General features: G+C 71.2%; 70 protein-coding genes. 36 read left to right on the plus strand and 34 right to left on the minus strand.

Annotated elements, in window-relative coordinates; translation table 11 throughout:
- The 4 genes from ACFY5C_RS38390 to ACFY5C_RS38405 all read left to right on the plus strand — a co-directional run.
- Nucleotides 1–750: hypothetical protein (locus ACFY5C_RS38390; protein ID WP_389454082.1), on the plus strand; the 750-nt coding region annotated here is incomplete at its 5' end.
- Between the two features lie 20 nt (nt 751–770).
- Nucleotides 771–2714 carry a fumarate reductase/succinate dehydrogenase flavoprotein subunit gene (locus tag ACFY5C_RS38395; RefSeq protein WP_389454085.1) on the plus strand — a complete coding sequence of 648 codons (1944 nt, stop codon included), beginning with the start codon at nt 771–773 and terminating at the stop codon, nt 2712–2714.
- On the plus strand, nt 2711–3481 hold the full coding sequence (locus ACFY5C_RS38400; protein WP_389454088.1) for a succinate dehydrogenase/fumarate reductase iron-sulfur subunit: 771 nt from the start codon (nt 2711–2713) through the stop codon (nt 3479–3481). The genes ACFY5C_RS38395 and ACFY5C_RS38400 overlap by 4 nt, the downstream gene beginning before the upstream one ends.
- A gap of 102 nt (nt 3482–3583) precedes the next feature.
- A complete protein-coding gene (locus ACFY5C_RS38405; protein WP_389454091.1) occupies nt 3584–5269 on the plus strand; it encodes a hypothetical protein in 1686 nt (561 codons plus the stop codon).
- Between the two features lie 251 nt (nt 5270–5520).
- Here ACFY5C_RS38405 and ACFY5C_RS38410 read toward each other — a convergent pair whose 3' ends face one another.
- From ACFY5C_RS38410 to ACFY5C_RS38435, 6 genes are all read right to left on the minus strand, one after another.
- Complete coding sequence (locus tag ACFY5C_RS38410) at nt 5521–8229, minus strand: SpoIIE family protein phosphatase (protein WP_389454094.1); 2709 nt, start codon at nt 8227–8229, stop codon at nt 5521–5523.
- Between the two features lie 261 nt (nt 8230–8490).
- The gene (locus ACFY5C_RS38415; RefSeq protein WP_389454279.1) at nt 8491–8901 is read right to left on the minus strand and encodes an ATP-binding protein; all 411 of its coding nucleotides are present in this window, start codon (nt 8899–8901) and stop codon (nt 8491–8493) included.
- A 142-nt stretch (nt 8902–9043) separates the two neighbouring features.
- The gene (locus ACFY5C_RS38420) at nt 9044–9448 is read right to left on the minus strand and encodes a (deoxy)nucleoside triphosphate pyrophosphohydrolase (protein ID WP_389454097.1); all 405 of its coding nucleotides are present in this window, start codon (nt 9446–9448) and stop codon (nt 9044–9046) included.
- A 31-nt stretch (nt 9449–9479) separates the two neighbouring features.
- Nucleotides 9480–9671 (minus strand): SPOR domain-containing protein, encoded by a 192-nt coding sequence (locus ACFY5C_RS38425; RefSeq protein WP_389454100.1) that lies wholly within the window; start codon nt 9669–9671, stop codon nt 9480–9482.
- A 390-nt stretch (nt 9672–10061) separates the two neighbouring features.
- Complete coding sequence (locus tag ACFY5C_RS38430) at nt 10062–10814, minus strand: GntR family transcriptional regulator (protein WP_389454103.1); 753 nt, start codon at nt 10812–10814, stop codon at nt 10062–10064.
- Nucleotides 10815–10961: 147 nt separating this feature from the next.
- Nucleotides 10962–12170 (minus strand): DUF4190 domain-containing protein, encoded by a 1209-nt coding sequence (locus ACFY5C_RS38435; protein WP_389454106.1) that lies wholly within the window; start codon nt 12168–12170, stop codon nt 10962–10964.
- Nucleotides 12171–12268: 98 nt separating this feature from the next.
- Between ACFY5C_RS38435 and ACFY5C_RS38440 the strand changes: the two genes are divergently transcribed.
- Entirely contained in the window at nt 12269–13468 is a 1200-nt protein-coding gene (locus ACFY5C_RS38440) for a serpin family protein (protein WP_389454109.1), read from the plus strand.
- A 7-nt stretch (nt 13469–13475) separates the two neighbouring features.
- On the opposite strand, the gene ACFY5C_RS38445 is transcribed toward ACFY5C_RS38440, so the two are convergent.
- Both ACFY5C_RS38445 and ACFY5C_RS38450 read right to left on the minus strand, forming a co-directional pair.
- Nucleotides 13476–15053 carry a S8 family serine peptidase gene (locus tag ACFY5C_RS38445; RefSeq protein ID WP_389454112.1) on the minus strand — a complete coding sequence of 526 codons (1578 nt, stop codon included), beginning with the start codon at nt 15051–15053 and terminating at the stop codon, nt 13476–13478.
- A gap of 248 nt (nt 15054–15301) precedes the next feature.
- A complete protein-coding gene (locus ACFY5C_RS38450; RefSeq protein WP_389454114.1) occupies nt 15302–16132 on the minus strand; it encodes an oxidoreductase in 831 nt (276 codons plus the stop codon).
- A gap of 118 nt (nt 16133–16250) precedes the next feature.
- Between ACFY5C_RS38450 and ACFY5C_RS38455 the strand changes: the two genes are divergently transcribed.
- On the plus strand, nt 16251–17156 hold the full coding sequence (locus ACFY5C_RS38455; protein ID WP_389454117.1) for a LysR family transcriptional regulator: 906 nt from the start codon (nt 16251–16253) through the stop codon (nt 17154–17156).
- Nucleotides 17157–17361: 205 nt separating this feature from the next.
- Here the strand turns inward: ACFY5C_RS38455 and ACFY5C_RS38460 are convergent, their stop codons facing one another.
- Together ACFY5C_RS38460 and ACFY5C_RS38465 are read right to left on the minus strand one after the other, a co-directional pair.
- Nucleotides 17362–19638: a DEAD/DEAH box helicase gene (locus tag ACFY5C_RS38460; protein ID WP_389454120.1), complete on the minus strand. Its 2277-nt coding sequence runs from the start codon at nt 19636–19638 to the stop codon at nt 17362–17364.
- A gap of 115 nt (nt 19639–19753) precedes the next feature.
- On the minus strand, nt 19754–22042 hold the full coding sequence (locus ACFY5C_RS38465; protein ID WP_389454123.1) for a DUF4132 domain-containing protein: 2289 nt from the start codon (nt 22040–22042) through the stop codon (nt 19754–19756).
- A gap of 150 nt (nt 22043–22192) precedes the next feature.
- On the opposite strand from ACFY5C_RS38465, the gene ACFY5C_RS38470 reads away from it, so the two are divergent.
- The 14 genes from ACFY5C_RS38470 to ACFY5C_RS38535 all read left to right on the plus strand — a co-directional run bounded on the left by ACFY5C_RS38470 (nt 22193) and on the right by ACFY5C_RS38535 (nt 43083).
- Nucleotides 22193–25804 carry a DUF4132 domain-containing protein gene (locus ACFY5C_RS38470; protein WP_389454126.1) on the plus strand — a complete coding sequence of 1204 codons (3612 nt, stop codon included), beginning with the start codon at nt 22193–22195 and terminating at the stop codon, nt 25802–25804.
- Nucleotides 25801–26901 carry an AAA family ATPase gene (locus tag ACFY5C_RS38475; protein WP_389454129.1) on the plus strand — a complete coding sequence of 367 codons (1101 nt, stop codon included), beginning with the start codon at nt 25801–25803 and terminating at the stop codon, nt 26899–26901. The genes ACFY5C_RS38470 and ACFY5C_RS38475 overlap by 4 nt, the downstream gene beginning before the upstream one ends.
- A complete protein-coding gene (locus tag ACFY5C_RS38480; protein WP_389454131.1) occupies nt 26901–29330 on the plus strand; it encodes a DUF5682 family protein in 2430 nt (809 codons plus the stop codon). Before ACFY5C_RS38475 ends, ACFY5C_RS38480 begins: the two co-directional genes overlap by 1 nt.
- On the plus strand, nt 29327–30631 hold the full coding sequence (locus ACFY5C_RS38485) for a VWA domain-containing protein (RefSeq protein WP_389454134.1): 1305 nt from the start codon (nt 29327–29329) through the stop codon (nt 30629–30631). Before ACFY5C_RS38480 ends, ACFY5C_RS38485 begins: the two co-directional genes overlap by 4 nt.
- Nucleotides 30628–32946, plus strand: coding sequence for a hypothetical protein (locus ACFY5C_RS38490; RefSeq protein WP_389454137.1), 2319 nt, complete (start codon nt 30628–30630; stop codon nt 32944–32946). The genes ACFY5C_RS38485 and ACFY5C_RS38490 overlap by 4 nt, the downstream gene beginning before the upstream one ends.
- Nucleotides 32947–33011: 65 nt before the next feature.
- Nucleotides 33012–34718 carry a serine protease gene (locus ACFY5C_RS38495; RefSeq protein WP_389454140.1) on the plus strand — a complete coding sequence of 569 codons (1707 nt, stop codon included), beginning with the start codon at nt 33012–33014 and terminating at the stop codon, nt 34716–34718.
- Nucleotides 34719–34728: 10 nt separating this feature from the next.
- The gene (locus tag ACFY5C_RS38500; RefSeq protein ID WP_389454143.1) at nt 34729–36846 is read left to right on the plus strand and encodes a tetratricopeptide repeat protein; all 2118 of its coding nucleotides are present in this window, start codon (nt 34729–34731) and stop codon (nt 36844–36846) included.
- A 66-nt stretch (nt 36847–36912) separates the two neighbouring features.
- A complete protein-coding gene (locus ACFY5C_RS38505; protein ID WP_389454146.1) occupies nt 36913–38382 on the plus strand; it encodes a VWA domain-containing protein in 1470 nt (489 codons plus the stop codon).
- 83 nt (nt 38383–38465) lie between these two features.
- Complete coding sequence (locus ACFY5C_RS38510; protein WP_389454149.1) at nt 38466–39281, plus strand: hypothetical protein; 816 nt, start codon at nt 38466–38468, stop codon at nt 39279–39281.
- Nucleotides 39278–40501, plus strand: a complete 1224-nt coding sequence (locus ACFY5C_RS38515) for an ABC transporter substrate-binding protein (RefSeq protein WP_389454152.1) — start codon at nt 39278–39280, stop codon at nt 40499–40501. Before ACFY5C_RS38510 ends, ACFY5C_RS38515 begins: the two co-directional genes overlap by 4 nt.
- Nucleotides 40502–40532: 31 nt before the next feature.
- On the plus strand, nt 40533–40904 hold the full coding sequence (locus ACFY5C_RS38520) for a CU044_2847 family protein (RefSeq protein WP_389454154.1): 372 nt from the start codon (nt 40533–40535) through the stop codon (nt 40902–40904).
- 63 nt (nt 40905–40967) lie between these two features.
- Nucleotides 40968–41669 carry a flavodoxin family protein gene (locus ACFY5C_RS38525; RefSeq protein WP_389454156.1) on the plus strand — a complete coding sequence of 234 codons (702 nt, stop codon included), beginning with the start codon at nt 40968–40970 and terminating at the stop codon, nt 41667–41669.
- A gap of 86 nt (nt 41670–41755) precedes the next feature.
- Nucleotides 41756–42550 carry a hypothetical protein gene (locus tag ACFY5C_RS38530; RefSeq protein ID WP_389454159.1) on the plus strand — a complete coding sequence of 265 codons (795 nt, stop codon included), beginning with the start codon at nt 41756–41758 and terminating at the stop codon, nt 42548–42550.
- A gap of 26 nt (nt 42551–42576) precedes the next feature.
- Nucleotides 42577–43083, plus strand: coding sequence for a DM13 domain-containing protein (locus tag ACFY5C_RS38535; protein ID WP_389454161.1), 507 nt, complete (start codon nt 42577–42579; stop codon nt 43081–43083).
- A 72-nt stretch (nt 43084–43155) separates the two neighbouring features.
- On the opposite strand, the gene ACFY5C_RS38540 is transcribed toward ACFY5C_RS38535, so the two are convergent.
- From ACFY5C_RS38540 to ACFY5C_RS38560, 5 genes are all read right to left on the minus strand, one after another.
- On the minus strand, nt 43156–44529 hold the full coding sequence (locus ACFY5C_RS38540) for a DUF6789 family protein (RefSeq protein ID WP_389454164.1): 1374 nt from the start codon (nt 44527–44529) through the stop codon (nt 43156–43158).
- On the minus strand, nt 44513–46156 hold the full coding sequence (locus ACFY5C_RS38545) for an NAD(P)/FAD-dependent oxidoreductase (RefSeq protein ID WP_389454167.1): 1644 nt from the start codon (nt 46154–46156) through the stop codon (nt 44513–44515). Before ACFY5C_RS38545 ends, ACFY5C_RS38540 begins: the two co-directional genes overlap by 17 nt.
- An 88-nt stretch (nt 46157–46244) precedes the next feature.
- Nucleotides 46245–46475 (minus strand): anti-sigma factor family protein, encoded by a 231-nt coding sequence (locus ACFY5C_RS38550; protein WP_389454170.1) that lies wholly within the window; start codon nt 46473–46475, stop codon nt 46245–46247.
- On the minus strand, nt 46462–47145 hold the full coding sequence (locus tag ACFY5C_RS38555) for an RNA polymerase sigma factor (protein WP_389454173.1): 684 nt from the start codon (nt 47143–47145) through the stop codon (nt 46462–46464). The genes ACFY5C_RS38550 and ACFY5C_RS38555 overlap by 14 nt, the downstream gene beginning before the upstream one ends.
- A 145-nt stretch (nt 47146–47290) precedes the next feature.
- Nucleotides 47291–47533, minus strand: a complete 243-nt coding sequence (locus tag ACFY5C_RS38560) for an anti-sigma factor family protein (RefSeq protein WP_389454175.1) — start codon at nt 47531–47533, stop codon at nt 47291–47293.
- Nucleotides 47534–47908: 375 nt separating this feature from the next.
- Here ACFY5C_RS38560 and ACFY5C_RS38565 point away from each other — a divergent pair, with 375 nt between their 5' ends.
- Entirely contained in the window at nt 47909–48553 is a 645-nt protein-coding gene (locus tag ACFY5C_RS38565) for an FMN-binding negative transcriptional regulator (protein WP_389454178.1), read from the plus strand.
- A gap of 59 nt (nt 48554–48612) precedes the next feature.
- Here ACFY5C_RS38565 and ACFY5C_RS38570 read toward each other — a convergent pair whose 3' ends face one another.
- A complete protein-coding gene (locus tag ACFY5C_RS38570; RefSeq protein WP_389454181.1) occupies nt 48613–49224 on the minus strand; it encodes an LmbU family transcriptional regulator in 612 nt (203 codons plus the stop codon).
- 504 nt (nt 49225–49728) lie between these two features.
- Here ACFY5C_RS38570 and ACFY5C_RS38575 point away from each other — a divergent pair.
- Nucleotides 49729–50973 (plus strand): IS701 family transposase, encoded by a 1245-nt coding sequence (locus tag ACFY5C_RS38575; protein ID WP_389454184.1) that lies wholly within the window; start codon nt 49729–49731, stop codon nt 50971–50973.
- On the opposite strand, the gene ACFY5C_RS38580 is transcribed toward ACFY5C_RS38575, so the two are convergent.
- The 3 genes from ACFY5C_RS38580 to ACFY5C_RS38590 are packed head-to-tail and all read right to left on the minus strand — an operon-like array spanning nt 50865 to nt 53163.
- Nucleotides 50865–51608: a thioesterase II family protein gene (locus ACFY5C_RS38580; protein WP_389454187.1), complete on the minus strand. Its 744-nt coding sequence runs from the start codon at nt 51606–51608 to the stop codon at nt 50865–50867. The two genes, ACFY5C_RS38575 and ACFY5C_RS38580, sit on opposite strands and share 109 nt — an antisense overlap.
- The gene (locus ACFY5C_RS38585; RefSeq protein ID WP_389454190.1) at nt 51605–52855 is read right to left on the minus strand and encodes a cytochrome P450; all 1251 of its coding nucleotides are present in this window, start codon (nt 52853–52855) and stop codon (nt 51605–51607) included. The genes ACFY5C_RS38580 and ACFY5C_RS38585 overlap by 4 nt, the downstream gene beginning before the upstream one ends.
- Nucleotides 52852–53163 carry a phosphopantetheine-binding protein gene (locus ACFY5C_RS38590; protein WP_389454193.1) on the minus strand — a complete coding sequence of 104 codons (312 nt, stop codon included), beginning with the start codon at nt 53161–53163 and terminating at the stop codon, nt 52852–52854. Before ACFY5C_RS38590 ends, ACFY5C_RS38585 begins: the two co-directional genes overlap by 4 nt.
- Before the next feature lie 399 nt (nt 53164–53562).
- On the opposite strand from ACFY5C_RS38590, the gene ACFY5C_RS38595 reads away from it, so the two are divergent.
- The 3 genes from ACFY5C_RS38595 to ACFY5C_RS38605 all read left to right on the plus strand — a co-directional run bounded on the left by ACFY5C_RS38595 (nt 53563) and on the right by ACFY5C_RS38605 (nt 56117).
- Complete coding sequence (locus ACFY5C_RS38595) at nt 53563–54816, plus strand: cytochrome P450 (RefSeq protein WP_389454195.1); 1254 nt, start codon at nt 53563–53565, stop codon at nt 54814–54816.
- A 4-nt stretch (nt 54817–54820) separates the two neighbouring features.
- Complete coding sequence (locus tag ACFY5C_RS38600) at nt 54821–55084, plus strand: ferredoxin (protein ID WP_389454198.1); 264 nt, start codon at nt 54821–54823, stop codon at nt 55082–55084.
- A 190-nt stretch (nt 55085–55274) separates the two neighbouring features.
- The gene (locus ACFY5C_RS38605; RefSeq protein ID WP_389454201.1) at nt 55275–56117 is read left to right on the plus strand and encodes a DUF4097 domain-containing protein; all 843 of its coding nucleotides are present in this window, start codon (nt 55275–55277) and stop codon (nt 56115–56117) included.
- 116 nt (nt 56118–56233) lie between these two features.
- Here the strand turns inward: ACFY5C_RS38605 and ACFY5C_RS38610 are convergent, their stop codons facing one another.
- The 11 genes from ACFY5C_RS38610 to ACFY5C_RS38660 all read right to left on the minus strand — a co-directional run bounded on the left by ACFY5C_RS38610 (nt 56234) and on the right by ACFY5C_RS38660 (nt 88188).
- Entirely contained in the window at nt 56234–57082 is an 849-nt protein-coding gene (locus ACFY5C_RS38610) for an ABC transporter permease (RefSeq protein ID WP_389454204.1), read from the minus strand.
- A complete protein-coding gene (locus ACFY5C_RS38615; RefSeq protein ID WP_389454206.1) occupies nt 57079–58023 on the minus strand; it encodes an ABC transporter ATP-binding protein in 945 nt (314 codons plus the stop codon). Before ACFY5C_RS38615 ends, ACFY5C_RS38610 begins: the two co-directional genes overlap by 4 nt.
- A gap of 156 nt (nt 58024–58179) precedes the next feature.
- Nucleotides 58180–59031 (minus strand): DUF4097 domain-containing protein, encoded by an 852-nt coding sequence (locus ACFY5C_RS38620; protein WP_389454209.1) that lies wholly within the window; start codon nt 59029–59031, stop codon nt 58180–58182.
- Nucleotides 59032–59068: 37 nt separating this feature from the next.
- Nucleotides 59069–59563, minus strand: a complete 495-nt coding sequence (locus ACFY5C_RS38625) for a toxin-antitoxin system HicB family antitoxin (RefSeq protein WP_389454211.1) — start codon at nt 59561–59563, stop codon at nt 59069–59071.
- A 132-nt stretch (nt 59564–59695) separates the two neighbouring features.
- Entirely contained in the window at nt 59696–60898 is a 1203-nt protein-coding gene (locus ACFY5C_RS38630) for a cytochrome P450 (RefSeq protein ID WP_389454214.1), read from the minus strand.
- 14 nt (nt 60899–60912) lie between these two features.
- Nucleotides 60913–61137 carry an MbtH family protein gene (locus ACFY5C_RS38635; protein WP_389454217.1) on the minus strand — a complete coding sequence of 75 codons (225 nt, stop codon included), beginning with the start codon at nt 61135–61137 and terminating at the stop codon, nt 60913–60915.
- Nucleotides 61134–62459 carry a lysine N(6)-hydroxylase/L-ornithine N(5)-oxygenase family protein gene (locus tag ACFY5C_RS38640; protein ID WP_389454220.1) on the minus strand — a complete coding sequence of 442 codons (1326 nt, stop codon included), beginning with the start codon at nt 62457–62459 and terminating at the stop codon, nt 61134–61136. Before ACFY5C_RS38640 ends, ACFY5C_RS38635 begins: the two co-directional genes overlap by 4 nt.
- Before the next feature lie 12 nt (nt 62460–62471).
- The gene (locus tag ACFY5C_RS38645) at nt 62472–77372 is read right to left on the minus strand and encodes an amino acid adenylation domain-containing protein (protein ID WP_389454223.1); all 14901 of its coding nucleotides are present in this window, start codon (nt 77370–77372) and stop codon (nt 62472–62474) included.
- A gap of 84 nt (nt 77373–77456) precedes the next feature.
- Nucleotides 77457–81266, minus strand: a complete 3810-nt coding sequence (locus ACFY5C_RS38650) for an SDR family NAD(P)-dependent oxidoreductase (RefSeq protein ID WP_389454226.1) — start codon at nt 81264–81266, stop codon at nt 77457–77459.
- Nucleotides 81263–82042, minus strand: a complete 780-nt coding sequence (locus tag ACFY5C_RS38655; protein ID WP_389454229.1) for a thioesterase II family protein — start codon at nt 82040–82042, stop codon at nt 81263–81265. Before ACFY5C_RS38655 ends, ACFY5C_RS38650 begins: the two co-directional genes overlap by 4 nt.
- Nucleotides 82043–82116: 74 nt before the next feature.
- The gene (locus ACFY5C_RS38660; RefSeq protein WP_389454232.1) at nt 82117–88188 is read right to left on the minus strand and encodes an amino acid adenylation domain-containing protein; all 6072 of its coding nucleotides are present in this window, start codon (nt 88186–88188) and stop codon (nt 82117–82119) included.
- 570 nt (nt 88189–88758) lie between these two features.
- On the opposite strand from ACFY5C_RS38660, the gene ACFY5C_RS38665 reads away from it, so the two are divergent.
- From ACFY5C_RS38665 to ACFY5C_RS38690, 6 genes are all read left to right on the plus strand, one after another.
- Nucleotides 88759–90345, plus strand: coding sequence for an amino acid adenylation domain-containing protein (locus tag ACFY5C_RS38665; protein WP_389454235.1), 1587 nt, complete (start codon nt 88759–88761; stop codon nt 90343–90345).
- A gap of 34 nt (nt 90346–90379) precedes the next feature.
- Nucleotides 90380–90610, plus strand: a complete 231-nt coding sequence (locus ACFY5C_RS38670; RefSeq protein WP_389454238.1) for a phosphopantetheine-binding protein — start codon at nt 90380–90382, stop codon at nt 90608–90610.
- 69 nt (nt 90611–90679) lie between these two features.
- Complete coding sequence (locus tag ACFY5C_RS38675) at nt 90680–91399, plus strand: thioesterase II family protein (RefSeq protein WP_389454241.1); 720 nt, start codon at nt 90680–90682, stop codon at nt 91397–91399.
- Between the two features lie 69 nt (nt 91400–91468).
- Nucleotides 91469–92662 (plus strand): cytochrome P450, encoded by a 1194-nt coding sequence (locus tag ACFY5C_RS38680; RefSeq protein ID WP_389454244.1) that lies wholly within the window; start codon nt 91469–91471, stop codon nt 92660–92662.
- 34 nt (nt 92663–92696) lie between these two features.
- Nucleotides 92697–93890 carry a cytochrome P450 gene (locus tag ACFY5C_RS38685; RefSeq protein WP_389454247.1) on the plus strand — a complete coding sequence of 398 codons (1194 nt, stop codon included), beginning with the start codon at nt 92697–92699 and terminating at the stop codon, nt 93888–93890.
- On the plus strand, nt 93887–94975 hold the full coding sequence (locus tag ACFY5C_RS38690; RefSeq protein WP_389454250.1) for a methyltransferase: 1089 nt from the start codon (nt 93887–93889) through the stop codon (nt 94973–94975). Before ACFY5C_RS38685 ends, ACFY5C_RS38690 begins: the two co-directional genes overlap by 4 nt.
- Nucleotides 94976–95055: 80 nt before the next feature.
- Here ACFY5C_RS38690 and ACFY5C_RS38695 read toward each other — a convergent pair whose 3' ends face one another.
- From ACFY5C_RS38695 to ACFY5C_RS38710, 4 genes are all read right to left on the minus strand, one after another.
- Nucleotides 95056–95904, minus strand: a complete 849-nt coding sequence (locus tag ACFY5C_RS38695) for an ABC transporter permease (RefSeq protein WP_389454253.1) — start codon at nt 95902–95904, stop codon at nt 95056–95058.
- Nucleotides 95901–96833 (minus strand): ABC transporter ATP-binding protein, encoded by a 933-nt coding sequence (locus tag ACFY5C_RS38700; RefSeq protein WP_389454256.1) that lies wholly within the window; start codon nt 96831–96833, stop codon nt 95901–95903. The genes ACFY5C_RS38695 and ACFY5C_RS38700 overlap by 4 nt, the downstream gene beginning before the upstream one ends.
- Before the next feature lie 191 nt (nt 96834–97024).
- Nucleotides 97025–97876, minus strand: a complete 852-nt coding sequence (locus ACFY5C_RS38705; RefSeq protein WP_389454259.1) for a DUF4097 domain-containing protein — start codon at nt 97874–97876, stop codon at nt 97025–97027.
- 39 nt (nt 97877–97915) lie between these two features.
- Nucleotides 97916–98416 carry a hypothetical protein gene (locus tag ACFY5C_RS38710; protein ID WP_389454262.1) on the minus strand — a complete coding sequence of 167 codons (501 nt, stop codon included), beginning with the start codon at nt 98414–98416 and terminating at the stop codon, nt 97916–97918.
- A 275-nt stretch (nt 98417–98691) separates the two neighbouring features.
- On the opposite strand from ACFY5C_RS38710, the gene ACFY5C_RS38715 reads away from it, so the two are divergent.
- The 5 genes from ACFY5C_RS38715 to ACFY5C_RS38735 all read left to right on the plus strand — a co-directional run bounded on the left by ACFY5C_RS38715 (nt 98692) and on the right by ACFY5C_RS38735 (nt 105069).
- A complete protein-coding gene (locus ACFY5C_RS38715; protein WP_389454264.1) occupies nt 98692–99234 on the plus strand; it encodes a hypothetical protein in 543 nt (180 codons plus the stop codon).
- Nucleotides 99235–99909: 675 nt separating this feature from the next.
- The gene (locus ACFY5C_RS38720) at nt 99910–100593 is read left to right on the plus strand and encodes an LmbU family transcriptional regulator (protein ID WP_389454267.1); all 684 of its coding nucleotides are present in this window, start codon (nt 99910–99912) and stop codon (nt 100591–100593) included.
- 352 nt (nt 100594–100945) lie between these two features.
- On the plus strand, nt 100946–101851 hold the full coding sequence (gene argB, locus ACFY5C_RS38725; protein WP_389454270.1) for an acetylglutamate kinase: 906 nt from the start codon (nt 100946–100948) through the stop codon (nt 101849–101851).
- Nucleotides 101852–102141: 290 nt separating this feature from the next.
- Nucleotides 102142–102726: a hypothetical protein gene (locus tag ACFY5C_RS38730; protein WP_389454273.1), complete on the plus strand. Its 585-nt coding sequence runs from the start codon at nt 102142–102144 to the stop codon at nt 102724–102726.
- A gap of 96 nt (nt 102727–102822) precedes the next feature.
- On the plus strand, nt 102823–105069 hold the full coding sequence (locus ACFY5C_RS38735) for an MMPL family transporter (protein ID WP_389454276.1): 2247 nt from the start codon (nt 102823–102825) through the stop codon (nt 105067–105069).
- The last annotated feature ends 202 nt before the right edge of the window (nt 105070–105271 follow it).

The following is a 105271-nucleotide window of genomic DNA, read 5'->3' on the forward strand; positions in this document are numbered from 1 at the left end:
CCGCACCTGCGGACCGACCGCTGGTGGCTGGCCCCGGCCGCCACCGCGGCCGGTCTGCTGGCGTTCATCGTGTACTCGACCTGGCGGGCCTTCGCCAACGCGGACTATTACGCGGCCCCGTACGTCTCCCCGTTCTACTCGCCCTGTCTGGCGGAGAACTGCGAGACCATGCGCGCCGGGCCGAACTGGGACCTCTTCGGGAGCTGGTGGGGCATCTCCCCCGCGATCATCATCCTGATCTTCCCGCTCGGCTTCCGCCTGACCTGCTACTACTACCGCAAGGCCTACTACCGCGGCTTCTGGATGTCGCCCCCGGCCTGCGCGGTGGCGGAGCCGCACAAGAAGTACTCCGGTGAGACCCGCTTCCCGCTCGTCCTGCAGAACATCCACCGGTACTTCTTCTACGCCGCGCTCCTGGTCGCCGGGATCCTGACCTACGACACGGTGCTCGCCTTCCGCGACGAGAACTACGAGTGGGGCCACATGGGCCTCGGCACCCTCGTCTTCCTCGCCAACATCGCGCTGATCTGGGCCTACACCCTGTCCTGTCACTCCTGCCGGCACATCGTCGGCGGCAAGCTCAAGCACTTCTCCAAACACCCCGTGCGCTACCGCATGTGGCAGTGGATCGGGAAGCTCAACGCCCGCCACATGCAGCTGGCTTGGGCGTCGCTGCTGAGCGTGGCGCTCGCCGACTTCTACGTCTATCTCGTCGCGTCCGGGGTCTTCGACGATCCGCGCTTCTTCTAGATTGGGTGGGGACTGAACAGATGTCCGTGGTCGAACGGCAGGAGTGGGACGTCGTCGTGGTCGGCGCCGGAGGCGCGGGCCTCCGGGCGGCGATCGAGGCGCGCGAGCGCGGCGCCCGTACGGCGGTGATCTGCAAGTCGCTGTTCGGCAAGGCGCACACCGTGATGGCCGAGGGCGGCATCGCGGCGGCCATGGCCAACGCCAACGAGCACGACAACTGGCAGGTCCACTTCCGCGACACCATGCGCGGCGGCAAGTTCCTCAACCAGTGGCGGATGGCCGAGCTGCACGCCCAGGAGGCACCGGACCGGGTGTGGGAGCTGGAGACCTGGGGGGCGCTCTTCGACCGTACGAAGGACGGCCGTATCTCCCAGCGCAACTTCGGCGGTCATGAGTACCCGCGCCTCGCGCACGTCGGCGACCGCACCGGACTGGAACTGATCCGCACGCTCCAGCAGAAGATCGTCTCGCTTCAGCAGCAGGACGAGAAGGAGACCGGCGACTACGAGTCCCGGCTCAAGGTCTACCAGGAGTGCACGGTCACCCGGATCCTGAAGGACGGCACCCGGGTCTCCGGGGTCTTCGCCTACGACCGCGAGACGGGCCGCTTCTTCGTCCTGGACGCCCCGGCCGTCGTCGTCGCGACGGGCGGGATCGGCAAGTCCTTCAAGGTGACGTCGAACTCGTGGGAGTACACGGGTGACGGCCACGCGCTGGCGCTGCTGGCGGGCGCGCCGCTGCTGAACATGGAGTTCGTGCAGTTCCACCCGACGGGCATGGTCTGGCCGCCGTCGGTGAAGGGCATCCTGGTCACCGAGTCGGTGCGCGGCGACGGAGGGGTGCTGCGCAACTCCGAGGGCAAGCGGTTCATGTTCGACTACATCCCCGACGTCTTCAAGGAGAAGTACGCCCAGTCGGAGGAGGAGGGCGACCGCTGGTACGAGGACCCGGACAACAACCGGCGGCCTCCTGAGCTGCTGCCTCGCGACGAGGTCGCGCGGGCGATCAACTCCGAGGTGAAGGCGGGGCGGGGCTCCCCGCACGGCGGTGTCTTCCTGGACGTGTCCACCCGGATGCCGGCGGAGGTCATCCGGCGTCGCCTTCCCTCCATGTACCACCAGTTCAAGGAGCTGGCGGACGTGGACATCACGGCGGAGGCGATGGAGGTCGGGCCGACCTGCCACTACGTCATGGGCGGCATCGCGGTCGAGTCCGACACGGCGGCGGCGCGCGGCGTGCCGGGGCTGTTCGCGGCCGGTGAGGTGGCCGGCGGCATGCACGGCTCGAACCGCCTCGGCGGCAACTCGCTGTCCGACCTGCTGGTGTTCGGCCGCCGGGCCGGCTGGCACGCCGCCGAGTACGCGGCGGCGCAGGCCTTCGAACGCCCCGAGGTCAGCGACCTCCAGGTCGACACGGCAGCCGCGGAGGCCCTGCGGCCGTTCTCGGCGGAGGGACCGGCCGGGGCCGAGGACGAGGGGCGCCCACCGGAGAACCCGTACACCCTCCACCAGGAACTCCAGGCGACCATGAACGACCTCGTCGGCATCATCCGCCGCGAGGCCGAGATGGAGCAGGCGCTGGAGAAGCTGGCGGATCTGCGCGTACGGGCCCGCCGGGCCGGTGTCGAGGGCCACCGCCAGTTCAACCCCGGCTGGCACCTCGCGCTGGACCTGCGCAACATGCTGCTGGTCAGCGAGTGCGTGGCGCGGGCGGCGCTGGAGCGCACGGAGTCGCGCGGCGGGCACACCCGCGAGGACCACCCGACGATGGACCGCAAGTGGCGCAACATCAATCTGCTGTGCCAACTGGCCGACCCGACCGGGGGCTTGGCGGCCACGGACCCGGAGCGCGGTCAGATCAACCTGCTGCGTGAGACCACCGACCCCGTCCGCCCGGACCTGCTGGCTCTCTTCGACAAGGAGGAGCTGGTCAAGTACCTCGCCGAGGAGGAGCTCTACCAGTGAGCAGCTACGAGGCCCGCTTCAAGGTGTGGCGCGGCGATGTGCAGGGCGGCGGCCTGGAGGACTTCGAGGTCGAGGTGAACGACGGCGAGGTGGTCCTGGACATCATCCACCGCCTCCAGGCCACTCAGGCCCCCGATCTCGCCGTCCGCTGGAACTGCAAGGCCGGCAAGTGCGGTTCGTGCTCCGCGGAGATCAACGGCCGGCCGCGGCTGCTGTGCATGACGCGGATGTCGGTGTTCACCCGGGAGGAGACGATCACGGTGACGCCGCTGCGGGCGTTCCCGGTGGTGCGGGACCTCGTCACGGACGTCGGTTTCAACTACACCAAAGCGCGCGAGGTTCCGGCCTTCGTGCCGCCGGAGGGTGTGGGCCCGGGTGAGTACCGGATGATGCAGGAGGACGTGGACCGCTCGCAGGAGTTCCGCAAGTGCATCGAGTGCTTCCTGTGCCAGGACACCTGCCATGTCGTCCGCGACCACGAGGAGAACAAGCCGGCGTTCGCGGGCCCGCGGTTCCTGATGCGGGTCGCGGAACTCGACATGCACCCACTCGACGCGGCCGCGGAGAGGGGCCTCGACCGCAAGGCCGCGGCCCAGGACGAGCACGGCCTCGGCTACTGCAACATCACCAAGTGCTGCACTGAGGTCTGCCCCGAGGGCATCAAGATCACGGACAACGCGCTGATCCCGCTGAAGGAACGGGCCGTCGACCGCAAGTACGACCCGTTGGTGTGGCTGGGGTCGAAGATCGGGAGGCGGTCTTCGTAGCGCGCCCGCCCTCGGCTTCGCCCAGAAACTCGCACGTCACTCCACCCCACCCCTGACGCACCCCGGTCGCGCCCCCGCATTCGTGCTCATACGCTCCGAAATGTGACGTCATCTTCGATCCGGGGCCGGTCGCGGCGCGGTGGTTCGCATATATCGGTGCGGGTCGCGCACGCGCTGGTGGGCGGGCTGGTCGGGGTGGTGTGGCTGGTGCTGCCCGGGATGACGGCCGGTGCCGGGGGGCCGGTTGCGGGCGGGGCGGACCGGCCGGTCGCCGGTGCGGCGGCTCAAGAGGAGGACGAGGGGACGTCGGGCACGGATCTGGTGGTGCCGATGCTGGCCGTCGTCGCCGCGACGGCGCTCGCGGGGTACGGGTTCTTGCGGCGCAGGCGGCGGGCGCGGGAGCGTACGACACCCGGTGGGGCAGCGCGTCAGGGCGACGCCGAGCAGCCGGTCGGAGAGCTCGACGAGCGGGCTCGGACGCTGCTCGTGGCGGCCGACGACTGGGTGCGGGTCGGCTGGGAGGAGCTGCGGTTCGTCGAGGGGCGGTTCGAGCTGGAGGACCCCGCGCACGCCGGGCGCGTCGAGGACGTCGACGCGGTCGGACGACGCGAGCCCTTCGCCCGGGCCCTTCGGGAAGCCGAGGCCGAGCTTGCGGCCGCCTTTCGCATGCGGTGGCAGTACGAGGGCGGGGTTCCGCAGGAGGCCGCGGCTCGGCGGCATGCGCTCGCGGGGATCGTCGGGCGGTGTGAGGAGGCGGGGCGGTTGCTGGATACGCAGGCCGCCGCCTTCGATCAGGTACGGGGGCTGGAGGAGGGCCTGGGCGGGGGGCTGGGGTACGCCCTGGTCGTCGCCGAGGGCCGGTTCCGGGAGCTGGCCGGACGCACCGGGGCTGCGGCCGCGACCCTGCGCGGGCTGGGCGAGCGGTACGCCCCGTCCGCCACGGACGCCGTCGCGGGGCATGTCGAGCAGGCCAAGGACCGGTTGGTGTTCGCGACCACGCGCCTCAACCACGCCCGCCAGGCCGCCGACTCGGGCGACAACGAGCGGGCCGCGAGCCGGCTGCGGGCCGCCGAGGGCGCCATCGCCCAGGCCGCCGTCTTCATCGACGGCGTGGAACGGCTCGCCGCGAACCTCGCCGCGGCCTCGGCGACGGTGCCGGCCGCGCTGACCGGCGGTGAGGTGGAGATCGCGGGGGCGCGGGAGTCGCTGACGGGGGGGCGAGACCCGTACCTGGACGTCCCTCCCGGTGAGCTGCGCGCCCGCGTCACCCACGCCGACGTGGTCCTGGCCCTCGTACGAGAACAGCTGACCTCCGGGCCGTACGACCCCCTCGACGTGCTGCGCCGGATCGTGCAGGCCGTGGTGCCCGTCGCCGCCGGGCGGGCCGGGGTGATCGCGGCCGCCGCGCTGCTCTGCGCGCGCAGCGCCGTCGCCGACGCGGACGACGTCGTCGCGACGCATCGTGCAGCGGTCGGCAGCGAGGCACGCACCCGCCTCGCGGAGGCCCGGCGACTGCTCGCTCCCCCGCTGTCCGCCCCGGCCGGCCGCACGCCGCGGCCGGACCCGGCCGACCTCCTGACAGCCGACACCCTGGCCCAGCAGGCCCAAGGCCTCGCCGAACAGGACATCCGCCTGCACGGCAACCCCGTCGCGGACCCCGGCGACGACATCACCGGCCTCGCCGGCGCACTCCTCGGCGGCGTCCTCCTCACCGGGAACGCCGGAACCGCCCCACCCGCCACCTTCGGCGGACCACGCACCCGGGGGCGCCGGGGCGACGCGGGCTGAGCCCGAGCGGGCGCCGACCGGGCTCACCGCAAGCCACGCCCGGCCCCGGCGAGCACGTCGGCGGACTCGACCGGGCCTCCCACACGGCCCCGCGCCGGGCAACGAGCCGGACACCGGCCCCTGCCGGCCACTGCGGACTGCGCACCTCTGCCGCCGCTGCGGCACAACCCGCCCGCTCCCCTGCGCAGGCTCAGCCCGGTCCCCCGAGCCCGCATAGAGGCCGGGTGGCCGCCCGCGGGAACCCCGCGCCCTCAGAACAGGCTCAGCAACGCCTCCGCCGGATCCGTGAGGCCGTTCTCGCCGTCCGGCAGGGGCAGTTCGAACCACACCGTCTTGCCGCGCGGTGTGCGGCGGGAGCCCCAGGCGGCGCTGAGGAGGCCGACCAGTTGGAGGCCGCGGCCACCCTCGTCGGTGTCGCGGGCGCGGCGGCGGCGGGGTTGCACCAGGCCGGAGTCCCAGACCTCGCAGACCAGGGTGCGGTCCAGGAGGAGGCGGAGGCGGATCTCGCCCTCGCCGTAGCGCAGGGCGTTGGTGACCAGTTCGCTGACCAGGAGTTCCGTCGTGTCGACCAGGGGTTCCAGGTCCCACGACTGAAGCCGGCCGCGGGCGTACTCGCGGGCGCGGCCCACGCTGCGCGGTTCGCGCGGCAGGGTCCAGTCGCCGACCGAGTCGGCCGGCAGGCCCTGGACACGTGCCATCAGCAACGCGATGTCGTCCTCGCCGTGGTGGGTGTCGAGGGTGTTGAGGACGTGGTCGCAGACGTCCTCCAGCGGGCGGGTGGGGTCGGTGAGCGCACCCACGAAGGCCTGGAGGCCCTCGTCCAGTGGGTGGTCGCGGGACTCGACCAGTCCATCCGTGTAGAGCGCCAGCAGCGCGCCCTCCGGCAGCTCGACCTCCACCTCCTCGAACGGCTCCCCGCCCACGCCGAGCGGCATCCCCGGCGGCACGTCCAGCATCAGCGCGTCCTCGCCCGGTTCGACGAGCACCGGCGGCAGGTGGCCGGCGTTGGCGAAGGTGCAGCGGCGCGTGACGGAGTCGTAGACCGCGTAGACGCAGGTCGCCAGGTACACCTCGGACAGGTCCGCCTCACGGGGGCGGCGGGCCGCGCGGGTGGCCTGCTGGACGCCGCCGGGGGCGCCGAGACCGCGCGCGATCTCGTCCAGCGCCGAGAGCACCTCGGCCGGTTCGAGGTCCAGCAGCGCCAGCGTCCGTACGGCGGAGCGCAGTTCGCCCATCGCGACGGCGGCACGCAGCCCGCGCCCCATCACGTCGCCCACGACCAACGCCGTGCGGTGCCCGGGGAGTTCGATGACGTCGAACCAGTCGCCGCCCACCTCGCTGGGCCGGTCGGCGGACGAGTTGCCCGGCAGGTAACGGCACGCGATGTCCAGGCCGGAGGCGACCGGGTCGCCCGGCGGGAGCAGGGACCGTTGCAGTATCAGCGCCCGCTCGTGCTCGCGCCGGTACAGACGGGCGTTGTCGATGCACACCGCGGCTCGCGCGGCCAGTTCGACCGCCAGATCGCGGTCCCGGTCACCGAACGGCTCGCTGCCCTTCGTACGGGCGAACTGCGCCAGTCCTACGACCGTGTCGTGGGCGACCATCGGCACCGCGAGCGTGGACTGCACGAGGCCGCCCTCCTCACCGGGCACGTACTGCGGCCGGGCGGTGCGCAGGGCGTCCGCGCAGGGCGAGTTGAAGGGGTAGTGGTGGACGGCGCCGACCGCGACGGGGGTGCCGCCACCGACGAAGGGCGCGTCGGAGACCGCGCTGGCGAAGGCGACCCGGCGCAGCTCCGCGCTGCCGTCGGCGAGGCCGGGCGGGGTCTCGTCGCCGGCCAGCAGGCCTTGGTAGAGGTCGACCGTGGCCAGGTCGCAGAAGCCGGGGACCACGACGTCGAGGAGTTCGCGGGCCGTGGTCTCCAGGTCGAGGGAGTTGCCTATGCGGGCACCGGCCTCGTTCAGAAGGGCCAGATTCCGCCGGGCGGCCGCGGCCTCGCGGGCGGCGGCGCGACGGGCGGTGATGTCGGTGCCGAGCCAGGCGATGCCGATGGGGCGCCCGCTGCCGCTGCGCACGCGGTAGAGGTTGACGGACCAGTGGCGGCGCTCGTCGGATCCGGGCAGGAAGCCGGTGACGTGCATGTCCGTGATGGCGTCGCCGCTCTCCAGGACACGACGCAGGGTCGCCGAGACGCGTTCGGCCTCGGGGCGCGGCAGATAGTCGTGGACGCCGTTGCCGCGATGGTCGTCGGGCGTGCCGCCGAACAGGGAGGCGAACCGCTGGTTGGCGCGGCGCACCCGCAGGTCGGGGTCGATCAGCAGGAAGCCGAACGGAGATTGACCGAATATCGCCTGCGAGGCGGCGAGATCGGTCTCCATCCGACGGAGGGTGCGCACGTCGACGACGATGCAGACGGCGGCCTTCTCACCGTCCTCGGTCCGCGTCGGCATGACGTACACCTCGGCGAGGCCGTCCTGGCCGGCCCGCTCCTCGGCGTCCTGCGGCATCCGGAAGGGGACCACGCCGGTCCACTCCCGTCCGTCCAGGATCTCGGCCATCTTGCGCTGGCCCTGCTCGCGCAGGTCGGGGTCGATGAACGCCTCGATGGGATCCATGCCGACGGCCCGCTCGGCCGGTATGCCGAAGAGCTGCTCGGCGCGCAGGCTCCACTGGTCGACCAGGCCGTCCGGGCCGATGGAGAAGGACGCGACCTTGATGTAGTCGTAGATCGAGCCGGGCGGGCTGCTCTGCCAGACGGGGTCACCGGGTCGGGCCTCGTCGGAGGCGAACGTGTCGCGGGATGCCTGTGTGTCCTGCGAGGCTTGCGAGCCCTGTGTGTCGCGGGAGACGCCCGTCCCGTGGAAGGCCTCGGTGTCGTGGGCCCCCTCTCCCGCGGCCTTCGCCCTCGCGCCGTCCGACGGGTCGTCGGAACCCGAGGCCCTCGCTGGTATCTCGCTCACGCGAACCGTCCCCTCCAGCTCACCGCGTCCGGCACCGGTCACCGGGTGGCGGCTGCCCGCAGTATCCAGCACTACGGCCCCGCACAACACGGTGTTCACGATCACAGCACGTTCCCGATGGTTTTCGGTCCCGGCCGCGGAAACACTTCCAGTCTTCTAACCAGCGGACACGCAGTCGAATCACGCATCGCGACAACTGCCACTGGCCTGAACCATTCGTTCGACGGGGGCAGGGGTGCACGTACCCGAGGGAGCCGCGGCTCACTCCGGCACCGCGAGCTCGAACCACACCGTCTTGCCCGCGTTCCGTCCGGGTCGGGTTCCCCATCGGCGCGAGGAGTGCGCCACGAGCTGAAGTCCGCGGCCGCTCTCGTCCTCGAGGTCGGCGACCCGTTCGCGGGGCGGGTCCGGAAGGGGGTCGGAGACCTCGACCCTGAGGACGCCGTCGAGGCCGGCGGGGCGCACCAGGCGTACCCCGATGGGGCCGGTGGCGTGCCGCAGGGAGTTGGTGACCAGCTCACTGACCAGCAGCGACGTGACGTCGGCGAGGCTGTCCAGGCCCCACTCGCGCAGCCGGCCACGTACGGCGGCGCGGGCCGCGCGGACGGCACCCGCCTCCGCGGGGAAGGTCCACTCGGCGCAGTCGCCATCGGAGTCGATCACGCCGATCACTTCCCGGGCCAGCGAGCTCACCCATGTCCGGTTTCATAGGTTTGATTGGCACATACCCGATATTCACAGGGCAGTACCGTGCGAGCGGGTAGACCATCGGGGAGTTCTCAACACGGCCCAACGCCGGTCGCCATCCGGCCTGTCAACCTGTCAGGTCCAGCAATCCCGCGACCTCCCGGACCGCCGGCACGTCCTGGTCCAGCCAGTCCACGTCCCAGAGTTCCCCGGCACCCAGCCAGCGCAGCGCGTCGTGGTCCTCGAGGGGCTCGGGGCCCCCGGAGCCGGGGAGCAGGCGGGCGGTCCACACCTGCAGGACGTAGGGGGGCTTCAGGGGCCACACCCCCGGCACCCGCTCGAGCACCTCGGCGGTCACGCCGAGTTCCTCCCGCAGCTCGCGCACGAGCGCCGCCTCGGGCGCCTCGCCGGGCTCGACCTTGCCGCCGGGCAACTCCCAGCGCCCGGCCAGTTCCTCGGGCGCACTGCGGCGCGCGGCGAGCAGACGGCCCGCCTCCAGCAACGCCGCGCCGACCACGATCCGTTCCGTCATGCGCCGGAGCCTACGGGAGCGCAGCAGTCGTTCAGTGGTCCCCGCTGTCGCCGTTCCGATCGATGCGTTCGACCCAATACAGCTGTTTGTGGCCCCGGCTGTCGAGGCTGTCCGCGATCTTCTGGGCTTCCGCCCGGGTCGCGTACCGGCCCACGCGGTAGCGATTGCCGTTGTCGTCCTGCCGGACCACGAGCCAAGGAAGAGTGATCGTGCTGTCGTTCATCGCGCTCCACTGCTCCTTCCCGCCCACGACCGCCCGAGTCCCTCCCCCAGCCTTCGGCCGGGGGGACCCCCATCTCGCTTCGCTCGCGGCCTGTGCCGTGCCCCGCCCGCCAAGGAAACCGCAATCCGCATATGCCCGAGCCTACGCCTAACCTTTACGCAGCGAATACGCCTTTTCACAAAGAGGTACGCAACCAGCCAAGTCGCAGGGGGCGCACGGCATCGAATGCGCCGTGCGGAGACGTCGATGCATCCGGTCGCGGGCATAGTGCGCACGCCTGCGACTACCTGCGAAAACGGCTAGATTGCAACGGCGGACGAGGGGACGGGAGTTGCGGCTTTGCCGGGGGCAACTGCCGTGGGGGTGTGCGCTACTTCACGAACATGTGCGCTACTTCACCGGAAGGTGATAGGCGACGCGGTAGCGGTCCGCCGGAATGACCACGTCCGCCGTCTCCACCGGACGGCCGGACGCATAGTAGGTGCGCTGGATGACCACGACGACATGACCGGGGACGCCGCCCAGCGTCATCAACTCCTCCGCGAGGCCGGGGCGGGCGCCCACCTCCTCCGTCACGTTGTCCACGACGACGTCGATGGCCGCCATGCGCTCGACGACACCCATACCGCCGAGCGGGCCCTCCTCCGGCAGCATCACGGGCGTACGCCCGGTGACGGCGAGCGGCTCCCAGGAGGTGGAGAGCATCATCGCCTCGCCGGCGTCCCGGAAGAGATACCTCGTGCACATCACGCGGTCGCCGGGTCGGATGCCGAGCCGCTCGGCGACGGCGACGCTGGCCTCGGCCTGCGCGCTGTTGGACTCCCAGGTGCCGCGCGTCTCACCGTCGGCCTGCTCCTGGCGGAAGGGCGTGGCGCCGGCCGGCGGGCGGAAGCCGGAGCGGGAGATCCGGCGGGGCACGGGACGCTCACGGACGTACGTCCCGGAACCGGATCGGCCCTCGACCAGCCCCTCGGCCATCAGCACCTTGCGCGCCTCGAGGGCGACGGTGTCCGAGACGCCGTACTCCTCGCGGATCCTGGCCTGGGACGGGAGCCGGGTGTGCGGTGGCAGCGAACCGTCGACGATCTTCTTGCGGAGATCACCCGCGACGCGCAGGTACGCCGGCTGCTCACCGAAAGTCACTGGCCGCTCCCATCAGGTTGTACAGACAGCAACAGCGTGGCAACCGTGGGTTGTCCGGTGCAAGCAAAGGCCAGAGAATCACTCGATGTGATGACTTGTGCCGGGCGGGGGCTTTACCCAGGCACTTTCTTTCCGTATAGGGCGCTCTCACACATCGAGACCGCCCCCACTCCCGCCTTCGCCGCCGCTGTCGGAGTCGTCCTCGTACGTCGGCACGGTCGTGTCCAGGCCCAGAGCCTTGCGCGCGGTGACGGTCGCGGCGCCGTCGACATAGCCGTACGCCTTGTCGTAGTGCGCGTAGAACGTGTCCGCGTCGTCGGCCGCCGCCGCCTTGGCCCACTCCTTGCGGGAGTCCTCCATCTCCGCGAGGAACTCGGCGAGGGGCGCCTTGGCGTCCTCCGGCCAGGGTTGCGGGCGCAGACGCTCGATCTGCTCGCCGAGGACACGGTGGACGTCCTTCGCCCAGGCCCGGTTCGCCGCCAGGTCCTCCTCGGGGTAGGCCTCGGGCTCCTCGTACAGGACGTTGTCGATGTGGTTGGACGCCGACAGGAACCGCACCTGGTACCCGTCGAGCGTCATGTAGTCGCGGCGCAGGGGCTCCGCCAGGGGCTTGCCGTCCTTGCTGCCGAACATGCAGGTGATCGCGCGGTCGCCGAAGCGCCAGCTCTGCCGGGTCGGCACGAGGTAGTACACGTCCACGCCGTCCGGGACGGCCCAGGCGTCCAGGGCGTAGCGGCCCGCCTGCTCGTGGCACTTGTCGTCCGCGACCTCCGCGAGCTCGCCGTCGCCGGGAAAGGAACCGTCCGGCACCTTCACGACTCCGACGACCTCGGCGTCGTGCTCACCGGTGCAGGGCACCTCGTCGACGTCGTAGGTCTCGCCCTCCAAGGTGCCGGTCGAGGAGTTGAAGCAGTCGCCCTGGGCGAGCGCGAAGGCGGTGCCCTCGCCGCTCGCGGCGCCCTTGAAACCGCCCCAGAAGTCGGAGGCGGCGCCCGTCGACAGCATCAGCGCCCACAGCGCGATCCCGACGGTGGACAGCACGGACCCGGCGACCGCCATGCCCGTGCCGCGCTCGCCCTTCTTCCTGATCTGCACCAGCGCGACCAGCCCCAGCACCAGTCCCACGCCCGGCAGGAAGCAGAGGATGCCGAGGACGAGGGCACCGATGGCCACACCGTTGACGGGTGCGGAGCGGCCGTAGGGGCCGTAGGGGTGATACGGATACGGCCCCTCGGCAGCGGGTGCGCCGTAGGGGTACGGCGACGGCGACGGGTACTGGCCCTGCGCGTACGGCCCTTGGGGCTGCCCCGGGGACCCCGGTGACTGAGGGGGTCCGGGAGGCGGAGGTATGGACACGAGTACCGTGCTCCTGCGTTCGGGCGGCGGTGCCGGGTGGTGGGAACTGGCGTACGACTGGGCGAATCGTAAGCGCGGGGTGGGCGATGGGGGACGTAATGCGGGTCACGAATGCGACCGTCCGTGCGGTCAACGGGCTGACGGCGAGGTGGGCGTCGGCTTCCGAGGGCGGCACGGTGTTCTCGGCTGCGGGTGTGTGGCCGCTGCTCGCCTTCCTGGCGGACGGGGCGGGCGGCCCGGCGCGGCAGGAGCTGGCCGACGCGGTGGGGTTGCCGGCGGACGCAGCGGCGGGCGCTGCACGGGAGTTGCTGGGCGCGATGGGGGCGATGCGGGGGCTGGACTCGGCGCTCGGGCTGTGGACCAAGCGGACGCTGCAGCTGCGGGAGCGGTGGGAGGCGGGGCTTCCCGCGCAGGCGCACGGGGTGCTGTCGGGGAATGCGGAGGCCGACAAGGCGGCACTGGACGCGTGGGCGGTGAAGCGGACGGGTGGGCTGATCGACGGGATGCCCGTGCGGCTGGGCCCGGGCACCGAGATGGTGTTGGCGAGTGCGCTGGCGTTGCGTACGGAGTGGCTGCGGCGCTTCAGGGACTGGCCGATGTTGCCGGAGGTCGGTCCCTGGAGTGACCGTGCGCTGGTGGGCCTGTACCGCAGGAGCGCGTTGCTGGACCGGGTCGGGGTGGCGGACACGCCGGCGGGTCACGTCACCGAACTGAAGGTCCTGGGCGACAACGCGATCGACGTCCATCTGCTGCTCGGCGAGGAGGGGATGACGGCAGGGGCGGTGCTGGCGGCAGGAGTCGGCATCCTGGAGCGCAGGTACGCGGTGGTGCCGGGGTCCCGACTGCCCTACGGGGAAGTGGGGCCGGGACTGTCGGTGGTGAAGCAGCGGAACACCCGCCCCGTACCGCCGACGCTGGAGGTGGAGACGGTGGCGTTCGACATGGACGCGCACCACGATCTGCTGGAGCTGCACCGGGTGTTCGGCCTGACGTCTGCCATGGACGACAGCCGTGGTCACTTTCCCGGCATCAGCGGCTTTCCCCTGGCCGTCGGGTCGGCCCGGCAGTCCACGATGGCGCGGTTCGGCGAGCTGGGCTTCCGTGCGGCCGCGGTGACGGCCGTCGCCATGGCGGCAGGCGGCGCCCCGCTCCCGGACCGCTGGGTGACCACCACCGTCCAGGCCAGCTACGACCGCCCCTTCGGCTTCCTCGCCCTGCACCGCCACTCACGGCTCGTCCTCGCGGCCGGCTGGGTCACGGACCCGGAGCCGTACCGCGAGGACGAGGAGGACTACTGATCCGCGATCAGAACTGCATCGCCCAGGCGTCGATCCGCCCGGTGTCGTAGTTCGCGTTGTCGCTCACGCGCAGCTTCCACGTGCCGTTCGCGGCCTCCGAGGAGGCGTTCACCGAGTACGTGGTGTTGATGTTGTCCGAACTGCCGCCCGTGCCGTACGACTTCAGCGTGTACGCCGTGCCGTCGGGGGCGATCAGCTGGACCTGGAGGTCGCCGATGTACGTGTGGACGATGTGGACCTCGACGGCGAGGGCCGCGGGCGCGTTGCCGGACACGCCGGAGACCGTCAGCGGGGACTCGGTCGTGGCGTTGTCGCTGATCGCGAAGTCACCGGTGTTCTCGAAGCGCGGGCCGGGCGGGGTGGTCGTACCGCCGCCGACGTACAGGAGCCGGTTGGGCGAGCCCGTGCCGGGGCTGGTGACGACGCCGGTGGTGGCGGCGGACGTCAGCGCAGAGGCGACCTGGGCCGGGGTGGCCGAGGGGTTGTCGGCGAGGTGGAGCGCGACCGCGCCCGCGACGTGCGGGGTGGCCATCGACGTACCGGAGATGGTGTTGGTCGCCGAGTCGCTGGAGTTCCAGGCCGAGGTGATGGACGAGCCGGGCGCGAACAGGTCCAGGACCGAACCGTAGTTGGAGTAGCTCGCCTTGGCGTCGGTCGAGGTCGTCGCGCCGACCGTGATGGCCTCGGTGACGCGTGCGGGCGACCTGGTGGAGGCGTTGGTCGACTCGTTGCCGGCCGCGACGGCGAAGGTGACGCCGGAGGCGATGGCGTTGCGTACGGCCGTGTCGAGTGCGGTGTCGGCGCCGCCGCCGAGGGACATGTTGGCGACGGCCGGCTTGACGGCGTTCTGGGCGACCCAGTCGATGCCGGCGACGACCTGGGCGGTGGTGCCCTGACCGGAGTTGTTCAGCACGCGGACGCCGACGACCTTGGCCTTCTTGGCGACGCCGTACGCGCTGCCGGCCACCGTGCCTGCGACGTGCGTGCCGTGGCCGTGGCCGTCCTGGGCGGTGTTGTCGTTGTCGATGGCGTCGTAGCCGTAGGAGGCACGGCCGCCGAAGTCGCTGTGGGTGATGCGGACGCCGGTGTCGATGACGTACGCGGTCACGCCCTGCCCGGCCGAGTCCGGGTAGGTGTACGAGCTGTTGAGCGGCAGGTTCTTCTGGTCGATGCGGTCCAGGCCCCAGGAGGGCGGGTTGGTCTGGGTGGCGTCGATGCTGAACGTGCGGTTCTGGACGACCGAGGCGACCGCCGGGTCGGCGGCGAGCGCCTTGGCCTCCCCTTCCGAGGCCTCGATGGCGTAGCCGTTGAGGGCCTTCTTGTACGTCCGCTCGATACCGGCGCCGTACCCCTCGACGAGGGTCCGCCCCGCCTTGGAGCTCGAACGGGCGTGGTCCGCCTTGAGGGTCACGATGTAGCTGTCGGCGACGGCGCCTGCCGCGCCTGCGTACTGGATGCGGCCCTCGGGAGCGGCCGCGGCGGGGAGTGCGGAGACGAGGCCCGCGGCGAGGGCCGCGGTGGCCGCCATGCTGAGCGCGGACAGTCTTCGCCGGGTGTCTCTGCGGGAATTACGCATCACTGCCATCTGAGGGGTCCTCCTCGATCGGTGGTGCGCTGGTGGGGGGTGCACAGGTGCATGGAAGTGACGAGTGAGACAGGGACATGTCAATTCCGGACGTCTGCCGCACCTGTGCGTCAGCCGAAAGATTGAGGGCTCCACAGGAATTACACAAGGGCCGTGCACGGCCAACTCGGCCGGCGGCGGCGCGGCAGGCGAGGACGGCCGGTCGACGGACCGGCCGTCCTCGCATCCTGCCGCCCCGGAGGTCGCGGTCAGTCGTCGAACGCCGTGGCGCGTGTGCGCTTCTCCCAGGTCAGAACGTCGTGACGAACCTGGTCGAGGTGGCCGAGCACGGCACTGACCCCGTCGTCGCCCAACGGCAGCCGCAACGGGGTGTCCTCGGCCTCCAGCGCCGCCAGAATCAGCGCCGCCGCCTTTGCCGGGTCGCCCTGCTGGGTGCCGTCGCCGCCGGAGACCATGCCGCGGGTCTCGCTCACCTTGGCGTACAGGCCGCTGTCCGCGCTCGCCCCGGCCCGGCCCGCCTGGAACAGCGCGGTGCGGAAGGAGCCCGGCTCGACGATCAGAACCTTGATGCCGAACTCGGCGACCTCGTCCGCGAGACCTTCGGACAGCCCCTCCAGTGCGAACTTCGTTCCGCTGTACGCCGAGAAGCCCGCGAACGACATCTGCCCGCCCATGCTGCTCATCTGCACGATCGCCCCGGAGCGCCGCTCGCGCATGTGCGGGAGCACGGCCCGGGTGAGGGCGACCGGCCCGAAGACATGCACGTCGAAGAGCTCGCGCAGTTCCTGCTCGGTCGTCTCCTCGAAGGCGCCGACATGGGTGCGGCCCGCGTTGTTGACCAGGACGTCGATCCGGCCGTGCCGTGCGATCACGTCCTGGACGGCGGCCTGCGCGGCCCCAGTCTGCATGACGTCCAGACGCAGCGCCTCCACCTGGTCGGGGTGCGCGGACACCAGGTCGTCCAGGCCCTCGGGCCGCCGTGCCGCGCCGACCACCACGTCGCCCGCGGCGAGCGCCGCCTGGGCGATGGCCCGTCCGAAGCCACTGGTCGCACCGGTGATCAGCCACACCTTGTTCATGACAGCTCCTCGTATCGCCGTGATCTCGTATCGCCGTGATCTCGTATCCCCGTGATGTGGACCAGCCTGCTGCGCAATGGAGTTGCCCGTCCAAGACCCACGCTGATAACCGATGGTTATGCCGATGGATGTTCATGTACGGGATCTGCGCTACTTCGTGACGGTGGCCGAGGAGCTGCACTTCACCCGCGCGGCCGAGCGGCTGTACGTCTCCCAGCCCGCGCTCAGCAAGCAGGTCCGGGCGCTGGAGCGGCAGCTGGGCGTGGAGCTGTTCCGCCGGGAGCCGCAGGGTGTGACGCTCACCGAAGCCGGCACGGCACTGCTTCCGCACGCCCGGCGGGTGCTGGACGCCTGGTCGCAGGGGGCGGTGGCGGTGGAGTCCGCGCGGGCGGTGGCACGCGGCACGCTGGTGGTGGGCATGAGCACCAGTCCGGGGCGCGGTGGGCTGCTGCCCGCGATCCGCTCCCGTTTCACCGCCGCGCACCCGGAGACCGTCCTGCGGCTTCGACAGGTGAGCTGGGAGGACCCGACGGCGGGCCTCGCCGACGGTGCTGCCGACGTGGCCTTCGTGTGGCTGCCGCTGCCGGACGCCGGACGTTACGGCTGGACCGTGGTCGCGGAGGAGCCCCGACTGGTGGCCCTGCCCGAGACCCATCCGCTGGCGGCCCGCGCGGAGGTCGACTTCACGGACCTGCTCGAGGAGCCGTTCCTCGCCCTGCCGGCGAGCGCGGGGCCGTTGCGTGACCACTGGCTGGCGCTGGATGAGCGAGGCGGGCGCCTGCCGCGCATCGGGGCGGAGATCGCGAGCACGGAGGAGACGTACGAGGCGCTGGTCGCGGGGCTCGGGGTCTGCCTGGTGGCCGCGGGCAACGCCCCGCTGGTCTCGCTGGGCTCAGTGGTGACGCGTCCGGTGCGGGGGCTGTCGGCGAGCCGGTATGCGCTGGCCTGGCGGCGCGAGGATGCCGGGCGGCCACTCGTACGGGCGTATGCGCAGGCTTGTCGCCGGGCGGCGGGCCGGACATGACAGACGACCATCCGCACGGACGAACGCGCAGGCTTGCCGTCGAGCGGCGGGGCCGGACATGACAGACGACCACTCCCACGGACGAACACCCAGCCTTACCGCCGAGCAGCGGACCGGACATGACAGACGACCACTCCCACGGACGAATGCGCAGGCTTGCCGCCGAGCGGCGGGGCGGGCATGACGGGCGGTCAGCGCGGGGCGGTCAGGACGGGGCGGTCACAACCCCCTCGTCGCCCGGGGCGCACGCCCCTTCCGTCGCGGGCTGTGCCGGGGTCGTGCCCAGCCGGGCCTGCTCCTCCTCGACGATGCGGCGGGCGATGGCGATGTCCGAGATGTCGACGGCGTCCGGGGTCGACTCGGCGACCGCACTGCGGCGGGCGTACGCGTCGAACAGACGGGTCTTGTTCTCCAGCATCCGCACCAGCCGTTCGTCGACCCCGCCCGTGCACAGCAGTCGGTGCACGCGCACCGAGCGGACCTGGCCCATGCGGTGGGCGCGGGCGACCGCCTGGTGCTCGACCGTCGGCTTGAGCTGCGGCTCGCAGAGGATGACGACGGACGCGGCCTGCATGTTGAGGCCCACTCCGCCCGCCTCGATCTGCGACAGCAGTACGGCATGGCCGGGCGCGGCGGCGAAGTCGTCGACGAGCTGCTGCCTGCGGGCGGGCGGCACGCTCCCCGAAATCGGCCCGAACACCCGCCCGTTGCCCCGTCCGCTGCCCGGTCCGTCCTCATCCGGATCCGACGGCTCCGTCGCTCCCGGCGCGTCCGCGAGAGCCAACGCCTCCCGTACGACCGCCAGCACGTCCCGGAACGCGGAGAACACGACGACCTTCAGGCCGTTCTCGGCGGCCTCCTCGGCGATCTCGCGCAACCGGTCCAGCTTCGCCGACCGCTTCGGGCGCGCGTACGCCGCCCTGCGCATCGCCATGAAATTGCCGGCCCGCACGGCCTCGCGGTAGGCCTCCGCGTCCGCCGCGCTGGGTTCCTCCCACTCGTCCGTGTGCTGGAGCGCGGGGAGTTCGGTGAGGACGTCCTGCTGGTTACGGCGCAGATAGACCGGCGCGACGGCCTTCCGGAACGCCTTCGAACCGGCGACCGAGTCGTGGTCGTCGACGGTCTCGGCCAGCCCCGGCTGCAGGATCCGCACCAGGCTGCGGAACTCCTCGACCCGGTTCTCCATGGGCGTACCGGTCATGAACAGCACCCGCTCGCAGTGCTCGGCCCACTCGGAGACGGTCCTGGAGCGGCGGGTCGCGGGGTTCTTGACGTAGTGCGCCTCGTCGACCACGAGCATGCCCAGCTCGCCGCCGCCCGGCACCGGAAAGCCGCGCAGGGCGTCGAAGGTGGTGACCGCTACGCCACCCCGGCCCTTCCAGTCCGCGAACGCCTCCTGCCGTTCGGGGCCGTGCAGCGGTGTCACACGCAGCGCGCTGCGCTTGTCGATCTCGCGGGTCCAGTTGATGAGCACGCTGGCCGGGCAGACCACCATGAAGTGACTCTGCCCCTCGGCGGCGAGGTGGGCCAGCGCGGCGATCGCCTGGATCGTCTTGCCCAGCCCCATCTCGTCGCCGAGGATCGTCCGGCGCTGGGCGAGGGCGAAGCGGGTGCCGAAGGCCTGGTAGCCGCGCAGCGAGACGCGTCGGTGCGTGTCGTCGAGTGTCTGGTTCCTGACCCGCTCGGCCACCTCGTCCGGCAGAAATCCCTCGGCCGCCGCGGGATCGGGAGCGCGGCCTGAGAGCTCGGCGAGCAGGCCGTAGTACTCGGTGGAACGCAGCTCGAAGTCGACCAGGGCGGCCACCTCGGACTCCGGGCGGCGCAGCAGGTCGACCGAGGCCTGGGCGAGCAGCTCGGGCGTCCCGTCCCGCTCGGCCTGCTCGGTCAGGGTGCGGATCCCGGCGACGGCCGTCAGTGCCCGCTCCCGTTTGGCCTGTCCGGCGAACAGCATGCGCAGTCGCCCGGTCGCCGGCCCGGCCTCGGCCAGCAGCGGGCCGAGCCGCTCGGTCAGCGCCTTGGCCGCGTCGACGGCCCGGCGCGCCTCGTCGCCCGCCTCCACCAGCACGCCGAGCGCCATCACCAGCGCGGTGGTCCGGGGCTCGGGCCGGTCCACGTCGATGTGTACGGCGATGGTGTCCCGTACGGCGTCGGCGATCCGCCGGGCTGCGGCCACGGTCTGGTCGGCGGTCTGCTGTCCGACCCCGGGGAGCTGGCGCAACCGGTACGGCCCGGCGTCCAGGACCTGCCCGACCGTCCGGAACCCGCCCTTCTCCACCTCGCCCAGCCGCAACCTGCCCTCGGTGACGTCCTTGAGCCGGGCGACGGGGATGACGTCCAGCTCGCGCCGCGCCAGCTCGTCATGGATCGGCTCCAGGGCCTGCCGTACGGCCGCGACGGCCCGCGCGTGGTCATCGGCCACCGCCTGCGCCGCCTCGTGCAGCCGCCCGCCCCGGGCCACCGCCTCCCGCTCACTCCGCCCCATCGCGCCCCGGCCCCTTCCCGCCCCTCTCGTCGCGTCCTTGGCATCCTGCCATCCACGGCTGCGCCAGGTCGTGTCCGCGAAGTCCCGTCCGCCCGCAGGGCTTTGCGGACACGGCCTAGCTTCTCGTGATCTGCGCGACGATCGATCCGTCCGTGATCTGCGTGTCCGCGGCCAGCAGGAACGCCTTGCTCAGGATCAGCGAGAGGCGGTCGTCCTCGAACGGCAGAAACACTCTTCCGCCGTCCTTGTCCCGCTTGTCCCGTGCCGGGACGACGCACAGGTAGCTGCCGTCCGGTTCCATCAGGATGTTGGCCGAGCCGAGATGGATCCGGTACGTGCGCAGGTCGCCGCGGACGATCAGGAAGCGGCCGTCGAGCGAGCACCGGTCGGCGATCTTCAGCCGGGGCAGGATCCGCTCCAGGGCGTCGCGCCGGGATGCGGCGCTCTCGGTCAGTTCGGCGAAGCCGGCCCGTTCCCAGTAGGTCCGCCCGGGGCCGGCGTCGGTCCAGTCGGGATCGGCGGCGATCGAGGTCACACCGACGAAGAGGTCGATGTCCCGCATCGCCTCGCTGAACACCAGCGGGGGCACGTCCGCGAGCGGAGCCTCACGCCACGCACCGTCGGCCCGGCGGGCGAAGCGGACCTGGTCGGTCGAGGCCAGTTCGTCGCCGTCGGCCCAGTCGTACCAGGTCTGGAAGAAGCGCACCTGCCACTGCCCCGCCGCCAGGGTGCGCTCGGCCGCGTCGCCGTCCCCGTCGTCCCACGGGCCGAGCCGGCCGCTCGTCCAGCCCCGAGCCCGGAAAAGGGCGAACATCCTGCGGTAGTGGACGAGGTGCGCGGCGAAGCGGTTGGAGTACACGCGGGTCTCCTCCTCGGCCGGGGTGAGGCGGTAGATCTCCCGGAAGGCCTGCTTGAACGGCTGCCGGATCCGCCGGTCGGTGAGCAGGTCCCGCCAGGCCCGCACGGTGTCGGGGGCGGAGCGGAGCGGGTGCCAGAGGCGGACGGCGGCGTCGTCGGGTGCGTCGGGCAGGTCACCCGCCTCGGGCAGTACTGCCTGCCACTCCCCCGGCGCGACCTCGATCTCCCAGATCAGGCGGCGTACCAGGAACCGGGCCTGCGGATGTCCGGCCAGCTCGGTGCGCCACCAGCCGTACGGGTGCACGGCGTCGACCGTGAAGCCGCCCTCCAGCGCGCGGGCGAGGGTCACGAGTTGGGCGTTCACCCGCTTCACCAGCTCGCGCAGCTCCTTGACGAGCGCGGCGTGGTCGCGGCGGACCGGCGCCGGGAGGCTGCGCAGCGGGCGGCCTTCCTTCTCCCAGGTCAGCGTGGCGTTCTCGGCGACGGTGACGACGCCCTCGTAGTCGCCGGCCTTCCTGCGCAGCACGCCGTCGTCACCGAACCCCAGCCTCGGCAGCCGCAGCGCCACGTCGGTGCGCTCGGCAAGGGCCGCCTCGACCTTCTTCAGCATCTTGTCGAGTTGCTTGGGGACTCCGGCGTGCCGGACGTTCCCGCGCACGGTGCGTATCGCGGTCACCAGCTCGGGTGTGGGGAAGTCCTGTGCGGCACGGACGAGTTCGTACAGGAGCGCCTGTGACGGCACCGTCCTGGCCGGCGCCGGGGCGATGGCGACGCCGGGCAGCAGCCGGTCGAACAGCTCGGGCAGCCAAGGCTCGTCGCGCAGCAGCGCCACCCGCGCGGCCCTCCCGAGCACGAGAACCTCCTGGTCCGTGAACGCCTTGTCCGCCCGGTAGGGGATCTCTCCCGCCCGGATCGCGTCGGTGCGGTCTGCCGCCGCTTCCAGGGCACGGCGGGCGAACGCGACGTACGCCGGGGTGTCGGCCGCACTGCGCCAAACGCCGGTGAGTGACGGTGACGGCGAGCTGAACCTGTCGCTCCTGTCGATCTCGGACAGCCGCACCCGCTCGGCCGGGCCGAGGGCGGCGATGACGGCGATCTCGTCGGCGACGACAGGGCCGACGTCCCGGGAGAGCCGCTCCCTCGCCACCCGCAGTGTCGCCTCGTCCGCCAGCCCCGCGACCGCGAGCAGGGCGTACGGCTGTCGCACGGTGTCCTTGGCCAGCAGCAACTCGACCAGTCGGCGGGCCGGTTCGGAGACGTCGGGCAGCGGACCGGTGCAGCGCTCCAGCGTGGCCAGGCCGAAGGTGAGGTCCGCCCAGCCGCGCTGCTCGGCCGTCTCGACGAGCATCTCGAACAGCCGCCCGCACACGTCCGGCGTGTAGCGCGGCTGCCGTTCCCTGGCCGCCTCCTCGATCGCGACGCGAAATCTCGTCGTCGCATGCTGTTCCGAGACGTCCACCTGGTACGTCTCCACCAGCATGCCGCCGAGCTCCTCGGCGGAGACCTGCGACAAGTCGGGGTGCGTCGCGTCCCTCTCGTAGTCCATGCGGGGATCATGGCAGCCGGCACTGACATCGCCGCCGGGCGATGCTGCCCGGTGCTCACACCGCCGTCCCGTTGTCAGTGGCCCCCGTTACTGTGGCGGCCACTTGATCGAACGATCACCGACCGGGGGGTCGGCGAAGGGGGGGGGGCCGTGCGGCGCTGGGAGTTTGTCGGGGACGGTTCGGCGAAGTTCTGGGAGGCGGAGGCCGAGGGCGCCGCCGTCACCGTGCGCTACGGGCGAGTTGGCGCGGAGGGCCGTACGCAGGTGAAGGAGCTGGACTCGGACGAGGCGGCTCGGCTTCATCTGGCGAAGGTGATCGCGGAGAAGGAGCGCAAGGGGTATCGGGAGGTCTCCGTCGAGGTCTCTGTCGATGTCTCGGCCGAGGCCGCTGTCGGGGATTCGGCGCAGGCTGTGGAGTCGGCCCCGACGTCGCCGGACGAGGCCGTCCTGCCTGACGAGGAGACCTTCGAAGTACCCGCCGCCTGGCGGCGGTTGGTCCACCCGCGGCGGGGCGGGATCAAGCGTGCCGCCGTCGAGCCGCGCAAGGACGCCGAGGAGCGGGTGGCCGGCCGGCTGAAGGAGGAGGCGGAGTGGGTCGAGCAGATGCTCTCCTCCCCGCTGAGCGAGGCCCGGATCGTCGAGGCGGCCCGCGCGCATCTGAACGGCAGTCCCAGTCCGCTCGGCGCCGCCGCGCTGGCCGCGATGACCATGCACTATCAGCTCCCCAGCGGGATCTTCGTGGACACCTGGGTCCAGAACCACGGCCTGGCCTTCGCCGCGCGGGCGGTCGTGGAGTACTTCGACATCGAGGCCCACTGGCTGCAGTACGGCATGAACCGGCAGGATCCCCGGCTGCGCTTCCGGCCCGCCGGCGGCCATGTCGAGGCCCAGTGGGCGCGCCCCCACTTCGCCGACCGGATGCGGGCCCTGCTGGCCGCCGCCGACGAGGACTCGTACGGGGCAGCCGTCACCGCGCTCGCGCAGTGCCGGGACGCGGAGCGTCGTCGCATCGTCGTGTCCTATCTGGTGCCCGGCGAGCAGGAGTGGGTCGCCGAGTGCTGCACGGGCGAGGTCGTGGACGACCCGCTGCTCCGGGAGATGCTGCTGTGCTCGGTCGGCTCCCCTGAGCAGCTCGGCCACTTCGGCAGCAGGCTGCATCTGCACTGGGGCAGTTGGTCGATGGCGTTCGTCGCCACGCTCGCCGAGGGCACCGGCATCGCGTTCGCGCCGATGCTGGAGGAGGGGCTGGACGTCGCGTACGGCTCCGACCGGACCAAGATCCTCGCCGGTGCCCTGGTCGAGCTGCCCTCGGACGACGCCTTCGGCATCCTTCTCGCCCGCGTCGAGGACAAGCACGTCCGCCCGCATCTGCTGGAGGCGATGCGTCGTTACCCGGCCCGCGCCCTGCGCCTGCTGGGCAGGGCGGCGCTTGGCTCCGCCAAGTACGCCTCGATGGCCCGGCAGTTGCTGACCGCGCACGTCCATACGCACCAGAAGCTGACGGCCATCGTGCTGCCCGACCTGCCCGCCGCCGTCGCCGACCTCGTCGAACCGACGCTCACCAGCAGTGACCGAGTGGCCGACGCCCCGCCGCAGGCGCTGCCCGCGCTGCTGGTCAGCCCGCCGTGGGCGAAGAAGCGTACGGCCCGCAAGGCGCGCGTCGCGGACGAGACACCGGTCGTGCCGGAGCCCCGGGTCGCCTGGCTGCCCGGTGAGCGGGAGGAGTGGGCCGGCACCAAGTCCTGGTACGGCGAGTGGCGCATGAAGTACGCCTGGAGCAAGGAGATCGAAATCCTCCAGCGGGGCGAGCAGTTGAAGGACGTCCGGGACGTCCGGCTGTTCGTCGACGGGCCCGCGGACGTCGTCCGACCGTTGCTGGCCGTCTGCGCCCCCAAGGACTACTGGGACGGCGAGGCCTGTCTCAAGCCGGTCGCGGCCAAGCACGAGGTGCACGCCCTGCCGTTGCTGCTGCACGCCGCCGCGCGGCACCCCTCCACCCTGGGTGCGCCAATCCTGCCGTTTCTGAGTGTCGAGGTCGCCGCGCTGGTGTGCGACTGGCTGGCCCGCCTGAAGTCGGCCGACGCGACGGCCCGCGCGTGGCTGGTGCGGCACGCCCTGGCCGCCGTCCCGTTCCTCGTCCCCCACGCGGTGGGCAAACCCGGCATCGTGCGCCGGGGCGCGGAGCAGGCGTTGAGGCTGGTGGCGGACGCACAGGGCGGGGAGGCCGTGCTGAAGGCCGTCGCCGAGAGCGGGCAGGAGGCCGCGCACATCGTCGAGGAGCTGCTGGCCGCCGATCCGCTGGAAAGCGCACTTCCGGCACGCATGCCGGTCGTGGGCGCCTGGGCCGACCCCGCGCTGTTGCCGCAGATCCTGCTGAAGGAGGGCGGCGCGCTGCCCGCCGACGCGGTACGGCACACCCTGACCGTCCTGGCGGTGTCCAAGCCCGGCGAGGTCTACCCCGGCCTCGACGCGCTGACCGAGCACTGCACCGCCGACTCCCTCGCCGTCTTCGCCTGGGGCCTGTTCGAGCAGTGGCGGCTCGCCGGGATGCCTCCCAAGGAGAGCTGGGCGCTGCACGCCCTGGGCTGGCTCGGGGACGACGAGACCGTCCGGCGTCTGACTCCCGTGCTGCGCGCGTGGCCCGGCGAGGGGGCGCACCACCGTGCCGTGGAGGGGCTGAACGTCCTCGCGACGATCGGCACCGACGTGGCGCTGCTGCATCTGCACGGCATCGCCCAGCGGGTCCCGTTCAAGGCCCTGAAGGTCCGCGCCCAGGAGAAGATCGCCGAGGTCGCGGAGGGGCTGGGACTGACCGCCGAGCAGCTGGGCGACCGGCTCGTCCCCGACTTCGGTCTCGACGCCGACGGCAGCACCGTCATCGACTACGGCTCCCGGCAGTTCACCGTCGGCTTCGACGAGCAGTTGCGGCCGTACGTCCGCGACGCCGACGGCAAGCCCCGCAAGGCCCTGCCCGCGCCCGCCGCCAAGGACGACCCGGAGCTCGCGCCGGCCGAACGCAAGCGGTTCGCCACGCTGAAGAAGGACGTCCGCACGGTCGCCGGTGACCAGGTGCGGCGGCTGGAGGCGGCGATGGTGGGCGGGCGTTCCTGGACGGCCTCCGAGTTCCAGGAGCTGTTCGTGGCGCATCCGCTGCTGTGGCACCTGGTGCGGCGCCTGGTCTGGCTCAGCGAGGTGGACGGCGAGGTGACGGCGTTCCGGGTGGCGGAGGACCGTACGTTCGCCGACGTCGAGGACGACGAACTGACGCTGCCCGAGGAGGCGAGCGTCCGGCTGGCGCATCCGCTGCACCTGGGTGAGGATCTCGGCGCCTGGGCGGAGCTGTTCGCCGACTACGAGATCCTGCAGCCCTTCCCGCAGCTCGGCCGGGCCGTGCACGCCCTGACCGAGGAGGAGTCCGCCGGCCACCGGCTGACCCGGTTCGAGGGCGCGACGGTACCGGTGGGCAAGCTGCTCGGCCTCACCAAGCGGGGCTGGGAGCGGGGCAGTCCGGAGGACAACGGCGTGGAGCGCTGGTTCCACCGCCGTATCGACGACGACCACTACGTGGTCATCGGCCTGGACGAGGGGATCGCCGTCGGCATGGTCGACACGTTCCCCGACCAGACCTTCGAGAACGTGTGGCTCGACAGCGGCCCAGGCGACTACTGGAGCAGCCGCCAGTACCCGCTGCGCTTCGGCGGTCTCGACCCCGTCATCGCCTCCGAAATCCTCGCCGACCTCACGGAGGTGACCGCGAAGTGACTGCGACCGTGACTGTCGAAGACGCCGACGAGCAGTTGCAGCGCCCGCCCGCCGAGGTCCGCCACGCCGGTGAACTCGCCGCCCTGCGCGCGGCCGACGGCGATCCGCGTCCGCCGGGCTGGCAGCTCAGCCTGCGGGCCGCCCGGCGTTTCATCGTGGGCGACGAACGGGCCGGCATCAGCCGCAAGTTCGTCGGCAACGTCTCCCTGGTGGAGCGCGCCCTGGTCACCCTGGCGACCAACCGTGGCCTGATGCTGGTGGGAGAGCCTGGCACGGCGAAGTCGCTGCTCTCCGAGCTGATCGCGGCGGCCGTCAGCGGCAGTTCCGCGCTCACCGTGCAGGGCGGCGCGGCCACCACCGAGGACCAGATCAAGTACTCGTGGAACTACGCCCTGTTGGTCTCCGAGGGCCCCTCCCCCCGCTCCCTCGTCCCCGCGCCCATGCTGAGCGGCATGGCCGAGGGCCGGATCGTGCGCTTCGAGGAGATCACCCGCTGCCCGCTGGAGGTGCAGGACTGCCTGCTGTCGCTGCTGTCCGACCGGGTCATCGCCATCCCCGAGCTGGACGGGCCGCAGGGCATGGTCTTCGCCCGGCAGGGATTCAACGTCATCGCCACCGCCAACACCCGCGACCGGGGCGTCAATGAGATGAGTGCCGCGCTCAAGCGCCGCTTCAACTTCGAGACCGTGTTCCCCATCCCCGACTTCGACACCGAGCTGGCCCTGGTCGAGGCCGAGGCCACGGCGTTGCTGCGGCAGTCGGGCGTGGCGGCGGCGCCGCGCCGGGACGTGCTGGAGGTCCTGGTGGGCACGTTCCGGGAACTGCGCGGCCCGGCGGAGCGCGGCGAGCGGATGTCGACGGTGATGAGCACCGCCGAGGCCGTGTCCGTCGCCCACGCGGTGGGAGTGCGGGCCTGGTTCCTGCGCGGCGAGCCCGGCAGCGCGGCCGACGTGGTGACGAGCCTCGCGGGCACCGCGGCGAAGGACAGCCCCGAGGACCTCGCCCGGCTCCGGCGGTTCCTGGAGCAGGACGTGCCCAGGCGCAAGGGCGCGCAGTGGCAGGCGCTGCACGACGCACGGCACCTCCTGGCGGACTGATGACGAACACCGTCGACTCCGGCCCCGCCGTCTTCCTCGGCGTACGGCACCACTCGCCGGCGTGCGCCCGCCTGGTCAGCCGCGCGATCGAGACCCTGCGGCCGGCGTACGTGCTGGTGGAGGGCCCGGCGGACATGAACGACCGGCTGGACGAGTTGCTGCTCGGCCACCGGCTGCCCGTCGCCGTCTTCAGCCACTACCGCGACGAGACACGCGTCGCGACCTCGTGGGCCCCGCTGTGCGACTACTCCCCGGAGTGGATCGCACTGCGGGACGGTCGCGCCGCCGGTGCGGACGTGCGGTTCATCGACCTGCCGGCCTGGCATCCGGCGTTCGCGGAACGCACCGACCGCCAGACCAACCGCTACGCCGACGCCGAGGCGAGGTACACGGAGGCGACGCGACGGCTGTGCGCGCGCTTCGCCGTGGACTCGGTCGACGCGCTGTGGGACGGGTTGTTCGAGGTCGCCGAACCCGGCGCCGGAGCCGAGCCGGACGACCCGGACGGTCTCCGCGCCCGCCTCGACGCCTACTTCGAGCTGGTGCGCGGCGACGCCGAAGCCGACCCCGGCGACCGGGCGCGTGAGGAGTACATGGCGTCCTGGGTGCGGGCCGCGGTGGCCCACGCCGGCGGGCGGCCGGTGCTGGTGGTGACCGGTGGCTTCCACCAGCCGGCCCTGCGTGCGCTGTCGTACCCGGACGGCGGCCACGACGACGGCGCCGACGGGGCCGCCGACTGGCCGGAGGTCCCCGCGCCACCCGACGGGGCGCTCGGCGGCAGCTTCCTGGTGCCGTACTCCTTCCGGCAGTTGGACGCATTCTCCGGCTACCAGTCCGGCATGCCCTCGCCCGGCTACTACCAGCAGCTGTGGGAAGGCGGCCCGGACGCCGCGGCGCAGGGCCTGTTGCGCTCCGTCGCCGAGCGGCTGCGTGCCCGCAGGATCCCGGTGTCCACGGCCGACCTGATCGCGGCGCGCGGTCTGGCCCAGGGGCTGGCCCTGATGCGGGGGCATCCGCACGAGACCCGCGTTGATGTCCTCGACGGACTCGCGGGTGCGCTGATCAGCGACGATCTGGAAGAGCCGCTGCCGTGGACCGGCAGGGGCACGCTCGGTGCCGGCGCCCATCCGGTCGTGGTGGAGATGGTCGCCGCCTGCGCCGGTGAGACCGAGGGACGTCTGCACCCCGACACACCTGTGCCCCCGCTCGTGCACGACGTCGCCGAACAGCTCGCCCGCCTGGGTCTGGCCGACGCGGACACCCCGGTCACCTTCGACCTCACCGACCCGGTCGGCCTGACGCGCAGCCGGGTCCTGCACCGCCTGCGCGTATTGGGCGTGCCCGGCTTCACCCGGGTCTCGGGCCCGTCCGACGGCGCCGATCCGGTCTTCACCGAGCGCTGGGAGCCCGGTCCGGCGAGCGGACGGGAGGCTGCGCTCATCGAGGCGGGTGCATACGGAGCACGGCTGGACGAGGCGGCCTCGGTGATGCTCGGGGAGCGGGCGCGCGCCGCGGGCACGGCGGCAGGGCCGCTCGCGGGGCTGCTGTTCGACGCGGTGCTGTGCGGCGTCGGCCCGCTCTGCGACGACCTGCTGGACGCGCTCGCGAAGCAGGTCGGCCAGGTACCGGAACTCGGGCCGCTCGGCGAGGTGTTGGGCGCTGCGCTGGGGCTGTGGCGTCACGACCGGGTGTTCGGCGTGGCCCGCGGCCGACTGCTCGGCAGCGTCGTCGCGGGCGCCGCCGACCGCGTGTTCTGGCTGGCTGAGGGGCTGCACGGCGGCCCCGGCGTAGACTTCGCGCGGCTTCGCGCCATGGCCGCCGCCCGGGACGCGCTGCTGCACGCGCCGGAGTTGCTGTCGGTCACCCGCGAAGCCGCCGCCGAGGCCGCATCCCGCATCGCCCGCGACCGGCGTGCCCCGGCCGACCTGCGGGGCGCCGCCTTCGGAATGCGCTGGGCGTTGGGTGTCCCCGACGACCCGGCGACGGCCGTGCAGTCGCTTGCGGCGGGCGCCGTCGACACCCTCGGCGACTGGCTGGCCGGCCTGTTCGCGTTGGCTCGCGAGGAGGTCGCCGCGGGTGCGACGGCGGGCGTCCCGGCGGGCGCGACGGCCGCCGGGGAGGTCGCCGGGGCTGCCGACGCGGATGTCGGCGGCGCGCCCCTGATCGATGTCCTCGACGGCATCGTCGCCGCGATGGCCGAGGACGACTTCCTCACCGGCCTGCCCGCCCTCCGCCAGGCCTTCGCCTTCTTCCCGCCCCGCGAACGCGAACGCATCGCGGAACGCCTGCTGCAGCGGCGCGGCAAGCACGGCTCGGCCCGCTCCCTGCTGCGGACGACCGCCGACCCGCTGCAACTCGCCCGCGCCCGAGCCCTGGAGGAAAACGTGGCCCGACTGCTGGACCGGCACGGGCTGGGGGCGGTGCGATGAATTCCCCGGCTCCTGGCGAGGCACCGAGCTATCCGGGCCCCACAGTCCCGGACCTCACATCCCCGGACCCCACGGTCCCGAACCCCACATCCCCGGACCCCACAGTCCCGGACCCCACCCTCGAACGCTGGCGCCTGATCCTCGGCTCCCCCGCCGAGCGCTGCACCGGCCCGCTGAGCGGTTCCGCCGTCGCCCGGGACGCCGCCCTCGACTGGCTCTACGGCCGTGACGAGGACCTGCGTCGCCGTGGGGTGCGCCGAGGCGGGTCGAGGTCCGACTCCAGAGAGGGCGGGGGCGGGCCGTCCCAACTCACCGCCGTCGACTGGCTCGACGACATCCACCGGCTGTTCCCGAAGGAGACCGTGGAGCGGCTGGAGCGGGACGCCGTGGAGCAGTACGGGATCCACGAGATCGTCACCGACCCGGACGTCCTCGCCCGCGTCGAGCCCAGCCAGACCCTGCTGCGCGCCGTCCTGCGCACCAAGCACCTGATGAACCCCCAAGTGCTCGCCGCGGCACGCCGGATCGTCGAGACCGTCGTACGCCAGCTGATGGAGCGCCTGCGCCCGGAGGTCCGCCGCGCGTTCACCGGCTCCCGCTCCCGCCGCCCCAGCCGGCTGCCCCTGGCCCGCGACTTCGACTTCCGGACCACCATCCGCGCCAACCTCGCCCACTACCAGCCCGAGCAACGCCGCATCCTCATCCAGCGCCCGCACTTCCACTCTCGCACCCGCCGCCACCTGGAACAGTGGCAACTCGTGCTGCTGGTGGACCAGTCGGGCTCCATGGCCGGCTCCGTGATCCACTCCGCCGTCACCGCCGCCTGCCTGTGGAGCCTGCCGGGCCTGAAGACCCACCTGGTCGCCTTCGACACCGAGGTGGTCGACCTGACGTCCGACGTGACCGACCCCGTGGAGCTGCTGATGGGGGTGCAGCTGGGCGGCGGCACGGACATCGCCCGGGCCGTCGACTACGGCGCCTCGCTGGTCGAGAACCCCCGGCGCACCATCGTCGCCCTGGTCTCCGACTTCTACGAGGGTGGCGACCCGTACCGCCTGGTCCGCACCGTGCGCCGACTGGTCGAGCAGGGCACCACCGTGCTGTGCCTGGCCGCCCTCGACGAGGCCGCCGACCCCGTCTACGACCGCGACCTGGCCGGGCGACTGGCGCAGGTCGGCGCCCCGGTGGGCGCCATGACACCGGGCCGGCTCGCCGAGTTCGTGGCGGAGAAGGTCGGCCGGGGAGGACAGGGCGGGCCCGGCGGACAGGGCGGCCTGGGCGGACAGGGAGGTCTCGGATGACTCGGACGACACAGCCGACGACCATCCGCACCGATCTGCTGGCCCTGACGCCCCAGACGCTCGCCTCCCTCGCCAATCGCGGCCTCGTCAAGCGTGCGGAGAAGGACCTGGCGGCGGGCTCCGGCCCGGAGGTGACCGTCACCGACGACGGCACGGTACGCGGACGCTTCCCGGACGGGACAGATACGGCTCTCCCGCCGGGCCTCGGCCTCGACGCAGCGCACTGCGGCTGTGCGGCTACGGGCGTGTGTCGCCACCGCATCGGACTGGTGCTCGCGTATCAGCGCGCGGCCGGGTCCGCCCCGGAAGACGACTCGCCCGCCGCCAGGACCGAGTTCGTCGACTGGACGCCGGCCGAGTTCGACGACGACGCCCTGACCGCCGCACTGGGCCGGGCGGCACTCTTGGCCGCTCAGCGCGTCAAGGACCGCGGCTACGTCGCCCGACTGCACCGCCCCACCACCACCGACCCGGAACCCCGCGTAGAACTGCCTACCTGCACCGTCCGGTTCCCGGTCCCCCACGAGCTGGGCTACGCCCTCACCGACGCGTCCGCCGCACTGCGCGGCGAGGTGGTGGCCCTGGCGGTCTGGGCGTTCCGGGCCGCGGATGGCACGGCCGGCGCGAAGACGGCGGACGCCACGGCCACCGCGAAGACCGCGAACGCCACGGCCACCGCGAAGACCGCGAACGCCACGGCCACCGCGAAGACCGCGAACGCCACGGCCACCGCGAAGACCGCGAAGACCGCGGACGCCGCGGACGCCGCGGACGCCCCAGGACGCCCAGACGGCCGGGACGCCCCAAAGCCCGCAGATGGCACGGTCGCCCCCGCCGCCACAGCCTCCGCAACCACGACCACGACCACGACCACAATCACAGCCACTGCCACATCCACAGCCGCCGCCAACACCCCCCAGCCCACCGAGGTAAGCGTCGGCGGCCACACCCCCACCGCCGGCGCACACCGCACCGAAGGCCCTCTCCGCGCCGCCCTGGCCCTCGCCGACGACCTCCTCCTGGACGGCGTCCAGCAGGCGGGCCCGGTCTTCGCCGGCTCCCTCGCCCGCGCCCAGGAGTCGCTGACCGCCGCCTCCATGCACTGGCCCGCCGGGGCCGTGGCCGAACTGCGGGAGCAGATCGACGCGTACGCCACGCGCGGCACGCACTACGAGGCGGAGCGCTTCGCCTTGCTGCTGGCCGAGCTGCACGCCAGGCACCGCGCCGCCGGCCACGACCCGGTAGGGGTGCTGGGCACCAAGGAGGCACCGGAGACACCGCTGCGCCGGGTGCGGCTGGTGGCGCTCGGCTGCCGGATCGGCGGCACGGCGCGCGACCGTACCGCCGAGACGTACTTCGCCCACGCCGAAGCCGGAATCGTGCTGGTGCTGCGCAAGCGCTGGGAGCTGACGCAGGACCAGGTCCTCTCCGGGCACGAGTTGGCCGGCCGCCGCCTGCTCGGCTCGCCCCTGCGCACCCTCGCCGCGGCGAACGTGGTCAGCGAGCACACCTCACGCGCCGCCGACCGGACCGTCTCCATCTCCCGGGGCCGCATCGCCGCCACCAGCGTCACCCCGCTCGGCTCGGCCTGGCGGGAACTGCCCGGCAGCCTGTTGCTCCGGGACACCGCAGCGCACCTGCGGGAGGCCGGCGCACGGCCGCCCCGGCTGATCCGCCCGCGGGTCGAGGCGGAGTCGGTGCGGGTGGTGGAGGTGGCCGCCGTGGAGTCCGTCGGCTACGACCCCGCCGCGCAGCGGCTGGAAGCGGTCGTACGCGACCCGGCGGGCAACGAGATCCTGGTCCGCGCCGCATACAACCCCCTCTGCCCGGGCGGCCTGGACGCGCTCGCCGCCGCGCTCGGCGACGAGGAGGTCCACAGCGTCAGCGGCATGCTGAACCGCACCCACGGCAGGATCGTGCTGGACCCGCTGGCCGTACTGACCGCCAAAGGACTGATCATCCCCGACCTCGCCCCGGGGGAAGGCGACACCACACTCGCGATGGTCCGGGCCCGCTCCACCGACCCGATCACCACCGCACTCGAATCGGCCCTCACCGCCCTGGCCCAGGCCGCCCACCACGGCCTGCGCCGACTGACGACGCCCGCCCGGACCCGCCTGACCGACAGCGCGGCGGCACTCAGACGCGCCGGCCTGCACACGGCCGCCCGCCTGATGGGCGACCTGGACACGGCCCTCCGCCGGGACGGCGCCACGGCGGCCGTCCCGGCATGGGTCGATGCCCAGATCCAGCTGACGGTGAGCCTGGAACTGCACGCGGAAGGAGGCGGCACCGCCGGGAACCCGGAAGGCTGAGGGACGGGACGTGCCTGGCCTGACAACTCGGGTCGATGTGGCGCCCGTTGCCATACCGTGGGCGTATGGCGCTGCATCACCACAGTGACGGTCCATGGCGCGTGAGGGTGGACGACGAGGACGGCACGCCGTGCGGCGCCGGAGTACTGCTCGACGACCGGCATGTGCTGACCTGCGCGCATGTGGTCAGGGACGCCGGAGCGGGCCCCGGCGGCAGCACGGCTCACGTGCGGATCAGCAGCGTCGCGTGCCGCCCGGAGTGGAGCCGTGTCGCGCACGTCGTCCCGGGCACCTGGGTGCACAGGGGCGACACGCAGCGCGGCGACGTGGCCCTGCTCGAACTCGACGAACCGGCCGGGTGCGGCACCCGCACCACCCTGTGGAAGGCACCCATTTCCGGCGGCTCCGTGCGTGTGTACGGCTTTCCCCATGCCGACCCGATCGGCATGGGGACGGACGCGCGGCTCGCGGGGTCCGGTGGCCGGCAGGGCGAGTGGGGGCTGCTGAAGCGGGTGCGCGAGGGCGATCCGTGGATCGAGCCCGGGTATTCGGGCGCGGGGGTGATGGCGCTGGGCGGCGAGTTCGACGGGCGCGTGATCGGCATCGTGGTGGCCGACTACGTCGACGCCGACGCGAAGGCGGCCTGGATGCTGCCCACCGAGACGGTGCTGTCGTATCTGCCCCGCATCGGTGAGCTGGGCTTCTTCGACGGCGATCCCACCGACGAACTCGGCCGCACCCGCGGCGAGCTGACGGACGACGTGCTGGGCGACCCGCTGCGGCTCGCCCTGACGCAGGAGCTCACCCGGCTGCTCGACAGCGGCTGGTCGGGCACGGTCGTCGTCGGCACCGGCGGCACGACCGCGGTCGGCGACTCCTGGCTGGTACGCCTCGTGCGCACGGCCGACCCGGCGACCCGGGCCACCGTCTCCGACGACGAACTCACCGGCGCGCCCGGCGACACGGTTCTCGGGCTGGGCGTCATCGACGCGGCCTACGACGCCCGCGGCAGGTCGGTCGCCGACGTGTGCGGCTATCTCGCGCGCCGGTTCGGGCTTCCCGGCGGGGACGCCCCCGCGGTGGCGCGGCAGTTGCTGCGGCGCCGACCGCCCGCCTGCCTGGTGGTGGGCGGCGTGGACCGGGCTCAGGACCCGGAGGCGCTCGTACGGGATCTGCTGGGGCAGTTGGCCGGGCGGGCCCGGTCGCGGGGCATCCGTCTCGTCCTCGGCTTCGAGGGCACGCCGCCGGACGGCCTCGCCCACGATGTGTCCCTGGACCCGGAACCGATCCGCGGACCCGCCGTCGGGGCCGTGACCGCCGCGAACGTCCAGGGGGTCGTCGGACTGCTCGCCGCCGAGGAGGACGCCGCGGCCGCGCTGGAACAGGAGTGGGGTGTGCGGTTCTTCGCCCCGCCCCGGCTGCCGCCCCGCGCCGCGCCCCGGCTGCGGGTCCGGCTGGCCGTCGCCCGGGTGACGGAGCCCAGCCCCGAACTCACCGCGGTCCACGACCGGGCCGTCGCCGCCCGCGCCGCCGTGGCCCGCTACGACCGCGAGGTGCGCCGACTGGCCGAGACCCACCAGGACCTCTCCTCGACCCTGGAACTGCACCGGCTGCGAGCGGCCCGGTACTTCGGCGACGAGGACCGCCGCCTCGCGGACCTGCACGCCCCCGCCGCCCGCGCGCTGCAGAGCGTGCCGATCGACCTCGCGGCCGCCCGCCGGTCGGTCGGCCGGTACGCGGACGAAGTCAACCGCCGTATCGAGGAAGGGTGACGCCGTGCCGATGTGCAATCGCCCCGACTGCGGGCGTGGCGAGATCGACGAGCAGGGCTTCTGCCAGGCGTGCGACCGGCGGCCGCTGCCCCGGAACCACGCCGCCCCGCCGGTCCGTGTTCCCGAGCCGGTGCGGGGGGCGGGCGTCGGCGTGGCACAGGTACGGCCGGACCCCTGGTACGGGCTCGGCCTGGTGGACTCCGACCGGGGTCCCGAGGTCCCGGACGTACCGCTGCGGTCGGCGGACCCCGTCGCCGAGGAGCATCGTTTCTGCCCCAACCCCTCCTGCCCGGAGCCGGTCGGCCGGGGCCGTGCCGGCGAACCGGGCCGGACGAAGGGCTTCTGCCCCCGCTGCGGAACCCGCTTCGACTTCGCCCAGCCCAGCGGCCTCACCATCGCCGACCGCTACGACGTCGAACGCGTCCTCGGCTCGGGGGCGTACGGCGCGGCCTACCTCGTCCACGACCGCAACCTCGCCACGCACGTCGTCCTCAAGGCCCTGAACAAGTCGGTCGCCAGGACCGCACTGCACGAACGGGACGTCCTGGTCGGCCTCCGGCACGACAGCATCGTCCGCATCCTGGGCTACGAGCACGAGGGGCCGCATCTCGTCCTGGAGTACGTCCCGGGCCTACCGCTCTCGGCAGGCGACGGCGACCGGCTGGAGACCCTCCTCGCGCACGGCATCCGCATCCTCCAGGCGCTCGACTATCTGCACGCCCGGGGCCTGCTGCACTGCGACGTCAAACCCCTGAACATCATCCGGTTCCGGGAGCAGAGCCCGGCGGGCGCGCTGGACCGGGTGCGGCTCATCGACTTCGGCGCGGTGCGCAGCCAGAAGGACGCCGGGCCGGTCGTGGCGTACACCCCGCCGTACGCACCCCCTCAGGGCGATCCGGAGCACCGGCGTCCGACGCCGGGCTTCGACCTGTACTCCCTGGGCATGACCCTGCACGAGATGTGCCACTCCCGCTGGACCGACCGCTCGGTGCCGGGCGTCGACTCGCTCCGGCTGCTGCTGGACCGCGCCACGGACACCGAGCAGCCCTGGCGGCGGTTCGTGTCGGCGCGGCAGTTCGCGGAACAGCTCAGCGGCGTCATCCGGCAGGTCGTCGCGGCGGCGCCGGCACATCGTCAAGTCGCGCGCCCGTCCGCCCTGTTCGGCTCGATGCCCGAGTCCCTGCACGGCGGCCTCGGGACGGCCCGGCCGCTCGCCCACTGGGTCGAGGCGCGGCCCGGCGAGGACGCGACGCTGACGATGCGGGCGCCGTTCGCCTCCCCTGAGCCCGGCGACATCGCGGCCGCGCTCCCGGCCCCGCTGTCCGATCCGGACGCCCCGGACATGGCGGGCTCGGCCGGACGGGCCCTGGCGGAGAGCCGGCTCGCCCTGCGCAGAAGGGACCCCGAGCTGGCGGAGCGGGCGCTCGCGGCGGCGGGCCTGCCCGACTGGCACTGGCTGCACGCCTGGTACGCCGGCCTGATCGCGCTGGCCCGCGAGGACGCGCAGTCGGCCGCCCGGGCGTTCACCACCGTACGGGAGGCGGTTCCCGGCGAGTTGATACCGCAGCTCGCCCTCGGCCTGTGCGCCGAACTCCGGGGCGACCTCGCCGCCGCCCGGTCGCACTACGGCGCGGTCTTCGACACGACCCCCGCACTCGGTGCGGCCGGCTTCGGACTGGCCCGCGTCCATCTGCTGGCCGGTGAACGAACCGAGGCGGTGGGCACGGCCGTACGGCTGGCGCAGGAGTTCCGCTACGAACGCGAGGCGCGCGTGGCGGCCGTACGCCTCAGCGTCATGATCCTCGACGAGCCCGCCCACCGGGAGCCCACCGGGGACGACCTGGAACGGGCCGGGGCCGGCCTGGACGGCCTCGACGTGGACGCGGCGGCGGCCGCCGGACTGCGCGCGGAGATCCGGTACGCGCGCTTCCTGCACCATCGCGACCGCGAGCAACTGTCCGACGCCATCCGCGAGCTCGGCCCGCACGCGCCCACCGAGCGTGAGTACGTCGCACTGGTGGACCTGGCGAACCGGCTGCGTCCCCCGCTGCGGTGGAGAAGGGCCGGACGACGTGGAAGAAGCGGTCATTCCCGTTTCGGAGGAACACCCAGAACGCTAAGCTCCTGATACGCCAGGTAGGGGACGGTTACACGCTCCGTAAGGGACACGCAGCGACGCGATCGGGTGGTGCCGGTGGGGGACAGCTCGCCCTTGGGGCTCAGCTTCGCCCTGGAAGTGGACGCGCCCTCGGATCTGGCCCACGACGAGCAGCGCGCGGACGCCCTCGTCACCGTCACGGCAAGCTCCGCCGCGCACGGGGAGGCGAACGCGCTCCCGGACCGTCCTGGCGCCGAAATTCTCATCATGGACCGGTCGTTGTCCATGTCCGGCCGGAAGCTGGACGAGGCGAAACGCGCCATGTGCGCCGCCATCGACACCCTGCGGGACGGCACCTACCTGGGGATCGTCGCAGGCCACCACAAGGCCGAGGTGATCTTTCCCGCGACCGGCGGCCTGACCCGTGTCGACGCCGTGACACGGGAGGACGCCAAGCTGCGGGTCGTCGGCCAGTTCGCCGAGGGCGGTACGGCGATCGGGCAGTGGCTGACCTGCGCCCAGCACCTGTTCACGTCGGTGGCCGCCCCCGGCACCGTGCGCCACGCCGTGCTCTACACGGACGGCAAGGACGAGCACGAGACGGCCGAGCAGCTCGGCAACGCACTCACCGCGTGCACCGACCAGTTCGTGTGCGACGCCCGGGGCGTGGGCGGCGACTGGCACTACGCCGAGCTGCTGCGCATCACCGAGGCCCTGCACGGCACCGCCGCGGCCGTCGTGGCGGTCTCCGACCTCACAGAGGACTTCACCCGGCTCATGCGCCAGGCGCAACGCATCGTCGTGCCCCGCGTCTACCTGGGCCTGCGCCTCAACGACCGGTTCCAGCTGGCCTTCGTACGCCAGACCCGCCCCGTCGAGGCCGAACTGACGGCACGCCAGTCGCAGGACGGCGAGACGCATGTCCCGCTGGGGTCCTGGCCCCCGGAATCCCGCCAGTACCACGTGTCCCTGCGCTTCGACCCCCGCGCCCTCACCGTCGACGAGGACCTGCGCGCCGCCCGCATCACCCTGCACGCCGAACGCCCCGACGGCACGCGCCGGCCCTGCTCCGACACGGCGGCCATGGTGGTACGCCGCCGCTCGACACCGGGCTTCGGGATCCCCCGGTCGGCCAATCTCACCCGGGTCGAGAACGAACGCGAACTCGGCATGGCGATGCGCGCCTGCGCCGACGCCCATCTGCGCGGAGACCTCGAACGCGCCGACCGTGAACTGCGCCTGGCGACGGGCCTCGCGCAGGACCTCCGGGACACCGTGCGGCTACGGCTGTTGCGGTCGCTGGCGACCACGGGCCCCGACGGGAGGCTGCGGGTGCGGCGCGACGTATCCCGGGCGGAGATCCAGCGGATCGGCGTCGACTCGACGAAGACGGTGGCGCCGCGGGGGGACGAGGTCGAACTCCCCCTGCTCGACGTCCCGTTGTCGCCGCGTGAGTGCCCGCGGTGCGGTACGGCGTCGGCGTCGGCCTCGGCCAAGTTCTGCGAGGAGTGCGGGCATCGGTTCGGGGACGGCCCGGCGGGCGGTCAGCCGGTGGACGCGTCGTGAGGGACGGGCGGGTGCTCGGGCCCTTGGCGCGCAGGCCTTGGGGACGGGGACGTGCGCGACCGCGGCGGCCCCATCCCGTCGTCGTGCTGCGCCGGCTCCGGGTGGGCGTGCTGAGCATGGTGGCGCTGACCGCGTTGCTGTATCTGCTGGTGGCCGATCGGGCCGGGGAGCAGATGGCTGCCGCCGACCGCACGCGTCAGGCCATCGACGACCTCACGGAGGCACGCGAGGAGGCCGTACGGGCGAAAAGAGAGCTCATGAAAGCGGCGGAGGCCACGGGCGAGGTCGACCTGATCGGCACCGGCATCGGCTTCGCCAACGCCACCAGCAGCGTGAGCACCCTCCTCACCTCGGCGACGAAGGGCAACGCGGCCGGGGAGCAGGGGCTGCACCACATCCAGTTCGTCCAGGGCCAGTTGACGACCTGCCTCCAGCTGGCCAGCGGCCCGCAGGGTGCGGCGGCGGCCATCCCGGCCGTTGAGGACGGGCCGGAACAGGACGACGAGGGCCGTGACGTCCGGTTCACGGGCGGACTCATCGAATCGCTCGAGGATCTCCGGGAGATCGAGGCCCTGGCCCTGGACGAGCAGCTCCGGTCACGCTGGCTGAACCCCTACGTGCTGTGGCCCCTGTTCCTCATGCCGGTGGCGGTCATGCTGCTGCTGGTCTGCGCGACCGGCCATGTCGTCGTCCGCCACTTCCGGCAGTACCCCAGCCCGGCGCTCGGCCTGGCCCTGCTGGCGACCGCGTCCGTCGCCGTCACCGCGTGCAGTGATCCGCTGCTCCCCGGCAAGGGGTGGGTCATGGCGATCGCGCTGCCCCTGCTGCTCGCCGCCGGCGGGCTCGGGTACGTCGCCTACCGCCCCCGTATCGACGAGTACCGGTTCCCGCACCCATGAGACGGCCGACGGCACCACTCGTGCGCTGCGCCCTGGCCCTCGGCCTGCTCCTGGGGGCGGTCGGCTGCGGCGGGCCGGAGAAGGAGCGGGTGACGATCATGGTCCCCTGGTCCGGCACCGAGTTCAAGGCGTTCTACTCGGTCATCGAGGCGTTCGAGGACCGCAACCCCGGTATCGACGTCGAACCGCAGGTCACCCGCGCTCTCACCCAGCAACTCGACGCCGCCGTGGCCGCGGAGGCGGCGCCCGACCTGGCGGTGCTGCCGAGCGTGGGCGCGATCTCCAAATACCGCAAGGACAGGGCGCTCAGGCCACTCGCCGTCGACACGGCCGCCTACGTCGAGCCGTTGCGCGAACTGGCCATGGAGGGCGGCGGCGTCTACGCGGTCCCCGTGAAGGCCGACGTCAAGAGCCTCGTCTGGTACGACGCGACGAAGGTCACCCCGCCCCCTCCCCGCACCTGGACCGCACTGCGCGCACGGCCCGAGAACTGGTGCCTGGGGCTGGAGTCGGGCCCGACGTCCGGTTGGCCGGGCGCCGACTGGATCGCCGACCTGCTGCTCGCCGAGGCGGGCGTGGACACCTACGAGGACTGGGTGTCGGGCGACCTGAAGTGGGACTCGGCGCCGGTCGACGAGGCGTGGCGGGCCTGGGGGGATCTGATCGAGAGCGCCCCCGACGGCTCGGCCACGCGCCGGTTCAGCGAAGCCGCCGACGGCATGACCGGCAACTCCTGCTCCCTCGGCCACGGCGCGCTGTCCGCGATGGGCTTCGAGCCGGATCGCGTGGAGCCCGGCAGGTACACGTACGTGACGCCGTCCCCGGATCGCGTGCTGGAGGTCTCGGCGGACTTCGTCGGCAAGTTCACCGAGAACAACGCCGGCGCCGACAAGCTCATCTCCTACCTGGCGAGTGAACAGGCCCAGCAGGCCTGGGTGGACGCACCCGGATTCGCGCTCTCGGCCAACAGGAAGGTGACGGCGTACGGCAACGACACCCAGGAGCGGATCGCCGGGATGCTCCGCTCCGGTTACACGCTCTGCTTCAGCGCCGCCGACGCGATGGATCCCGATGTGTCCGCCGCCTTCTACCGAGCGGTCCTGGAGTACGCGAACGGCAAAGAACTGCCCGCACTGCTGGAGGCGCTCAACAGAGTCCAGCGGGCCATGCGGGACTCCCCGCCGCCCACTCCCCTCTGCGGCGCCCCGGGCCAGGCCTGACGCGCCCAACTCCCCTCACACAGGAGCCCTGATGCCGGACGCAGTCCAGTTCACCCTCTCCGACGGCACCGTCGTCCTCGTCGCCCCGCCCGCCCGCGCGGGCACCGGCGCCGTGGGACTCGGTACACGTCTGGAGAGCGCGGCGACTTCCCTGCGGGAGGCCCTGGCACCGGTCACCGCCGCCGCGTCCGACGTGATCGGCGGCTTCCGGTCCCTGGCCGAGCGGCCCGATGAGGTGGAGGTCACCTTCGGCGTCGTCCTGGACGCCAAGCTGGGCGCGGTCCTGTCGAGCGCCACGGCCGGCGCCCACCTCGACGTCACGCTCCGCTGGAACGGCAACGGCAACGGCGCGGGGGCGACGCCTGACTCCGGTACGAACCCGGGCGCTGCCACACCGTCCTGACCTCACGACTGAAGAAGTCGAGCGTCGCCTGTAACGTTCGGCCCGCCGCACGCACTGAGGGGTATGAGCCATGACGACCTGCGTGCGCTGTTCCTCAACTGCACGCTGAAGAAGAGCCCGGAGCGCAGCCACACCCAGGGCCTGATCGACCTCAGCTCGCGGATCATGGAGAAGCAGGGCGTCCACGTGGAGCACCTGCGGCCGATCGACCATGAGATCGCCACCGGGGTGTGGCCGGACATGACCGAGCACGGCTGGGAGCGCGACGCCTGGCCGTCGATCTACCAGCAGGTGATGGCGGCCGACATCCTCGTCATCGCCGGGCCGATCTGGCTGGGTGACAACAGTTCGGTCGCCAAGCTGGTCATCGAGCGGCTCTACGCCTGCTCCGGTCTGCTCAACGACGCCGGTCAGTACGCCTACTACGGGCGGGTCGGCGGCTGCCTGATCACCGGCAACGAGGACGGCGCCAAGCACTGCGCCATGAACGTCCTGTACAGCCTTCAGCACCTGGGATACGTGATCCCGCCGCAGGCGGACGCGGGCTGGATCGGGGAGGCCGGGCCGGGCCCCTCCTACCTCGATCCGGGCTCCGGCGGTCCCACCAACGACTTCACCAACCGGAACACCACGTTCATGACGTGGAACCTGCTGCATCTGGCCCGGCTGCTCAAGGACGCCGGTGGCGTTCCGGCGCACGGCAACCAGCGGTCGCAGTGGGACGCAGGGTGCCGGTTCGACTTCGAGAACCCGGAATACCGCTGACCCGGAAGGTCGGCAGGTCCACGAGCCAGTGAGTCAGTACGTCACTACGTCAGCACGTCAGCACGTCAGCAACGAGGAGCCCGAAAATGACCGTCGAGTCCACAGAGACCGTCCCCACCTGCGCCTACCCGGGTTGCACCAACCCGCCTGAGCCGCACGCACACGGCGCGCAGGGCCCGGCGTCCCGCTACTGCGGGCACCCCGAGCACAACGCGCTCGGCGCCTTCCGGAAGTTCCGCGCCAAGCGCCAGCAGCGCAAGGAGGACAAGCGCGTGGCCGCCGAGGCCGAGAAGGCGGCCAAGGACGAGGCGAGGGGTACCGATGCGCCGGTCGCCCAGGCACCCGTGGCCGGTGCGTCCGGACAGACGCCGCTTGAAGCCATGACCAGTGAAATGGCGGCCATGGCGCCGATGCCGACGGCGGGCGGCGACGATGCCGCCCAGTCGCGCGACGCCCTCGTCACGCTCATCAAGCAGCTCGCCACCGATCTGCCCTCCTACATAGAGGAGTTGGCGATCATCACGGACTCGGCGGCGGCCGAGGCCCGCATCGAGACGGTCACCCGGGCCGCCGCCCAGCGCATCCTGGCCGCCGAGGAGCGCGCCACGCTCGCCGAGGAGGCGGCCGACGTGGCCGTCACCGCGCTCGACACGGCGCAGCAGAAGTTCGCCGAGGAGACCGCCGCGATCCGCGAGGAGACGGCCCGCCAGGTGGCGGACGCCGAGTTCGTGCGGGCCGAACTGGAGCGCTACCGCGAGCGCGTCGGCATGCTCGAGGTCCGCCTCGACGCCGTCCGTGACGAGGCCGACGAGCTGCGCCGCGAGCGCGCCGCGCACTCCCCCGAGCAGGAGCGTCCGCGCCCCGCCGACGACCAGTGCTGAACAGAGAAAGAGAAACGGAAACCCTCATGTGCCGAAACAAGCGCCCTCTCCTGTGGATCACCACCGCGGTGGTCGTCGTCGCGGTGGCCGTCGGGCTCTACCTCTTCCAGCCCTGGCGGCTGTTCACCACGGACCGCGTGGATGAGGCTGCTCCCGTGACCACGGGCCAACAGCAGGCCGCGGCCAAGCCGTCGGCGAGCGGCAGCTTCGTCTCCCACGAGCACGAGACCAGCGGCTCCGTGGAGGTCCTGAAGCTCGACGGCGGGAAGGCCACCCTGCGCCTGACGGACCTGCGCACCTCCGACGGCCCGGCCCTGCACGTGTGGCTCAGCGACCAGCCGGTCCAGCAGGGCGGCGGCGGCAACCTCGACGACGGCAAGCACGTCGACCTCGGCGACCTCAAGGGCAACGAAGGCAACCAGAACTACGTGATCCCGGCCGGCACCGACCTGAACAAGTACTCCACGGTGACGATCTGGTGCGAGCGCTTCAGCGTGTCGTTCGGCGCGGCCGAACTGAAGCAGAGCGCCTGACGAACGGACCGCACAAAGAAGCAGTGGGGCGGGTGGCCATGCCACCCGCCCCACTGCTGTGTGGGGGCTTTGCTACGACACCAGGATGGGGATGAGCAACGCCACGCAGGTGATCAGGCTCCACAGCGCGGGGGCCGCGCTCAGCGTCTGCTCGTGCCGCGCGGCCGCCCGGGCCGCGGCCGCCTCACTGCGGGTCAGGTGCCAGGGGCCGACCCGCTCCTCGAGCCGCTGGTACACCAGGCCGAGTACGGCGCCGTAGGCCAGGTGCCCGACGAGGGAGGGGAACGACACGGCCAGCGCGGCGGCGCTCCACCGGGGGCCGGCCCCGAGCAGTACGGGAAGCAGCGTCAGATTGCCGAGGACCCACCAGAGGAAGCCGTACGACACGCCCCAGCCGATCCCCGAGGCCGGGTCGAAGCTGCGACGGCGGAAGAAGACCGCGTACGTGACGCCGACGACCTGGGAGATCAGGAGGTGGATGACAAGGCCCACGGCCTGCGACTGAGAGCCGACCAGGGCGGCCACGGTCGGCAGGAACCCCACGGCGACCATGACGCCGGTGAAGAGCACGCCGCCGGCCAGCCCGGCGATGACGCCGTGCCAGATCGAGATCACCCGCCCACCGGCGAGCCGTCCCTCCTGGGCGTGCCGTACGTCGTCGGAGAACACGACCCGCGACAGGCCGCCAAGCCAGCCGCTCAGCAGGGCCGTACCGGCACCCAGCAACACGTGTCCCGGCAGTGACTCCACGGCGGTGCGCACCGCGGCCGGCGTCCACTGGAGGCCGCGGCCGTCCAGCAGCGGCGAGACCGTGACGGCCGCGAGCCCCCACCACACGAAGCCGAAGGCGGTACCCCGGATCAGGGCGGGGCCGGTGCCCTCGCGGGTGTCGCCGAAGACCAGCGCATACGAGGCACCGACCAGCAGCCCCACGAGCAGACCCTGCCGGCCGGGCCCGAGCACCGGGGCGACGAGCAGCCCCGAGACCGACGCGCGCACCAGGAGGCCGGGCCTGAACTCCCGCTCCCTGTGCACCAGCAGGGCGAGGGCGGCGGCCGTAACCGCACCGTAGGCCAGGTGGCCGAGCAGACTTGGGATGAGCGCCTGCGCCGACGCCACGTCCCAGACCACCGACCTGCCCAGCAGGAACGGCAGCAGGGTCAACGGCCCGAGGAACCACCACAGCACTCCGTACGCCAGTCCCCGGAACAGCAGCTCGCGCCGGCGTGCGACGAGGACGCCGAAGACGGCCCCGATGACCGCCGCGATCAGCAGGTGGACGGCGAAGCCCACGCCGGGCGAGTCGGTTCTGACGATCGCCGCGACGGTGGGCAGGTACCCGATCTCCGCCATCACCGCGCCGAAGACCAGCCCTCCGGCGAGGCCGGCGAGGGCACCGAGTCCGGCGTTGCGCACGACGCTCACGGCGTCAGACATGACGTTCATCACGGCCATCCTTGGTCGAGAGGGCGATGTCCCTGGGGAAGATCAGGTCGAGAGTCCAGTCGGCGAGCACCCGCAGCCGTTTCTCCACGCTGGGCAGCTTGCTCAGGTACACCGAGCGCCACAGGACCCAGGCGAGGAAACCGGAGACCCGCCGTCCGCCGATCTCGCCGGCCGCCGTGCGGTGCCCCAGTGAGACCAGGACGCCGAGCCCGCCGAAGCGGAACGGGACGGGGCGGCGGCCACGCAGGACCGCGGCGACGTTCCTCGCCACCGCCTTGCCCTCGCGGATCGCGTGCTGCGCGGTGGGCGGATGGAACCCGCCCGCCAGGTCCGGGATTCTCGCGCAGTCACCCAGGGCCCACAGGCCGGGTATGCCGGGGACCTGCATGGTGGGTTCCACGGTGAGCGCGGACGGCATGATCTGCCGCACCAGCGGGTTCGGCCGGTTGCCCGCCGTCCAGGCCAGGGTGCGGGTGGGGATGGTCTCGCCGGAGTCGAGCGTGATGTCCTCGGCGGTGGCCTTGCTCACGCGCGCGCCGAGGCGGAACTCGATGCCGCGCCCGCCGAGTTTGCGCTGCGCGTAGAGGCCGAGCTGCGGCGACAGCTCCGGCAGCAGCCGCTCCCCCGCGTGCACGATCACGAACCTGGGCCGCAGTCCGTGCAGCCGCGGATAGAAGTGGAGCACGTCATGGACGAGGTCGAACACTTCGGCCACCAGTTCCGTCCCGGCGAAGCCGCCGCCCGCCACCACGAACGTCAGCAGCCTGGCCTGCTCGGCCGGGTCCGGCTCGAGGTCGGCGCGCTCCAGCGCGCCCAGCACCTGGTCGCGCAGCCTCGTGGCGTCGTCGACGGACTTCATCGCGAAGGCGTGCTCGCCCACTCCCGGCAGGTCGAAGAAGTGCGGCACCGCGCCGACGGCCAGCACCAGTTGGTCGTACGGCACGCGGAGCATCCCCTCCTTGCCCGCGCAGACGTACGCGTTGCGGGTCTGCGTGTCGATCGAGGCCACCCGCCCGTGCAGGAAGGAGGCATGGCCGAGCCCGGCGCGCACCGGGGCGCTCACGTGCCTGGCCTCGACCGTGCTGGAGGCGACGCCGACGAGGAGCGGGGTGAACAGCAGGAAGTTCGAATCGCTGATCAGCGTCACGTGGGCGTCGAGCCCGCGGCCGAGACGCCGGTCCAGTTCCCGGGCGGCGCCCACCCCGCCGAAGCCACCGCCGACGATCACCACATGGGGTTTGGCCCGTTGGGGCGCCGGCCGGGGCGGGAACCGGGCCGACAGGGCGTGGAAGGAGAGCCCGGCGATCGCGCCGAGCAGTACGGCGCCGACGAGTTCGGGGAAGTGCGGGACGGCCACCGCGATCGTCCACGAGGGCTTGTGCCCCTCCAGCGCGGGGGCGAGAGTGAGCGACCAGGTCACCCAGTCGAGCAGGCCGATGAGCAGACCGACGGAGAAGGCCGAGCCGTTGCTCTGCCTGTGGCTCCCGAGGAGGAGGCCGAGCACTGCTCCCAGCGCCACTGTGTGGGCGGCCCACGGCAGCCATGGAGGCTTGGTCACGACGGCCACGAGCGCGCCACCGGGGAGTGCGGCGATGACGCCGAAGAAGAGTCGTCCGAGCAGAGTCATGCCGCTCAGTGCGGGCGGGCCGCGCGAGCGTTACAACTCCCCGGGAGGCAAAGGTGCTACCGAGGGTCCGAGGACGGTTGCCCGGGGATCACTGCCCCTGCCAGTTCCGGAAGGCGGAGAGCAGCTGCTGCCTGGCGTCCGAGGAGATGTTGTCCGGGGTCAGTTCGCCCGTCGTGGCGATCGTCTGACGGTACTGGTCGAGGTAGGTCTCGCAGCCGGAGCACTCCGCCAGGTGCTCGATGAAGCGGCGTTCGTCGTCCTCGCACAGGACGCCCTCGAGAAAGTCGGTCACCAGCTCGACGAAGTCAACGCAGTCCACGGTCGTTCCCTCCCGCCACGACGTCATGGGCACCGGACACGTAGTCCTCGAGTTTACGGCGCAGGAACGCCCTGGCCCGATGCAGGAGCACGCGTTGGTTTCCGGGCGAGATGTCCAGGAGGGAACAGACCTCCTCCGAGCCGTACCCCTCGACATCGCGCAGGGTGATCACCGTGCGCAGGCGGGGCGGGAGTTCGTCGAGCGCCGCCGCGATCACCTCGCGGACCTCCCCTCGCAGCACATGGTCCTCGGGGATGTGCAGATGCCGGGGCTGCTGCCCTACGGCCCAGTGGCCGGGGTACTGCTCGTCGGGGCCGCGGAACCGTGCGGCGTCCACCGTCGGCCCTGCCTCCTCCTCGGGCAGCAGGCTGGTGAAGGGGACGGTCCTGCTGTCCTTCGTACCGCGTGCCTTGGCCGTGTTGACCAGGATCCGGTACACCCAGGTCTTCAGGGACGAGCGGCCCTCGAAGTCGCCGATCCCCCTGATGACCCCGAGCCAGGTGTCCTGGACGGCCTCCTCCGCGGATGCCTTGGTCGACACGAACGACATGGCCAGCCGGAGCATGCCGCCCGACCAGGTGTCCAGCACCAGGGCGAACGTCTCCTCGTCGCCGTCGCGCAGCCGCTGTACCAGGACCTCGTCCGGCGGCAGTTCGCGTGGGCCCGCCATTCGTCACTCCCCCTTGCCGGCCGTCAACTGGGGGTCAGCTTAGGGCAGCCCAGTGATCGAGATCTCGGGCCGACGCCTTCGTTCATGTCCCGGTAAGGACTGCCATAGCTGTACCAGCCGTGGCGACCGGTCCGTGACGGGTCCGTCAGCCCCGCCGCAGGGCCCGGAACGCCCCGCGCAGCCGGTCGCGCGCTTCGCCGGGCAGGCTCTGGGCGGGCAGGCTCCGGGGCAGCTCACCCAGCACCGCGATGGTCTGCCTGAACTGGTCGAGACAGGTCTCGCAGTCCTCGCACCTCGTCAGATGTGTGAGAAAGCGAAGCTCGGTCGGCTCGTCCATGGCGCCGTCGAGGAAAACGGTCACCAGCTCGACGAACTCGTCGCAGTTCATGCCACCTGCCTGATCTCGCTCAGTGGACGGTCCATCGGAGTACCGGTGGAACGCATAACCGACATACCGGCCACGCCCGCAGCCGGCACGGTCTCAGGCTCCATGGGTATCAGGACTGCCACGCCCGTACCAGGTCCTCCGGTCCCCCGTGCGCGGTCCGCACCGATGAGGGTGTTCATCTGTGTGACCCGGTACACGAGTCGACCGCCCGCCCGCTTTTCCGGGAATTCTTTTGACGGCTGAATGGGAATTCCTCACTCATGAAGTCGGCGCTTCTTCCATTCATTGCGCCCGGAGACGTCGGCGAGCCATGATGAAGAACCCAGCCGTCCTGTCGACAGGACACGATTGTCACACGACGAAGGTGAGTGCCGTATGTTCGTCCCCAACCACTACCGGCAACCGGACGTTTCATGGATGGTCGACCTGATCCGCGGGAATCCCCTGGCACTGATGGTCAGTAATGGAACGCCCGCTGACGGACCGTTCGCCACCCACCTTCCGGTCATCACCGACCCGCAGTGGGACGGAGCACCCGCCCCGGATTTGACCGGCTTGCCCTTGCTGGGCCATATGAATCGGGCCAATCCGCACTGGAAGGCGCTCAATACGGGGTCGGTGATCCTGCTGACGTTCACCGGTCCGCACGCCTATGTCTCGCCCACCGTGTACGACATTACGCCGGCCGCCCCCACATGGAACTTCACCTCCGTGCATGTGCACGGAGTGGTGGAAAAGATCGAGTCGACGGAGGAGACACTGGGCGTCGTGCAGGCCACAGTGCAGGAATTCGAGAAGGAATTCGGCGACAGCTGGGACATGAGCGAATCCGTCGATTACTTCCGGAAGATAGTGCCAGGCGTGGGCGCCTTCCGCCTCCAGGTGACCAGGGCCGAGGGAATGTTCAAGCTCAGCCAGGAACAGAATCCCGAGGTTCGCGAGCGGGTGGTGCGGTCGTTCGCCGAGCGTGGCTGCACCCGGCACGCACAGACGGCGGATCTCATGAGTCGCCTGTCCTAACGCGCTTGCCCTTGGCGCGGGTCCTCACCCCCGTGGCGTGCGGACCCCGCCGGTGGCCGTCACTCGAAGGGAAGTTGCCGGTCCTCGTCCCTCAGCACCTGGCTGGCGGCGGCATCGAGAGTGGCCGTGACCCATTCCTGCAACTCGGTGCCGGCGTGGTCCGCCGCCTTGTGCCACCACTGGAGCCGGCTGTCGGGCACGGCGAGTCGACGCGTCGCCGCAACGGTGTCCGGCTGCTGCGGGGCGCCTTCGCGCTCGGCCCGAATGGCGTGGCGCAGCTGCTTGGTGGTCCACCTCATCCGGTCGGCGCGGTCGAGCCACGTCTCCTGCTCGCCGACGGGCAGGGACGCCAGCTCGGCGTGGTGCTGGAAGCTCAGCGCGGCGCGGCGCCTGTGCAGCTCGAACCGCCGGGAAACCCAGGCGTAGTTGCGCAGCGTCTGATACCTCAGTCCGACCGCACGAATACCGCGCTCATATCGGTCGGCGTAGTGGTCCTTGCCGTATACGAGCCAGTCACCGAGCCACCAGGACGAGGAATTGAGTAGCCCGGAGAGCTGACGCCCTGCCCGCTCCCAGTCCTCGAAGGCGATTCCCGTGGGTATGTGCAGCCCCACGTTCGTGGTGAGGACCTGATTGCGCCGCGACTCCGCCTGTCTGGCGCTTCTCGTCATCGGCATTGCCTCGGCCGCTCTACCGAACAAAGGCGCCTTGGGGTCTTTGACTTGATCAATCATCATGCCTCCGTGTCAACGCGCGCGACAATCGCGCGAGTTCATGATGGTTGCCCATGTGAACGCGGCAGGCATTCACCCCGTTTCGTACGGCCTTTCCTGGGGAATTCGGGGTGGCCGACCGTCTCGCATCCGAGTAGATCTCGGCGCTGACGCCAGTGCAAGGATCTTGGCGCCATCGAACGCTACTTTGCGGAGTTCGAACATACCTACAACTGATGGGATGCCCGCCTGTGGCACCCTTGACCTGCGGCCGCCCCGGATCCGGTCAGCGCGGCCCGACGCACCTGCCGCTGCCGACGACTGGCGCCGGTTCCGCAAGACCATGCGCCACCCGAGGCGCCAGATCAAGCCATCCGGCCACCTGGAGTGGCACCACAGGGATGGCTGGATTTAGAATTTACAGCCTGCAACGCATCAGCAGCTTCGGGGGAGTTATGCGGCATGGATGCAGCCTATTCGGGCAACTCGGCATTCAATCTAGATCATTTCAGCCAGACGATCTTCAGTAGTTTGCGCCGGGCCGATCAACGCAAGTGGGCGTACGCATATCTGAACGGACTGCTCGTCACTCAGGGCAAGAAGTCGATACGCCGGCTGGCCGCCACGATCTCGTCCGATCCGGCTGTCGCGCAGTCGCTGCGTTGGTTCGTCAGTCTCAGCCCATGGGACTTCGACCTGGTCATGGAGGAACTCACCCGCTGGGTGGCGCAGCACCGCACCGAACCGATCTGGACCATCGGCCGGGCCATTCTGCCCAAGCGCGGTGACCGGTCGGTGGGTGTGCATCGCTATTTCGACCTGTCCTCGGGCCGCACACTCAACTGCCAGTTGGGGCTGGGCTCGTTCCTGTCCGTGGGCACCGCCCGGGTTCCCGTCGACTGGTGCCTGTACCTGTCGCCGTCCTGGACCGAGGACCGCGACCAGCGCAGGGAAGCACGCATACCGGATTCCGAGGGGTACCGGCCGTTGTGGGCACACGCGCTCCGGCTCGTCGACCGGCTGTCAGCCCGTACGGACTCGTCGTCCGCCGTCGTCCTGGCCGACATGGGTGACGAACCCGATGTGGGGCACCTCCTGAACGGACTCGCCAGGCGCCGGCGCGACTTCGTCATCGCGATCCCGCCGCACCTGTCGGTGCTTCCCGTCGGCGACGGCATCCTGGGCGGGTCCGCACCGGGCAGCGCCAAAGCACGGCTCTCCGCGCAGAGTCCGGAGACCACGGTGGTCACCCGGCCGGACGGACGGCAGCGTTCCGCACGGCTGCAGACCTCGCTCATTCACCTGCCGGGGGTCCGCAAGGGCCCGCCCTACCGGCTTTTCACCGAGGTGGATGCCGGCGGCTCCCCGGGCCCGATATGGCTCACCAGCCTCGCCCACAGCTCTCTCGCGCGGGTCGCCTCGATCGTCGGCCTCAACACCGAGACGCAGATCGTGATCGGCTCCATGGAGCGGGACTTCGGGCTGCTGGACTTCGAAGGGCGCTCGCTGCCCGGCTGGTACCACCACATGGCCCTCGTCTCCGCCGCGTACACCTTCCACCGGCTGAGCAGGCTCACCCCGGCGTCATCCCCCGGCACTCACCACAGTCGCCAACCGGTCAACGACTTGCGCAGCTCGTCGGGCGCGTCCATGAAGTCGTATCGGCCACCGGGGAGTGCCTGGAAGTCGACCGAATCCGAGTACTGACGCCACCCCTCGAGCGCGTCGAGGCTCACGTCGGGGTCGTCCCGCCAGTGCAGTACGACGATGGGGCACCGGACCGCGACCGGCTCCTGCCGCCGGTAGGCCAGTGCGGCGGCGTGATCACGGAGCAACACGGACAGACCCATATCGATCATGTCCGGCCGCGGCTCGATGCCCCGGCTGCGTACGAACGCCTCTACTTCGGCCCGCAGTTGGGGCTCGGTCATGGTGAGCATCCGGTCGCGTGCGGCGTCATGCGGTGCGGGCTGGCCCGACACGATGAGGCAGTCGGGCCCGGGCAGGCCGAGTTCGGCGAGCCGGAGCACGGTCTCGTACGCGGGCAGCGCACCCGAGCAGTGCCCGAAGAATGCGAACGGCCGGTCGAGCAGCGGCTCCAGCGGTCCGACCAGGTCGGCGGCGAGCTCCTCGAATGTGCCGTAGTGGGGATGACCCAGCCGGTTCTCGCGGCCGGGGAACTGCACCGGGCACACCTCGACGTCGTCGAGCGCGGCCGGCCAGGCGCTGAACGCCGAAGCCCCGGACCCGGAGAAGGGGAAGCCGAAGATCCGGGCAGAGTGACCGGTGGACTGCGGCCGCACGAACCACGGCGCCGCGGCGGCGGTGGAGCCGGATGTCATGGCGTCCTTCGTTTCTGCGCGACGATGGGGAGGTGGGTCATCCCGGCGATGAAGTACGACCGCAGGTGCTGCGGTTCGCCGGCGAGCTCGATCGATTCGAACCGCTGGAGCAGTTCCTCGAAGAAGATGCGCAGGGTCATCCGGGCCAGCGGTGCCCCGATGCAGAAGTGCGGTCCGAACCCGAACGCGATCTGACGCTTCGCGCCGCTGCGCGCGATGTCGAACGTATGCGGATCGGAGAACTGGGACTCGTCCCGGTTGGCCGACCCGATCCACGCGACGACCGCCCCACCGGCCGGGATCGTGCCCCCGCCGATCTGAGTGTCCTTGACGGCGTACCGCATGAAATTGCAGGCGGCCGACGTCCAGCGCAGCCCTTCCTCGACCAGGTTCGGGACCAGCGACGGATCGGCCTGCGCCTTCTCGAACTGTTCGGGCCGCTCGATGAGCGCGTGCACCGTGCCCGACACGGTGTGCGGCGTCGTCACATTGGCGCCCAGCAGAATGCTGTAGCCGTCGAGCGCGATCTCCTCGTCGGTCAGCGTCGCGTCTCCCGCGCGCACGCTCATGATGTGGTCGAGCAGGCTCCCGTCGTCACCGCCGTCGGACCGCCGCTGTTTGACCCACTGGGTGACGTAGGTGACGAGCTCGTGGTGGGAGATGGCCAGCGTCGCCGCTTCGCTGCCGAGCCGGAAGTGCGGATCCGAGGGGGCCGTCACCATCGCGGTCAGCTGCACGAGTTCGTCCCAGTCCCGCTCCGGGATTCCCAGGAGCGGGCCTGTGACCATCGCCGGGAGGCGTAACGCCTGCTCGGCCAGGTCGAAGGTGCCGCCGTCGAGCGCCGGTTCCAGGAAGCGCACGACCGCCCGTCGGATCGTGTCCTCCCAGGACCGCACCGCCCGCGCGGTGAGCTTGGAGCCGATCGCCCTGCGGACCTCGGTGTGCCGCGGCGGGTCGGTGGACGTCATCAGCACGCCTGCCGCGACGTCGTCGACCCCGAGGTGGGTGACCACCGTGCCGCGCTCCGAGGTGAACTCCCGGTAGTCGCCGAGCACGCGGCAGACGTCGTCGTAGCGGGTGACCGACCAGAACTCCCGGCCGTCCGGGAGGACTTGGTGGTGCAGGGGTGCCTTCGCCCGCATCACGTCCCAGATCGGGTGCGGATCGCCCGATGTGTAGAGATCCAGGTCGAACAGATCGACGCCGTCGAGGTCGATGGCGCGGCCGGCCCCCGGGGTCAGCCTCACCGCGGCGCCCTCCCCTGCTCGATCAGCTCGGCGACCCGGGTCGGGGTCAGAGCCAGGTAGAAGTCGCGCACGGAGAGCTGGATGCCGTAGTCCTCCGACAGCCGGTCGATGATCTGGATCCCGATCAGTGAATTGCCGCCGAGTGCGAAGAAGTCATCGTCTGCCCCGACCTCACGACCGTTGAGGCATTCCGTCCACAGTGCCGATATCTCCCCTACGAGTGGCGCCGGCGTGCTCGAAGGCTCGTCCTGTCGCTCTGACGTCTCGTCGTGCCCACCTCGCTGGTGGACCCGCGGCCACGATTCCATTACGAGCATTTCCTTTCTGCACCGTCAGGAAAAATCCGTTGACTACGCGCGGCTTTCGCCAGTGCACCCGGGGGCGGTCGCAACGCCAAGGTAAATTGCCCAGGAAACCCAGTGCAAGAGATGTCGGTGCGGACGCCCCTGCCGGGCGCCGGTTGTCCTGCCGACAGGACAGCAATTCGGGCTCCATCATATGACTCACCGACGTGTACGGTGTGAAGTCGTCAAATCGCGCCGGGCATTGACTCGGGTGCCGCTGCGTTGCCTCTTTCTTGCCTTGAAATCGTGCCGGATGCCGTTTCAGGCGCGGTCCGCAACCACCATTCCAAGTTCCCGTGGCGTCGCAGCCGACGTCGCGTCAGCAACGTACCTTCGCCACCTGCCTTTTGTTCTGGAGGACACATGCAGAACGAACCGACGACCTGCCCGGCCGGGCATACCTCCGCTGCGCGAGAGGGAGAGACGGACCTTCGTGAGCCGGTGCTCCTCCCCATGGGGCGCGGCGCGAGCAAACCTTTCGACCCCCCGGCCGGGCTGGACGAGTTGCGCGACCAGGATCCGCTGGTGCGGATGCGGTACCCCGATGGGCACATCGGCTGGCTGGCCACCGGATACGCCACCGTGCGTTCGATCTTCGCCGACCAGCGGTTCAGTGCGCGGCACGAGCTGGTCCACTACCCGCTCGCCGATGTCGGCCAGTTGCCGCCCGCACCGGTCGGTGACATGACCGGGCTCGACGCCCCGGAGCACACCCGCTTCCGGAAGCTGCTGATCAGTAAGTTCACCGTCCGCCGGATGCGCGAACTGACTGAGCGCGTCGAGGAGATCACCACCGAGTGCCTGGACGCGATGGAGCGCAAGGGCGGCCCCGTCGATCTGGTGGAGGTGTTCGCCCAGCCGATCCCCTCGCTGATGATCTGCGAGTTGCTGGGTGTCCCGAGTGCGGACCGGGACAGGTTCCAGCAGTGGGCGAAGATGATGACCAGCGAGCTCTCCGACCAGCAGGCGCAGGAGGATGCGGTCGTCGCCTTCGAGGCGTACATGGCCGAACTGGTCGCCGCCAAGCGCGCCCGTCCCACCGACGACCTGCTCGGCGACATCACGACTTCCGACCTCACCGAGGAGGAACTCACCGGCGTCAGCGTCCTGCTGCTCGCCGCCGGCCTGGAAACCGTGGCGAACATGCTCTCCCTCGGCACGTTCGCCCTGCTCAGCCATCCGGAGCAGCTCGCCGCCCTGCGCGGGGACCCGGACCTCGCCCCGCAGGCCGTGGAGGAGCTGATGCGCTATCTCACCATCGCGCACACCACCGTCAAGGCGGCCCTGGAGGATGTCGAACTGGACGGCAAGCTCATCAAGGCCGGAGATTCGGTCACCATATCCACGGAGGCCGCCAACCGCGATCCGCTGCGCTTCCCCGACCCGGACACCCTCGACCTGCGCCGCAAGGCCACCGGCCAGCTGGGCTTCGGTCACGGCATCCACCAGTGTCTGGGGCAGCAGCTGGCCCGCGTCGAGATGCAGGTGGCGCTGCCCGCTCTGCTCACGCGCTTCCCCACCCTGCGCCTGGCCGTGCCGGTCGGCGACGTTGCGCACCGCGCCAACCCGAACATCCACGGGTTGCACAGCCTTCCGGTGACCTGGGACGAGGCCTGATCCGATGACCACGGAAGACCGCGCGGGCATCGGGGACCGCGAACTGCGTGAACCCCGTACAGAGACGGAGATGGAGATACGGGCCGACCGGGAGCTCTGCATCGGCGCCGGGATGTGCACCCTGACCGCGCCCGAGCTGTTCGACCAGGACGGTGAGGACGGCCTCGTCCTGCTGCTACGCACCCGGCTGCCGCGCAGCGCCCCGGACGCGGAGGCCGCTCACGACGCGGCCGGGCTGTGCCCCGCCGAGGCCATCTCCATCGGGTGACGCGGCGTCGCCGGCCTGTGAAGCCACGGTCCCTTGGCAGTTCGGGGTACGACACCGACCTGAGCTGCCAAGGGACTGTGCTGTGAGGCACAGGATGAGACACCTGCGCGACGACGAATGACGTCGCGTCAGGGTGGGGATGGGACAGAATCCGTGCGTTCCCCAGCGGGACATACCGAAGGCGGCCTCCATGCCGACGTTCGACGCACCCGCGCCTGTCCGCGTGGTGCTCAACCTGATGTTCGGCCAGGTCCGGATCGTGGCACGCGACCGCGCTGAGACAACAGTGGAGGCGTATCCGCGCGACAGTGACGACCAGGACGACGTGCGGGCCGCTGAGCAGCTGCACATCGACTACGCCGAAGGCCGGCTGTTCGTGAACGTCCCGGAGTCCGGCGGAGGCAGCGGTGCGGTCATCGTGGCGGTGAGCGTGCCCACGGGATCGAGCCTGCACTGCCGCGGTACAGCGGCGGACGTGCTCGCCGTGGGAGAGCTGGGCGAGTGTCAACTCAGCACGGAACTGGGGCACATCACACTCGACCGCACCGGCAGCCTGCAACTGGCCGCCGCCCTCGGCGACATCACGGTCGGCCGTGCGGCCGGCGGCGTCGAGGCCACGGCGGAACGTGGCGACGTCCACCTGGGGCAGGTCGAGGGAGGGGCCACGATCCGAGCGAGGGGCTCGGGCAACGCCACCGTGGGGGAAGTGCGCGGAGTCGCCCGCATGCACACCGAGCAGGGGAGCATCAGGATCAGCCGGGCGCACGCCGACGTGGAGGCCCGGACGACGCAGGGCGGCATCGACATCGAAGAGGTGGTGCGGGGCTGTGTCCTCACCACCACCACGTTCGGCAGCATCCGAATCGGTGTGGCCGAGACCAGCGGCACCTGCCTGTCCCTCGAGTCCGCCACCGGCACCGTCTACACCTCCCTCTCGCTGCTGGAGGCATGGGCGCAGACGGACGAATTCGTGCACGTCCAGGCCCGGACGGTGATGGGCGACATCGTGGTGGAGCGGTCCTACGTGCGATGAGTCCGCTCACGCACAGAAACGCCCTGTCGGGGAACAGCAGCAGGTCGTCCGCCCACAGTCCGAGCTGAGCAGGCCATGGTCGACCGCACCACCGGTTCCCCGACAGAGCCGGCCACTCAGCCGACCCGCTGCAGCGCCTTCTCGCGCCGCTCCGCAACCGTGGACCCCGACTCGCGACGGGCCATACGGCGCAGCACGAACGGCGCGACGGCCAGGCCGATCACGGCCCAGGCGCCGAGCACGCCCACGGTCTCCAGATGCCGCCAGGACTCGCCGATCTCCACGGCCACCGCACTGTCCGGCAGCAGCGCCGAGCGCATGCCGAGGCCGAGCCAGTAGACGGGGAAGATCTGGGCGATCACCTGCACCCAGTCCGGCAGCGAGGTGACCGGGTAGAAGATGCCCGAGCTGGCGATCATGGCCATCATCGGCATCATGATCAGCCCCTGGCTGCGTGTGCTGGTGAACGCCGAGCCCAGCACCGCCCCGATCGGCAGGGTCGCGATCAGGCCCAGGGCCAGCACCCACAGCAAGGTCAGCCAGGCGTCGAGGCTGCCGACCGAGAGACCGGGGACGATCAGCAGGCCCGGGATCAGGAAGATCGCAAGGTCGACGATCAGCCCGAGAGTGACGAAGACGATTTTGCCGGTGAGGTAACCGGCCACCCCGTTCGGCGTGGCCTTCGCGCGCAGCAGCGTGCCGTCCTCGCGTTCCATCGTCAGCAGCTGGCTCATGGTGATCATGGCCATCGCGGAGTTCATGCCGAGAATGCTCGGCAGGACGAGCGTGCCGAGGTCGAAGCCGGTGTCACCGAAGGAGACGTCGCGCACGAAGTAGGTGACGAGCAGCATCAGCACGGGCCACAGGAAATGGTTGAGGAGGTCCCCGGCATTGGTGAGGGACTGCCGCAGTTCGATCAGTCCGCTGGACCAGCCGGCCCGCAGCGCGGTCATGGTCGGGCTCATCGGACCACCTCGTACGACTCGTTGTCGGATTCTGCCGCGTGCACGTCGGCGCCCTCGCCGGACTCGGCCCGGCGCACCAGGGCGAGATAGGTGTCCTCCAGCGAGGCCCGGCGGACTTCCAGGTCACTGATCCCGTCGCCGTACCGCTCGAAGAGCTCGCGGACGAACCGGGTTGATTCGGTGGTGGCATGCTCGTGACGGCGGCCCTCCAGGGTCCACCGCACCTGGTCCTCGCCGGCGATCCGGCGGGCCAGTTCCCCCGCGGTGCCGTCGGCGATGATGCGGCCGCTGTCGAGCACCATGATGCGGTTGGCGAGCTTCTCGGCCTCGAACAGGTCGTGGGTGGTGAGCACGATCGTGGTGTGCCGCTGGGCGGCGAGACTCTCCACCAGTTCGTGGAACTCGCGCCGGGCCACCGGGTCGAGGCCGGCGGTCGGCTCGTCGAGGAACAGGAGCTCGGGGCGGCCGACGAGGCCGATGGCCACGTCCAGCCTGCGGCGCTGCCCGCCGGACAGCATGCGTACCTTCTTCTCGGCCTGCTGTGTCAGACCGACGGCCGCGACGAGCTCGTCCGCGTCCCACGGGCGTCTGATCTCCGCGGTGCTGTAGGGCGCGTAGTAGCGGCCGAGGTGGGTCAGCAGTTCACGGACCCGCCACCGGCCGTGGTCGCGCCAGGACTGCAGGACGACCCCGATCCGGGCCCGCCACCGCTCGTCGGCGTGCGCCGGGTCGGTGCCGAGCACCTCGACCCGGCCGGCCGACCGCATACGGAAGCCTTCCAGGATCTCCAAGGTCGTTGTCTTGCCGGCGCCGTTCGGCCCCAGGAGGCAGACGACTTCGCCGTGGTGCACACGCAGGGTCACGTCACGCAGGACTTCCGTGGCGCCGTAGCGCATGCGCAAGCCCTCGACTTCGAGGATGGCCTCTTCGCGCGCTGTCATGGTTGATTCCCCAGTCTTCAGACGCACACGCCCGTGCGGGCATGTGGATGCAAGGTGCGGTCCGGAGACCGCCGGGGGATACGGTCTCCGGACCGCGGCTGGGCAGCCCGCGGGGACAACTCCGCCTCGGTTTCGGCGGGATGACCTAGCCGGTGGTCACCATGCGCGCCGGACGACGATGTCTCCGTCGAAGGTCCGGGCACGCACCTGGACGACGTCGTCGCTGTCGGCGGGGCCCGCCACCTCTTCCAGCTGGCTGTGCACACTGCCGGCCACCGTGCTGACGTCGAGCTTGGCCGCGCTGCCCTCGCGGATACCGATCTCGATCTCGGCGGACGCGGCCGTGACCTGCACCGAGCCGCGCCTGACCTCGGCGAGCCGGACGGTGCCGTGAGCCGTCTTGACCTGGACACCGTCGTGCGCCCGGTCGACCTGGAAGTCGCCGGTCATGCCGGTCAGCTTGGCATTGCCGGTGATCTCGCCGATCCAGGTCTCCCCCATGTCGTTGCCGATCTCGGCGGGGCCGTGAATCTCGTCGGCCCGGATCGCCCCGGAGCCATTCGCGATCTTGGCGTGGCCCTCGATGCCGGCCACGGTGATCTCGCCGCGGGACGTGGCCAAGCGCACCGGACCGGTCCGGTCGAGGCGGATGTCGCCCTCGACGGCGTTGAAACGGCACTCTCCGAGCTGTCCTGTCGAGCGCAGTGTCCCCCAGGCGATGGTGCCTCGTAGGTGCGAGCCCGCGGGCAGTTCCACGGTCACGTCGATCGAACCGCCGGATGGCGGGGCCCCCGAACCGCGGCGCGGCGAAGGGCCCTTGACCAGCAGCTTGCCACGGCTGAAGTCCACCCGGGTCTGCTCGGCGGCGCGCACATCGGCGGCGATGGCGTCGTTCCCGGGCCGGATCTCCACGACGGTGTCGACGCGTTTGCCCGCGATGAGCTGGACATCGCCCGAGCCGATCTCGATCCGGACCGAGATGGGTTCGGGGGTGTCATACGTGGCCATGCCGGATCTCCCTGGTGAACTGGTGCGGTCGCGCCGCCTACCGCACCCAACCCGTGACGTGCCGCTGCCCGGACGACGGGCGCCGCTGCGGGTGACTCGGGACGGCGTGCAGCGTGTCGTTGACGGCCCGTACGAGCCAGGCGTTGACCGAGAGTCCGCTCTGCTTCGCCGCCTCCTCGATCCGGGCCTTGAGCGGCCCGGGCACGCGGAAGTTGATACGCGCCGGAGTGCCCTCCGCCTGCGGATCCGTGAGGGACGGAGCAGTCATCTCTTCATGGACTGCCTCGGCCGGCGCCTGGGTCACCACGAAGCTCGGGTCCAGGCCCTGCAGACGGATGTCGACCGATCCTGGGGCGAACTCCCGGGAGATTTCGTCCGTGGCTGCCGACAGCACCTCCAGGAGCATCAGCCGGACGGACGCGTCGAGCGACGCGAGCAACCGCTCCGCCAGAGCCTGTGGCTCCTCACCTGTCGCAGCCGCCGTAGCGAGGAACTCGCGGCGGAGGTTGTCGACATAGGGCGTCAACTTCATGGCGTTATCGTGGCACACATATGGCGCCATGGACAAGGCGCCGCCTCGCGACCAGCACAACCGCTGGGTGGACCCGGTCATCGATTGCGCCATCACGGCGCAACCATGACCGTCCTCGGGTGGCGACCGGTCTCAGGCCGGTACGACGCGCACCGGCAGGCTGTTCACCCCCGTCGTGTCGAAGCCGAGCGAGAACTTCGGCGCCACGTCCGGATCCGTGCGCAGCTCCGCGTAGCGGTCGAACAGCAGGTTCATGGCCACCCGGCCCTCCATCCGGGCCAGCGGCGCGCCCAGGCAGAAGTGGATGCCGCGGCCGAACCCGAGGTGCTTGTTGGGGGTGCGGCCGGCGTCGAAGGAGTGCGGGTCGGCGAACTGGCGCGGATCACGGTTGGCCGACCCGTACCACACCAGCACCATCTTGCCCTTCTCCATACGCTGCCCGGCGACCTCCACCTCACGGGTGGTGGCCCGGTAGGTGGCGGCGACGGGGCTGAGGTAGCGCATCGACTCCTCCAGCAGGTTCGGCACCAGCGAGCGGTCGCCACGCACCCGCTCCGCCTGGTCTGCGTAGTGGTCGAGGCACAGGACGGTGTTGCCGATCAGCATGGTGGTGGTCAGATATCCCGCGATCAGCAGCATCTTGCCGAAGTTGACGATGTGGTTGTCGGTCAGTCGCTGCCCGCCCACCTCGGCCTCGATGAGCCGTCCCATCAAGTCGTCCTGGCGGGTCCGCCGCCGGCTCTGCGCGGTGTGTTCGCGCAGGTACTCCAGCATCTCCCGCATCGGGCCCATGGATTCCGCGAAGACGCGCTCCTGCTCCTCGACGTCGTCGGACATCGACAGGTCGCCGAGGCTCTCGGTCATGCCCCGCATCCACTTCTCCACCAGATGCTGATCACCGCGGGGGATGCTCAGCAGTTCGGCGACCACGGTCACCGGCAGCGGATAGGCGAGGCTCGACATCAGGTCGAACCGGTCCTCCCCGGCGACCGCGTCGAGCAGTTCGTGGGTGAGTGCCGTGATCCGCGGTTCGAGGTCGGCGACGACCTTCGGGGTGAAGGCGTGGCTGACCAGCTTGCGCAGCTCACGGTGGTCCGGCGGGTCGGTCTGCAGCAGGTCGCCCTCGGTGAACGACTCGTCGACGCCCATCGGCACCAGGCTCGAGGTCTCGGACGAGAAGGTGCCCGGGTCGCTGAGGATCTCGACGGCCTCCGGGTACCCGTAGACGATGTAGGCGTCCATCTGCTCGTCGAACGTGACCTGTTGCCCGGGCTCACGTCCGTAGAGCCAGAAGTGCTCCGGGTGGATGCCCCACCGTTCGGCCAGTGAAGTCATAGGGGTCGTTCTCCTCAAGATGCCTGGTCGGCGGCCATCGCCTCACGCAGCGAGCGCGGACGCATGTCGGTCCAGTTCTCCTCGACGTACGCGAGGCACTTCTCGCGGCTCTCGTCGCCCAGCGCGATCCGCCAGCCGTCCGGCACCTCGGCGAACGTGGGCCACAGCGAGTGCTGCTCCTCGTCGTTGACGAGGACGTGGAAGCGGCCTTCGGCGTCGTCGAACGGGTTGGTGCTCATGCGGGAACTCCCCTTTCCTGGGCGGCGGTCCGCCCGGTCACAATCGAGTGCGCGATCTCACCGCTGCGTACGGCGATGTTGGACAGCAGCGACGACGACAGTCCGTGGCTGTGTTCCGCACCGCCCTGCAGGTAGATGCCGCACGTCAGGTCGTCCGCACCGAGCAGGCGGTAGTCGCGGGCGATGCGGTAGCGGCCGTCGTCGTCCTGCAGCAGACGGCCGTCGAGGCCGGTCAGCATCCCGGCGGGGTCCATCGGGTCGTACCCGGTGGCGCACACCAGGACGTCGACGTCGAGTTCGTAGGTGTCGTCGTCGATCAGCGAGTGGACGGTGATCCGGGTGTCCTGGGCGACACGCTTGGCGTCGACGACCCGGGACAGCCGCGCGAACCGCAGCCGGTGCCGGCCCTCGGCCTCGTCGTCGCTGGCGCGCCGGTAGAGGTCGCGGATCACCTCGTCGTCCACGACCGAGTAGTTGGTGTTCTTGTGGTAGCGCCAGATGGCGTCCTTGGCGCGCTGGGTGCCGCGGTAGAAGTCGTCAACGGCTGCCGGATCGAAGACCTCGTTCGCGAAGGGGGTGTTGTCCGCGATGGCGTAGCCGTACGACGGGAGGATCGCGTGCACGGTCGCGTCGGGCACCGTGTCGTACAGGAACCGGACTATCTCGGCGGCGCTCTGGCCCGCGCCGACGACGGCCACCCGCTTCAGCCCGCCCTTCTTCCACGCCCGGAAGTTGTGCAGGAAGGCCGAGCTGTGCCAGACGTGCTCGTCCCGCTCCAGGCCGACCGGCATCCTCGGCACAAGGCCGGTGGAGACGACGACGTTGCGGGCCTCGACATGGCGTGTACCGCCCGGCGCGGTCACGTCACGCAGCACGACGCGCAGCCGGTCCACGGCGCCGATCCCGGCGTGCGGCAGCGGCTCGATGGCGATGACCTCCGTGCCGTACGAGACGCTATGGCGCACCTTGGACTCGGCCCACTCCAGGTAGGAGTGGAACTCGCGCCTGGTCGGGAAGAAGTCGCAGTTGTTCACGAACTGCGCCAGCCGGCCGGTCTCGTGCAGATACGCCACGAAGCTGAAGGCCGACGTCGGGTTCCGGAAGGTGGCCAGGTCCTTGAGGAAGGAGACCTGCATCTTCGCGGAGGGCATCAGCATGCCCTGGTGCCAGCGCAGCGACGGCTGACGCTCGAAGAACCTGGCCGTCACCGGCTCCGGGCCCTCCTCCAGTGCGATGGCGAGCGACAGGTTGGAGGGCCCGAAGCCGATGCCGACCACGTCGTACGGCTCCGGTGCGCGCAGATCGGATTCCTTGGTGTCCACAGAGTTGTCCCCTCAACTTCCGGCCAGGTCCTGGCTGATGAGCGTGCAGATTTCGGTGGCCGGGCGCGGCAGGTACATGTCCTCGTGGGCGCTGTGGATGTCGTGCCGGTGCACGGCACCCTGGATGTACGGCTGCCACAGGTCCGCGAACGAACCCTCCGGTTTTGGTACGGCGTTGAAGAACAGTGCGTCGCCGCGGTAGACCGGGGCGGCGTACTGCCTCATGAGTGCGACGAAGTTGAGGCCGGCCCCGACCGCGCGGTCGATGAAGCCACGGTGGTCCGCGGTGTCCTTCGAACCGGCGAGGTGCGCGGCGAAGTAGTCCCGGACGTCGCTCTCGGCGGGCGGCGCATGGCTCGCCAGGTGGTCGCTCGGCACACTGTCCAGCAGGGCGAGCAGCCCCACCTCGTGCCCCCGGCGCTGCAGTTCGGCCGCCACCGCGTGCGCGAGGGTGCCGCCGGTGGAGTGGCCCAGCAGATGGTAGGGCCCCTCCGGCTGGCGGGCCAGCACCCGGTCGGTGTAGTCGGCGACGATCTCCTCGACCGAGCCGGGCAGCGGGGTGACGCCGTCGAGCCCTGCTGCCTGGATGCCGTACACCGGTCGGTCCTCGGGCAGCAGCCGGCCGAACCCGAAGTACGGCCAGCACAGGCCGCCACCCGGGTGGAGCAACCACAGCGGCTCGCGGTCGCCGTTCTTCTTGATGGTCAGCACCGGGGCGAACGGGTCCATGGACTCGTCCGGCCCGTCCTCGGCGTCCAGGTGCACGAGGAGTTCAGCGACCGTGGGCGCCTCGAAGAGCAACCGGATCGGCACGTCGACACCGAGGACGACCCGGATCCGGCCGGCCAGCCGGGCGGCCAGCAGGGAGTGCCCGCCCAGCGCGAAGAACCCGTCGTCGATGCCCACCCGGTCCAGGCCGAGGACCTCGGCGAACAGTCCGCACAGAATCGTCTCGCGCGGGGTGCGCGGGGCCCGGCCCACGGCAGCCCTCGCATAGTCGGGGGCGGGCAGGGCGGCCCGGTCCAGCTTGCGGCTGGAGGTCAGCGGCACCGCCTCGATCGGCATGATCACGGCGGGCATCATGTGCTCCGGCAGTCTTTCGCGCAGGTACTCGCGCAGCTCGGCCGGGTCGGCGCCGTGCGGTCCGGGCACGACCGGTCCGGGCACGACATAGGCGGCGAGCCGCCGGTCGTCGACCACGACGACGGCCTGCGCCACGGCGGGGTGACCGCGTAGCGCGGCCTCCACCTCGCCGGGCTCGACGCGGAAGCCGCGGATCTTCACCTGGTCGTCCGCACGCCCGCGGAACACCAGCTCGCCGTCCTTCGTCCACGCTGCGAGGTCGCCCGTTCGGTACATCCGCTCGCCCGGCCGTCCGAACGGAGAGGCCACGAAGCGGTCTGCTGTCATGCCGGGCCGGCCTGCGTATCCGCGGGCCAGGCCCTCACCGGCGAGGTACAGGTCACCGGCCACGCCGGGCGGGACCGGGCGCAGCGCCGCGTCGAGGACGTGGGCACGGGTGTTCTCGATCGGCCGCCCGATGGTGAGGGTGCCGCCGTCACCGGTCAGCGGCTCGCCCATGGTGGCGCACACCGTGGCCTCGGTCGGGCCGTAGACGTTCAGCATGCGCCGATCGGCGGACCACTGGGTGATCAGCTCCGCCGACGTCGTCTCCCCGCCGACCACCAGGCATTCCAGGCCGGTCAGCGCGTCGTGCGGCAGGGTCGCGAGCATCGACGGCGTCATCATCGCGTGGGTCACACCGTGCTCGTCGATGGTCTCGGCGAGCGGGGTGCCGGGCGCCAGCCGTTCGGGCTCGGCCAGCACCACGCTCGCGCCCGACAGCAGCGCCGTGAACAGCTCGCACAGCGACACGTCGAAGCTCGGTGAGGCCAGTTGCAGCATCCGGCTCCCGGCCGTGATCCCCATGCGCTGCACATGGGCGGTGACCAGGCTCGCCACACCCCGGTGGGTGACCTCGACGCCCTTCGGTCTGCCCGTCGATCCAGAGGTGTAGATGATGTAGGCGAGGTCGTCCACGGTTCCAGGTCCGTGCCCGAGCGGCTCGGGAATCGCCCCTGACAGGGTGTCGTACCGGAGGGTTTCGACGTTCGCCACGGACAGTGCGCTGGCCGTCGTCGCGTCCGTCACCGCCAGCTGGGCACCGGAGTCGTCCAGCATGTAGGAGATCCGGTCGGCCGGGTAGGCGGGGTCGACGGGCAGATACGCGCCGCCGGCTCTGAGCACGGCCAGCAGCGCCACGACCATGCCGGGCGAGCGTCGCAGCGCCACCGCCACCACGGAGCCACGCCGCACGCCGCGCCGGACGAGTTCAGCGGCCAGCCGCTCGGCACGCGCGTCGAGTTCCCGGTAGGTCAGGGACTCCTCGGCACAGATGACCGCAGGTGCGTTCGGGGTCGCCGCGGCCTGCCGGGCGAACTGTTCGGCGACCGTGCCACCGGCCACGGGTGTGGCCGAGGAGGCCACCGGGCCGACCGGCTCCCGTACGTCGAGGCGTCCGACCGGCAGATCGGGATCGGCCGCGAACTGCTCCAGGGTTCGGGCGAGACAAGCCGCGATCTCCTGTGCCGCACGGTCGTCGAACGCCCCGTGCCGGTAGTGCACGTCCACGCGCAGATCGGGCGCGAGCGTCGCGGACACGCCCAGCGGATAGTGGGTGCCGCTCGTCGAGTCGAACCCTTCGATGGCGAAGCCGGTGGCGTCCCGGGCTTCGCTGAGGCCCGCCTGATCCACGGGGTAGGACTCGAAGACGACGGCGGTGTCGAACAGGGCGGGCAGCCCGGTGGACCGCTGGATGTCGGCCAGTCCGTAGTGGTGATGGTCCAGCAGCGCGGTCTGCCGCTCCTGCAGCCCGGTCAGCACCTGGCGCAGCGACTCCCACGGCGACAACCGGACGCGTACCGGCAGGGTGTTGATGAACAGGCCCACGATCGAGTCGGCGCCGGACAGCGCGGGCGGCCGGCCCGACACGGTCGCTCCGAACACGACGTCCTGGCGGCCCGCCAACTGGCTCAGCAGTACCGCCCACGCGGCCTGCACAAGGGTGTTCAGGGTCACGCCGGATTCGGCGGCGCACTGAGCGAGTCCTGCGACGACATCGGCCGACAGCGGTACTTCGACCTGACCGGTGCCGTCCGCCTTGGCGTCGGGGGCGAGGAGGGTGGGTTCGTCGAGACCGTCGAGCTCCCTCGCCCAGGCATCAGCGGCGGCGGCAGGATCCTGAGCCTTCAGCCAGGCCAGGAAGTCGCGGTAGCCGCGAACGGGGGGCAGGCCGGAGGCGTCGCCGCCGGAGCCGTACAGCCGCAGCAGATCCTGCAGCAGCAGCGGCATGGACCAGCCGTCGAACAGCACATGATGCGCGGTCAGGACCAGTTCAGACCGGTTCTGGTCCAGGGTGATCAGGGCCAGCCGCAGCAACGGCGGCTGAGCCGGATCGAAGTGAGCGGCACGGTCCTCGGCCAGGAATCGATCGATCTCCGCCTGCTGCTCGGGACCCGCCATTCCCGTGAAGTCCATGTCCTGCCAGGGCAGTTCGACCCTGTCCAGGACGAGCTGGACATGCTCGCCGGTGGCGTCGGCCACGAATGCGGTACGCAGCGAGGCGTACCGGTCCAGCAGCGCCTGCCCGGCCGCCCGCATCCGCCGCGGATCCACCGTGCCGGACAGGTGATACACCATCTGCATGTGGTAGGCGTCGAACGACGCATCCGCCATCAACGCATGAAACAGCAGACCCGACTGCAGCGGAGCCAGCGGCCACACATCCGTCAGCCCCGGATAGGCCCGCTCCCAGCCAGCCAGCTCCCCCTGCCCCACCGACACCAGGGGCACATCGGAAGGCGTCAGCCCACCCGCCCCGGGTCCCGCCACGTGCCGGGCCAGCGCCTCCAGTGCCGCACACCAGCCGTCGGCCAGCTCTCGCACCTCCGTCCCCGTCAGCACACCGGTCGGAAACGCGAACCGCGCACTCAACCGCGGCTCCCCATCGACCTCCTCGACCAGGGCATTCACGTCCAGCACAGCCAGTGCGGGCAGTGCGGGATCGAGCGCGGGCAGAGCACTCGCCGCTTCCGACCGGTTCCAGCCGAGGCCGCGCAGGTGTTCCGGCAGGTCGGCGCTCGAGAAGTGCCCCAGGTAGTTGAAGGAGATCTGCCCGGTGGAACCGGCGGCGAGGACCTCGCCGCTGTCGTCGTTGAGGTAACGCAGCAGGCCGTAGCCCAGACCCTTGTCCGGGACGGCGAGCAGCTGCTCCTTGACCGCCTTCACGGCCGCGCCCGCCGCCGGACCACCCGCGAAAGCCTCGTCCAGATCGGCACCCGCGGTGTCGAGACGTACCGGGAACATCGTGGTGAACCAGCCCACCGTGCGGGACAGGTCAGCACCCGCTACGGCCTCCTCCTCACGCCCGTGCCCCTCCAGCCGCAGCAGCGTCGAGGACTCCCCCACGCCCCGCTCCCGCCGCCAACGCGCCACCGCCAACGCCAGTCCCGCCAGCAGCCCGTCGTTCACCCCGCCGCGGAAAGCCGCCGGCACCGCCGTCAGCAATGCCTCCGTCACGGCCACCGGCAACCGCACCCACACGCTGTCCACGGTCGCCTGCACATCCACGGCCGGATCCAGCGCACGCGCGCCCAGCAACGGGTCCGGACCCTCCACGACCCCCCGCCAGTACGGCAATTCCGCGACCCGCTCGGCCGACACCGCCTGATCCGCCAGGGCATGCGCCCACCGCCGCACCGACGTACGCACCGAAGCGAGTTCGGGCTTCGCGCCTTCCCGCACCCGGCTCCACGCCTCGGCCAGGTCCGGCAGCAGGATCCGCCAGGACACACCGTCCACCACCAGGTGATGCAGCACGATGACAAGACGGCCCGGCGCCAGCCACACGAACTGCGCCATCACACCCGCCGACGGATCCAGCCGACGCACCGCCGCATCCAACTCGTCCTGCACATCCGCCTGTTCGTCGGCGGTACGCAGCAGCGCACGCGCATCGACCGACCCGGGCGGCAACACCTCCAGCTCCTCGCCGGCCAGCCGCGACCGCAGCACGTCATGACGGTCCAGCACGGCATTCAACGTCGCGACCAGGCCCGCCTCGTCGATGCCGGGCGGCAGGTCCAGCACGGTACTCATCGGGAAGCGGTCGCTTCCGGGGCCCTGCTCCAGCAGATACCTGGCGATCGGCAGCAGCGGCATCCTGCCCACGGCACCGCCGTCCAGCTCGGCCAGCCCGGCCGGGTCGCCGGCCCCCGCCCGGCCCTCGACCAGCTCCGCCAGACCTGCCACCGTCCGGCGCTCGAAGACGTCACGAGGCTTGATCTCGATGCCGTGGGCGCGAGCCCGGGAGACCACCTGGATGGAACGGATGCTGTCGCCGCCGAGCAGGAAATAGTCGTCGTCGACGCCGACCCGCTCCAGGCCGAGCACGTCGGCGAACACGTCGGCGAGGGCCCGTTCCCCGTCGGTGCCGGGAGCCCGGTAGTCGCCGCCGGTGAACGTCGGCTCGGGCAAAGCGGACAGGTCCGGCTCCCCGTCGGGGGTGCGGGGAAGGGTGTCCAGCAGCACGAAGAGGGACGGAACCTGGTCCTCGGGCAGCCGGCCGGCGACGAAGGTACGCAGCTCCGCGACGGTGATGCGGTCCGCCGCGTCCGGGGTCGGCAGGACATAGCCGACCAGTCGGCGGCCGGCGCCGCGGCCGGCGCGGGTGACCGCCACGGAGCGCGCTACGTCCGGGTGCGCGGTCAGGGCGGCCTCGACCACGTCGAGGTCGATCCGGACCCCGCCGAGCGTCGTCTCCCGCGCGCTGTGCCGGCCTGCCGGCTCGGGCACGACGAGGTGCGCCTCGGGGCGGGCGACGAGGTCCCTCAGGGTCGCCGTGAACCGGCTGGTGACGCTTTCGGCCGTGGACCGGTCGAAGAGGTCGGTGGCGTACTCCAGGAAGCCCGTCACCCCCTGATCGGGTGCGTCGGCCATGGTGAGGAACAGGTCGAACTTCGACGTGCCGGTGGAGGCCGTACGCGGCACGGCACGCACGTCGCCGAGCCGGAACTCGTCGGCCATGGTCTGCCAGCCGAACATCACCTGGAACAGCGGGTGGTAGGCGGTGGACCGCTCGGGGTTCAGCAGCTCCACCAAGCGCTCGAAGGGAACATCCTGGTGGTCGTAGGCGGCCAGGGCCTTGTCCCGCACCTGGTCGACGACCTGGCCGAAGGTGGGCCGGTCCGGCATCCGCACCCGCAGCACCCAGGTGTTGACGAAGAAGCCCACCAGGTCGGAGAGCGCCTCGTCGGTGCGGCCGGCGATGGGCGAGCCGATCGTGAGATCGTCACCCGCTCCCAGATCGCGCAGCAGCACGGCGAACGCCGCCTGGAGCACCATGGAGGTCGTCGCACCACGCGACCGCGCCAACTCCCGCACCGCTTCGGCGAGTTCCGGGTCGATGCGGAAGCCCACGGTGTCACCCCGGTGGCTGGGGCGGTCCGGTCGCGGGCGGTCGGTGGGCAGACGCAGCGGCTCCGGCACGCCTGCCAGTTCCGTCGTCCAGTGCGCGTACTGCCGGGCGGCCAGGCTGGCGGGGTCGTCCTCGTCGCCGAGGAGATCGCGCTGCCAGAGCGTGTAGTCCACGTACTGCACCGGCAGCGCGGGCAGGGAGGGCGCGACGCCGTCGGCACGGGCGGCGTAGGCGGTGGCCAGGTCCCGTGTCAGTGGCGCGACCGACTCGCCGTCACCGGCGATGTGGTGCAGCACCAGCAGCAGGGTGTGGTCGTCCGGGCCGCAGCGCAACAGGCGCGCCCGGACCGGGATGTCGCTGCCCAGGCCGAAGGGGCGGGCCAACTCGTCGTCCACGGCCGCGTCGAGCTCACCGGGATCGGTGTCGACGACGGGCAGGTCCACCATGACCTCGCCGGCAGGCAGGATGCGCTGGCACGGCACGCCGTCGGGACCGTCCTCGATCAGGGTGCGCAGACTCTCGTGCCGGGCGATCAGGTCGTGGAGGGCAGCTCGCAGGGCGGGGACGTCCAGGGTCCCCGCAAGACGCAGGACGACGGGGACGTTGTACGTGGCGGAGGGCCCCTCGAAGCGGTCCACGAACCACAGCCGTCGCTGTGCGGACGACAGCGGGATCGGTTCCGGCCGCTGTCCGGCCGGCCGCAGGACCGGGCGGGTGGACGCGCGGCGTTCCAGACGCAGGGCGAGGCGGGTCGGAGTGGGCGCCTCGAAGACATGCCGGATGGGTACGTCGCCGCCGAGGACGCTCCGGATACGGCTGACGAGACGAGTGGCGAGCAGTGAATGCCCACCGAGGGCGAAGAAGTCGTCGTCGACGCCGACCGTTTCCAGGCCCAGCACCTCGGCGACGAGGCCGCACAGGATCTCCTCCTGCGGGGTGCGGGGCTGACGCGTCCCGGCTCCGCCGAACTCGGGTTCCGGCAGGGCGGCCCGGTCCAGCTTGCCGTTGGCGGTCACCGGCAGCGTGTCGAGGACCATGACGGCGGGCGGGACCATGTGGGCGGGCAGCCGTTCCTCGGCACGCGCGCGCAGCTCCGAGACGAGGCGCTCGTGGCCTTCGTCGCCCGGTCCGTGCGCACCGGCGACGGCCACCACGTACGCCGCGAGCTGCCGCCCGCCCGTGGCGGACTCCCGGGCGATCACCACGGCCCGGTCGACTTCCGGGTGGGAGCCCAGCACATTCTCGATCTCGCCGAGTTCGATCCGGAAGCCGCGGATCTTGACCTGGTCGTCGGCGCGGCCGAGGTATTCCAGCGTGCCGTCGGGCCGGCGCCGGGCCAGGTCCCCGGAGCGGTACATCCGGCTGCCGGGCGGGCCGTACGGATCGGCGACGAACCGCTCGGCGGTCAGCCCGGCCCGCCCGTGGTAGCCGCGGGCCAGGTGCGGGCCGGCGATGTAGAGGTCGCCCATGACCAGGTCGGGCACCGGCCGCAGAGCGCCGTCCAGCACATACACCCGGGTGTGGGGCAGCGGCGAGCCGATGGGTGGCACGACGTCCCCGCTCAGCGGCTCGCTCATGGTGGCCACGACGGTGGTCTCCGTCGGGCCGTACGCGTTGACCAGGCGACGTCCCGGGGACCAGCGGGCCACCAGTTCGGCGGAGGACGCCTCGCCGCCCACCGCGAGCCCGCGCAGGTCGTCCAGCCCCTCGGGGTCGAGGGTGGCGACGACGGACGGCACCAGCAGGCTGTGGGTGATACGTCGTTCGCGCAGGAAGCGGTGGAGTGCGTCCCCGACGAGCGGACCGTGCGGGGGCAGTACGACGGTCGCCCCGGCGGGCAGGGCCATCAGGATGTCCATCAGGGCGCCGTCGAAGCTGGCCGAGGCGAACTGGAGCACCCTGCTGCCGGGCGTGACGTCGAGCCGCTCGGCCAGCGCGGCGGCCAGGTTGGCGATACCGGTGTGCGGGACGAGGACGCCCTTGGGCAGACCGGTGGAGCCGGAGGTGTAGATGATGTAGGCCAGGTCACCGGTACGGGGGCGGGGCTCGGGCACGGTCGCGGGCAGACGGTCGATCGCCTCCCGGTCCGCGACGACGTCGACGACCACGGTGCCGGCGTCGGCGATCCCGTCGCGGGCGCGGGGTGCGGTGACCACCAGCCGGACGCCCGAGTCGCGCAGCATGAACGCCAGCCGGTCGGCCGGATAGTCGGGGTCGAGCGGGACGTACGCGGCACCTGCCTTGGTGATGCCCAGCAGGCCGATGACGAGGTCCGCGCCGCGCTCGACGCACAGGCCGACCGTGGTCTCCGGGCCGGCGCCGAGTGACCGAAGGTGGTGGGCGAGCCGGTTGGCCCGCTCGTCCAGCTCCTGGAAGGTGAGTGTGGTCCGTGCGTCCTCGACGGCGATCGCGTCGGGGCGGGCGGCCACCTGGGCCTCGAACAGTGTGGGCAGGGCGGCCACCGGGACCTGCCCGCCGGCCGGGCCGGCACTCGTCAGGATGCGCTGCCGCTCGGCGGACCCGAGGACGTCGACGCGCCCGGCCGACAGGTCTGGGTCGGCTGCCAGTTGTTCCAGCACGCGCCGGTAGCGGGCGGCGATGGCGGTCACCGTCTCGGCGTCGAACACATGGTGCTGGTACTGGAGGGCCAGCCGGAGGTGCGGGTCGGCGTCGGCGGTCACCACCAGCGGATAGTGACTGCCCGTGTAGGGCCGGATGCCGGTGACGGTCACGCCGGCGGCCGAGTGCGCCTCGGTCAGGCCCGTACGGTCCACGGGGTAGGACTCGAAGACGACGGCGGTGTCGAACAGGGCGGTCAGTCCGGTGGACTGCTGGATGTCGGCCAGTCCGTGGTGGTGGTGGTCGAGCAGGGCGGCCTGCCGCTCCTGCAGTCCGGTCAGCACCTGGCGCAGCGGTTCCCGCGCAGACAACGGAACACGTACCGGCAGGGTGTTGATGAACAGGCCGACCATCGAGTCGACGTCGGGGACCGCGGGCGGCCGTCCGGACACGGTGGCGCCGAAGACGACCTCCTGGCGCCCGGTGAGCGCCCCCAGCACGATGGCCCAGGTTCCCTGCACGAGGGTGCTGAGGGTGATGCCGAGCTCGGCGGCACGCCGGGCCAGGGCACGGGAGAGGTCGGCGGTCAGCGCCACGTCCACCTGTCCCACCTCCGCGTCCTGTTCCGCCTGGGCGTCGGGGGCGAGGAGGGTGGGTTCGTCGAGACCGTCGAGTTCCCTCGCCCAGGCATCAGCGGCAGCGGCACGGTCCTGGGCCGACAGCCAGGCCAGGTAGTCGCGGTAGCCGCGAACGGGGGGCAGGCCGGAGGCGTCGCCGCCGGAGCCGTACAGCCGCAGCAGATCCTGCAGCAGCAGCGGCATGGACCAGCCGTCGAACAGCATGTGGTGTGCGGTCAGGACCAGTTCGGACCGGTTCTGGTCCAGGGTGATCAGGGCCAGTCGCAGCGACGGGGGCCGGGCCGGATCGAAGTGAGCGGCACGGTCCTCGGCCAGGAACCGATCGATCTCCGCCTGCTGCTCGGGACCCTCCATTCCCGTGAAGTCCATGTCCTGCCAGGGCAGTTCGACTCCGTCGAGGACGAGCTGGACATGCTCGCCGGTGGCGTCGGCCACGAATGCGGTACGCAGCGAGGCGTACCGGTCCAGCAGCGCCTGCCCCGCCGCCCGCATCCGCCGCGGATCCACCGTGCCGGACAGGTGATACACCATCTGCATGTGGTAGGCGTCGAACGACGCATCCGCCATCAACGCATGAAACAGCAGACCCGACTGCAGCGGAGCCAGCGGCCACACGTCCCTCAGACCCGGGTAGGTGCGTTCCCACGCGGTCAGTTCGGCTTGGCGCACCGCCACCAGCGGCACGTCGGAGGGCGTCAGGCCACCGGCGTCGGGCTCGGCGGCATGCCGGGCCAGTGCGCTCAGGGCCGCGCACCAGGCGTCGGCCAGTTGCTGCGCTTGTTCGCGGGTCAGGATGCCGGTGGGGAAGGCGAAGCGGGCGCTCAGTCGCGGTCCGTCGTCGGCGTCCTCGACCAGGGCGTTGATGTCCAGTACGGCCAGTGCGGGCAGGGCGGGGTCGAGCGCCGGCATGGTGCTCGCCGCCGCCGATCGGTTCCAGCCGAGGCCGCGCAGGTGTTCCGGCAGGTCGGCGCTCGAGAAGTGCCCCAGGTAGTTGAAGGAGATCTGCCCGGTGGAGTGTCGCGCGAGGACCTCGCCGGTCTCGTCGTTGAGATAGCGCAGCAGGCCGTAGCCCAGACCCTTGTCCGGGACGGCGAGCAGCTGTTCCTTGACGGCCTTGAGCACGGCGCCGGCCGCCGGGCCGCCTGCGAAAGCCTCGTCCAGGTCGGCGCCCGCAGTGTCGAGGCGGACCGGGAACATCGTGGTGAACCAGCCGACCGTGCGGGACAGATCGGCCCCCGGGACTGCCTCCTCCTCACGTCCGTGTCCCTCCAGACGGAGCAGGGTGGAGGGTTCGGTCACGCCCTGGTCGCGGCGCCATCGGGCCACCGCAAGCGCCAGCCCCGCGAGCAGCCCGTCGTTCACCCCGCCGCGGAAAGCCGCCGGCACCGCCGTCAGCAACGTCTCCGTCACCGTCGCGGGCAGCCGCACCCAGATGCTGTCGACCGTTGCCTGAACGTCCACGGCGGGATTCAGCGCTCGCGCCCCCAGCAACGGATCCGGGCCTTCCACCACCCCCTGCCAGTAGGGCAGTTCGGCGACCCTCCGGTCCGACACCGCCTGGTCGGCCAGGGCATGGGACCACCGCCGCACCGACGTCGCCACCGGAGCGAGTTCGGGCTTCGCGCCTTCCCGCACCCGGCTCCACGCCTCGGCCAGGTCCGGCAGCAGGATCCGCCAGGACACACCGTCCACCACCAGGTGATGCAGCACGATGACAAGACGGCCCGGCGCCAGCCACACGAACTGCGCCATCACGCCCGCCGACGGATCCAGCCGACGCACCGCCGCATCCAACTCGTCCTGCAGGTCGGCCTGTTCATCCGTGACACGCAGCAAGGCACGCACATCGACCGAACCCGGCGGTGTCACTACCAGCGACCCATCGGTCAGCCGTGAGCGCAGCGCGTCGTGACGGTCCAGCACCGCACCCAGCGTCGCCACCAGGCCCGCCTCGTCGATTCCGGACGGCAGGTCCAGCACCGAACTCATCGGGAAGCTGTCGATCCCGGCGCCCTGCTCCAGCAGGAAGTGACCGATCGGCAGCAGCGGCATCGGCCCCACACCGCCACCGTCCAGCTCTGCCAGCACAGTTGGCTCGTCGGCGCCTGCCCGGCCCTCGACCAGCTCCGCCAGGCCGGCCACCGTCCGGCGTTCGAAGATCTCGCGCGGGCTCACCTCGATTCCGCGGGCGCGAGCCCGGGAGACCACCTGGATGGAACGGATGCTGTCGCCGCCGACCGCGAAGAAGTCGTCGTCGACGCCGACCCGCTCCAGGCCCAGGACGTCGGCGAACACGTCGGCCAGGGTGTGTTCGTGAGCGGCCCGCGGCGCCCGGTAGGTCTCCGCGGGGATCTCGGGGGCGGGGAGCGCGGAGCGGTCCAGCTTGCCGTTCGGTGTGAGCGGCATGCGGTCCAGCATGACGAAGGCGGACGGCACCATGAACTCCGGCAGCCGTTCGGCGGCGTACCGGCGCAGCTCGGCGGCGGACACACCGGCGGTCAGGTCGACGGCCAGGTCGCCGAGACTCTCGACGGTGCCGCCGCTCGCTCCCGTCGCCACCACGTGAGCCACCAGCTGCCGGCTGCCCGTGCGACCGTGGATGCCGACCACCGCCTGCTCGACCGCGGGGTGGGAGGTCAGCACGGCCTCCACCTCACCGGCCTCGATGCGGAAGCCGCGCAGCTTCATCTGGTGGTCGTCGCGGCCTGCGAACTCCAGTTGTCCGGCGGCGTTCCAGCGGGCGAGGTCGCCGGTACGGTACATGCGCCCACCGGCCGGGCCGAACGGGTCGGCGACGAACCGCTCCGCGGTCAGCGGGGCCTGGCCGAGATAGCCGCGGCCCACCGCGCCCGCCACGTACAGCTCGCCGACCACGCCCGGCGGCACGGGATTGAGCCCCGGGCCGAGGACGTAGGCGCGCATGTTGGCCAGCGGCACACCGACCGGGGCGCTGCCGGAGACGTCCGGGACGGCCGGTTCGGTGACGTCGCAGGCAGAGGCGTAGAAGCTCTCGCTCTGCCCGTAGGCGTTGATCACCCGTACCCCGGGGAAGGCGTCCCGCACCCGTCGCACGAGCGAGGTGGGCAGTGCCTCACCGGCGAAGACGAGGGTGTCCACGGTCGTCTTCCCGGCGATGTCGTCGATCAGTTCGCTGAAGACGGAGGGCACCGTGCTGATGACGCTGCCGGACCAGCCTCCGCGTTCGCCGAGAGCGAGGACGTCCCGGACGATCTCGACGGTGCCGCCGGTGCTCAGCGTGGTGATGGTCTCGAACACGGACACGTCGAAGTTGATCGACGTACCGGCGAGCATCCGTGCCCCCGGGCCGAGGCCGACGGCCGGTGCCAGCCGGGTGACACCGTTGACGACGCCGTGGTGCGTGATGGCGACGCCCTTCGGGGTGCCCGTGGAGCCCGAGGTGTACATGACGTAGGCGAGGTTGTCCGGTCGTGCCGCGACTTCGAGCGCGCCACGCAGGCCGTCCGACAGGTCGATGTCGTCGAGGTACAGGCGGGGCGTGCCGTCGTCCGGGAGCACGGCCGCAGTGGCCCGGTCGGTCAGCACGAGGCAGGGTCTGGCCTGGGAGAGGATGAGGTCCAGGCGGGAGCTGGGGTAGCGCGGGTCGATCGGGACGTAGGCGGCGCCGGACTTGAGGATGCCGAGCAGGGCCACGACCAGGTCGGCCGAGCGGGGCAGCGCCAGGCCGACCAGGGTCTCGGGGGCGGCGCCGTGCCGGGCGAGCACATGGGCGACGCGATCGGCGCGGGCGTCGAGTTCCCGGTAGGTCAGTTCCTCGGTGCCGAAGACCACGGCGAGCGCGTCCGGGGACGCGGCGACCTGCCGCTCGACGAGGGCGGGCACGGTGACAGCGGGGGTCGGCGCGGAGGTACCGGCGTACCGGTCGAGGAGTGTGCGCTCGGCGGGTGTGAGGACGTCGACGTCGCCGACGCGGGTGGCGGGGCCGGCGACGAGCCGCTCCAGGACACGGATGAAACGGTTGCCCATCCGTTCGACGGTGGACCGCTCGAACAGGTCGGTCGCGTATTCCAGGGTGCAGCGTATGCCGCCGTCGGTGGCGGTGAGGTTGAACTCCAGGTCGAATTTGGCGGTTCCGGTCGGCACGGCCTCCAGGTGTGCGGTCGCCCCGGGCAGTTCGATGTCCACACGGGCCTCGGTCTGCCAGCTGAACATGACCTGGAAGAAGGGGTGGTATGCGGTGGACCGCTCCGGGCTGAGGGCCTCCACCAGCCGTTCGAAGGGCACAGCCTGGTTCTCGTAGGCGCCGATGGCCTTGTCCCGCACCTGGTCCAGCACCTGCTCCAGCGGCGGATTGCCGGACAGGTCCGTGCGCAGCACCCACGTGTTGACGAAGAAGCCGACCAGGTCCGTCAGTTCCTCTTCGGTGCGTCCGGCGATGGTGGAGCCGAGGGTGATGTCGTCCCCGGCGCCGAGCTGGTGCAGCAGCACGGCCAGCGCGGCCTGCATCGCCATCGACACGGTCAGGCCGCGCTGCTGTGCCAGTTCCGTGACGGCGGCTGTCAGCTCGGGGGTGACGGTGAACTCGATCGCGTCGCCCTGGTGGGTGGCTCGGGCAGGACGCGGGTGGTCGGTGGGCAACCGGGTCTGCTGGGGGGCGTCGGCCAGTTCGGCCCGCCAGTGGCGCAGTTGGGTGGCGAGCACGCTGGAGGGGTCATCGGCGTCGCCGAGGAGTTCACGCTGCCACAGCGTGTAGTCGCCGTACTGGACGGGCAGTTCGTCCCACTCCGGTTCCGTGCCGCGGACCCGGGCCGTGTAGGCCGCGGCGAGGTCTCGGGCCAGCGGGCCCATCGACTCACCATCGGCGGCGGCGTGGTGGACCACCAGGACGAGGACGTGGTCCGCGGGTCCGCAGCGCAGCAGGGTCGCCCGCAGCGGGATCTCCGTGGCCAGGTCGAAGGTGTGCGCCGCCGCCTCGGCCAGCAGTCCGGGCACGTCGCCGGGTTCCGCGTCGACGACCGGGACGGGCAGGCGCATCTCGTCCGCGGGCACGATCCACTGGCCGGGCACGCCGTCCGTCTCCTCGACGAACAGGGTGCGCAGGCTCTCGTGCCTGACCACCACGTCCCGCACCGCCGAGGCGAACGCACCGGTGTCGAGTGCCCCGTGAAGCCGCAGCACGAACGGGATGTTGTATGTCGCCGACGGTCCTTCGAACCGGTCGATGAACCAAAGTCGCCGTTGTGCGTAGGACAGGGGAATCATGGTGCGTTCGCTCCTCGCTCGGTGTTCTGGGAGTCGGGCCGGTCACGGTGGACGGACCTGGGCTCGTGGGCCGGACCGGCGGGGTCAGTCCGCGCCGTGGTCCGCGACCACCGCCGCCAGTTCGGCCACGGTCGGGTTCTCGAAGAGTTCCTGGGTGCCGAGCCGGACGCCGACCCGGTCGTCGATCAGGGCGAGCAGCCGGGTCGCCCGCAGCGAGTTCCCGCCGAGGTCGAAGAACGAGTCGTCCCGGCCGATCGCCGGGCGGTCGAGGGCTTCGGCCCACAGCAGAGCGAGCTGCTGCTCCAGTGGCGTCGCCGGTGGTGTCGAGGGCCGGCGCCTGCGGTCGGATGCGGTCATCTGCAGCAGCGTGGCGGCATCGACGGCGCCGTCCGGCCGTCGCGGGATGTGCTCGACCTCGACCGTGCGCACCGGCACCGGGCAGTCGCCGGCAGCTGCCTGGACGGCCTCCCGTACGGCCTCGGACGCGGCGCCGTCGGCGGTGAGGGCTGTGTGCGCGACGACGATCTCACCGGTCCGCAGGTGGTCCGGCACGAGCTCGTCGACGATGGCGGGGTGCGCCAGGTCGAGGCCGACGATCAGGTGGTGGTCGGGGCGGGCGATGCCGGCGAGGAACAGCCGCAGACCTTCGGCGGGTTCGACGGCGCTGAAGCCGCGGCTGCGGGCCGGGGCGGTGGAGCTGCCGCGGTTCATGCCGATTTGGGTCCACATGCTCCAGGACAGGCAGTGCACCGCTCGCCGCCGCTCGTGGTGCCAGTGGTCGGCGAATCCGGTGAGGAAGCTGTTGGCGGTGGCGTAGGCGCCGAAGGAGTGCCCGCCGAACTCCCCGTTGACGGAGCCGAAGAGCACGAGCGACGCCTCGGGCCGGCGCTCCAGCATCCGGGCCAGTGCGAGCGTGCCGGTGACCTTGGGGCGGTAGTGCCGGCCGAACGTCTCGGCGGACTCGTTGACGAGCGTGTGCCGGTCGAGGTCGGCCCACTGGTCCGTCGGGTCGGCTCCGGCCAGGTGCAGCACACCGCCGAGGGGGGCGCCCCAGTGCGCCTCGGCACGCGTCACGGCGGCCTCGACGGCCTCGGCGTCGGCGACGTCGAGCTGCTCGTGCAGGACGTCGCCCAGGGAGCGCAGCTCGGCCAGCCGTTCGCCGGCCGCACCGTCGGCGGGAGAGCGGCCCACGACCAGCAGGCGCACACCGTAGGTGGCGACCAGATAGCCGGCGAGGTCGTGGGCGATGCCGCCGAGCCCGCCCGTCACCAGGTACGTACCGCCCGGGGTCACCGGTGGTGCACCGGTCTCGTCGTCGGGGACCGGGCTCAGGCGCGGCTGCCACCGCCTGTTCTGCCGGGCGGCGACGATGCCCCGGTGCGTGCCATCCGCGAGTTCGGTCCGCAGGGCGTCCGCCCAGGCGCTGCGGTCCGAGGGCAGATCGAGTTGACGGATGGTCGGTCCGGGCAGCTCGCTCACGGCGGTGCGGATCAGTCCGGGCAGGGCGCAGGTGCCCAGGTCGATCCGGTCGCCGGACCGCACGTGCACGGACCCCGAGGTGAGCACGAGCACCATGGGGCTGTCACCGTCCGGGGCGTCGGCGAGCGCGCCGAGGAGGGCGGTCAGTTCGGCGGTGGCCGCGGCCAGCCGCCCGGCGGGGTCCTCGTCCGTGCGGGAGAGGGTCCGTCCGTACACGACGGTGCCGATCGGTCCGTGCCGATCGGTCACGTCCTTCAGCAACCGGGTCAGCTGCGCGCGGTCGCGTGCGTCGGCGCGGTAGCGGTCCGCCGCGTCCGCGTGCAGCCGATCGCCGTGGTGTACGGCGATCACCGGTCCGTCGAGGCCGAGGGATACGAGTTCGTCGTCCTCGGCCAGGACGAGCCGGGCCCCGGCTTTCCCGTTCCCGGGTCCGGGAGCGGGAAGTTCTGTCCACTGGCGCCTGACCAGCCGGCTGTCGGGCCGTTCATCGGCCCCGGCCCCGATGACCCGGTCCGCGAAGGTGCCCGCGCGCAGCTCGGCGGTGAGAGCGGCGCGCTGCACCTTGCCGCTGCCGGTCTTCGGGAACTCGGTCTCGGTCACCGGGACGACCAGATCGGGGGCGAGTCCGACCTCGCGCACCAGGACGGCCCTGATCGCGTCGACGGTCCGGGTGATGACGCCGTCGTCCCAGCTGCGCGGGACGAAGAAGATCGCCAGCCGGTCGGACCCCTCGCCGGGCTCGCGTACTCCGGTCGCCGCGCTGAAGGTGACCCGGACCCCTTCCACCTGCTCGACGACGTTCTCGATCTCGTGCGCGAGGTAGTTGATGCCGCGCACCACGATCTGGTCCTTCTTGCGTCCGGCGATCACCAGGTCGCCGTCGCGGACGAACGCGAGGTCGCCGGTGTGGAACCAGCCGTCGTCGTCGAACGACGTGGCATTGGCCTCGGCGTTGTTGTGGTAGCCGGTCATCATCGTGCGGCCGCTGATGCACAGCTCGCCCAGGCGGCCCTCCGGGACCACCGCCCCGGAGTCGTCCATCACGCGGATCCGCACGCCCGGGATGGGGGTGCCCACGGTGGAGATCACCACGGCCCCGGGATCGCCCGGGTCCACCTCGCGGACCGTGCCGCCGAGCGAGGCGGGGTCGACGGCGACGGTGCCGGCCGTGCGGTCGTCCAGGTGCTGGCGGCCGTAGGTGACGCCGGAGCAGGTCTCCGCCATGCCCCAGGCCGGGATCATCGCGTCGGCGGGCAGCCCGTGCGGCGCGAGGAGTTCCAGGAACCGGTGGCTGGTCCCGGCGACGACCGGTTCACCCCCGTTGAGGAGGGTGCGGAAACGGGACAGGTCCCAGGAGCGCTTGGTGCGGATCTCCTCGGCGTGGTCGTTGACCATCGCGAAGGCGAAGTTCGGCGCCCAGGTGTTGGTCGCCCGGTACCGGTCGGCCCAGTCCAGCCACAGCAGCGGGTCGGCGAGGAAGTGCTCGATCTTGGCGTTGACGTGCAGACACCGCAGGAAGACGTCCCGGATGTTGCAGTGGACGACGGTGACGTGGTCGAAGGGCATCCACAGGAGGCTGACCTCGTCGCTGCCCATTCCGCTTGCCTGCGCGTAGGCCAAGGACCTGGAGACGACCGTGGCGTTGGTGTGCTGCACGCACTTGGGCACGCCGGTGCTGCCGGAGGTGAGCAGGTTCAGCACCGGCGAGTCGGGCGTCGCCGGGTACCAGTCGGTGTCGGGCGGGCAGGCCAGCAGCTCACCGAGGGTGAGGATCCGCACCTCCGGCTCGGCCCACAGGTCCCGCACCTCGGCGAGGGCGGGCGCGGTGGCGTCGTCGGTGAGCAGCGGCGGCCGGTCCAGCAGGTGCCAGACGTTGTGCAGCCGCCGGTTGGTGTCGTTCGCGGCGTGGTACGTGGGAGCGACCGCCACCGGTGTCGGCACGAACCCGCCGAGCACACAGGCCCAGAAGGCGGTGAGATAGGCCCGGTTGTCATCGAACTGGAAGAGGGCGGCGTCGCCCGGGCGCAGGCCGGCGGCACGCAGCCCGGCGAGCACGCGCTGGGCCTCGGCCAGCAGCTCCGGGTAGGTCTGGAGTTCGTCCCCCCGGCCCCGCCGGATGAAGACGGTGCCCTTGTCCGGAGCCAGTTCGGCCGCATCGCGCAGAGCCTGTTGCAGGGTGTCCGGGGCGCCGTCGGGTATACGCAGGTCACCGCCATAGAGCTCGGCGGGCGGACGGTCGGCGGCGTCCTCGGCCGGTACCCGAGTGGGGCTGGCGGCGACGGTCGGGACGGGCCGCCCGGCGGCACGCACGCTCCTGCGGACCACGGCCGCGGCGTCGCCGACTCCGGGGACCGACAGGGCCGCCTCGGCGATGCCGTCCAGGGTTTCCTGACCCAGGGGGTCGGCGGGGCTCATGCGGCCCTCCCCTTGCTCGTCAGCATCTTCCGGGACAGGAAGGACACGACGTCGGCCGCGCCGGACTCCAGGAAGTAGAAGTGGCCACCCGGGTAGAACCGGGCGTAGAACTCGGCGTTGGTGTGCGCCTGCCACCCGGCGACGGAGTCCGGGGGCGTGCGCGGGTCGTTGTCGCCGCACAGCACGGTCAGGGGGCAGTCGAGGGGTTCCGAGGGCGCGGTGCGGTGCCCTTCCCACAGGGCGAAGTCGGTGCGCAGGGCGGGCAGCAGGGAGTCGAGTACGAACGGGTCCTCGAGGATCTCGCGGTCAATGCCGCCGAGCGCCAGCATCTCGGCGCGGAACTCGTCGTCGGGCAGGTCGGACAACTGCCGGACTCCGGTGAAGCCGGGGGCGGGCTGGGCGGACATGAAGAGCTGGTCCGGGCCGCGCCGGCCGCGCGCCCGGAGCGCCTTGGCAAGCTCGAACGCGAGGGCTGCGCCGCAGGAGTGGCCGAAGATCGCGTACGGGCGGTCGAGGACCGGGCGCAGGGCGTGCGTGAGCGTGCTGACGAGCGGGCCGACCGCGGTGAACGGCTCCTCGGCGATCCGGTTCTGCCTGCCGGGCAGCTGCACCGCGACGAGTTCGATCTCCGGCGGCAGCAGCGGGATCCAGTCGGCGTAGGCCACGGCTCCCGCGCCGGCGTGCGGCAGGCAGATCAGCCGTTGGGTGCTCTCCGGCCGCCGGGCCCGCCAGATGTACGGCGTCTCGGCGACGAGTTCCGATGTCTGAACGCTCATGCGCACACCTCTCGCCATGCTGCGGTTGTCCTGCGCAGTTCCTGATCGGGTCGGGACGTAGGGGCCATACGGGGTCACTCCTTGCTCCGTCTACGCAGCCGCGGGCCGCTCCTCGTGGTGTTCTCGTCCCAGCGGGCGGCGAGCTCGGCGATGGTCCGGTGCCGGAATATGGCCCCGATGGCGACCTCCGTGCCGAGCTGATCGCGGATGCGGCTGATCAGACGGGTGGCGAGCAGGGAGTTGCCGCCGAGCGCGAAGAAGTCGTCGTCGATGCCCACCTCCTGCCGTCCGAGGACGTCCGCGAACAGCCGGCACAGCGCTTCCTCATGGCCGGTGCGTGCCGCACGGCGGCTGGTGCCCGGCGGGTCGGGCAGGCGCCGCAGGTCGATCCGTCCGCCGGCGGTGGTCGGCATGGCGTCCAGGGCCACCAGCGCGGCGGGGACCATGCGGGCAGGCAGAAGCTGGGCGACATGGGCCCGCAGCGCGTCGGCGGCGAGGACCTGCTGCTCGGCGGCGACCACATACGCGACGAGGCCCTGCGTGGTCGTGACGACCGCGGCCTGTGCCACGTGCGGGTGAGCCAGGAGCACCGTCCGCACCGCCTCCGGTCCGGTCCGCGCGTCGTGCCCGGCGAAGTCCGCAGGAACCGGCCCCGCGGTGTGCCGGAGCCGCACGCCGGTGCGGTACAGGCGGCTGCCGGGCGCGCCGTGCGGGTCTGCGACGAACCGCTGCGCGGTGGCCCCGGGCCGCCCGGGCACGCCGTGCGCGAACTCCCCGGACACGTACAGCTCGCCCGCGCCTGCGGGTGCGACAGCCGCCAGGGACGGGCTGAGCAGGCGAGTCTCGTTCCCGGCGGCGGGAACCGCCGACAGCGGGGGCGATCCCTTGCGGATCTCGACCCGGCGGCCACCGCAGAGCGCGAGCAGCAGTTCGGTGGCGCGCGTGTCGGGCCCCGCCATCAGCGGCTCGTCCGCGATGCCGGCGAACCGTGCCACGCCGGCAGCCAGTCCGGCCTGGGTGAGGAGCAGACCGTACGGGGTCGCCGTGGCGTCCGGTACGAAGTCGAGGCAGGCCGGCTGGTCGGGCCGCAGGCCTCCCGGCCCGTCCCCGGGGCCGTCGGCCGCGTCGGGGCCGCCGGAACCGACGAGGATGCGGGGCAGGTCGCCCCATGGCCGTCCCGGCGTCGACTCGTCCACGACGGCCGCGTCCGGGAGGGCTTCCCGTGCCACCGCCTCCGACCAGGCGAGGGGTTCCTTCGGATCGAGCTCGACGAAGCAGGCGCCGATGCCGAGCACGGCCAGCATGCCCGTCAGCTGATCCACCGGGTGGGCGCAGTTGACCGCCACGACCGATCCCGGACCCAGCCCGCTCTGCCGACAGGTGCGGGCGAGCCGCTCGGCGTCCGACGCGATCTCGCCGAGCGTCGTCGGCACGTCATCGACGACGAGCGCGGCGGAGGCGTTCTGTGCGACGCGGGCGGCGATGAGCGGTCCGGGCAGGGCGCTGCCGGGGCCGGTGGTCCGTGCCTCGGGCCGGCCGGCGGCGACCGTTCCCAGGGCGGTGGAGGGGTCGGCCACGAACGCCCGCAGCGTGCGCAGCAGGAGGTCGGCGATCCGGTCCACGGTGTCCGGGTCGAGGGGACCGTTCTTGTATTGCAGCCGCAGTCGCGGAAGGGGGTCCTGCTCGGCCATCACGACGAGCGGGTAGTGCGATCCGGCCAGGGACCGGAAGCCGGGCGCGGAGAGTCCGGCAGCCGCGCTCGCCTCGGCGATGGCGGTGTTGTCGAAGGGATAGGACTGGTAGACGACCAGGGTGTCGAAGAGGGCGTCGAACCCGGTGGCGGCGTGGATGTCGATCAGGCCGGTGTGGTGGTGCTCCAGCAGGCCCGCGTGGGTCGCCTGCAGATCGGCGACGAGTTGCGCCGGAGTGCTCCACGGACGGCAACGCACCCGTACCGGGAGCGTGTTGATGCACAGTCCGACGACGGAGTCCACGCCGGGCAGGGTCGGCGGCCGTCCGGAGACCGTGGTGCCGAACACCACGTCGGTGCTGCCGGTGATCTCGGCGAGCACCGCCGCCCACGCGGCCTGGACCAGGGTGCTGGGAGTGCTGCCCAGTTCGGCCGCGCGCCGGACGAGCGCCTGTGCCTCGTCGGTGGTCAGCGCGAGGTCGCGGACGCCGAAGCCGGTCGCCGACGTGCCGGTTCCGGCAGGCGCGACAAGGGTGGGTCCGGCGAGGCCCGCCAGTGCCTCGGTGTGTGCGCGCACCGAGCGGTCGTGGTCCTGCCGGTCCAGCCAGGCGAGGAAGTCCTTGAAGGAGCGTGCGGCGGGCAGCGAGGCGGGGGCGTCGGCGTAGAGCCGGATCAGGTCGTGCAGCAGGAGGGGTTCGGACCAGCCGTCGAACAGGACGTGGTGGGCGGTGAGGACGAGCCGGGTGTGGGCGTTGTCGAGGCGGACCAAGGTCAGGCGCAGCAGCGGCGGCGTCGCCGGGTCGAACGGCTCGGTGCGGTCCTCGGTGAGGAACCGCTCGAAGGAGTCGGCGGTCACCGTGCGCTCCCGCCAGGGCAGTTCGGCGCCGTCCACGACGAGCTGCACCAGGTCACCCGCGGCGTTGGGCACAAATGCCGTGCGCAGGGCGGCGTGCCGCCTCAGCACGGCCTGGCCCGCGGCCCGCATCCGCACCGCGTCCACCGGGCCCTCGAAGTCGAACACCAGCTGGACCTGGTAGGTGTCGGCGTCGTGGTCGGCCAGCAGGGAGTGGTGCAGCAGGCCGGACTGCAAGGCGGTCAGCGGCCAGATGTCGGTGAGCCCTCGGTAGCGGCTCTCCCACGCCTCGATCTCCGGCTGCGTGACGGTGACCAGCGGCACGTCGGACGGGGTCAGGCCGCCCGCGTCCGGCGAGGTGGCATGGCGTGCCAGGGCGGTGAGCGCGGTGCACCACAGGTCCGCCAGCTCGCGCACCTCCTCGGCGGACAGCACGCCCTTGGGGGCGGCGAACACGGCGCCGATCCTGGGGCCTTCGGGGGTGTCGGTGACCATGGCGTTGATGTCCAGCTCGCACAGGGCCGGCATGGCCGGGTCGTGGCCCGCGTCGAGCTCGGCGAGCTCCGTGTACTCCGCGATGTCGGAGGTCAGCGTCCAGCCGAGGCCGCGCAGATGTTCCGGCATGTCGGTGGCGGAGAACCGGCCCAGGTAGTTGAACCCGATCTGCCCGAGGGACGAGGTACCCAGTGCCCTTGCGCCTCCGGGGTCGAGGTGGCGCAGCAGGCCGTAGCCCAGGCCCCGGTCCGGTACGGCCAGGAGCTGTTCCTTCACCGCCTTGAGCAGGGATCCCGCGGCGGGGCCGGCCGCGAAGGCCGCGTCGAGGTCGATGCCCGCGGTGTCGAGCCGCACCGGGAAGACGCTGGTGAACCAGCCGACGGTGCGGGACAGGTCGGCCCCCGGGATGGCCTCCTCCTCCCGGCCGTGGCCCTCCAGGCGGAGCAGTGTCGAGGGTTCGATGACGCCCCTGTCGCGGCGCCAGCGGGCGACGGCCAGGGCGAGAGCGGCCAGCAGGCCGTCGTTGACTCCGCCGCGGTAGGCGTCCGGTACGGCGGTCAGCAGCGCCTGGGTGACCGGTGCCGGCAGCTGGACGCGGACCTTCTCGACCGTGCTGCGCACGTCAGCGGCCGGGTCCAGGCGCCGGTTCCCCAGGACCGGGTCGGGGCCGTCGACGATCGACCGCCATGTCTCGAGCTCGGCGCGCCGGGCCTCGCTCGACGCCTCGTCCGCCAGGGCGTGGGCCCAGCACCGTACGGAGGTCCCGACGGGCGGCAGTTCGGGGGTGCGCCCCTCGCGTATCTGGTGCCACGCGGACGCGAGATCGGGCATCAGGATCCGCCAGGAGACGCCGTCGACCACGAGGTGGTGGAGGGCGAGCAGCAGTCGTCCGGGACCGGACGGCGGCTCGAACCACACGCACTGCGCGACCACGCCCGTGGCCGGGTCGAGTCTCCCCGCGGCGGCCTCGAGTTCGCCGGTCAGCAGCCTGTGCCAGGACTCTCCGGTCCAGGGCCCTTCGTGGGCGACCTGCCGGATGAGGGAGTCGACGTCCACGGAGCCGGGCTCCCCGACGAGCAGTCCGTCGGGGAGCAGCCGGGCTCGCAGCAGGTCGTGACGGTCGACGACCGCGGTGAGGACGGCCGACAGGCCGGTGCGGTCGATGCCCGGCGGGAGTTCCAGTACCACCGCCTGCAGCAGCCGGTCGAAGCCCGGCCCACGGTCGCGGAGCCAGTGGGCGACCGGCATCAGGGGCATCCGTCCCACGCCGCCGCCCTCGGGTTCGGCGAGGACGGGCGGTCCGTCGGTGGGGGCCTCGGCGGCGGCCGCGGCGATGGCCGCGACGGTCCGGCGCCGGAAGATCTCCTGCGAGCTGACGGACAGGCCGCGCGCCCGGCTGCGGGACACCACCTGGATCGACTGGATGCTGTCGCCGCCGAGGGAGAAGAAGTCGTCGTCGACGCCGACCCGTTCCCGTCCCAGCACCTCGGAGAACACCGCCGCGAGGATGCGCTCGCCGTCCGTGGCGGGCGAGCGGTATGCGGTCGAGGTGAACTCCGGCGCGGGGAGCGCCGCCCGGTCCAGTTTGCCGTTGGGGGTCAGCGGCAGACTGTCGAGCAGGACGAACGCGGCGGGCACCATGTACTCGGGCAGCCGGGCGCCGAGGAAGGCCCGCAGGTCCTCCCCGCTCGTCGCACTGCCGAGGGCTGCCGGTACGACGTACCCGACCAGCTGTTTGCCACCGCCGGGGCCGGCGTCCTGGCGGGCGACCACCGCGGCGTGCGCCACCTCGGGGTGCGCGAGCAGTGCGGCCTCGACCTCGCCGGGTTCGATGCGGAAGCCGCGCACCTTCACCTGGTGATCGGCCCGCCCCTGGTAGGTCAGCTCGCCGTCCTCGGTGGCGGTCACCAGGTCACCGGTGCGGTACATCCGCTCGCCGGACGCTCCGAACGGGCAGGCGACGAACCGCTCGGCCGTCTGTGCCGGCCGGTTCAGATAGCCGCGGGCCAGTCCGCCGCCGGCGACGTACAGCTCGCCGGGTGTGCCCGGGGGCACGGGGCGCAGGCGCTCGTCGAGGACATGGGCCCGCATGGTGTTCAGGGCGCGTCCGATCGGTACGTCCGCGCCGAGGTCCTGTGCGCGCTCCACCCGGTGGCTGGTCGCGAAAACCGTGGTCTCGGTCGGCCCGTAGCCGTTGACGAACCGGGTGTCGGGGCACGCCTCCATGGCCCGCCGGACGACCGGCGCCAGCACCCGGTCGCCGCCGGCCCAGACCTCCCGCAGCCCGGCCAGGCAGTGGGGGTCGTCCTCGACCAGGACGTTGAACAGAGCGCTCGTCAGCCAGAGCGCCGTCACTCCGTGGCGGGCGACGAGGCCGGCGAGGACACCTGGGGTGAGGTCCTGCGAGGTGTCGACCACGACCCGGCCGCCGGTCAGCAGCGGGACCCACAACTCGTAGACCGAGGCGTCGAAGGCGAGCGGCGAGTGCAGCAGCACGCGGGTGTGGGCGCCGCCGGCGAACTGGCTGTCCGACGCGAGGTCCGCCACGTCCTGGTGGGTGATGCCGATGCCCTTGGGGGTCCCCGTCGAGCCCGATGTGTAGATGACGTACGCGAGTTGCTCGGGGCGGGGGGCCTGGACGGTGCCCGGCGTGCCGGCGCCGGCCGTGATCTCGGCGGGTGTCACGACAGGGCAGGGGCCGTGGGGCTCGCCGGGGGCGCGGTCGGTCCCGATCCGCAGGGTCGGCCGTACGTCGCGGAGCATGAACTCCATGCGTTCGACCGGGTAGTCCGGGTCCATCGGAAGGTAGGCGGCGCCGGCCTTGAGCACGCCGAGCAGCACCGCGACGAGTTCCGCGGAGCGCGGCAGCGTGACCGCCACGGCGGCCTCGGGGCCCACACCCCGGTCGATGAGACCGGCAGCGAAGCGGTCGGACCACTCGGCGAGTTGACCATAGGTCAGCGTGCGGTCGTCGCACACCACAGCGATCGCCTCGGGCGTCGCCCTCGACTGCCGTTCGAACAACGCGGTGATCGTGACGTCGGCCGGACGCGGGACAGCACCGTCGGCCGCCATGGGCGACCGGTCTTGCTCCATCGAATCAGGCACGTCCATCACTCCACGCGAACAGGCGGATCGGGAGGGAAAGCGAATTGTCCGGCGATGCATTCCACGGCATCGATCCGAGAACGGAATAATCCATCGCCCTCGGGGTCCATTCCAGCCGACCGATTATCTCCGATCGGCAATTCGGAGCAAAATTCCGAATCTCCGGACGATCAATATCCTTGCGGCTGGGTGCTGCACGGTCAAGCGAATACGGGCTCGGACCGATTCCGGTGCGCCGAAGGGGGGTTCTGTCCCGTCGACAGGACTGCGTGCAGACCCCGTCGTGAGGCGGGCACGGCCCTTGTGGCCTCGACGACCGGGATCCTACGGTGGCGACAGCATTCCGGGCCGGCCGCGGATGCCGGGTGTCCTGTCGACAGGACGACACCGAACGGCGCGCTGCGCCGGCCCCGCCGATTTCGCATTCCGCGGCACTCCGTGACGGTTATACATTCGTCGGGCCCAGACAATTTCCATGCGGAAGACGGTGATGGCTTTCCCGCAGCGCCTGTCGGAGCGGTCCTGGATTGGTTTCGCCTCACCGGACATCTCTCATATCGGAGTCAGTTGATGATCCTTCAGGGAAAGCGGGTCGCGCTGCCCTCGGAGCCCGTCGTCCACAAGCAGTTCGAGGCGCACGCGGCAGCCACCCCCGACGCCGTCGCCGTCTTCTGCGCCGGGCAGCGGGTGACGTACGCGGAACTCGACGCGAGGGCGAACCGGTTCGCGCACTTCCTCGCCGCACGCGGACACGGCCGGGGTGCGCGGGTCGGCGTCTGCCTCGACTACTCGATCGACCTGCTCGTCGCCATCCTCGGCACACTGAAGGCAGGCGCGGCCTACGTACCGCTCGACCCGTCCTACCCCGCGGCGAGACTCCAGCTGCTGCTGGGGCAGATGCCCGATCTCGCCCTGATCGTGGCCTCCCCCGCGACGGCCGGGCTGGTCGGCTCGGCGGCCGTCGAGGTCGTCGATCTGGACCAGTTGTCCGACCAGTTGGCGGATCTGCCGGCGACCGGCCCCGACATCCCGGTCACCGGGGACGATGTGTGCTACGCGGTCTTCACGTCCGGGTCGACCGGTACGCCGAAGGTGACCGCGGTGCGGCACGAGGGCTGGTTCAACCTGCTGAACTGGCTGAAGATCGAGTACGGCCTGCACCGCGGGTCGAACAATCTGGTCGTCAGCGCGTTCGGGTTCGACCTCTCCCAGCGCAGCCTGATGACGCCGCTGTTCTGCGGAGCCACCCAGAATCTGATGGCGAGCCGGAACTTCGACGCCGCGATGGCCTACCGCATGCTGGCCGAGCACGATGTGCGCACGGTGCACTGCGCCTCGAGCACGCTGTATCTGCTGGTGGACTGGGAGACCGCACGTGGCGGTGACACCCTCACCCGGCTCGACTACGTGCTCTTCGGCGGGGAGCCGCTGAAGGCCCGGCGGATCGCGGACTGGGCGCGGCGCGAGGGCAATTCGTGCACCCTGCTGCACCAGTACGGTGTCGCCGAGTGCACGGACGTGGCGTCGTCGTACGACCTCGCCGAGTACTGGGCCGGCGAACACGACAACCCGCCGGTCGGCAAGCCGGCCTACAACACCGACCTCCACATCCTCGACGAGCGGATGCGCGGTGTCGGGGCCGGGGAGTCCGGTGAGATCTGCATCTCCGGTGCCAGTGTCGGCGCGGGCTACCTCAATGGCACCGGTCCCGAATCCGAGCGGTTCACCACGATCGTGGTCGACGGCGAGTCGCGCAGGCTGTACCGCACGGGCGACCGGGGCTATGTGACGCCGGCCGGGGACCTCGTCGTGGTCGGCAGGATGGACGCGCAGGTCAAGGTGCGGGGAATGCGGATCGATCCCGCCGACGTCGAACGCGCGCTCGGCAGGCTGGCCGGGATCCGGGAGGCCGCCGTGGTGATCACGTACGCCGATGCCGGCGAGGCCGAGCTGATCGCGTTCCTCGTCCCGGACGGGGACGATCTCGCCGAGAACGACGTGCGCGCCCGCCTTCTCGGGACGCTGCCGCGGAACATGGTTCCGGCCAGGTTCATCAGCATTCCGCGGATTCCGCTGAGTCCGCACGGAAAAGTGGACCGCGCGGCGCTGGTCGAGGCGTACCGGAACGAATTCGCCGGCAGCCCCGCGACGGCATAGTCGGCGGACCTTGATGACAACCGGGAGGACTGTGATGATTGCCGACAGCGTGCGCACCATCTGGTGCCGAGAACTCCAGCGCGACGACATCTCGGTGGACGACGACTTCTTCGCCCTGGGCGGCCAGTCCGTGATCATGGCCAGGATTCAGGGTGCCTTCATCGACGAGCTGGGCGTCGAGGTCCCCATCGACCAGATGTTCCTCAATCCGACGGTGGCGTCGATTTCCGCGTACATCGAATCCCTCGACACGGTGAGCCGATAGCACCAGGCGTGCTTCAAAAACGAACCTTCGAATTAATGATTGGGGTTGGTCGGGGTGAGGGAAACCCGTATGTCCGGGGAAGACCGGGACGAGACCGTGCTGCTGTGCGTGCCGTTCGCGGGAGCGGGCCCTTCGTTCTTCCACCCGTGGCGTGAACCGGCCGGCGACCGGTGGCGCGTGGTCCCGGTCGAACTGCCCGGCAGGGAGCGGAAGCTCCTCGAGACGCCGTACCGGAACGTTGTCGAGGCGGCCAAGAACTCGATCGACGACATTGTCGCGGACCTGGGCGCGGGGGCGCGGACGGTGCTGTTCGGGCACAGCCTGGGCGCGGTGCTCGCGTACGAGCTGGTGCATCTGCTGAGCACGCGCGATGTGCACGTCGAGCGGCTGGTCGTCAGTGGTTCGCCGGGGCCGTGGACCCAGCGGGAGCGGCGGGCGACGGGGCTGCCGGACGACGAGTTCCTCGCCCGGGTCGAGGAGTTCGCGGGATTCCGGCACGAGGCGCTCGATCATCCGGAGCTGCGTGAACTGATTCTCCCCATGCTGCAGGCCGACTGCGAGATGCACGAGAACTACGTCCCGAGCACCGATGAACCGGTGTCCGTCCCGATCAGCTCGATACGCGGCGACTCCGACACCTTGGTCACCGCCGAAGAGGCCCGGCAGTGGCGGGACGCGACCACGAGCGAGTTCGACTACGTGGAGCTCCCGGGTGGCCACATGTACCTGGTCGACCTCGCCCAGGAGGTACTGAACGTCATCGAGGCACGGTCCGCCCGCGATCGCTGATTTCCGGCGAACTCACCCACCCCTTTTCAACCCGAGACATACCCATACCTTTCACGGAAGGACTCCCCCATGGCTTCGCCCGTCGACCATTGGGATGTGCATCCGGGGCATTTCTGGCTTCGCGGAAAGCGCCCCGAGAATCTCGTCTCGTATGACGAAGAGATCAAGATGTGGAACATCTACGGCTACCCCGAGTGCGCCGAGGCCCTCAGCAACACGAAGGTCTTCTCCAGCGACATGATGCGCCTGGAACCCATCCAGGTGGACTACGCCCTCGTCGACGGCGACTTCGGCCACACCGACCCGCCGAAGCACCGCAAGCTGCGCGGCCTGGTCGACCACGCCTTCAAGCCCGCCCTGTTGGGGCGCCTCGAGTCCCAGGTGCACGGCATCATCCATGAGCTCCTGGACCAGGTGGAGGGCAAGCCGTCCTTCGACCTGATGAAGGACTTCGCCGCACCGCTGCCGCTCATCGTGATCGCGGATCTCATGGGCGTCCCGCCGAGCGACCGCGTCATCCTGCGCGGGTGGATGGACAAGATGCTCCAGGGGGGTGAGGAACTCAAGTCCCCGGAGGAGCAGTTGGAGGAGAAGGAGCAGCTGGAGAAGGAACTCGAACTGCTCTGGGAGATGCGCGACTACTGGAAGGACATGGCGGTCGAGCGCAGGAAGAAGCCGCGCGGCGACCTCGTCAGCGAGCTCCTGGAAGCCGAGATCGACGGCGAGCGCCTGACGGACAGCCAGATATCCAACATCTGCAACCGGATGATGGTCAACGGGCACCTGACCACCGCCATGCTCATCGGCAACACCATGCTGTGTCTGGACGCCTATCCGCAGGAGGGCGCCAAGGTCCGCGCGGACCGCTCGCTCCTGCCTTCCGCGATCGAGGAATCCCTCCGCTTCCTGAGTCCCATCTGCGGAGTGGGCCGGGCCACCAACGCCGACGTGGAGATCGGCGGCACCACGATCCCCAAGGACCAGTTGCTCATCGTGTGGACCGGCTCCGCCAACCGCGACGAGCGCCAGTTCCAGGACCCGCACACCTTCATCGCCGACCGCACGCCCAACGCACACCTCGGCCTCGGCCGCGGCGTCCACTTCTGCATCGGCCGACAGCTGGCCCGCATGGAGGCCAAGGCCGCCGTGGAGGTCCTGCTGGACCGTTTCCCCGACATGCGCCCCGACCCTGCCGCACCGCCCACGTTCCTGCAGGTGATCGACGTCGACGGCGTCGAGACCCTCCCGGTCCTCGCCGGCTGAATCCGCCCCTGTCACGGCACCAAGGAGAAGCACCATGACTACGGTCGTCCAGCGGTGGGACATCCACCCGGAACACCCCTGGCTGCGGGGAGAACGTCCCGACTCCCCGGTCCAGTTCGACGAGGCGCAGGGCGTGTGGAACGTCTACGGCCACGCCGAGTGCCTTGAGATTCTCGGTGACCACGCGACGTTCTCCTCCGACCTGACGCGGCTGATGCCCGTCGGCGTCGACCAGTCCCTCATCGAGGGGGACATGTCCCAGATGGATCCGCCGCTGCACCGCAAGTTCCGCAGCCTCGTCAGCGGCGCCTTCACCCCGCGGCTGGTCGCGTCGATGGAGGCGCAGGTCGTCGACATCACCAACGGGCTGCTCGACCAGCTCGACGGCGCATCCGAGATCGAGCTCGCCTCGGCCCTCGCCTATCCGCTGCCGGTGATCGTCATCGCCGAGCTGCTCGGTGTTCCGGCGGACGACCGCGAGCTGTTCCGCAAGTGGGCCGACGACGTGATCGAGAGCTTCAGCGGCTTCTCGTTCCTCGACGACAGCGAGCAGGGTGTGCAGAGCGTCCAGAACGCCACCGAGCGCCTGCAACCGCTGCGGGACTACATGGCCGGACACCTGGCCGAGCGCCGGGCCCGGCCACGCGAGGACCTGCTCAGCCACCTGGCCCAGGCCGAGGTCGACGGCGAACGGCTGACGGACACCGAGATCGTCAACGTGGCCAACATCCTGCTGGTCACCGGGCACATCACCACCACGATGACGCTCGGCAACACGGTGCTGTGCCTGGACGCCAACCCCGAGCAGTTCGCGCGGGTGCGTGGCGACCGGTCCCTGGTGCCCGGCGCGATCGAGGAGGCCATGCGCACGCTCTCTCCCTCGGCCGCCCTCGCCCGTGGCACCACCACCGACGTCGACATCGCGGGAACACGTATCCCGAAGGACCAGATCGTCATGATGTGGCTGGCCGCCGCCAACCGCGACCCCGCACGGTTCCCCGAGCCGGATGTCTACGACCCGGCACGCGATCCCAATCCGCACTTCGGGTTCGGCCGTGGCATCCACTTCTGCCTCGGTGCCGGCCTGGCCCGGCTCGAGGGCCGGGTGGCACTGAACGCCCTGATGGACCGCTTCCCGGTACTGCGCACGAACCCCGACAACCCGCCGACGTTCTTCCCCACGCCGGACATGATCGGCGTCAACTCCCTCCCCCTGCTCACCTCATGACCGGCGCACCGAGCGAAGAGGAGACGACCGCCATGGCGGGGACCGACCCGGCGAACCAGCTCCGGCAGATGATCCTCGGTTTCGTGCCGGCGCAGATCCTGTATGCGGCCGTCGACCTGGGTGTGGCCGAGGAACTGGCCGAAGGCCCACGCGCCTGCGGCGAGCTGGCCGGACGCACGGGCACCGATCCCGCCGCGCTGCGCAGGCTGCTGCGTGCGCTCGCGGGGCTGGGTGTGGTGACCCAGCTCGACATGGAGCGGTTCGAACTCACCGACTCCGGCCGGTTGCTGGCGTCGAGCACCCCCGGTTCGGTGGCCGACGAGATCAGGCTGTCCGTGGCACCCGAGCTGTGGCGGGCCTGGGGAGCGCTGCCGCAGGTCGTGCGCACCGGCACGGTGTTCCGTGACCCGGCCGACGGGCTGACCGCGCACGAGTCGCTGCTGCGGCACCCCGGCCCCGCGGCGGCGCTGCGGGCCGGAAAGGCGGCAGGCGTAGGCGAGTTCGCCGCCCGGGCCGCGGCGGTGTACGACTTCTCCGTGTTCGGCACGATCGCCGACCTCGGCGGGGACAACGGCACCCTGATCGCGGCCCTGCTGGCCGCAGCGCCCGGGACCCGGGCCGTGCTGCAGGACCTCCCGGAGGCGCTCGACGCGACGGCGGCCACGCTGAAGGCGGCGGGTGTCGCCGACCGTTGCGAGACGGTCGCGGGTGATCTCGCTGGATCCGTTCCCTCGGGCGCGGACGCCTATCTGCTCAACAACATCGTCCGCGACCTGGACGACGAACACGCGTCCGCCCTGCTGCGCAGGTGCCGTGCCGCGATGGGGCAGAACGCCCGGCTGCTCCTGGTGGAGACGCTGATGCCGGCGGTGCTCGCCCCGGCCGAGTCGAGCGCGTACGGTCTCACCGACCTCAACAACCTCGTGTTCGCGGGCGGCCGCGAGCGCACCCGCGACGAGTACGCGGAGCTGCTCACCGCGAGCGGCTTCACCCTGACCGCCACGGTCGCCGTGCCGGTCGGCGAGGGGATGCCGGACTATCACGTTCTGGAGGCAACGCCGAGCGGGGATCCCGGGAGGCGGTGAGGGCGCACCGCAGACCACTGAGGCCTGTCCCGGTTCCGGGACAGGCCTCAGTGGTCTGCGGTGATCGCCTCCGCGCGTGCTCAGCCGACGCGCTGCAGCGCCTTCTCACGGCGCTCGGCGACCGTGGAGCCCGACTCCCGGCGGGCCATGCGGCGCAGCACGATCGGGGCGAGGACCAGGCCGAGGACGGCCCAGGCGCCGAGGACACCGATGGTCTCCAGATGGCGCCAGGAGTCGCCGATCTCGACGGTGACCGCGCTGTCCGGCAGCAGGGCGGACCGCATGCCGAGCCCGAGCCAGTAGACGGGGAAGATCTGGGCGAACCACTGCACCCAGTCCGGCATCGACGTGACGGGGTAGAAGATGCCGGACGTGGCGATCATCGCCATCATCGGCAGCATGATCAGCCCCTGGCTGCGGGTGCTGGAGAAGACGGATCCGAGTACGGCGCCGATCGGCAGAGTCGCGACCAGCCCCAGCGCCAGCACCCAGACCAGGGTCAGCCAGGCTTCCGCACTGCCCACGGAGAGTCCGGGGACGATGAGCAGACCGGGGATCAGGAAGATGGCGAGATCGACGAGCAGGCCGAACGACACGAAGACGATCTTGCCGGTGAAATAGCCGGCCATGCCGTTCGGTGTCGCCTTGGCCCGCAGCAGCGTGCCGTCCTCCCGCTCGGCGGTGAGCAGTTGACTCATCGTGACCATCGCCATCGCGGAGTTCATGCCGAGGATGCTCGGCAGGACGAGCGTGCCCAGCCCGAACCCGGTGTCCCCGAAGGACACGTCCCGCACGAAGTAGGTGACGACCAGCATCAGCACGGGCCACAGGAAGTGGTTGAGGAGGTCGCCCGCGTTGGTCAGCGACTGCCGCAGTTCGATCAGTCCACGGGACCAGCCCGCGCGCAGAGCTGTCGTGGTCGGGTTCATCGGTGCACCTCACGCGACTCGTTCAGCGGCGCGGCCTTGTCCTGCCCGGACTCCGCCTGCCGTACCAGGGAGAGATAGGTGTCCTCCAGCGAGGCGCGGCGGACCTCCAGGTCCCCTATCTCCTCGCCGTGCCGCCGGAACAACTCGTGGACGAACTTGGTCGACTCCGAGGTCGAGTGCCGGTGGTGGCGGCCGGCGTGGGTCCAGCGGACCTCGTCCTCGCCGGCGATGCGGTGGGCCAGTTCCTCCGCGGTGCCGTCCGCGATGATGCGTCCGCCGTCCAGGATCATGATCCTGTCGGAGAGCTTCTCGGCCTCGTACAGATCGTGGGTGGTGAGCACGATCGTGGTGTCCTGCTGGGCCGCGAGGCTCTCCACCAGGTCGTGGAACTCGCGTCTGGCGACGGGGTCGAGGCCGGCGGTGGGCTCGTCGAGGAAGAGCAGTTCCGGGCGGCCCACGAGGCCGACCGCGACGTCCAGGCGGCGGCGCTGCCCGCCGGAGAGCATCCGCACCTTCTTGTCGGCGTGGGCGGTCAGTCCGACGGCCGCCACGAGTTCGTCGGGGTCCCAGGGCCGTCGTACGCGGTCGGTGGAGTAGGGCGCGTAGTACCGGCCGAGGTGACTGAGGAGTTCGCGCACCTGCCAGCGACCGTGGTCGCGCCAGGACTGCAGGACGACGCCCACCCGGGCCCGCCAGCGCTCGTCGGCGTCGGCCGGATCGGTGCCGAGCACCTCGACGCGGCCGGCCGACCGCATGCGGAACCCCTCCAGGATCTCCAGGGTCGTGGTCTTTCCCGCCCCGTTCGGCCCGAGCAGGCACACCACTTCGCCGTGGTGCACCCGCAGGTTCACGTCCTGCAGGACCTCCGTCGAGCCGTAGCGCATGCGCAGGCCCTCGACGTCGAGGACGACCTCGTCGCGCGTAGTCATAGATGTTCCCTCGTTCTCGAACCCGGTCCTCGGCCGGCCGTACGGGTGGGGGTGCGGCCCGGAAACCGCCGGGGGATGTACGGTTTCCGGGCCGCGGTCGGGCCGCCGGTGCGCCGTTCGGTTGCCCCGCCCATCGGCAGCCGTGGCTCGTTCCGGCGTGGTGCGGAAGGACTCTGGGCCGGCGGTCTCCCTCATGGGGCGCGCCGGATGACGATGTCGCCGTCGAGGGTGCGGGCGCGCACCTCGACGATCCGATCGCTGTGCGCCGGGCTGTCCACACCGCGCAGTTGGTTGTGGACACTGCCGGACACGGTGTTGACGTCGAGCTTGGCGGCGGTGCCCGCGCAGATGCCCACGTCGATCTGTGCGGAGGCGGCCGTGATCTCGACCGAGCCGCGGGTGACTTCGGCGATGCGGACGGCGCCGTGGACCGTCTTGACCTCGACGCTGTCATGGGGGCGGTCCACGCGGAAGTCGGCGTGCATCCCGGTCAGGCGCAGACTGCCGGTGACCTCGCCGATCCGGACCTCCCCCGTGTCGTTGGAGATGGTCGCGGTGCCGTCGATCTCATCGACGTGGATCGCTCCCGAGCCGGCGCCGATCTTGGCGTCACCCTCCACGCGGGCCACGGTGATCTCACCGCGGGACGTGGACAGGTGCACCGGACCGGTCCGGTCGAGGCGTACGTCGCCCTCGGCGACCTCGAGGCGGCACTCGCCGAGCACTCCCTGGCTGCGCAGGGCACCCCAGGCCACGCTGCCGCGCACGGTCGAGCCGGTGGGCACCTCGATCGTCACGTCGATGGAGCCGCCGTGCGGTGGGATGCCGGAACTGCGGCGCAGCGACGGTCCCTTGACCACGAGCTTGCCGCGGGTACATTCGACCTTGGCCTGCTCGGCGGCCCGGACGTCGGCCGCGTTGGAAGGGTCGCTGGGGCGCACCTCGACCACGGTGTCGAGACGCTTGCCCGCGGTGATCAGGACATCGCCGGTGGTGATCCCGATGCGGGCCGAGATCGGTTCCGGGGTGTCGAACGTGGCCATGCCGGACCTCCCTGGTGAGTCGGTGGGACTGCGGGGTGGCTACCGCACCCAACCGGTGTGGTTCTGCCGCTCGGACGGTGCGCGCCGCGCGGTGCGGTGGGAGCCGCCGTCGAGCGTGGTGGTGGCGGCCCTGACGAGCCATGCGTTGACCGAGAGCCCCTCGCGGCCCGCGGCTTCCTCTATCCGGGTCTTGAGCGCCCCGGGCGGCCGGAAGTTGATGCGTGCGGTGGCGCCCTTGCCGTCGCCGGCCGGTGGTTCGGCACCGGTGTCGACCAGCGCTCCGACCTCCGGTTCGGCCGGCGGCGCCAGCACCACGAAGCCCGGTTCGCCGCCGCGCAGCCGGATGTCGACCGCGCCCGGGACGAGCTCCCTGGAGATCTCGTCGGCGGCTGCCGACAACACGCTGAGCAGTGTGAGCCGGACCGACGCCTCAAGTGGCGCCACCAGGCGCTCTGCGGGCCCGAGGACCTCCGTGCCGACGACCTCGGCCGCCGCGAGGAACTCGCGGCGGAGGCTGTCGACGTAGGACGTCAAGTTCATAGCGCCATCGTGGCACACGCATGGCGCCATGCACAAGTACTCCTCAACCAACGGGAAATACCGAGGTCCGATCGACCACTCCCTCCGCCTTCCGACACTGGGACCGCTACGGATGCGCCATAGTGGCGCGAGGTGGCCGGAGAGATCGGCCCCGAGCGGGCCGCTCCAGCGGGGGACCGGCAGCGCCCCGTCCGGGGCCACCGCGTCCACCTCACGCAGGTCACGGCGGGGGACGTCGCTTGCGCATGGCGCCACCGCAGTGTGAGGATGGCGCCGTGGAACTCACGCGGTATGTCGAGGAATTGCGCCAGAAACTCCTGGCCGCAGCCGACGTGGGCGACGACAGGGCCCGTGAGGCCGCCGAGCGCCTCGTCACTCCGCTCTCCTCCGCCGTGCGCCTGGTCATGCTGGAAGCGCTGTCGGCGGCCACGGACGAGATCACCCGGGAACTCGCTCCCGGCGCGGTCGAGATCCGACTCAGGGGGCTCGACCCCCATTTCGTCGTCACCCCGCCGGTGGCCGACTCGGCCGCGGAGTCCGGCTTCGACCATCCCCGCCGGCTCCCGTTCCCGCCCCCGGCACCCCTCACCCCGGGCACGGTCAGCAGCGACGATCGCACGACGTCCCGGATCAACTTCCGGCCCCCGGAGCACCTCAAGACCCGTATCGAGGAGGCCGCCGGCCGGGACGGGCTGTCGGTGAACGCCTGGCTCGTCCGAGCGGTGTCCGCGATGCTCGAGTACGACGAGCGCACCCGCGGTCCCGAGCGGCCGGCGCCCCGGGGCGGCGGGGATCATTACACGGGCTGGGTTACCTAGATCGTTTCACATATGGCCTGCATACCCCAGCCGTCGGACTCATGACGCCATGGCGCCGATTGGGGGCATTTCTCTCCCGTTATCGCACATGGCCCTTTCCGAACGGCGACCGGACAACCCCGTCATGTAGGTAACCTTTTCACCTCTCCAAAGTTGCGGAATGAAGCACTCCGCGGGTTTGCTCCGGGCTGCCGGAAAACAGCGTTGTATGGTCTGCATAAATGGGCATCCAATGGCGCTATCTTTCCTTGAAAAAGGAAGCAACCTAGGGTTCTACTAGGAAACGCCGTTCGAAGGAGCCGGATCGATCCGCCACTTCGACGGCTTACATCCGCCATGACTAGGGGGACTAGTGGTCGAGGCAAACGGGGCGAGTTGTCGAACGTATCTGTTCCGGTGCCGGCCGGGGGCGCTCAGCGCTGCGCCGGCGGACATGCCGTAGGGCGCGGGTTCCGACCGCCGACGGCGGCGAACCGATTCGGCTGAGGGCTGCGGCAGCCCGGTCCTGCCCCCTGGAGGGCAGTCGGCCGACGACCGGCGTATCACCCGCACACGACGTCGCCGGTCACGTCGCCGTCCCATGGACATGACTCCCTGAGAGACATGGTGTTCCGCCTGTTCAGGAGCGGCTGGCGATGTCCTCGTCCGCTCGATGTACGTTCACATGGAGACACGATGACCAATCAGGCCAGCGGCCTCGACGGCTCCAAGGTCGTGCAGTTCCGCAAGAAACCGGACGCGGGAGCACGGCACCGAAGACTCAACGCCGACGAGGCACGCAGCCAGGTACTGACGACCAAGGTGGGCCTGCAGATACCCGGCGGCCTGCCCTTCGACGACTGGGAGCGGGCCGGACGCCAGCTGTCCGGGATTCTCAACTCCTCCTCCTGGTGGCTGGGCGACTGGCTCGTCTACGGCAAGGACCACTACGGCGACCGCTATCAGCGCGGCATCCGGGCGGCGGGGCTGCAGTACCAGACCCTGCGCAACTACGCATGGGTCTCACGGCGCTTCGAGCTGGACCGCAGGCGCCCCGCACTGAGCTTCCAGCACCACGCTGAAATCGCCTCATTACCCACCGAGGAACAGGATCGGTGGCTCGACCGCGCCGAACAGCTGAAGTGGACGACGAAGCAGCTGCGCAGTGCCATTCGCATGGCCTGCGAGAACGGCACGACCGACGGGGAATCGGCCGAGCCCACTCGCAAGCTCGCGGTGCCCGGCAATCGGCTGCAGTGGTGGCACAAGGCGGCGGAACAGTCGGGCATCGACTTCGAGGAGTGGGTGCTCGCGACGCTCGACAACGCTGCCGAGCGCACGCTCAAGGAGATGCAGGAGAAGGCCGGCATCAGCGCCTGAGCGGATCAGTCGGGACCCGCACCCACCCCGCACGGGTGCGGGTCCCGGTGTCCGCCCTGGCGCAGGCCGGACAAACCAGTAGTCCTTTCACCGTCCCTTTCCGCGTCCGGGATTACCGGCACGCACATCTGAGATTCTCCTTTTCCGATCAGGGGCATGCCGCCGAACTGCTGTCCTGTCGACGGGACACTCGACCGGTACCCGACGGACAACTCGGCTACCGGGTAACACTCCCGCGAATTGCGAGTGGCCTGCACCCGGTCGCAATCAATTGGCTTCACTTCACCGGATACGCACCTCGAATAAATGCGGGAATTCCGGCAGCGCAGAGAACTCACCGAAGGAGCCAACCGTGCCCATCGCGGCGGCGACCGCATTACCCAAGGCGCAGATCCTCATCGAGGCCTTGCCGTGGCTGGTGCGGCACAAAGGCAAGACGGTCGTGGTCAAGTTCGGCGGCAATGCCATGGTGGACGAGGAGCTGAAGGCCGCGTTCGCGCAGGATGTGGTGTTCCTGCACCATGCCGGGCTGAAGCCGGTGGTGGTGCACGGTGGCGGCCCGCAGATCAGCGCCGCGCTGGACAAGCACGGGATAGTCAGTGAGTTCAGGGCCGGGTTGCGGGTGACCACCGAGGACGCGATGGACGTCGTACGGATGGTGCTGGCCGGGCGGGTGCAGCGCGAGCTCGTCGGGCTGCTCAACCGGCATGGTCCGCTGGCCGTGGGGCTGACGGGGGAGGACGCGCACACCATCACCGCCACCCGGCACCAGCCGGAGATCGACGGTGAGCCGGTCGACATCGGGCGGGTCGGTGAGATCACCGACGTCGACACCGGTGCGATCGAGGCGCTGCTGGCCGACGGCCGGATCCCGGTCGTCTCCTCGATCGCCCGCAGCCAGGACGACCATCACGTGTACAACGTCAACGCCGATACGGCGGCCGCGGCGCTCGCCGCCGCGCTGGGCGCGCAGACGCTGGTGGTCCTCACGGACGTGGAGGGCCTGTACGAGGACTGGCCGAACTCCGACGAGGTGATCAGCCGCCTCACGGCTTCGCAACTGGAGAAGCTGCTGCCGGAGCTGAGCTCCGGCATGGTGCCGAAGATGGAGGGCTGCCTGCACGCGGTCCGGGGCGGTGTGACCACGGCCCGGGTCATCGACGGCCGCGTCCCGCACTCGGTCCTGCTGGAGATCTTCACGGATGAAGGGATCGGCACGATGGTCGTGCCCGACGAGTTCGAGGGGACCGTTGCCTGACGGGGCATCAGGACCCCGTCGTGGCGTCATCAGGGCGCCCCCGCTCCGCATCGATGCCGCGCCGACCCTCAGCACCGGCTCCTTTCGGACAGAACTGTCCCACCCCTGCGCCACGCCGTCACGTCATGGCGCCAACCTGAACCACCCACGCCATCGAGCTCAAGGCCATGCGACAGGGCCTTTATGGAGCCTTCGGCGACCCCGGAACGGCAGCGCCCTTTCAGCCAACCACATCGCCATGCCAACAACCCGGATCACACATGGCGCCACATCTGCGCCATACTGGCGTCATGGATCTCACGCCGTTCGTCGACCACCTCCGGCACGAGCTGATGGCCGCGGCAGAGGCAGGCGGGGCGGACAGTCTCGCCCTGGCCGACCGGCTGACCGCGACCATGGAGTCGGCTGTCCGGCTCACCCTGCTCAATGTGCTGTCGGAGGCCATGGACCAGGTCAGCCAGCTTCTGGCAGCCACCACGGTCGCCGTGCGATTGCAGGGCCTGGAGCCCCGGTTCGAGGTGACCGCGGCGGCCGGGCAGACCTCCCCGTCCGGCACTGACGACATCGAGCACGCCGAAGGTCCCGTCCCCGGAGGCCACATCCGCCTTCAGTTCCCGGACGTCAGCAGCGTCGAGGCCGCCGCCCGCGTGTTCCCCACCGCGACCGCGGACCCCGCGGCACGCGCCCTGTACATACCCACCGACGGCGGCCTGCCGACCCTGCGGGCCGTTCTCGCGCGACACGACGAGGCCTCCCTCGACGCCGAGGCCCTCACCGCGCACACGGCCGCGCTCGACGAACTCTTCCAGACCGTCAACGGCTGCCCCCTCCCGAGCGACGACGATCGCTCGGCCCCGACCCAACAGCGCTCATGACGACAGTCGGCCGCACGGCCGTCGCCCCTCCCCCGGCTCCCCCGGCTCCCCCACTCGGTCCCGACCATCCGCTCGTTCGTTAGGAGCACGACCACCGTGGCCACATTCCTCTACAAACTAGGACGCTTCTCCTTCCGCCGACGAGGCACCACACTGCTGCTGTGGCTCGTCGTCCTCATCGGTGCGGGTGTCGCCGCGGCCTCCGCCCCTCCGCTGCCCGCCGACACCTTCACGATGCCGGGTACCGAGACGCAGAAGACGTACGACCTGCTGCAGAAGAGGTTCCCGGAGTTCAGCGCCGACGGCGCCGAAGCCCGCGTCGTCGTGCGGGCGCCCGACGGTGCGAAGATCACCGACCCGGCCAGGAAGGCCGAGGTCCAGGCGCTCTTCGCGGATCTCGCCAAGTCGCCGCAGGTCGATCAGGTCGTCGACCCGTTCACCGGTCAGGCCGTCAGCAAGGACGGCACCACCGCCTACGGGTCGGTCGCCTACGAAGTGGGCCCCACCCAGATCAACCAACAGGCCCATGACGCGCTGCTCGACGCGGCACGGGACGGGCGGGCCTCCGGCCTCGTCGTGGAGATGGGCGGAGACGCGCTGCCGCCGGAGGGTTCGATGGGCTCCGGTGAGGCCATCGGCATCCTCGTCGCCGCCGTCGTGCTGCTGATCACCTTCGGTTCCCTGGTCGCCGCCGGCATGCCGCTGCTCACCGCGTTCATCGGTGTCGCCGTCGGCATCTGCGGCATCGTCACCCTGGGCAGCACGCTGGGACTGTCGTCCACGACGTCGACGCTGGCCCTGATGCTGGGTCTCGCGGTCGGCATCGACTACGCGCTGTTCATCATCTCCCGCTACCGCTCCGAGATCGACGAGGGCAGGGAGCGCGCCGAGGCCGCGGGACGAGCCGTCGGTACGGCGGGCTCGGCGGTGGTGTTCGCCGGTCTCACCGTCGTCGTCGCCCTCGCCGGACTGGCCGTCGTCAATGTCCCCATGCTCACCAAGATGGGTCTCGCCGGAGCCGGCACCGTCGCCGTGGCGGTGATCGTCGCGATCACGCTCGTGCCCGCGCTGCTCGGGTTCGCACCCGTCAAGGTGCTGCGCCGCAGGGACCGCGCAGCGCAGCGCGGCAAGCCGCTGTCGGCTCGCCAGCAGCGCAAGGCCGCCAAGCGGGCGGGCCGCCAGAAGCCGAACCTCGGCACTCGCTGGGCGGGAGTCGTGCTGCGCCGCCCCGTCACCGTGCTGCTCATCGGCGTGGCCGGCCTCGGCGCGGCCGCCGTACCGGCCGCCAGTCTGCAGCTGGGCCTGCCCTCGGAGGGCACGATGGCTCCGCACACCACGCAGCGCAAGGCGTACGACATGCTCACGGAGTCCTTCGGACCCGGTTTCAACGGGCCGCTGACGGTCGTCGTCGAGGGCCGGGACGCCAAGTCCACGGCAACCACCGTGCGTTCGGACGTGGCGGCACAGAAGGGCATCGTCTCCGTGAGCCCGCCGTCCTTCAACGACGCGGGCAACACCGCCATCCTCAACGTCGTTCCGGCCACGGGCCCGAGTGACACGAAGACCGAGACGCTGGTCAAGGACCTGCGCCGACTCGCGGACGGTATCGAGGGCAAGTCGGGCGCCGCGGTGCTGGTGGCCGGCCAGACGGCGATGTTCATCGACTTCTCCCAGACCCTCGACAAGGCGCTGCTGCCGTATCTGGCCGTGGTGGTCGGGCTGGCGTTCCTCCTTCTGATGGTGGCGTTCCGGTCGGTCCTCGTGCCCCTCAAGGCGGCGCTGGGCTTCCTGCTCTCGGTGACGGCCGCCCTCGGCGCGGTCGTCGCGGTGTTCCAGTGGGGCTGGCTCTCCGAGGTCTTCGGCGTCGACCAGCCCGGCCCGGTGATGAGCACCATGCCGATCTTCATGATCGGCGTCGTCTTCGGTCTCGCCATGGACTACGAGGTGTTCCTGGTGACGCGCATGCACGAGGCCTACTCCCACGGCGCGCCCACACGCGAGGCGGTGGTGACGGGCTTCCAGTACGGCGGCAGGGTGGTCGGTGCGGCCGCGCTGATCATGACGGCTGTGTTCTCCGGATTCATCGTGGAGGACAACGACTTCATCCAGATGATCGGCTTCGGTCTTGCCGTCGCCGTCCTCTTCGACGCCTTCGTGGTGCGGATGACTCTGGTACCTGCGCTGTTCGCCCTGTTGGGAGACAGGGCCTGGTGGATGCCCAAGTGGCTCGACCGGCTGCTGCCGAACCTGGACGTCGAGGGCAAGAACCTGTCGGGCGCCGGGCCCGCCGAAACGCACCGGCCTGGCCGGCGGCCGGCCCCCCAGCCCCACCTCACGGACTGAGCCCGTCGCAGCGCAATGAGAGGCGGGGGGGGGGGGGGGGCCCCCCCCCCGCCCCCCCCCCCCCCCCCCCCCCCCCCCCCGCGGCCCGCCCCCCCCCCCCCCCCCCCCACGGCCCCGACCCACCACACACCCGCGGGCGCTACGCGAACCCCCACCCAACAGCCACAGGCCGCCGCAGGCAGTACGCGTCACGCACCACCCT

The sequence above is a fragment of the Streptomyces sp. NPDC012935 genome (genome assembly GCF_042900345.1).
Lineage (GTDB): Bacteria > Actinomycetota > Actinomycetes > Streptomycetales > Streptomycetaceae > Streptomyces.

Excerpts from the sequence above, each read along its gene's own strand:
- ACFY5C_RS38395 (WP_389454085.1), top strand. The coding sequence starts at position 771 with ATGTCCGTGGTCGAACGGCAGGAGTGGGACGTCGTCGTGGTCGGCGCC.
- ACFY5C_RS38420 (WP_389454097.1), bottom strand. The coding sequence starts at position 9,448 with ATGACGGAACGGATCGTGGTCGGCGCGGCGTTGCTGGAGGCGGGCCGT.
- ACFY5C_RS38425 (WP_389454100.1), bottom strand. The coding sequence starts at position 9,671 with ATGAACGACAGCACGATCACTCTTCCTTGGCTCGTGGTCCGGCAGGAC.
- ACFY5C_RS38440 (WP_389454109.1), top strand. The coding sequence starts at position 12,269 with ATGCGGGTCACGAATGCGACCGTCCGTGCGGTCAACGGGCTGACGGCG.
- ACFY5C_RS38445 (WP_389454112.1), bottom strand. The coding sequence starts at position 15,053 with ATGGCAGTGATGCGTAATTCCCGCAGAGACACCCGGCGAAGACTGTCC.
- ACFY5C_RS38450 (WP_389454114.1), bottom strand. The coding sequence starts at position 16,132 with ATGAACAAGGTGTGGCTGATCACCGGTGCGACCAGTGGCTTCGGACGG.
- ACFY5C_RS38455 (WP_389454117.1), top strand. The coding sequence starts at position 16,251 with ATGCCGATGGATGTTCATGTACGGGATCTGCGCTACTTCGTGACGGTG.
- ACFY5C_RS38460 (WP_389454120.1), bottom strand. The coding sequence starts at position 19,638 with ATGGGGCGGAGTGAGCGGGAGGCGGTGGCCCGGGGCGGGCGGCTGCAC.
- ACFY5C_RS38465 (WP_389454123.1), bottom strand. The coding sequence starts at position 22,042 with ATGGACTACGAGAGGGACGCGACGCACCCCGACTTGTCGCAGGTCTCC.
- ACFY5C_RS38480 (WP_389454131.1), top strand. The coding sequence starts at position 26,901 with ATGACGAACACCGTCGACTCCGGCCCCGCCGTCTTCCTCGGCGTACGG.
- ACFY5C_RS38485 (WP_389454134.1), top strand. The coding sequence starts at position 29,327 with ATGAATTCCCCGGCTCCTGGCGAGGCACCGAGCTATCCGGGCCCCACA.
- ACFY5C_RS38490 (WP_389454137.1), top strand. The coding sequence starts at position 30,628 with ATGACTCGGACGACACAGCCGACGACCATCCGCACCGATCTGCTGGCC.
- ACFY5C_RS38495 (WP_389454140.1), top strand. The coding sequence starts at position 33,012 with ATGGCGCTGCATCACCACAGTGACGGTCCATGGCGCGTGAGGGTGGAC.
- ACFY5C_RS38500 (WP_389454143.1), top strand. The coding sequence starts at position 34,729 with ATGTGCAATCGCCCCGACTGCGGGCGTGGCGAGATCGACGAGCAGGGC.
- ACFY5C_RS38515 (WP_389454152.1), top strand. The coding sequence starts at position 39,278 with ATGAGACGGCCGACGGCACCACTCGTGCGCTGCGCCCTGGCCCTCGGC.
- ACFY5C_RS38520 (WP_389454154.1), top strand. The coding sequence starts at position 40,533 with ATGCCGGACGCAGTCCAGTTCACCCTCTCCGACGGCACCGTCGTCCTC.
- ACFY5C_RS38525 (WP_389454156.1), top strand. The coding sequence starts at position 40,968 with ATGAGCCATGACGACCTGCGTGCGCTGTTCCTCAACTGCACGCTGAAG.
- ACFY5C_RS38530 (WP_389454159.1), top strand. The coding sequence starts at position 41,756 with ATGACCGTCGAGTCCACAGAGACCGTCCCCACCTGCGCCTACCCGGGT.
- ACFY5C_RS38535 (WP_389454161.1), top strand. The coding sequence starts at position 42,577 with ATGTGCCGAAACAAGCGCCCTCTCCTGTGGATCACCACCGCGGTGGTC.
- ACFY5C_RS38540 (WP_389454164.1), bottom strand. The coding sequence starts at position 44,529 with ATGAACGTCATGTCTGACGCCGTGAGCGTCGTGCGCAACGCCGGACTC.
- ACFY5C_RS38545 (WP_389454167.1), bottom strand. The coding sequence starts at position 46,156 with ATGACTCTGCTCGGACGACTCTTCTTCGGCGTCATCGCCGCACTCCCC.
- ACFY5C_RS38555 (WP_389454173.1), bottom strand. The coding sequence starts at position 47,145 with ATGGCGGGCCCACGCGAACTGCCGCCGGACGAGGTCCTGGTACAGCGG.
- ACFY5C_RS38560 (WP_389454175.1), bottom strand. The coding sequence starts at position 47,533 with ATGAACTGCGACGAGTTCGTCGAGCTGGTGACCGTTTTCCTCGACGGC.
- ACFY5C_RS38565 (WP_389454178.1), top strand. The coding sequence starts at position 47,909 with ATGTTCGTCCCCAACCACTACCGGCAACCGGACGTTTCATGGATGGTC.
- ACFY5C_RS38570 (WP_389454181.1), bottom strand. The coding sequence starts at position 49,224 with ATGACGAGAAGCGCCAGACAGGCGGAGTCGCGGCGCAATCAGGTCCTC.
- ACFY5C_RS38575 (WP_389454184.1), top strand. The coding sequence starts at position 49,729 with ATGGATGCAGCCTATTCGGGCAACTCGGCATTCAATCTAGATCATTTC.
- ACFY5C_RS38580 (WP_389454187.1), bottom strand. The coding sequence starts at position 51,608 with ATGACATCCGGCTCCACCGCCGCCGCGGCGCCGTGGTTCGTGCGGCCG.
- ACFY5C_RS38590 (WP_389454193.1), bottom strand. The coding sequence starts at position 53,163 with ATGGAATCGTGGCCGCGGGTCCACCAGCGAGGTGGGCACGACGAGACG.
- ACFY5C_RS38595 (WP_389454195.1), top strand. The coding sequence starts at position 53,563 with ATGCAGAACGAACCGACGACCTGCCCGGCCGGGCATACCTCCGCTGCG.
- ACFY5C_RS38600 (WP_389454198.1), top strand. The coding sequence starts at position 54,821 with ATGACCACGGAAGACCGCGCGGGCATCGGGGACCGCGAACTGCGTGAA.
- ACFY5C_RS38605 (WP_389454201.1), top strand. The coding sequence starts at position 55,275 with ATGCCGACGTTCGACGCACCCGCGCCTGTCCGCGTGGTGCTCAACCTG.
- ACFY5C_RS38610 (WP_389454204.1), bottom strand. The coding sequence starts at position 57,082 with ATGAGCCCGACCATGACCGCGCTGCGGGCCGGCTGGTCCAGCGGACTG.
- ACFY5C_RS38615 (WP_389454206.1), bottom strand. The coding sequence starts at position 58,023 with ATGACAGCGCGCGAAGAGGCCATCCTCGAAGTCGAGGGCTTGCGCATG.
- ACFY5C_RS38620 (WP_389454209.1), bottom strand. The coding sequence starts at position 59,031 with ATGGCCACGTATGACACCCCCGAACCCATCTCGGTCCGGATCGAGATC.
- ACFY5C_RS38625 (WP_389454211.1), bottom strand. The coding sequence starts at position 59,563 with ATGAAGTTGACGCCCTATGTCGACAACCTCCGCCGCGAGTTCCTCGCT.
- ACFY5C_RS38630 (WP_389454214.1), bottom strand. The coding sequence starts at position 60,898 with ATGACTTCACTGGCCGAACGGTGGGGCATCCACCCGGAGCACTTCTGG.
- ACFY5C_RS38635 (WP_389454217.1), bottom strand. The coding sequence starts at position 61,137 with ATGAGCACCAACCCGTTCGACGACGCCGAAGGCCGCTTCCACGTCCTC.
- ACFY5C_RS38645 (WP_389454223.1), bottom strand. The coding sequence starts at position 77,372 with ATGATTCCCCTGTCCTACGCACAACGGCGACTTTGGTTCATCGACCGG.
- ACFY5C_RS38650 (WP_389454226.1), bottom strand. The coding sequence starts at position 81,266 with ATGAGCCCCGCCGACCCCCTGGGTCAGGAAACCCTGGACGGCATCGCC.
- ACFY5C_RS38655 (WP_389454229.1), bottom strand. The coding sequence starts at position 82,042 with ATGAGCGTTCAGACATCGGAACTCGTCGCCGAGACGCCGTACATCTGG.
- ACFY5C_RS38665 (WP_389454235.1), top strand. The coding sequence starts at position 88,759 with ATGATCCTTCAGGGAAAGCGGGTCGCGCTGCCCTCGGAGCCCGTCGTC.
- ACFY5C_RS38670 (WP_389454238.1), top strand. The coding sequence starts at position 90,380 with ATGATTGCCGACAGCGTGCGCACCATCTGGTGCCGAGAACTCCAGCGC.
- ACFY5C_RS38675 (WP_389454241.1), top strand. The coding sequence starts at position 90,680 with ATGTCCGGGGAAGACCGGGACGAGACCGTGCTGCTGTGCGTGCCGTTC.
- ACFY5C_RS38680 (WP_389454244.1), top strand. The coding sequence starts at position 91,469 with ATGGCTTCGCCCGTCGACCATTGGGATGTGCATCCGGGGCATTTCTGG.
- ACFY5C_RS38685 (WP_389454247.1), top strand. The coding sequence starts at position 92,697 with ATGACTACGGTCGTCCAGCGGTGGGACATCCACCCGGAACACCCCTGG.
- ACFY5C_RS38690 (WP_389454250.1), top strand. The coding sequence starts at position 93,887 with ATGACCGGCGCACCGAGCGAAGAGGAGACGACCGCCATGGCGGGGACC.
- ACFY5C_RS38695 (WP_389454253.1), bottom strand. The coding sequence starts at position 95,904 with ATGAACCCGACCACGACAGCTCTGCGCGCGGGCTGGTCCCGTGGACTG.
- ACFY5C_RS38700 (WP_389454256.1), bottom strand. The coding sequence starts at position 96,833 with ATGACTACGCGCGACGAGGTCGTCCTCGACGTCGAGGGCCTGCGCATG.
- ACFY5C_RS38705 (WP_389454259.1), bottom strand. The coding sequence starts at position 97,876 with ATGGCCACGTTCGACACCCCGGAACCGATCTCGGCCCGCATCGGGATC.
- ACFY5C_RS38710 (WP_389454262.1), bottom strand. The coding sequence starts at position 98,416 with ATGAACTTGACGTCCTACGTCGACAGCCTCCGCCGCGAGTTCCTCGCG.
- ACFY5C_RS38720 (WP_389454267.1), top strand. The coding sequence starts at position 99,910 with ATGACCAATCAGGCCAGCGGCCTCGACGGCTCCAAGGTCGTGCAGTTC.
- ACFY5C_RS38730 (WP_389454273.1), top strand. The coding sequence starts at position 102,142 with ATGGATCTCACGCCGTTCGTCGACCACCTCCGGCACGAGCTGATGGCC.